This is a genomic window from Paenibacillus sp. FSL R7-0333, assembly GCF_038000365.1.
In the GTDB taxonomy this organism is placed as follows: domain Bacteria; phylum Bacillota; class Bacilli; order Paenibacillales; family Paenibacillaceae; genus Paenibacillus_AQ; species Paenibacillus_AQ silagei.
Genome location: NZ_JBBOBZ010000001.1, coordinates 865,071 through 980,413 on the forward strand (window position 1 = coordinate 865,071; position 115,343 = coordinate 980,413).

Annotated in this window: 80 protein-coding genes, 1 pseudogene and 2 other annotated features (2 of these 83 cut by a window edge); of the genes and pseudogenes, 53 read left to right on the top strand and 28 right to left on the bottom strand. The window is 52.4% G+C overall.

The features are described 5' to 3' along the window. Positions 1 to 512 carry the 5' portion of a substrate-binding domain-containing protein gene (locus tag MKY86_RS03610; protein WP_076081053.1) on the bottom strand. It extends 514 nt beyond the left edge of the window, so 512 of the gene's 1,026 nt are visible here — the first part of the coding sequence; it begins with the start codon at positions 510 to 512; the stop codon falls past the left edge of the window. 117 nt (positions 513 to 629) lie between these two features. After that, positions 630 to 1,406 (bottom strand): polysaccharide deacetylase family protein, encoded by a 777-nt coding sequence (locus MKY86_RS03615; RefSeq protein WP_076081055.1) that lies wholly within the window; start codon positions 1,404 to 1,406, stop codon positions 630 to 632. Positions 1,407 to 1,598: 192 nt separating this feature from the next. Between MKY86_RS03615 and MKY86_RS03620 the strand changes: the two genes are divergently transcribed. Both MKY86_RS03620 and MKY86_RS03625 read left to right on the top strand, forming a co-directional pair. After that, positions 1,599 to 3,008: a deoxyguanosinetriphosphate triphosphohydrolase family protein gene (locus MKY86_RS03620; protein WP_076081057.1), complete on the top strand. Its 1,410-nt coding sequence runs from the start codon at positions 1,599 to 1,601 to the stop codon at positions 3,006 to 3,008. Between the two features lie 207 nt (positions 3,009 to 3,215). Then, complete coding sequence (locus MKY86_RS03625; protein WP_076081059.1) at positions 3,216 to 5,000, top strand: methyl-accepting chemotaxis protein; 1,785 nt, start codon at positions 3,216 to 3,218, stop codon at positions 4,998 to 5,000. Between the two features lie 374 nt (positions 5,001 to 5,374). Here MKY86_RS03625 and MKY86_RS03630 read toward each other — a convergent pair whose 3' ends face one another. Then, the gene (locus tag MKY86_RS03630; RefSeq protein ID WP_076081062.1) at positions 5,375 to 6,331 is read right to left on the bottom strand and encodes a D-2-hydroxyacid dehydrogenase; all 957 of its coding nucleotides are present in this window, start codon (positions 6,329 to 6,331) and stop codon (positions 5,375 to 5,377) included. A 90-nt stretch (positions 6,332 to 6,421) separates the two neighbouring features. Here MKY86_RS03630 and thpR point away from each other — a divergent pair, with 90 nt between their 5' ends. Both thpR and MKY86_RS03640 read left to right on the top strand, forming a co-directional pair. Further along, entirely contained in the window at positions 6,422 to 7,027 is a 606-nt protein-coding gene (thpR, locus tag MKY86_RS03635) for an RNA 2',3'-cyclic phosphodiesterase (protein ID WP_076081064.1), read from the top strand. 83 nt (positions 7,028 to 7,110) lie between these two features. Continuing rightward, positions 7,111 to 8,013, top strand: a complete 903-nt coding sequence (locus tag MKY86_RS03640) for a cell wall hydrolase (RefSeq protein ID WP_076081067.1) — start codon at positions 7,111 to 7,113, stop codon at positions 8,011 to 8,013. A 186-nt stretch (positions 8,014 to 8,199) separates the two neighbouring features. Here the strand turns inward: MKY86_RS03640 and MKY86_RS03645 are convergent, their stop codons facing one another. After that, complete coding sequence (locus tag MKY86_RS03645) at positions 8,200 to 9,396, bottom strand: UDP-N-acetylglucosamine--LPS N-acetylglucosamine transferase (protein WP_036723158.1); 1,197 nt, start codon at positions 9,394 to 9,396, stop codon at positions 8,200 to 8,202. A gap of 300 nt (positions 9,397 to 9,696) precedes the next feature. Between MKY86_RS03645 and MKY86_RS03650 the strand changes: the two genes are divergently transcribed. From MKY86_RS03650 to MKY86_RS03670, 5 genes are all read left to right on the top strand, one after another. After that, a complete protein-coding gene (locus MKY86_RS03650) occupies positions 9,697 to 10,272 on the top strand; it encodes a TetR/AcrR family transcriptional regulator (protein WP_076081070.1) in 576 nt (191 codons plus the stop codon). Positions 10,273 to 10,518: 246 nt separating this feature from the next. Next, entirely contained in the window at positions 10,519 to 12,873 is a 2,355-nt protein-coding gene (locus tag MKY86_RS03655) for a YhgE/Pip domain-containing protein (RefSeq protein WP_076081072.1), read from the top strand. 375 nt (positions 12,874 to 13,248) lie between these two features. Next, positions 13,249 to 17,844, top strand: a complete 4,596-nt coding sequence (gene gltB / locus MKY86_RS03660) for a glutamate synthase large subunit (protein ID WP_076081074.1) — start codon at positions 13,249 to 13,251, stop codon at positions 17,842 to 17,844. Between the two features lie 1,042 nt (positions 17,845 to 18,886). After that, complete coding sequence (locus tag MKY86_RS03665) at positions 18,887 to 19,813, top strand: ABC transporter ATP-binding protein (protein ID WP_076081078.1); 927 nt, start codon at positions 18,887 to 18,889, stop codon at positions 19,811 to 19,813. Then, positions 19,806 to 20,594, top strand: coding sequence for an ABC transporter permease (locus MKY86_RS03670; RefSeq protein WP_076081080.1), 789 nt, complete (start codon positions 19,806 to 19,808; stop codon positions 20,592 to 20,594). The genes MKY86_RS03665 and MKY86_RS03670 overlap by 8 nt, the downstream gene beginning before the upstream one ends. Before the next feature lie 51 nt (positions 20,595 to 20,645). Here the strand turns inward: MKY86_RS03670 and MKY86_RS03675 are convergent, their stop codons facing one another. Continuing rightward, a complete protein-coding gene (locus MKY86_RS03675; protein ID WP_083685409.1) occupies positions 20,646 to 21,095 on the bottom strand; it encodes a polymer-forming cytoskeletal protein in 450 nt (149 codons plus the stop codon). 28 nt (positions 21,096 to 21,123) lie between these two features. Continuing rightward, positions 21,124 to 22,401, bottom strand: a complete 1,278-nt coding sequence (locus MKY86_RS03680) for a M23 family metallopeptidase (RefSeq protein WP_076081082.1) — start codon at positions 22,399 to 22,401, stop codon at positions 21,124 to 21,126. A 277-nt stretch (positions 22,402 to 22,678) separates the two neighbouring features. Here MKY86_RS03680 and cls point away from each other — a divergent pair, with 277 nt between their 5' ends. Further along, positions 22,679 to 24,109, top strand: a complete 1,431-nt coding sequence (cls, locus tag MKY86_RS03685; protein WP_076081084.1) for a cardiolipin synthase — start codon at positions 22,679 to 22,681, stop codon at positions 24,107 to 24,109. 167 nt (positions 24,110 to 24,276) lie between these two features. After that, positions 24,277 to 25,185 (top strand): YitT family protein, encoded by a 909-nt coding sequence (locus MKY86_RS03690; RefSeq protein WP_076081086.1) that lies wholly within the window; start codon positions 24,277 to 24,279, stop codon positions 25,183 to 25,185. A gap of 174 nt (positions 25,186 to 25,359) precedes the next feature. On the opposite strand, the gene ligD is transcribed toward MKY86_RS03690, so the two are convergent. Beyond that, entirely contained in the window at positions 25,360 to 26,256 is an 897-nt protein-coding gene (ligD, locus tag MKY86_RS03695) for a non-homologous end-joining DNA ligase (RefSeq protein WP_076081088.1), read from the bottom strand. Positions 26,257 to 26,387: 131 nt separating this feature from the next. Between ligD and MKY86_RS03700 the strand changes: the two genes are divergently transcribed. The 3 genes from MKY86_RS03700 to MKY86_RS03710 all read left to right on the top strand — a co-directional run bounded on the left by MKY86_RS03700 (position 26,388) and on the right by MKY86_RS03710 (position 29,139). Beyond that, the gene (locus MKY86_RS03700; RefSeq protein ID WP_445669928.1) at positions 26,388 to 27,014 is read left to right on the top strand and encodes an RNA polymerase sigma factor; all 627 of its coding nucleotides are present in this window, start codon (positions 26,388 to 26,390) and stop codon (positions 27,012 to 27,014) included. Then, positions 26,978 to 28,186, top strand: coding sequence for a hypothetical protein (locus MKY86_RS03705; RefSeq protein ID WP_076081094.1), 1,209 nt, complete (start codon positions 26,978 to 26,980; stop codon positions 28,184 to 28,186). The genes MKY86_RS03700 and MKY86_RS03705 overlap by 37 nt, the downstream gene beginning before the upstream one ends. A gap of 146 nt (positions 28,187 to 28,332) precedes the next feature. Next, the gene (locus tag MKY86_RS03710) at positions 28,333 to 29,139 is read left to right on the top strand and encodes a hypothetical protein (RefSeq protein WP_076081096.1); all 807 of its coding nucleotides are present in this window, start codon (positions 28,333 to 28,335) and stop codon (positions 29,137 to 29,139) included. 43 nt (positions 29,140 to 29,182) lie between these two features. On the opposite strand, the gene MKY86_RS03715 is transcribed toward MKY86_RS03710, so the two are convergent. Both MKY86_RS03715 and ku read right to left on the bottom strand, forming a co-directional pair. After that, a complete protein-coding gene (locus MKY86_RS03715; RefSeq protein WP_340826198.1) occupies positions 29,183 to 30,193 on the bottom strand; it encodes an ATP-dependent DNA ligase in 1,011 nt (336 codons plus the stop codon). Further along, positions 30,186 to 31,166 carry a non-homologous end joining protein Ku gene (gene ku, locus MKY86_RS03720; protein ID WP_076081098.1) on the bottom strand — a complete coding sequence of 327 codons (981 nt, stop codon included), beginning with the start codon at positions 31,164 to 31,166 and terminating at the stop codon, positions 30,186 to 30,188. The genes MKY86_RS03715 and ku overlap by 8 nt, the downstream gene beginning before the upstream one ends. 142 nt (positions 31,167 to 31,308) lie before the next feature. Between ku and MKY86_RS03725 the strand changes: the two genes are divergently transcribed. The 8 genes from MKY86_RS03725 (at position 31,309) to MKY86_RS03760 (ending at position 38,255) form a co-directional block, all read left to right on the top strand. Then, positions 31,309 to 31,488 carry a hypothetical protein gene (locus tag MKY86_RS03725; protein WP_076081100.1) on the top strand — a complete coding sequence of 60 codons (180 nt, stop codon included), beginning with the start codon at positions 31,309 to 31,311 and terminating at the stop codon, positions 31,486 to 31,488. 15 nt (positions 31,489 to 31,503) lie between these two features. Continuing rightward, positions 31,504 to 31,689, top strand: coding sequence for an H-type small acid-soluble spore protein (locus MKY86_RS03730; protein ID WP_076081102.1), 186 nt, complete (start codon positions 31,504 to 31,506; stop codon positions 31,687 to 31,689). 244 nt (positions 31,690 to 31,933) lie between these two features. Continuing rightward, on the top strand, positions 31,934 to 32,908 hold the full coding sequence (locus MKY86_RS03735) for a DMT family transporter (protein ID WP_076081153.1): 975 nt from the start codon (positions 31,934 to 31,936) through the stop codon (positions 32,906 to 32,908). An 88-nt stretch (positions 32,909 to 32,996) separates the two neighbouring features. Further along, positions 32,997 to 33,488 carry a tRNA (adenosine(37)-N6)-threonylcarbamoyltransferase complex ATPase subunit type 1 TsaE gene (gene tsaE, locus MKY86_RS03740; protein WP_143803786.1) on the top strand — a complete coding sequence of 164 codons (492 nt, stop codon included), beginning with the start codon at positions 32,997 to 32,999 and terminating at the stop codon, positions 33,486 to 33,488. Beyond that, on the top strand, positions 33,485 to 34,312 hold the full coding sequence (gene tsaB / locus MKY86_RS03745) for a tRNA (adenosine(37)-N6)-threonylcarbamoyltransferase complex dimerization subunit type 1 TsaB (protein ID WP_076081104.1): 828 nt from the start codon (positions 33,485 to 33,487) through the stop codon (positions 34,310 to 34,312). Before tsaE ends, tsaB begins: the two co-directional genes overlap by 4 nt. Beyond that, the gene (gene rimI, locus MKY86_RS03750; protein ID WP_051477836.1) at positions 34,309 to 34,833 is read left to right on the top strand and encodes a ribosomal protein S18-alanine N-acetyltransferase; all 525 of its coding nucleotides are present in this window, start codon (positions 34,309 to 34,311) and stop codon (positions 34,831 to 34,833) included. Before tsaB ends, rimI begins: the two co-directional genes overlap by 4 nt. Further along, complete coding sequence (tsaD, locus tag MKY86_RS03755) at positions 34,830 to 35,879, top strand: tRNA (adenosine(37)-N6)-threonylcarbamoyltransferase complex transferase subunit TsaD (protein ID WP_076081106.1); 1,050 nt, start codon at positions 34,830 to 34,832, stop codon at positions 35,877 to 35,879. Before rimI ends, tsaD begins: the two co-directional genes overlap by 4 nt. A gap of 54 nt (positions 35,880 to 35,933) precedes the next feature. Beyond that, positions 35,934 to 36,276 (top strand) — a binding site (T-box leader). Between the two features lie 51 nt (positions 36,277 to 36,327). Beyond that, positions 36,328 to 36,617: a binding site (T-box leader), on the top strand. A gap of 75 nt (positions 36,618 to 36,692) precedes the next feature. After that, the gene (locus tag MKY86_RS03760; protein ID WP_076081108.1) at positions 36,693 to 38,255 is read left to right on the top strand and encodes a 2-isopropylmalate synthase; all 1,563 of its coding nucleotides are present in this window, start codon (positions 36,693 to 36,695) and stop codon (positions 38,253 to 38,255) included. 770 nt (positions 38,256 to 39,025) lie between these two features. Here the strand turns inward: MKY86_RS03760 and MKY86_RS03765 are convergent. Beyond that, positions 39,026 to 40,981, bottom strand: coding sequence for an ABC-F family ATP-binding cassette domain-containing protein (locus tag MKY86_RS03765; RefSeq protein ID WP_036723187.1), 1,956 nt, complete (start codon positions 40,979 to 40,981; stop codon positions 39,026 to 39,028). A 216-nt stretch (positions 40,982 to 41,197) separates the two neighbouring features. Here MKY86_RS03765 and MKY86_RS03770 point away from each other — a divergent pair, with 216 nt between their 5' ends. The 7 genes from MKY86_RS03770 (at position 41,198) to groL (ending at position 46,436) form a co-directional block, all read left to right on the top strand. Beyond that, positions 41,198 to 41,860, top strand: coding sequence for a 5-formyltetrahydrofolate cyclo-ligase (locus MKY86_RS03770; RefSeq protein WP_083685411.1), 663 nt, complete (start codon positions 41,198 to 41,200; stop codon positions 41,858 to 41,860). Next, positions 41,851 to 42,327: a cyclic pyranopterin monophosphate synthase MoaC gene (gene moaC / locus MKY86_RS03775; RefSeq protein ID WP_076081112.1), complete on the top strand. Its 477-nt coding sequence runs from the start codon at positions 41,851 to 41,853 to the stop codon at positions 42,325 to 42,327. Before MKY86_RS03770 ends, moaC begins: the two co-directional genes overlap by 10 nt. 91 nt (positions 42,328 to 42,418) lie before the next feature. After that, a complete protein-coding gene (locus tag MKY86_RS03780) occupies positions 42,419 to 42,904 on the top strand; it encodes a MogA/MoaB family molybdenum cofactor biosynthesis protein (protein WP_036693720.1) in 486 nt (161 codons plus the stop codon). 131 nt (positions 42,905 to 43,035) lie between these two features. Further along, complete coding sequence (gene tatA / locus MKY86_RS03785; RefSeq protein ID WP_076081114.1) at positions 43,036 to 43,278, top strand: twin-arginine translocase TatA/TatE family subunit; 243 nt, start codon at positions 43,036 to 43,038, stop codon at positions 43,276 to 43,278. Between the two features lie 104 nt (positions 43,279 to 43,382). Next, positions 43,383 to 44,147: a twin-arginine translocase subunit TatC gene (gene tatC, locus MKY86_RS03790; RefSeq protein WP_076081116.1), complete on the top strand. Its 765-nt coding sequence runs from the start codon at positions 43,383 to 43,385 to the stop codon at positions 44,145 to 44,147. A gap of 304 nt (positions 44,148 to 44,451) precedes the next feature. Next, the gene (gene groES, locus MKY86_RS03795) at positions 44,452 to 44,733 is read left to right on the top strand and encodes a co-chaperone GroES (protein WP_036723192.1); all 282 of its coding nucleotides are present in this window, start codon (positions 44,452 to 44,454) and stop codon (positions 44,731 to 44,733) included. Between the two features lie 68 nt (positions 44,734 to 44,801). Next, positions 44,802 to 46,436, top strand: a complete 1,635-nt coding sequence (gene groL, locus MKY86_RS03800; protein ID WP_036723193.1) for a chaperonin GroEL — start codon at positions 44,802 to 44,804, stop codon at positions 46,434 to 46,436. 143 nt (positions 46,437 to 46,579) lie between these two features. Here groL and MKY86_RS03805 read toward each other — a convergent pair whose 3' ends face one another. Further along, complete coding sequence (locus tag MKY86_RS03805; protein ID WP_076081118.1) at positions 46,580 to 47,557, bottom strand: tRNA dihydrouridine synthase; 978 nt, start codon at positions 47,555 to 47,557, stop codon at positions 46,580 to 46,582. A 252-nt stretch (positions 47,558 to 47,809) separates the two neighbouring features. On the opposite strand from MKY86_RS03805, the gene MKY86_RS03810 reads away from it, so the two are divergent. The 10 genes from MKY86_RS03810 (at position 47,810) to MKY86_RS03855 (ending at position 82,009) form a co-directional block, all read left to right on the top strand. Further along, positions 47,810 to 49,456 carry a clostripain-related cysteine peptidase gene (locus MKY86_RS03810; protein WP_076081121.1) on the top strand — a complete coding sequence of 549 codons (1,647 nt, stop codon included), beginning with the start codon at positions 47,810 to 47,812 and terminating at the stop codon, positions 49,454 to 49,456. Between the two features lie 53 nt (positions 49,457 to 49,509). Then, positions 49,510 to 56,328 (top strand): hypothetical protein, encoded by a 6,819-nt coding sequence (locus MKY86_RS03815; RefSeq protein WP_076081124.1) that lies wholly within the window; start codon positions 49,510 to 49,512, stop codon positions 56,326 to 56,328. Between the two features lie 3 nt (positions 56,329 to 56,331). After that, a complete protein-coding gene (locus MKY86_RS03820; protein ID WP_076081126.1) occupies positions 56,332 to 62,022 on the top strand; it encodes a dockerin type I domain-containing protein in 5,691 nt (1,896 codons plus the stop codon). Beyond that, positions 62,019 to 63,632: an S-layer homology domain-containing protein gene (locus MKY86_RS03825; protein WP_076081128.1), complete on the top strand. Its 1,614-nt coding sequence runs from the start codon at positions 62,019 to 62,021 to the stop codon at positions 63,630 to 63,632. The genes MKY86_RS03820 and MKY86_RS03825 overlap by 4 nt, the downstream gene beginning before the upstream one ends. A gap of 220 nt (positions 63,633 to 63,852) precedes the next feature. Beyond that, positions 63,853 to 77,922 (top strand): S-layer homology domain-containing protein, encoded by a 14,070-nt coding sequence (locus tag MKY86_RS03830; protein ID WP_076081130.1) that lies wholly within the window; start codon positions 63,853 to 63,855, stop codon positions 77,920 to 77,922. 142 nt (positions 77,923 to 78,064) lie between these two features. Then, entirely contained in the window at positions 78,065 to 79,840 is a 1,776-nt protein-coding gene (locus MKY86_RS03835) for a histidine kinase N-terminal 7TM domain-containing protein (RefSeq protein WP_143803789.1), read from the top strand. A gap of 29 nt (positions 79,841 to 79,869) precedes the next feature. Then, a complete protein-coding gene (locus MKY86_RS03840; RefSeq protein WP_076081134.1) occupies positions 79,870 to 81,027 on the top strand; it encodes a response regulator in 1,158 nt (385 codons plus the stop codon). Between the two features lie 205 nt (positions 81,028 to 81,232). Beyond that, positions 81,233 to 81,487, top strand: coding sequence for a hypothetical protein (locus MKY86_RS03845; protein WP_036723207.1), 255 nt, complete (start codon positions 81,233 to 81,235; stop codon positions 81,485 to 81,487). Next, positions 81,484 to 81,660 carry a hypothetical protein gene (locus MKY86_RS03850; RefSeq protein ID WP_155991288.1) on the top strand — a complete coding sequence of 59 codons (177 nt, stop codon included), beginning with the start codon at positions 81,484 to 81,486 and terminating at the stop codon, positions 81,658 to 81,660. The genes MKY86_RS03845 and MKY86_RS03850 overlap by 4 nt, the downstream gene beginning before the upstream one ends. Then, positions 81,647 to 82,009, top strand: coding sequence for a hypothetical protein (locus MKY86_RS03855; RefSeq protein WP_076081135.1), 363 nt, complete (start codon positions 81,647 to 81,649; stop codon positions 82,007 to 82,009). Before MKY86_RS03850 ends, MKY86_RS03855 begins: the two co-directional genes overlap by 14 nt. Before the next feature lie 16 nt (positions 82,010 to 82,025). Here the strand turns inward: MKY86_RS03855 and MKY86_RS03860 are convergent, their stop codons facing one another. Further along, positions 82,026 to 83,342, bottom strand: coding sequence for an ATP-binding protein (locus MKY86_RS03860; protein WP_076081137.1), 1,317 nt, complete (start codon positions 83,340 to 83,342; stop codon positions 82,026 to 82,028). Next, positions 83,339 to 84,073, bottom strand: a complete 735-nt coding sequence (locus tag MKY86_RS03865) for a LytR/AlgR family response regulator transcription factor (RefSeq protein WP_340826232.1) — start codon at positions 84,071 to 84,073, stop codon at positions 83,339 to 83,341. The genes MKY86_RS03860 and MKY86_RS03865 overlap by 4 nt, the downstream gene beginning before the upstream one ends. 156 nt (positions 84,074 to 84,229) lie before the next feature. On the opposite strand from MKY86_RS03865, the gene MKY86_RS03870 reads away from it, so the two are divergent. The 5 genes from MKY86_RS03870 to MKY86_RS03890 all read left to right on the top strand — a co-directional run bounded on the left by MKY86_RS03870 (position 84,230) and on the right by MKY86_RS03890 (position 87,936). Then, on the top strand, positions 84,230 to 84,955 hold the full coding sequence (locus MKY86_RS03870) for an ABC transporter ATP-binding protein (protein ID WP_076081141.1): 726 nt from the start codon (positions 84,230 to 84,232) through the stop codon (positions 84,953 to 84,955). Beyond that, positions 84,952 to 85,749 carry an ABC transporter permease gene (locus MKY86_RS03875; RefSeq protein WP_076081144.1) on the top strand — a complete coding sequence of 266 codons (798 nt, stop codon included), beginning with the start codon at positions 84,952 to 84,954 and terminating at the stop codon, positions 85,747 to 85,749. The genes MKY86_RS03870 and MKY86_RS03875 overlap by 4 nt, the downstream gene beginning before the upstream one ends. A 31-nt stretch (positions 85,750 to 85,780) precedes the next feature. Further along, entirely contained in the window at positions 85,781 to 86,737 is a 957-nt protein-coding gene (gene msrA / locus MKY86_RS03880; RefSeq protein WP_076081146.1) for a peptide-methionine (S)-S-oxide reductase MsrA, read from the top strand. A gap of 73 nt (positions 86,738 to 86,810) precedes the next feature. Beyond that, on the top strand, positions 86,811 to 87,542 hold the full coding sequence (locus MKY86_RS03885; protein ID WP_036723217.1) for a ZIP family metal transporter: 732 nt from the start codon (positions 86,811 to 86,813) through the stop codon (positions 87,540 to 87,542). Positions 87,543 to 87,636: 94 nt separating this feature from the next. After that, entirely contained in the window at positions 87,637 to 87,936 is a 300-nt protein-coding gene (locus MKY86_RS03890) for a hypothetical protein (RefSeq protein WP_076081148.1), read from the top strand. Between the two features lie 396 nt (positions 87,937 to 88,332). On the opposite strand, the gene MKY86_RS03895 is transcribed toward MKY86_RS03890, so the two are convergent. Both MKY86_RS03895 and MKY86_RS03900 read right to left on the bottom strand, forming a co-directional pair. Continuing rightward, on the bottom strand, positions 88,333 to 89,706 hold the full coding sequence (locus MKY86_RS03895; RefSeq protein ID WP_076074672.1) for an IS110 family transposase: 1,374 nt from the start codon (positions 89,704 to 89,706) through the stop codon (positions 88,333 to 88,335). A gap of 219 nt (positions 89,707 to 89,925) precedes the next feature. Beyond that, positions 89,926 to 90,834, bottom strand: a complete 909-nt coding sequence (locus tag MKY86_RS03900; protein WP_076086944.1) for an aldo/keto reductase — start codon at positions 90,832 to 90,834, stop codon at positions 89,926 to 89,928. A gap of 831 nt (positions 90,835 to 91,665) precedes the next feature. Here MKY86_RS03900 and ltrA point away from each other — a divergent pair. Further along, positions 91,666 to 92,964, top strand: a complete 1,299-nt coding sequence (ltrA, locus tag MKY86_RS03905; protein ID WP_076086932.1) for a group II intron reverse transcriptase/maturase — start codon at positions 91,666 to 91,668, stop codon at positions 92,962 to 92,964. 698 nt (positions 92,965 to 93,662) lie between these two features. Here the strand turns inward: ltrA and MKY86_RS03910 are convergent. From MKY86_RS03910 to MKY86_RS03920, 3 genes are all read right to left on the bottom strand, one after another. Next, positions 93,663 to 94,652 (bottom strand): aldo/keto reductase, encoded by a 990-nt coding sequence (locus tag MKY86_RS03910; protein ID WP_076079481.1) that lies wholly within the window; start codon positions 94,650 to 94,652, stop codon positions 93,663 to 93,665. A gap of 95 nt (positions 94,653 to 94,747) precedes the next feature. Next, a complete protein-coding gene (locus MKY86_RS03915; RefSeq protein WP_036723222.1) occupies positions 94,748 to 95,590 on the bottom strand; it encodes an AraC family transcriptional regulator in 843 nt (280 codons plus the stop codon). Positions 95,591 to 95,755: 165 nt separating this feature from the next. Continuing rightward, positions 95,756 to 96,067 (bottom strand): (2Fe-2S) ferredoxin domain-containing protein, encoded by a 312-nt coding sequence (locus MKY86_RS03920; RefSeq protein ID WP_076079482.1) that lies wholly within the window; start codon positions 96,065 to 96,067, stop codon positions 95,756 to 95,758. A gap of 341 nt (positions 96,068 to 96,408) precedes the next feature. Between MKY86_RS03920 and MKY86_RS03925 the strand changes: the two are divergent. The 5 genes and pseudogenes from MKY86_RS03925 to MKY86_RS03945 form a co-directional block, all read left to right on the top strand. Then, positions 96,409 to 96,903: pseudogene (locus MKY86_RS03925) on the top strand (general stress protein); the annotation flags it as partial. 907 nt (positions 96,904 to 97,810) lie between these two features. Further along, a complete protein-coding gene (locus MKY86_RS03930; protein WP_076079484.1) occupies positions 97,811 to 98,185 on the top strand; it encodes a lactococcin 972 family bacteriocin in 375 nt (124 codons plus the stop codon). Between the two features lie 82 nt (positions 98,186 to 98,267). Then, the gene (locus MKY86_RS03935; protein WP_076079485.1) at positions 98,268 to 100,490 is read left to right on the top strand and encodes a DUF1430 domain-containing protein; all 2,223 of its coding nucleotides are present in this window, start codon (positions 98,268 to 98,270) and stop codon (positions 100,488 to 100,490) included. 4 nt (positions 100,491 to 100,494) lie between these two features. Then, positions 100,495 to 101,136: an ABC transporter ATP-binding protein gene (locus MKY86_RS03940; RefSeq protein ID WP_076079490.1), complete on the top strand. Its 642-nt coding sequence runs from the start codon at positions 100,495 to 100,497 to the stop codon at positions 101,134 to 101,136. A gap of 58 nt (positions 101,137 to 101,194) precedes the next feature. Next, positions 101,195 to 101,794 carry a hypothetical protein gene (locus tag MKY86_RS03945; protein ID WP_143803728.1) on the top strand — a complete coding sequence of 200 codons (600 nt, stop codon included), beginning with the start codon at positions 101,195 to 101,197 and terminating at the stop codon, positions 101,792 to 101,794. Between the two features lie 96 nt (positions 101,795 to 101,890). Here the strand turns inward: MKY86_RS03945 and MKY86_RS03950 are convergent, their stop codons facing one another. Then, positions 101,891 to 102,841, bottom strand: a complete 951-nt coding sequence (locus tag MKY86_RS03950) for a DMT family transporter (protein WP_076079494.1) — start codon at positions 102,839 to 102,841, stop codon at positions 101,891 to 101,893. Between the two features lie 261 nt (positions 102,842 to 103,102). On the opposite strand from MKY86_RS03950, the gene MKY86_RS03955 reads away from it, so the two are divergent. Both MKY86_RS03955 and MKY86_RS03960 read left to right on the top strand, forming a co-directional pair. Continuing rightward, positions 103,103 to 104,527: an aminotransferase-like domain-containing protein gene (locus tag MKY86_RS03955; protein WP_076079496.1), complete on the top strand. Its 1,425-nt coding sequence runs from the start codon at positions 103,103 to 103,105 to the stop codon at positions 104,525 to 104,527. 159 nt (positions 104,528 to 104,686) lie between these two features. Beyond that, positions 104,687 to 105,379 carry a hypothetical protein gene (locus MKY86_RS03960; RefSeq protein ID WP_143803729.1) on the top strand — a complete coding sequence of 231 codons (693 nt, stop codon included), beginning with the start codon at positions 104,687 to 104,689 and terminating at the stop codon, positions 105,377 to 105,379. Positions 105,380 to 105,994: 615 nt separating this feature from the next. On the opposite strand, the gene cysC is transcribed toward MKY86_RS03960, so the two are convergent. The 9 genes from cysC to MKY86_RS04005 all read right to left on the bottom strand — a co-directional run bounded on the left by cysC (position 105,995) and on the right by MKY86_RS04005 (position 114,691). Then, on the bottom strand, positions 105,995 to 106,555 hold the full coding sequence (gene cysC, locus MKY86_RS03965; RefSeq protein WP_076079502.1) for an adenylyl-sulfate kinase: 561 nt from the start codon (positions 106,553 to 106,555) through the stop codon (positions 105,995 to 105,997). Then, positions 106,555 to 107,424 carry an STM4011 family radical SAM protein gene (locus tag MKY86_RS03970; RefSeq protein ID WP_076079504.1) on the bottom strand — a complete coding sequence of 290 codons (870 nt, stop codon included), beginning with the start codon at positions 107,422 to 107,424 and terminating at the stop codon, positions 106,555 to 106,557. Before MKY86_RS03970 ends, cysC begins: the two co-directional genes overlap by 1 nt. Further along, positions 107,421 to 108,779 (bottom strand): STM4012 family radical SAM protein, encoded by a 1,359-nt coding sequence (locus tag MKY86_RS03975; RefSeq protein WP_076079506.1) that lies wholly within the window; start codon positions 108,777 to 108,779, stop codon positions 107,421 to 107,423. The genes MKY86_RS03970 and MKY86_RS03975 overlap by 4 nt, the downstream gene beginning before the upstream one ends. 72 nt (positions 108,780 to 108,851) lie before the next feature. Next, positions 108,852 to 109,637 carry an STM4013/SEN3800 family hydrolase gene (locus MKY86_RS03980; RefSeq protein ID WP_076079508.1) on the bottom strand — a complete coding sequence of 262 codons (786 nt, stop codon included), beginning with the start codon at positions 109,635 to 109,637 and terminating at the stop codon, positions 108,852 to 108,854. Then, positions 109,634 to 110,875, bottom strand: coding sequence for an STM4014 family protein (locus MKY86_RS03985; RefSeq protein WP_076079510.1), 1,242 nt, complete (start codon positions 110,873 to 110,875; stop codon positions 109,634 to 109,636). Before MKY86_RS03985 ends, MKY86_RS03980 begins: the two co-directional genes overlap by 4 nt. Beyond that, positions 110,875 to 111,720 carry an STM4015 family protein gene (locus MKY86_RS03990; protein ID WP_076079511.1) on the bottom strand — a complete coding sequence of 282 codons (846 nt, stop codon included), beginning with the start codon at positions 111,718 to 111,720 and terminating at the stop codon, positions 110,875 to 110,877. The genes MKY86_RS03985 and MKY86_RS03990 overlap by 1 nt, the downstream gene beginning before the upstream one ends. Before the next feature lie 601 nt (positions 111,721 to 112,321). Further along, on the bottom strand, positions 112,322 to 113,731 hold the full coding sequence (locus tag MKY86_RS03995) for a nucleoside recognition domain-containing protein (protein ID WP_076079515.1): 1,410 nt from the start codon (positions 113,729 to 113,731) through the stop codon (positions 112,322 to 112,324). Beyond that, on the bottom strand, positions 113,709 to 114,440 hold the full coding sequence (locus tag MKY86_RS04000; protein WP_076079516.1) for a FeoB small GTPase domain-containing protein: 732 nt from the start codon (positions 114,438 to 114,440) through the stop codon (positions 113,709 to 113,711). Before MKY86_RS04000 ends, MKY86_RS03995 begins: the two co-directional genes overlap by 23 nt. Beyond that, positions 114,437 to 114,691: a FeoA family protein gene (locus MKY86_RS04005; protein WP_076079643.1), complete on the bottom strand. Its 255-nt coding sequence runs from the start codon at positions 114,689 to 114,691 to the stop codon at positions 114,437 to 114,439. Before MKY86_RS04005 ends, MKY86_RS04000 begins: the two co-directional genes overlap by 4 nt. 246 nt (positions 114,692 to 114,937) lie before the next feature. Here MKY86_RS04005 and MKY86_RS04010 point away from each other — a divergent pair, with 246 nt between their 5' ends. Further along, positions 114,938 to 115,343, top strand: the 5' end (the start) of a protein-coding gene (locus MKY86_RS04010; protein WP_076079525.1) for a helix-turn-helix domain-containing protein. It continues 497 nt past the right edge of the window; 406 of the gene's 903 nt are visible here — the first part of the coding sequence; the start codon lies at positions 114,938 to 114,940; the stop codon falls past the right edge of the window.

Below are 115,343 nucleotides of genomic sequence, written 5' to 3' on the forward strand. Positions count from 1 at the left end.
AGGTTATATTCGCCGCTATCGCCATCCAGCAGATGGGTACTGACAATATCTGATTCGCCCTGATACATGGCGATGAGGCTGTCCAGACTGCCCGCATAGGAACGGAGCGGGCGGGTGGAGGGCAGGGTCCGCTCCAGATGGGTCGCCAGAATATCAAGTGACATATCCTGCCCGGTAATGACTACATGCACACCGCTGTTCTTCATGCTGTGCGGCGGTGGGGAGGCGAAGGCCTGATAAGGCGCGGCGAACGGGGGGCCCGTCTGCTGCAATGGCTGCACCTGAGGCAATGCAGCTTCAGTCAGCCCGCCCCCGGGCAGGGGATGCGCAGAAGGCCCGCTGTTGCGGGAATTCTGCTTATACCTCTCCAGATCAGAGAGGTCAACCCGCATCTGTTTGCCGACACGGTAAGAGGGGAGCTCGCCCTTTTTAATGAGATCATAGACCTTGAGCTTGGAGATTTTGAGCAGCCGGGCAATTTCCTCGGTTGTATAGGAAGTATTCTCGGTCATGTATTGTACCCTCCTGGGGGATGGACATCGGCAGATTCACAAATAGCCATATTAGGATAGCCTTATTATGCTCAAGACTACCTTATTTTGTGAACCTGTGCAATCCGGGCAGGCCCCCTAATAGGTCATATGCCGGTCTGTCTTCGCCTGCTGCACATCGGATAGCTGAATCAGCTCCGAGACGGTCACAAACCGGAAGCCCTGCTTTTTTAGCTCTGGCAGAATGATTTTCAATGCTTCCTTCGTCTGCGACGGCCCGTGGACATGGTCGTGGAACAGGACAATATCGCCGCTCTTGGCATTGCGGATCACCCGGCTTGAGATGTTCCAGACGCCGGGGCGGTTCCAGTCGCGGGTGTCCTGATGCCAGGACCACAGAACGGGCTTCAGGCCCATGCTGTTGGACACATCGATCAGCGTCTCGTCATACATGCCGCCCGGCGGTCTGAACAGGCTGCTGTGTCTGCCGGATATCTTCATAATTTCCTTCTCCGTCAGCGCAAGCTCCTCCTGAATCTGCTCCCCGGAGATCGGCCTTTTGAAATAGACATGATTATAGGTATGGTTCGCCAGCTCATGTCCTTCATTAATCACGCGTCTGGCGACATCGGGATAAGCGGCGATCCGCTTGCCAATCGCAAAAAATGTGCATTTCGCTTGATACTCATGCAGCACCTCCAGAATGCCGTCCGTCTCCAGGGGGTCCGGGCCGTCATCGAAGGTCAACGCAATCACCTTCTGGCTGGTGCGCACTTCCCAGATCATATCGCCGCGCTCCTCATAGTAGTAGCGGTTTTTTGCCTTGTTCGGACTGCCCAGGGCCAGATCGGAAGGGCTGTGCATCAGCGCCAGTGCGGCAAGAACTGCGGCGGTCAATCGGGTGGCTGTTCTCATGGCTCACAAATTCACTCCACACTTGTTTTTATAAGCGGTTCTTGCTGCTTAAGTCTTAGAATGCTCTATCCCCCTTGGTTGCTATGCATTTATAGCAGCCCGCAGGGCGATTTGCATTTTAGAGTGAAAGTTCCGGCAGAAATGACTTATAATAAGTTACTAAATACAGATCAAGGAATAGGGGCGGCGGAGATGACACTGATTGAACAAAGAGAGCATAGACAATATCCGGAAATCACGAAGCTGGAGACCTCCAGAGCCGCATATGAACGCGACTATTCGCGTCTGATCCATTCGCCGACCTTCCGGCGGCTGCAGGGCAAATCGCAGGTGTTCGGGGCCGGAACCGGGGATTACTACCGGACGCGCCTGACCCACTCGCTGGAGGTGGCGCAGATTGCCCGTGAAGCGGCCAAGAGTCTGCTGCGTTCTTACCCGGAAGTAGAGACAGGAGCGGCGGAGAATCCGGGCCTGGTCATTGATCCCGAGGTAGTGGAATGTGCGGCCATCGCCCATGACTTCGGCCATCCCCCATTTGGGCATAAGGGAGAAGAGGTGCTGGACAACCTGCTGGAGAAGCTGGTTACCCGCAAGACGGTAGAGGCAGTGGCCAAGTCAGGGGCAGGTCCGGTTCAGCAGCAGACGATTCATGAGAGCATGAAGCGCAAATATGAGCATTTTGAAGGCAACGCCCATAACTTCCGCCTGATCATGTTCCTGGAGAAGCGCGAGAATATCGACGGTCTGAACCTCTCGGACGCGGTACTGCTGGGCATTAACAAATATCCTTTTCCCGGGACGGTGCTGAAGAAGGGGATGTATCTGCATGAATGGGAGTATATCCATGAGATCCGCACCCAGTGGGGAATTCCGGCAGGCAAAAAGACGCTGGAAGCGCAGCTGATGGACCTGTGTGACGATATTGCTTATTCGGCGCATGATCTGGAGGACGGCATCAAGGCCGGTAAGATTGAGGTACATGAGCATTTCATGCATGACGACTATATTCAGCGGCTGATTGTGGAGAAGATCACTACGCTTGAGGATGCCTTCTGGTCCGGCTGGAACAAGTCGGCGATCCGCTTCAAGGTGGAGGAGGTGCTGAGTTCATTCCTTCGGATCTGGAAGGAGAAGATGCCTACCTGTGAGAATGACTATTCCCGCACCCGCCGTGAAGTCAAGGCCTATTGGGTCAGTACCTTTGTCGCCAGCCTCGGCGTGATCGGGGACGGGGACTGGAAGAAGGTTACCTTCATTAAGGAAGGCAGGGAGGATGAGGACATGCTGCGGACCGTCAGTGTGCTCAAAAGCTTCGCCTGGGTAACGATGATCCGCGATTTGCGCGTACAGCGCCTCCAGAAACGGAGCGAGTGGATACTGCGGCGGCTGTGGGAGGCGTTCCTTGATCCCGAGACGTCCCGGAGTATTATCCCTTCGGACTGGCTGCAGCGGTTCGAGAAGGATCAGAAGTCGGCCAAGCCGATCTGGACCTGGGAGCATATGGTGACCGATTATATCGCCGGAATGACCGACGCTTTTGCCGAGAAAATCTACAATGAGCTGTACGGGCTGAAGGTCGGTTCGATATACGATCTGGATTAGACCTATCCTATATAGTAGAAACTTTACCTGTCCGCCGTCTGGGCTGGCAGGTAAAACCTTACATCGAGAGAAACATGTTAATTTTTAACCGTCTGCTGCCGACATAGTACATATAACCTATTTTTTTTTGCTTTTTTTATGAAAATAAATGTAATCAGATGGAAATTGGTGGAATCATCCAGAATAATTTCAAGGGGGCACACAGGTGTGGGGATAGGTCAGCGACTGAAGGATCTGTTAGGAAAAGGGAGGAAGGGAGCAGACAAGGAGCAGCAGGCAAGTCTGTTCCGGGGCAGAAAAAGCATCGGCTCCAAGATAGCCTACGGTTATGCGGCTCTGGCTGTATTCGTTATCATCAGCGGCGTGGTTTCGCTCTATCAAATGAACAATATGCAGAAGAACACCGGGAAAGTCATTAATCACATCATTCCCGAGCTGAACAAAATTCACAATGTCAACTATCTTACAGAGCATGTTATGGCACTCAGCCTGCAGCATATCCTGAGCACTGATAACGCGGACAAAAACGCGCTTGCGGAGGAGCGGTCCAAATTCATCGGCAAAGTAGCGGATACTTTTAAGGAATATAAAGCCAATCTGAAAGGAGATCAGGAGCTGAAGCAATTACAGTCGCTCGTCGGAAAATGGGGCGAGTTCCTGACCGTCAACAATCAGGCGATTCTGCTCAGCAGCTCCAATGACGAGAAATTGGCCCTCGAGGTATCAGAGAAGGGGATTGACGCTTTTAATTCCATGCAGGTAGATCTGGATGCGCTGGTGGCGCACAGCCAGAAGGATGCTGAGGATGAGGGCAAAACTTCTGCGAGTATTTTCAATACCGCCGGGAGAATGAATATTGCGACTGTGCTGATTGTCCTGATCGTTATCGGTGTGGTGAACATGTTCGTCCGCAGAACGATCGTCAACCCGCTGAAGAAGGTAACGAAGCAGCTGCAGCAGATCTCAAGCGGGGATCTGACGGCGGAAGAGACGCTGATCCGCAACAAGGACGAGATTGGCCTGCTGGCCAAGACGGTGAATGAAACGAACCGCACGCTGCTGGAAATGGTCAGCCGGATCAGAGATGTATCAAGGATCATTGGGGAGCAGGGCGATGTGTTAATGCATACCATTGCCGATACCAAGGAAGGCAGCAGCCAGATCGCGCTGACGATGGAAGAGCTGGCCACAGCGTCCGGAAGCCAGGCCGAAGCAGCGGTAGATGCCTCCAAGGCGGTGGAGGAGCTGAATACGTTAATTGAGAATTTTGCCGGCAGAGGCACGGATCTCTCCAATCATTCCGAGCAGGTACGGCAAAAGGGTGAAAAGGGCCGGGCGCTCATGGAAAGCTCCGTGGCGCAGATGAACGAGATTGCTGATGCGGTCTCGCAATCCATGGATACCGTAGAAGAGCTGAACCGCAAGAATGAAGGGATCTTCCATCTGGTAGCCTCCATCCGGAGCATCTCGGAGCAGACTCATCTGCTGGCGATCAATGCCGCTATTGAAGCCGCACGGGCCGGTGACAGCGGACGCGGCTTCGCCGTTGTCGCACAGGAAGTACGGAAGCTGTCAGAGGATGTGCAGCAGACGGTCTCGGAGATTACAGAGATTACACAGGGCATCCAGCTTGACTCCAGAACCATGGTAGAGCAGCTGCGCGGCGGGGTAGCCAAGACGGAGCAAGGCAGCCGGCAGATTGTCGAGACCGGTGATGCGCTGGCTGAGATCAACGGCTCGGTCCGCATGATGGCGGTGACAATCGACGAGATGGGCCAGGACCTGCAGCAAATGACCGGTGCCAGCGAGACCATGAACGAGTTCAGCCAGCATATCTCGGCACTCTCCCAGCAATCGGCGGCAGGTGTCGAAGAGACCTCCGCTTCAGCGCATGAGCAGCTCAGCTCAACCACCGCTGTGGCTAACGGCATCGCGGAGCTGAAGCTGCTGCTTGCGGAGCTCCGGGAGTCGGTGACCCGCTTTAAGGTGTGAGGGGGTTAGATTGGACTAAAAGCTTATCAACGGCGATGCCGGCCGTAACTGCGGTGATATTTGGTCTTACGGCCGCTGTTGTTCCCGGATTTCTTGGATTGAACCGCAGTAGCGGTTGAAATCCGGGAACAAAGGCGGACGCTATCGCTCCTGCAGTTCCAAATATCCCCTCCGTTACTCTCATCTAGTTGTGGTAATTTCAAGTTCAATCTATTTAGGGATGGAAGTAAATAAAGAGCCTCTGCTTAGTTCAGCAGAGGCTCTTTATTATGCGTGAATTCGTGAATCACTGAATGAACTGAATTGCTGAAATTAGTTGAAAGAGCTGAACGAGTTGAGCATGTATGCGACATGTGGGTGATGCTGATGGCCCCCTAATACTGGCGGTTATAATCCACCAGGTTGCGCGAAGGCTTGCCGGATTCCAGGTAGGCCTTCATGTTCTCCACGAAGATGTTGACCACCCGGTCGGCATAGCGGTCGGTTACCCCGGCACAGTGAGGGGTGATGATGACCTGCTCCATGCCCCAGAGCGGGTGGTCCTCCGGCAGCGGCTCGGTCTCGAAGACATCGAGGCCCGCACCGGCCAGCTGGCCGCTGTTCAGGGCAGCGATCAGATCGTCCGTTTGCGTGGTGACGCCGCGGCCGATATTAATATAATATGCCCCCTGCTTGCAGGCGGAGAAGACCTCAGCATCGAACAGCCCGCGCGTTTCGTCGGTGAGCGGCAGCGTGTTGACTACGAAGTCTGCTTCGCGGACGGAGTCCTTCAGCTCCCCGGTGGTGAAGATCTGGTCGAAGCCGTCCACCGGTCGCCCGGAGCGGCTGACTCCGACCGTCTTCATATGGAAGGCTTTGGCGATTCTGGCGGTCTCGCTGCCGATCGCGCCAGTTCCGGCGATGACGATTGTCTTGCCAGTCAGCTCGCTCTCCTGCCCGTCCGAGTGCCAGCGGCGGTTCTGCTGGTTACGGATAGCCGTGTGCATATTCCGCGTGAACATTAGCATGAAGCTTAGGATGACAGCAGTAATCGGCTGCGCATGCACGCCGCTGGCGTTCGTCAGCTGAATTTCGCGTTCCTTCAGGGCATCCAGCGGAAGCTTCTCTACTCCGGCGGACCAGGCTTGTACCCAGCGGAGCGGCGAGCCCTGGCGCAGCACAGTGTCCCGGATGCCTTTGCCCCAGCCGATAATAATCTCTGCGCCGGAGAGCAGCTCCAGATCAGGGTTCCTGGAATCTCCAAGGGTAAGGGTGTACTCTGGTGCAGCGGCGCGGATCAGCTCCTGTTGAGCAGAGGACAGCTGCTGCATACAAACGATGGATTTAGTCATGATGGTTCCCTCCTGTTCTACATTTCAGTAGAGAAATAGACGATAAGTATAGATAAGCATAACAAATCTGTCTGGAAAGGTGAAATTCGCATGAGCCATTTGGACCCGGAGCAAGAAGTGGAGCGTCTGTTCGTTGCGGTGCCGTTGCCTGATACGCTGCTTGAATATCTGAAGAATGAGTCTGCCCGTGTGTCGTCCGGACTTAAATTTGCCAGATGGACACATTTCAAAGATTTCCATATTACGCTTCAATTTCTTGGAGATACCCCCAGGGAAAATATTCCACCTCTCTATGAGGCACTCCGGAAGGTTGCGCGTTCAAGTAAAGGCTTTCAGCTGAAGCTCGGCGAATGGGGCACCTTCGGTCTTCCAGACTCGCCAAGAGTGCTCTGGGCCGGGATTTCCGGCGAATTGGAGCCGCTGAAGGAGCTGCAGCAAAAGGTGGTTTCAGCGACCCTTCCCCTAGGCTATACCCCAGAGATGCGAACGTACAATCCCCATTTGACAGTAGCCCGCAAATACCGAGGAGAAGATCCGTTTACGCTGGAGCAGCTGGAAAATTTACGGATAAAGAATCAGCCCCCGGGCGAATTACTTCCAGACATAGGCTGGACGGTAGAGGCTTTTGTGGTGTATGCTACCAGGATGCATGCCATTCCTATGTATGAAATGACTGAAAAATTTACATTTTTCTGAATATAAAATCGACAAGAAAGTTTTCAAAGCTTCCATTTTCGGTTACATACAATAGGAATGTGCCGTAAAATAGGAGGTAAAACATGTTGATTTTCAAACAGAGCCGCTATATTGCGCTGCTGGTTGGTGTAATCCTAGTGTCTTTCTCAGCGATAAGTTTGATGAACCCCGAAGGAACTGCTGCTACCGGGGAGAATGTAATAGAAATGGGTAAGCTGAAGTCTGCAAGCCATCAATCGGTAGAGCAGCTTATTCCGCAAGCCGCATCCGTCCTGCACAGGACAAGCCATTCAGCCGAAATTAGTACACCCATGCTCTACACCACAGCTGCCAAACCGGTCCATACCTGGACCCGCACGGTGAGTGCAGGATGGTTGAGTCCCGAGAAGCTGCAGCACAAGGTTGCGGCTAAGCCGGCTTCCATTCTGACTAAGCCTAAGGTAACTGTGGTGAAAGCATCGCCGCCAGTGGCGCAAGCGCCCAAGATCGCGGCAACGGGGACGAAGAGTGTGAAATCAAGCAAGGCTGTAACTCAGCAACATCCCCCCGCAACATTGTTCTTCTCCCGGACCAAGCTACTACCCAAGGAGCAGCAAGCTGAAGCTACCTGGAGCTACGCCGTATCCGGAGAAGACCTGCATCTGCTGCAAAAAATCGTCATGGCAGAGGCAGAAGGCGAACCGTACAAGGGCAAGGTGGCAGTTGCCAACGTTGTTCTAAACCGGCTGCGGTCAGCCAATTATCCCGACACTATTAGAGAAGTTATTTATCAGAAAAGGCAGTTCAGTCCTGTGGCCAACGGGCGTCTTAAACGCGTGAAGCCAAATGCGGATAGCATTAAGGCTGTGAATGCAGCGCTTATGGGGGTCAAAGAGGTTACGGATGATACCTATTTCTTCCTGTCGCTGACGCTGGCACAGGATCTGACCGTGCATCATTCACGGACATTCGCCAAGACCATCGGCAATCATACCTTTTATAAATAAAAGACCCGCTACACTTCAGACGCCATACGTCTATATTATTACGGCCATATGGTCTTAACGGCAACTGCAGCCAACTTGAGGATATCGCCGGCTTCTCTGTCTTGTCAGCTCCGTACAAAAAGAGCCTCCAAATCCAAGCTTAACGTTGGATTGGAGGCTCTTTGCGGTTCGGGTAGGGGAACCCGCTTAAGGTGTGACATAGACGGCTTCTTCGCTCCGTACTTTGGGCGGAGGGGCGCTCCACGCCTCGGAGAAGACCGCTTCCGCAGCTGGCTTGCCCAGCATCTTAAGAATGGTGGCGGCGCAGTGCTGCGGCTGCTGGAGGTCCGGAGAGGCCTTGCGCTTCTGCGGTCCCCCGAATCCGGCATATTCGCTTAGCAGCATGGAGAACCATTTGTCCACGACGCCCGGATTAAGCATCTCGGCCAGACCCAGCTCGACGAAATACTGGCTGTTCTTCTCTTCCTGGCCGGGGATGGCGTTATAGAACAGCATCGGAATGCCTTTGGCCTGACCTTCAGTGCAGGTCATTCCGCCGGGCTTCGTGATCAGCAGATCCGAGGCATCCATCAGCTTATTGATCTCGCTGCTGTAACCGAGAATCCTTACATTGGGATGGTTCAGCAGGGGGTTGGCCTGCATTTTGGCTATAGCCTTGTCGTTGCTGCCCATACAGAAGATCAGCTGGATCTCATTGATCCGGGCGGTGAGCGAGTTCATAATATCCTTGCCGAACATCAGGCCCCAGCCGCCGCCCATAATAAGCGCAGTCGGGATGTCGGCAAGCCCCAGCTCTTTGCGCAGCTTAGTCTTGCCCTGGGACTCCCAGAATTTCGGATGCACGGGAATCCCGGTCACTGTCACCAGCTCGGAGGGGACGCCGCGCCCCGTAAGAATGGATTTGACCCTTGAGGTCGATACCAGATATCGGTTGGCTTCCGCATTCACCCAGCTGCCGTGGGCATCATAATCTGTAATCAGCGTATAGAACGGTACATCAAGTCCCTGGTGCTTCAGCCTGGAGATGACCGCAGCGGGAATCGGATGCGTGCAGATAATCAGATCCGGCCGCAGCTGTTCAATGACCTGAGAGGCATGGGTATAAAAAATCCGGTGAAGGGCCAGCTTGGTCAACCGGTTCAGTGATTTATGATATTGGGTCTTATACATCATGCCGACCAGCTTCGGCTGGCTGCTGACAGTTTTGCGGTAAGCGGAAAGAATCCAAGGAGCGACCGTAGGATTCAGGAATTTTCCGAGCTCGAAGACCCGGCACTGAACATCGGGATTCAGCAGTCGTATTCCTTCAGCCAGAGCATAGGCTGCCCCTGTATGGCCCGTGCCGAAGCCTTCCGAAAACAGCAGTACTCTTTTCTTTCGCATAAGTTCACCTGCAACTTTCCATTATAGATAGGTTTGTTAGATAGCTTCATTAGTAGTCCGTCTGCGGTTACCGCGTACATGCTTCTCCTAATATTATACTAGGGATTTTGCTTCTTTTCTCACATTATACAAATAAGACGTAAATAGAAAGTTAAAACACTGCAATAAAATAAAAAAATTTAGCAAAAGTATTGCAAAGGCATAGGCAAAGTGGTAAAGTTGGTCTTGACCGAATGACCGGATCAGTAAAATGGTCAAAACGGAAGTGGTAGACGATCCTTCAGGAAAGGGAGTGTATGAATGGCTGTGGTAGATCGAAGGCAGCAGGTGCTGCAGGCGGCGACGAAGTCTTTTTCATTATTCGGATATAAGGCAACAACGATGGACCAGGTCGCTAAGATTGCCAATGTCGGCAAAGGGACGATTTACACCTTTTTTACGAACAAGGAACAGTTATTTGATGAAATCCTGCGGGATGTTATCCTCGAGATGAAAATGATCGCCGAGCGGGAGATTAGGCGCGATAAGCCGTTTTTTGATAATCTGCACCGTGTGTTGGATGCCCTGCTGGAATTTCGGAGCGAACACGAGCTATTCATCAAGCTCTCCCAGGAGAGTCTGGACTTCGGAACGCCGCAGGCTGGTGAAGGACTCGACAAGATCGAGAGTGTGGTGCTTGAATATCTGGAACGGGAGGTGGAGCAGGCCATTCGTCAAGGGGAAATCAAACCCTGCGATCCCCAGATTGTGTCGGTGGTAATGTTCAGGTTATATATCGCGCTTACTGCTGAGCTGAGCAAGGTACATGTGCCGTTGACCAAAGAACAGATCAAGTATTACTTTCATCTGTTTTTGGCAGAGGGGTTGTCACAGTAGAAGTTAAGTCCGGTATAGGGATGGCGTCTCGCATTGCTGCGCTTTCCCTGATTGGAATTGATGGGCTGAGGCGGATGGTGCTGAGTTGGATCGTACTGAACAGGATAGACCCATTTTTTTTGCCTTTGAATGACCAAATGGGGAAAACAGTCATCCGGTGTTACTGTAATATTCACGAAACTATCATTTCACAGCAAGACATCGTATTTTCAAGAGAGAGCATATGATCATAAGGAGAGAACCAGAATGAAATCTTTATCCGTGTTTATGAAGGATCTTGGCGCGGTATTCAAGAATCCCAAGATGCGTATTTCCATGTTCGCCATTCTATTTATTCCTGTTCTGTACAGCGGATTGTTCCTGAAAGCATTCTGGGACCCTTACGGTAAAATGAACGAGCTTCCGGTAGCGGTTGTCAATCAGGATAAGGGTGCTGATTATGAAGGCACCAAGCTGACCGCCGGAGAAGATCTGGTCACGGAGCTGAAGAAGACGGACGGGTTCAAGTGGAATTTCGTCAGCCGGGAGCAGGCGGAAGCCGGGCTTGCGGACAATACCTATTATATGGCGATTGTGGTTCCGGAAGACTTCTCGGCCAAGGCAACTACACTGCTGGATGCGGATCCGCAGCCGGCCAAGATCATCTACGAGCCGAATGAAGGCTACAACTTCCTTGCAGGACAGATTGGCGGCACGGCAGTGAAGGATATCAAGAGCAAGGTATCCGCCAAGATTACGGAAGCTTATACCAGTTCTGTGTTTGATAAAATCACCAAAATCGCAGACGGTCTGGGCGAAGCCGGAGACGGTGCGACCAAGATCGCAGACGGCGCCACCAAGCTGGATGACGGCGCGCTGAAGCTGAAGGACAATCTGGTTGTCCTCACCGAAGGCACCGGCAAGCTGCTGGATGGTGTAGCGCCGCTTACGCAGGGTGTGAGTGATCTGAATAACGGAGCGGCCGCACTCAAAACCGGCAGCAGCACGCTGGCCGGAGGACTGCAGCAGTTATCCGCAGCGCATAAGCAGCTGCAGGATGGGGTGACGCAGTCGGCAGCGGGCAGCAAGCAGCTGAATGCCGGGCTGCAGAAGACGGCAGCCGGAACAGCTTCGTTACAGGCTGGAACACAGTCGGCTGTCGTCGGCACCGAGAAGCTGCAGACAGGCACGAAGGCAGTTGTGGATGGCAGCGCGAAGCTAGCGGCCGGATTATCATCCTCCGCCGAGGGCAGTGCGAAGCTTGAAGCCGGACTTACGGCTTCGAAGGACGGAAGTGCCAAGACAGCAGCCGGAGCTAAGGCTGTGTCTGACGGTCTGCAGGCGCTGGCGAAGTCGAATCCTCAGCTGGCAGCAAGCCCTGAGGTGCAGAAGCTGGTGGCAGCAAGCGCAGCAGTAGCTGCGGGCGCGGCGCAGCTGGACCAGGGCCAGCAGCAGCTCCTTGACGGAGCTGCGGCCCTGAACAGCGGCCAGGAGCAGCTGCTGCAGGGAGCGAATCAGCTGCACAGCGGTTCACAGCAGCTGGATGCAGGTGTGGGTCAGCTGCATGAGGGAGCGCAGAAGCTCTACGCAGGCAGCACACAACTGCTGGATGGCCAGAATCAGCTGGCAGCCGGAGCAGGCGCACTGGAGAACGGCGGCGCGAAGCTGGCCGCAGGCATGAAGCAGTTCGGCGCGAAGCTGGACATCGCAGCAGCGGGCGGCGTGAAGCTGGCAGACGGCGGCAAGGCGCTGGAAGCCGGCACCACGAAGCTGCTGGCTGGAGCAGGCAAGCTGGGCACTGGTCTCAGCTCGGTAGCCGATGGCTCGAAGAAGCTGAGTGACGGAGCGGGGCAGCTGAAGGATGGCCTGGATGAGCTGAAGACAGGCTCCGGTGAGCTGGCAAGCAAGCTGGGCGATGCGGCTTCACAGACCAAATCGGTGAACAAGACCGATGGACTGGTATCTATGTTCGCCCAGCCGGTACAGATCGAAGAAGTGAAGGTTAACAAGGTGCCTAACTACGGCACAGGATTCGCTCCTTACTTCCTGTCCCTCGGATTGTTCGTAGGTGCTCTGATCTGTACGATTGTTATCCCTATGCGTGATTCCGAAGTCATTGGAGCCAGCCGGTTCAACCGGTTCATGAGCCGTACACTTACATTCTCCATGATGAGTGTGCTTCAGGCTCTGCTGGCTGTCCTGATTGTCTTGTATGGTCTGGGACTTGAAGTACAGAATGTACCCTTGTTCTACGCCTTCTCGTTCATTACCAGCCTGGCCTTCATGTGGATGATTCAAGCGATTGTTACTTGGTTGGATCAGCCTGGCCGCTTCGTAGTCATTCTGATTCTGATCTTCCAGTTGACTACAAGCGCAGGAACCTTCCCGCTGGAGCTGATTCCTAACTGGATGAAGATCGTAAGTCCGCTGCTGCCGATGACTTACAGTGTCAAAGGCTTCAAGGCAGTAATCTCTACGGGAGACTTCGGCTCCATGTGGGCCGATGCAGGAACGCTTGGCGCTTATGGAATAATCTTCCTGGCCCTTACCTTCACCTACTTCATGACCCGTGACCGCGGCAATGAAGCAGTACTGAAAAGTGAACAAGTTTTGACTGTATAAAGCAACAACATTCTTTGTAAAACATACGAACCAAAAGCGCCCCTTTACGGGGCGCTTTTGGTTTATTCATAAATATAAATAGCTAAAGGAAGTGCCGTTTTCAGGCCGGGAAAATGATTGAAACGCTTTCAGTGCATAAGCGCTTATTCGTCATTTATGCATAATTATACATTCGACAGTTTTTTTACGCTTTTATTCGCTAAAGCTGCAATGCAAAAGCAAATGTTAATCAAGCTCATAAAAAAGTTTAAATTGCGCTCATGTCAGCTCGATGATAAAATAATAACACCAATTCTGCCTGAATAATTATTAAGATTTTCCGCTGAAAAATTTTCCTGGAATTCCGTCTACTTTATAATAGAGAGGTTGCATGTGATGAGACACACTGAACTGCCCGGCAAACAGGGCCTTTATGATCCCCAGTTCGAAAAAGACGCTTGCGGCATGGGATTTGTCGCGCATATAAAAGGCAAGCCGTCCCATGATATTGTCAGTAATGCACTGACTATGCTCTTCAATATGGAGCATCGGGGAGGCCAGGGAAGCGAGCCGAACTCTGGAGACGGAGCCGGCATTATGCTGCAGATTCCCCACCGTTTCTTTGCCGGCGAAGCTGCGAAGCTGGGCTTTGAGCTTCCGGAGCCGGGCCATTATGGCGTGGGCATGATCTTTCTGTCTCATAACGAGGAGATCCGCGCCCGCCACGAGGCGCTCTTGAGCGAGATTATCGCGGAAGAGGGTCAGCAGGTACTCGGTTACCGCGATGTCCCGACCTTTGACGAAATGCTCGGCAAGACGGCCAAGGCGGCTAAGCCTTATGTACGCCAGGTATTTATCGGCCGCTCGGAGGGAATCAAGGATGACCTGTCCTTCGAACGCAAGCTGTATGTGATCCGCAAACGGGCAGAGCTGGCGATCCGCTACGGCGGGGCAGAAGAGGGCGAATCCTTCTATGTGCCGAGTCTTTCCTGCAAGAAGATTGTATACAAAGGCATGCTCACTACCGTACAGGTAGGACAATTCTATCTGGACCTCCAGGAAGAGACGCTGGAATCAGCGATTGCGCTGGTCCACTCCCGCTTCAGCACCAACACCTTCCCGAGCTGGGAACGTGCCCACCCTTACCGCTTCATGATCCACAACGGTGAAATTAACACCCTTCGCGGCAATGTGAACTGGATGCATGCCCGCCAGTCGCTGTTCAAGAGCGAGAAGTTCGGAGAAGACATCAGCAAAGTTAAGCCGGTGGTGAATCCGGACGGCTCCGATACGGCCATGTTCGATAATACCTTTGAATTCCTCTACCTGAGCGGACGCTCCCTGCCCCATGTGGCGATGATGATGGTTCCTGAGCCTTGGAGCAATCATGACAGCATGGACGAGAAGAAGAAAGCCTTCTATGAATACCACAGCACCCTGATGGAACCGTGGGACGGGCCTGCCGCAATGGGCTTTACCGACGGTGTACAGATCGGGGCCATCCTCGACCGTAACGGCCTGCGTCCTGCGCGTTACTATGTCACCAAAGATGATCTGATTATTCTCTCCTCTGAAGCGGGTGTCCTCGACATTCCGGCAGAAGATGTTCTATACAAAGACCGGCTGAGACCTGGCCGCATGCTGCTCGTGGATACGAAGCAGGGCCGGATTATCTCGGACGAAGAGGTCAAAGCCGAGATCGCCTCCGAGCAGCCTTATCAAGAGTGGCTGGATGAGCATCTGATTGGTCTCGATCAGCTCCCGGATGCACCGGAGCTGCCGAATCCGAAGCATGATAATGTGCAGCAGCTGCAGCAGTCCTTCGGCTATACCTTCGAGGATCTGCGCAAGGTGCTGGAGCCTATGGCCTCCACAGGCGCCGAAGCTGTCGGCTCCATGGGTTACGATTCGCCGCTGGCCGTACTGTCTGACCGTCCGCAGCGCCTGTACAATTACTTCAAGCAGATGTTTGCCCAGGTCACCAACCCGCCGATTGACGCCATCCGTGAAGAACTGGTAACGTCCACAGCGACTACGATCGGACCTGAACGCAACCTGCTGAAGGCAGAACCGGAGAGCTGCCGGCAGATCTCGCTGGATTCTCCAATTCTCTCGAACGAGGATTTCGCCAAAATCCGTCATGTCCGCCGTGCGGGCTTCAAGTCGATGTCCATTCCGATTCTCTTCCCGGCAGAGCTGGGGGCAGAGGGGCTGCGAATCGCGCTTGACCGGATGAATGAGGCGGCAGACCGCGTCATGGGCAAGGGCCATAATATTCTTATTCTGTCCGACCGGGGTGTAGACCGCGAGAATGCGGCAATTCCGGCGCTCCTGGCAGTCTCCAGCCTGCATCACCATCTGATCCGCTCGGGAACCCGTACCAAGGTCAGCATCCTGCTGGAATCCGGCGAACCGCGTGAAGTTCATCATTATGCGCTTCTGCTGGGTTATGGTGTAAGTGCGGTCAATCCTTACCTGGCCTTCGAGAGTCTCGATGACATGATCAGCCAAGGCCTGCTCCGCGGAATCTCGCATGAGAAGGCTGTGAAGAACTATATCAAGGCAGCTACGAAGAGCGTGGTCAAAATTCTGTCCAAAATGGGAATCTCCACGATTCAGTCCTATCGGGGGGCACAGATTTTTGAAGCGGTCGGGCTGAATTCGGAGTTCGTAGACCGTTACTTCACTTGGACACCTTCGCGTATCGGCGGAATTGGCCTGGAGGAAGTGGCTCAAGAAGCACTTGCCAGCCATAACCGCGCCTTCACCGACAAAGACGGCAACGATATGGTGCTGGATTCCGGCGGTGAATACCAGTGGCGCAGTGACGGGGAAGAGCATCTGTTCAACCCGCAGACCATTCATCTGCTTCAGCACTCCGTGCGCAGCGGTGATTATGAGATGTATAAGAAGTATGCAGCGCTCGTTCAGGGCGAAAGCGAGAAGCACCAGACGCTGCGCTCGATGCTGCAGTTCAAGAGCGTAGGTGCTCCGGTATCGCTGGATGAGGTAGAATCGGTTGAATCGATCATGAAACGCTTCAAGACCGGTGCCATGTCCTTCGGCTCGATCAGCAAGGAAGCACATGAGACGCTGGCTATTGCCATGAACCGTATCGGCGGCAAGAGCAACACCGGGGAAGGCGGAGAAGATCCGGCGCGCTTCCTTACGGACGCTAACGGCGATTCCCGCCGCAGTGCGATCAAGCAGGTGGCTTCGGGACGGTTCGGCGTTACCTCGAACTATCTGGTGAACGCCGACGAGATTCAGATCAAGATGGCGCAGGGCGCCAAGCCGGGTGAAGGCGGACAGCTTCCGGGCCGCAAGGTGTACCCTTGGGTGGCGGAGGTCCGCGGTTCAACGGCAGGCGTGGGACTGATCTCGCCGCCGCCGCATCACGATATCTATTCGATTGAGGATCTGGCAGAGTTGATCTATGATCTCAAGAATGCCAATCCGCGCGCTGCCATCAACGTGAAGCTCGTCTCTGAAGTCGGCGTCGGCACCATTGCCGCAGGTGTGGCGAAGGGCCGCGCTGATATTATCCTGATCAGCGGTTATGATGGGGGGACCGGCGCTTCGCCGATGAACTCCATCCGTCATGCCGGACTGCCTTGGGAGCTCGGCCTGGCGGAGACCCACCAGACGCTGATGCTGAACAATCTGCGCGACCGTGTCGTGCTGGAGACAGACGGCAAGATGCTCAGCGGGCGCGACCTCGCGGTAGCCGTTCTGCTGGGTGCTGAAGAATACGGCTTTGCTACTGCACCTCTAGTAGCCGTAGGCTGCATCATGATGCGTGTATGCCAGATGGACACTTGTCCGGTGGGCGTAGCTACCCAGAACCCTGAGCTTCGCAAGAACTTCATGGGTGATCCGCAGCATGTGGTGAACTTCATGACCTTCGTGGCACAGGATCTGCGCGAGATTATGGCAGAGCTGGGCTTCCGGACAATTGAAGAGATGGTCGGCCGTACCGATTGCCTGGATGCGGTTAAGGCATCCACACACTGGAAGAAGAAGGGCGTTGATCTGAGCAGCCTGCTGCACATTCCGGCTATGCCGGAAGGAAGCACACGCTTCCGCAGCAAGTTCCAGAACCACGGTCTGGAAGAGACCCTGGATATGACCCATCTGCTGGATATTGCTGCACCGGCGCTGGAATCCGGCACGGCAGTGGAAGCTTCCCTGCCGATCACGAACGTGAACCGTGCCGTGGGTACGATTCTCGGCAGTGAGCTGACGCGCAAATACGGCGCAGCCGGATTGCCGGACGATACGATCCGCCTGCACTTCACGGGATCGGCGGGACAGAGTCTGGGCGCCTTCGTGCCGAAGGGCATCACCATTACCGTTGAAGGCGACTCGAATGACTATGTCGGCAAAGGGCTGTCCGGAGGCAAGCTGATTATCCGGCCTTCGCGCAAGGCTACCTTCGCGGCAGAAGAGAATATCATCATCGGAAATACGGCGCTGTACGGAGCAACCGGCGGCGAAGCTTATGTGAGCGGTATTGCCGGTGAACGGTTCGCCGTCCGCAACTCCGGGGCGAATGTAGTCGTTGAAGGCGTGGGCGACCACGGCTGCGAATACATGACCGGCGGCCGTGTGGTTGTACTGGGTACAACAGGCCGTAACTTTGCAGCAGGGATGTCGGGCGGTATCGCTTATGTATACGATCCTGACAACACCTTCATCAAACGCTGTAACCTGGAGATGGTGCTGCTGGAGCGTGTAGAGGAAGCGGACGAAATCGCTGAACTGCATGCTATGATCAGCCGCCATACCCAGCATACAGACAGTAATGCGGGCCGGGCAATTCTGGATTCATGGGATGAGGCCCTGCCGAGATTTGCCCGTGTCATTCCGAAGGATTACAAACGGATGCTGGAGCAGATCCGCAAGGTGGAGAGCAGCGGTTTGACCGGTGAAGCTGCACTGATGGCTGCTTTTGAAGCGAATATGCGTGAGCTTGCGCGTGTTGGCGGTTAAGATTCAATATTCAACTGAATAAGCAATTTGCTCCGGCATTGCCGGAGCGTGTCGCTAATCTGGAGGCCGTATCTTTCCATTATGGAAAGAACGGCCTCTCTTGATCTTCTCTCTTTAGGAAATTATGGTATCGTCTGAAGGTGATAAAGTATGCTTATCGTTGTGGATAATAAATGCAGCTTAATCCATCCGCAGGATGCTGGCGCGAGGGTGCACGGGCCAATGTATGCGAAAAACCGCATACATTGTGCTGGCGCGAGGGTGAACGGGGGAAATGTATGTCAAAAACAGCATACATAGTACTCGTACGCAGGCGCATGTCCCGAATGTATGTGAAAAACAGCATACATTGTGCTGGCGCGAGGGTGAACGGAGCAAATGTATGCGAAATACAGTACACATTCGGTACACGGGGCCCGTGCTGGTTCATTGTAATCGGTTTTTCGATTACATTTCGCTCATACGCCCCGTGCTGGCCCAATGTAATCGGTTTTTCGATTACATTCCGCCCTCGCGCCCCGTGCTGGTCCATTGTAATCGATTTTTCGATTACATTCTTCCCATCCGCCCCGCGCTGGCCCAATGTAATCGATTTTTCGATTACATTTCGCTCATACGCCCCGCGCTGGTCCATTGTAATCGGTTTTTCGATTACATTCCTCCCATCCGCCCCGCGCTGGCCCAATGTAATCGGTTTTCCGATTACATACCGCCCTCGCGCCCCACGCTGGCCGATTATTGTGCTCGCACGCAGGCGCATGGCCCGAATGTATGCGAAAAACAGCATACATTGTTCTATCCCGTTCACCCGTTAGGGTGATTTTGTGCCAAGCCGTTTCCACTGGCTTTCCCTGCATATCTTCCCTAATTTCAGGGAAAAGGGAAGGTGTGGTAAAATATATAAATGGTTGAAACGGGTTTTGGATATAACAATAAAGTGTAAGTAACGGAGGGGAAGTCCAAACCTTTCCCGCAGTTGCGATGGACACTTTAATTTAATCTGTACCCGTTTCACACCAAACCGACGAAAGGAAGTGAAGTTATGCCGAATACGGCAGAAGTGGTGAAGCCTGTAGCCAGCCTGATGGGGGTTACCAAAAGAATAGGCTCCAAAACGCTGATCAGCGACTTGACACTCGACATTCCACCCGGGCAAATCTTCGGATTCCTCGGGCCGAACGGAGCCGGTAAAACCACTACCATCCGTATGATGGTAGGACTGATCTCCATTAGCCGCGGGGATATCCTGATCTGCGGACGAAGCATCAAAGACCATTTTGAAGAGGCCATAGCCAATGTGGGTGCCATCGTAGAGAATCCTGAAATGTACAAGTTCCTAACCGGATACCAGAATCTTCGCCAGTATGCCCGTATGGTGCCCGGCGTGACCAAAGAACGCATCAATGAAGTAGTGGAGCTGGTCGGCCTCAGTCAGCGGATCAATGACCGGGTCAAGACCTATTCCTTAGGGATGCGCCAGAGGCTGGGGGTGGCCCAGGCTCTGCTGCACCGGCCGAAGCTGCTGATTCTGGATGAGCCAACCAACGGACTGGACCCGCAGGGTATCCGCGAGCTGCGTGATTATCTGCGCAAGCTGTGTCAGAGCGAGGGGACAACCGTGTTTGTCTCCAGTCACCTGCTGTCGGAGATGGAGCTGATGTGCGATAGTGTGGCGATTATCCAGAACGGCCGGCTGATCGATGTGAAGCAGCTTAAGACTGTCGGAGATGCAGCGGTACCGGTAAGCCAGACGTTCTTCGAGGTAGATAACCCTGAGGCTGCACTGGCGCAGATCGGCCAAGGTGTAATCATGGAAGGCGGATTAGCTGTAGATGCGGTGCGGGAGGAGATTGCTGAGCTGAATGCCAAGCTGGTAGCTGCCGGGATTAAGGTCTACAGCATCAAGGCGATGTCCCGTTCGCTTGAAGATCAATTCTTGGAAATTACAGGAGGTGAAGGCATTGGGTGAGTTCGCTTCTCTCATACATAATGAGAATATCAAAATATTCAGACGTCTGCGGACATGGATTATGCTGGTTCTTCTGGCACTGATGAGCGCGCTGTTTCCGGCGCTGGTTCACTTCACCACGAATGGCAGCGATGTAGTCGGGTTATGGGACAGCTTCCGGACCACCGTAGCCATCGCATTTTTCCTGAATACCATCTTCACAGCCTTAGTGGCTGCCGACTCCGTGGCGGGCGAATTCACCTGGGGAACGATTAAGCTGCTGCTGATCCGCCCTTGGAGCCGGTCCAAAATTTTGCTCTCGAAATATATTTCGCTGGTCATCTTCAGCCTTGTCAGCACGGGCGTGCTGATCCTGTTCGGCTATGGCTCCGCCTTCATTTTCTCTTCCGGGGCTGCAGGAATTACGGGGGACACGGTGATGGGCTGGGGGCAGGGAGAATATGTCTTCATGCTGATTCTGTGCAGTTACATTGAGCTGTTCCTGACAGCAGCCATTGCCTTCATGATCTCCAGCGTATTCCGTTCCAGCGGCCTTGCGATTGTGCTGTCGCTGTCGATCATGTTCACCAAGGATATCTTTATCGCCATCTTCAACCCCGATCGGTATGAGTGGGCTAACTATCTGATTTTTGCCCATATGAATCTTAGTAATTATGTGGTGTCGGATACCGGTCCCGGGGGAGCGACGCTGGGGTTCGCGATTGCCGTCCTGGCTGTGTATTATGTGGTATTCATGGCGGTATCATGGATTGTGTTCCGTAAAAGGGATGTAGCAGCGTAAGTAGCAAGATAGGGCTGGCTAGTGTAACCGTACAAGCTGAGAGCTTACGGCTCATGCGCCCTCCAGCTTACTCTGCTTGCTCTCTCTGCGCTTGCCTGCAGTCTTCTTGGTATTGACCGTTTGCAGCCCGCCCGCTGTCTCAGGGGCGGGCTGTTCGGTCATGGCCACAGCCCCGTTCAGCAGGCTGCCTTCCGTAATGCTCAGGGAACCGGCGGCAATGTTACCATGCAGCTGTCCTGTTCCGGTGAGAATGAGCTTCCGCTGGGCGGTTACGTCTCCATAGACCTTGCCGGCGATAATGATCTCCTGCGCCTCAATGCTGGAGTGGACGGTGCCTTGTTCACCAACCGTCACTGTACCCTCACACAGAATCTCCCCGCTGAAATTCCCTTCAATCCGCAGATTCGTATCGCAATGCACTTTCCCCTCAAGCGTGCCGCCATGTCCGATCAGCGAGTCGGTTGACTTGGGTGAAGCACCCGGTTGACGTCTGTTCCACATTCCAGCATTCCTCCTTATATTCTTAATATTATGAAGGCTTAACATAGTTGAGCGGATTCACCGGCTTGTTCTGCTTCACGACCTGAAAATGCAGATGGGGGCCCGTGCTGCGCCCGGTGCTGCCCAGCATGCCGATCTGCTCCCCTTTGCCGACCCGCTCACCGGGAGAGACAGTCATTTGGTTCAAATGCATGTACCAGGTCTCCAGTCCATTGTCATGCTTGATTATGATGTATTTGCCCCGGGCTCCCATTTGTTCTGCAGAGGTAACTACGCCGCCCAGTGCCGCGTATACTGCATCTCCGATATTTCCGGCAATATCAATCCCGGAATGATAAGCAGAGACGCCCTTGAAAGGATCGGAGCGGTAACCGAAGCTGGAGGTAATGACCTTTGAGCCGGTAGGCCACATCACGGCCCGTGCCAGCCGGGCTTGCTTCTCCTGGGCTTGTTTTGCCTGAAACTCCGCTCTTGTCTTGTGTGCCTTCTCGGCCTGTGTAATCGTGCTTGAGATACTGCTGATCATCTCATCCATTATGCTGTGGATCTCCTCGAAGTCGTCCTTTGTCTCCTCAACCAGCCGCTGCGGATCATTCTCGTAGACGGCGACATATTCACCGCCGACCTGCGGATTGGCAGGCAGGATCAGTGCTGTAGCAGCAGCCCTGATCCGGAAGTTGACGGCAGGCGATACGGTTGCAGAGAGAGCTTCCGGCTGTTCCCGGATGAACGGGCCGGCGCTTAACCGGCTGACCTTGCCATAGCTTCCGGCGGCTGCGGTTCCTGCTCCGGTATCAGGCAAATCTGCCACTACCGGCTGGCTGCCTTTGAAGGAAGCTGCTGAGGTTGACGTATCCGCGCTGTAGGTCTTGGAGCCAGCATTTTCAGTGCGGATAGCCGCACTAGAACCGCTACCGGCAGCAGAAGAGGTGGTTTCTTTGTTGATCAGTGATTGCAGCTGCTCTTCCAGCTCAGTCACACTCTTCAGCTTGTCTTTAATGCTCTCCGCTTCCTCCGAGAGCTCGCTTACCTGGCCGCGCAGCTGCTGCAATGCCTGATCCTTATCGGCAACCTTCAGCTCCATGCGGATATTGGTCAGCGATAAGGCGGCCGCTTCGGCCTCCAGCTCTGCGATGGACCGGGAGGCATGGATATGCATGGAGGTGACCAGACTGGAGAGGGACAGCGCGGCCGCGGCAGGCAGCGCCAGAGCGAAGGGCTTTGACATCTGCAGCTGCTTCACAGGCCGTCCGGCCTCACGCATAACGAGCAGCGTAATCTTTTCCTGACTTGGCTGACTCTTCATAACGTCTCCTTACTGCGGCCATGGCAGCCGCTGGGTATGAATTGACTGAAACAATCTGTCGGGGTGCAGGGGGCTTATCCGATTCGTCCTACTACTCTATGTATTCCATAACTAAGGTGAACATGACAACGGTTTACTTGAATAAAGAAGGAGAGTTAAGGCAAAACCTGTAGTAAGAGCAGGCTTCCGCCGCCGCCGATTTCTCATGAAAGTTAGCAGGCGCCGTCTATGCCCGCAGAGATAGTAATAGTTCATTCAGTTGATCAGGAGGCCCGGAATGAGGATATTTGCCGTAATCTTATGCCTTTTTATTGTGCAGCTTGCCATTATTACCGCTTCCGAATTCCGCCGTCCGCAGCGGGCGCTTGCCTGGATATGTATTACCTTCTGTTGCCCGCCGCTGGGTCTGCTGTTCTACTATTTCCTGGGGCGCGATTACTGGCAGAGCCGCAAGCTCGTGAACCGGTGTGTCTCCCTGCTGCGGGAAATCCGTATTCATGTTGCCGGCAAGATTCATAAGGTCAAGCAGGCGGAGGATACCGGCAACCCCGGATTTGAACACCGCTCTGAGCTGCTGCACCTGTTCTCTGAACTGGCGGACAGTCCGGTTACAAGCCACAACCGGTGTGAAGTGCTGTCCAGCGCACAGGCAGCGTATAAGTCCATGCTGGAGGTGATGGAAGGTGCGCAGGAGCATATCCACATGGAATTTTATATTTTCCGGGAGGACGGGATCGGCAAGCAGTTCCAGGAGCTGATGATCCGCAAGGTACGCCAGGGGGTGAGGGTGCGCCTGCTGTGCGATGGCCTGGGAAGCCATAAACTAAGCCGGGGCTTTGTGAATACACTGAAGAACGCGGGGGTGCAGGTTTATTTTTTTCTGCCGCCGCTGACTGCACTGCCGGACCGCCGGTTCAACTACCGTAATCACCGGAAGATCCTGGTGGTGGACGGACTGACCGGATTCACCGGAGGCATGAACATCGGCGATGATTATCTGGGCAAAAATCCGGAAATGGGGTACTGGCGGGATACGCATCTGCGACTTGAAGGGGATGCCGTCTATCATCTGCAGTATGTGTTTCTCAAGGACTGGCGGCTGGCGGCCGGTGAAGCTCTCAGCCATCCGCGCTTCTTTCCGGATCATGACTGTAGCGGAAGGGAAGCCGTGCAGATTGTCGCCAGCGGTCCCGATGCGGGCATAGATGCCACCCAGGAGATGTATTTTGCTTCCATCTGTGCCGCGAGGCAACGTATCTGGATGACCTCACCATACTTCATCCCCGACCCCGCGATTTGCAGGGCGCTGAAGAATGCAGTCCTTAGCGGTGTGGACGTAAGGATTATTATCCCGGCGAAGCCGGATAACAAGCTGGTCTATTATGCCACGCTGGCGTATCTGGAGAATCTGCAGGACGCCGGCGTGAAATTTTACCGCTATACCAGAGGGTTCATGCATGCCAAGGTAATGATTATCGACAGTCTGCTGGCCACCGTCGGCAGTGCCAATCTGGACATGCGCAGCTTCTATTCCAACTTCGAGCTGACGGCGGTGCTGTTCCGTCCGGAGACAATTACAGAGCTGGCTGAGGACTTCAGCAGAGATCTGGAGCAGAGTGAATTCATTGATCCGAAAAAGTTCCGGGAGCGCAGCCGTAATGTCAAACGCATAGAAAGTCTGTGTCAGCTCTTATCTCCGCTATTATGACAGAAAAGATGGCCGAATCATCGATTATCGAAGGTTATATCAATTTACATGCGTTATTTGACTTTCTTTTATGATATAATGGAAATATAAGAAGAACAGGGGAGAAGGCACGACTGTACGTTCGCTTTCGTAAGCTTCTTAGATATACTATTTATAGGGGGAGTTCTATGACTGTAAGCCAACATATCTTTACGAGTGAAGAACAGAAGAAGCCGGAGAAGTCTGGAGTGTTCAAGACGGCAAGACTGGCCCAGCGGATTGTGATGATTGTCATCGGAGCGGCCATGATGTCTGTTGCCCTTGAAATTTTTCTTGTTCCCAATAAGTTGATTGATGGCGGAATCACCGGTATTTCCATTATGTTGTCCCATATTTTCAATATACCGCTCGGTATTCTATTGACCCTGCTTAACCTGCCGTTCCTGGTTATCGGGTATAAGCAGATCGGTAAGACATTTGCCTTATCTACTCTATTTGCTGTAATTGTAATGTCCATCGGTACCCAGTTGCTCCATCCTGTTCATCCCATTACGGTTGAGCCGCTGCTCGCAGCAGTATTCGGAGGGGTAATTCTCGGCGTTGGGGTCGGGCTCGTTGTCCGTTACGGCGGATCGCTAGATGGTACTGAGATTGTAGCCATTCTTGTATCCAAGAGGCTTCCGTTCTCTGTAGGGGAAGTCGTTATGTTCTTCAACCTGTTCATCCTGTCCGGCGCAGGCTTTGTGTTCGGCTGGAATAATGCGATGTTCTCGCTCATTGCGTATTACATTGCTTTCAAACTGATCGATATTACACTTGAAGGTCTGGACCAGTCTAAGTCGGTATGGATTATCAGTGATAAATTCCGTGATATCGGCGAAGCTCTGACGGAGCGTCTGGGACGCGGAGTGACTTATCTTGATGGTGAGGGCGGATTCTCCGGCGATAACAAGAAAGTGATTTTTGTTGTCATTACCCGTCTGGAAGAAGCGAAGCTGAAGTCTATCGTAGAAGATTGGGATTCTGACGCGTTCATCGCGATCGGCAATATCCATGATGTTAAGGGCGGCCGCTTCAAGAAAAAAGCAATTCATTAGCATTAGCGTAACCGGTTCAGCCGGAACGCTTCGAAGGAAGGTATATTTACGAACGACAGAGTAACCCATACGGCGGTCCTGACTTGTTGCGCCGTATGCCCATATATAATAATACCTTCCGTCCTGATTCTGGACGTCAGATAAGCCCGCAGCCTGAGAATGGCATTTGCGGGCTTATTGCTGTCCTGAGGGCAGCTTGGCAATAATCGCTTCGACCGGCTGAGGAGGAACCTTGGCAATCAGATCTCCTAACCGGCTGAGACGCTCCTCTATATTCAGCAGGTTGAAATCTGTAGGCTTGACGCCCCGTTCAACCTCCTCCCACAAGAGGGGAGTGGAGACAGTAGCCAGCGGCCGGGCGCGCGGGGTGTAAGGGGCAGCGAGCGTTTTGCCGCCGTAATGCTGGAGATAATCGAAGTATATTTTGTCCCCGCGATGCTTCTTCAGGCGCTCCAGGGTGAAGAGATCGGGCCGCTTCTCGGTAACATAACGGCCTACGAAATGCCCGATCTTGCGCAGCTCATCGAAGGTCACCCCCGGCTTAACCGGAACAATGATCTGCACTCCCGTGGCTCCCGAGGTTTTGGGAACGGAGTCCAGTCCGAGCGATCTCAGCACCTCCCCTACCACAGCAGCAGCTTCCATAATCCGCGGTTCGACCTCAAGCGAAGGGTCCAGATCAATCATCCATTCGCAGGGCAGCGTACTGCCGGCATAATGGAGGGACGGATGGAATTCGAGCGCAGCCAGATTGCCCAGCCAGAGCAGCTCCGGCAGGCCCTGCAGCACAATGTAGGTGATATTGTCCTGCACCGCCGTGCGGACGAATTCCGGCAGCGGCTCCGGGGCGTTCTTTTGATAGAAGGACATCCCGGGAACGCCATGGGGATAGCGGATCACCGTGAGCAGCCGGTCTTTGCAATAGCGCAGCAGGTAGGGCGAGAGGGCCGCCAGCTTTTGCAGATAGATCTGCTTGGTGATGCCCATCTCGGGCCAGAGCGGTTTGTCGGGATTGGTGATGCTGATTTCATGTCCATCGATAGTTATGGTGCCTTTGATGGCTGCCGGCATCGGGCCCCCCCCTTTCTGTTCAGAATCACTACGTTACAGGTATTATCCGCATACCAGAGATATTCCATCCGTATATAGGCTAACATGAAGCAGTGAAAATTATTGAACGTTGTCCCGATTGTCTATCGCCGATGCTTATAAGAGTAGGAGATGTGCGTAGAAGGGAGTGTTTGTTGATTTTGGACTGGATTGAACAGGCCGTAGCCCGCGTGCAGGCCGGAGAAGTGGAGCCTTACGCCCAGATTGTCGAGGCGTACCAGAAGCCGATTCACCGGTATTGCAGCCGTCTGCTGGGAAGCAGGTCCGAAGCGGAGGATGCCGTGCAGGATGTCTTGGTCAAGGCTTATTTGAATATTGCGGCGTATCGCCCCGTTGCCAGTTTTTCCTCCTGGCTGTACAAGATTGCCTACCATCATTGCCTGGACCTCATCCGCAGACGTTCAAGGCAGCAGCGGGTGCTGAAGCTGTTTCAGCCTGCGCCGCCCACGGAAAGCCCCGAGCAGAAGGTAGACCGGAATATTTTTAGCGAACCGCTTGCCAAAGCGCTGTCCAGGCTGAATACCGAAGAGCGGAATCTGCTGGTGTTGCGGATTTTTGAAGAGCAGAGCTTCCCGGAAATTGCGGGGATTATGGATAAGAACATGGAAGCAGTTAAGAAAAAATACAGGCGGACCCTCATGAAATTAGCCAAAATGATATCAGCTTACAAAGGAGGGAGCGAATGGAACGACAAGGAAGCTTTATCGAAGAAAATGTGAAGAAGCTGAGCGGAAATGAGGGCTATGAGGATGTGGATGTGAAAGACCGGGTGATGCAGCGGATACGTGAAATCCATGCCGGAAATCGGTCAGAAGCGCCTGACGCCGCAGCACACGGAGATTCTGTGAGTCCGCCTGCAGAGACTGGAGCAGATCCCGAAGCCGGGAACAGCATACCGATGATGCAGCAAGCCCGTACGAGGTATCCGCGGCAGCGGAAGCCGCGTTCCAAGACTGTAATTGCAGCTTCGGGACTCACGGCGGTCCTCCTCCTGTCAGCAGCAGGATTCGGCATATACAAGCTGACCGCCGACAATAACTTTCCAGTACCGCCCCGCACTGCTGTAGAAATCATCGAATCTCGGGAAGGCTCGCCGCTGACGTTGAATAACAGCACTGGTAAACAGGTTCTTCAAGCCTTCTGGAGTAAGCAGGGGACCACTCCTATCTCCACTCCTTCATCCGCTGCAGTTAAATACGACGATCTGATGAAGGTCTATGAACAGCAGGCGGAGACTGAGCTTGGTCCCGGGGAGAAGGCGGTATTTTACATCAAGGATGCCGGATTTAAGCAGCTGGCCGATGGGCTTGGATACAGCACCAGGCTGTTCACTGTGTCCCGTTCGCTGACCTATAACGAATATGGCGATTTCGCCAAGGCGTGGAGTGCCATTGCCCTTGCCGGAGCGCCGCTGCCTTCCAGCCTGTCAGGCGGCTATAGCTTTGCCAAGGCACAGATCAAATATGATTTTTATATAAGTCCTGGAACCCCGGACTATCAGCACCTTCTGCAAACGCTAGAGGCAGAAGCCCAAACGGACACTAGCGGCAAGCAGGTATTTGCCCGCAAGCTGGAGAAGGATGAGACCGATAAGCTATTCATCACCATGGACTTCCTCAAAGATGGAGTCACTCGTTCCTTTCAACTGAATATTGGCTCCAGCACAATAAATCTTCTCCCCGGACAATCCGCCGAGAAATGGTTGATAGAGGGCAAGGAGGCACTCTTCATCTCGGGTGTGTCATCCGGAGGGAATCAGAATATCTGGTCTGCCGCCAACAGACTGATCTATTATAACGAAGCGGCCAACGCAACATATACCTGGAACGACGCCTTAAACAGGCTGGATAAAAGCGAATGGCTGGCGCTGACCTCCGCTTTTATCCAATAACGGTGGGTCAGAAGCCTTGCAGCGTTAGATTCGAAATCATTTTTGGGTAGAGTGTCCCTTTTATAGTATGAAGGGCGTTACAGATATGTAGCTACACAATACACAACAAGCGGTTGCCGGAACCGTTGCTAAGGAGAGAATAAGTCATGAGAATGAATGTTAAGGCTGTTATTGCAGGAATGAGTCTTGTATTACTGATGGGAACCGCCAGCGGTGCGGCAGGGGCTGCTTCGTCATCCGCACAGAAGAAGAGCAAGGGCACGGTACCTGTTGTACAGTCTGTCCAAACGGAGCCATCCATTCAGCAGCTGATAGACAAGAAAAATACAGTCAAGCTGCAGAGCGGAGAAATCCGGCTAACCTACATTAATCATGCCAAGGTCAATCCGGACGAGACGCTTGATTTCCGCTATATGCCATACAGGTTCGCTAATATCAGCGAGGCTGCCAAGAAGCTGCTGGCTTTGACAGGGAAATCATTGGAGGAACCGGGGAGCTTACCGGAGGGCTTCGTGTTTCAGGAGGCTGTTCTTGACCCTGTGATCCCCTTCTTCCTCGGCGCAGATTATAAGAAGCTCAAAGATCAGCTTAAAGCGGAGGCAGTAGCTTCCGGCAAGAAAGTAATCTTTAAGAAGTACAAGTGGACGGGCGGGCAGGTTATGTTGACCTATACTAAGGGCGCGGAAAGAATCCGTCTTCATTCCGGACCGACGGTCGACCTCCCGGCAGGGGTAACCTATGCGTCACTGCCAGGCGACAAGGCTGAGGATCTGATCATCAACGGGCGTGAAGCTGTCTATACCCTGTTTGGTCCTCATCATAATGATCTCAAGGCAGAGTTAACCTGGGCCAGTGAGGATGGAAGCCAGACCTACAAGCTTACGGTGAATCATAGCAGCAGCCTTGCCAAAGAAGAGCTGGAAGCCATTGCAGCCACCCTGATTACGCCATAAATAAACAGACAAAAGCGTTCTTCCGTCCATCGGAAGAACGCTTTTAGCTGAAAACGGGGGCTTCCCGCTGACTCAGCAGGCAATGCATCGGAGGCAGCTCAACCCAGGCTTGAATACTCGGCTGGCGCAGAGTGCCTGAGGCATTCCATTCCAGATAATGAACCTTGAAGACCAGCTTCGGCTTGATCCAGAATGCGCCCTTGCTGCGCTCCGGCAGTTCGGCAAACGGCATTGTCTCCGAAGCCAGCGTGTGAACCTGCTCCGTCAGTTTACGCCAGTCCTGCACGGTCATCCGGCCCGCCCCGGCGTGGCCGATATAATGGAGCTTACCTTCGTCATCGTAGAGACCGAGCAGCAGGGCATTGACCGTCCCGTCCCGGAAGGTTACGCCCCCGGCGACAGCGGTGACATCGGAGATGATCTTGAGCTTCTGCCAGCGCTTGTCCTTGCCGCCCGGCGCATAAGTGCTGTGCATATCCTTACAGACGATCCCCTCCAGACTGCCCTGCCGCGCCGCAGCGAGCAGCTGGGCGGGGTCCGGGTAGCTCGGCACCTGCTGCACATGGGGATGGGGCAGCAGCATCTCCTTCAGCAGCTCCTGCCGCCGGGACAGCGGTTCATCCAGCAGCCAGATACCGTCACAATACAGTATATCAAAAACCATATACAGCACCGGAACCTGCGGCTGCACTGCCCGGATCGCCGCCTCGTTCTTCAGGCTGTCCCGCCGCATAACCTCATGGAAGGAGGGCTTGCCGCCGCTGAGCGCAATGATCTCGCCATCCAGAATGAAGGAGCCGGCCCGGCAATAGCTTCCTGGTTCGGCCAGTTCAGGATACTGGAGTGTGCGGCGGTTGCCCCGGCGGTTAATCAGTTCGGCATGGCTCCCGTCGTAATAGGAGATCATCCGCACGCCGTCCCATTTGATCTGGGCGATCCACTGTTCTCCGCTTGGAAGCACAGAGGCCAGTACAGGCTCAAACGGAGTGATGGTCTTAAGCTGAAGGGAGCTGTCCAGCCTGGCGGCGGGTGCAGACGCCCGGCCTCTAGGCACCGGTTCCCTTGCTCTTCGCGCTCCGGCGCTTCGGCTTCGGGGCAATCACCGGAATTGGTCCGGTAGCTTCATCTACAACCGGAGCGGCGGCTGTATCGGTTGTAGTCGCGGCGGCAGTGGCCTTGGCCGGACGTTTCTTCGCACCGGCGGCTGTCCTTGGCTTAGCCCCGCTGCCTCCCTTAGCCGGTCCGGGATCGGAAGGAATATGCTGCACAGCTTCGATACTGGCCTGCAGGGCAGCCATCAGATCGATAACATTGTTCTCCTGGCGGGCCGGAGCAATATGGAACTCTTCCCCGGCAATTTTGTGCGTAATCAGATCAAGCATCCGCTGGCGGTAATCATCCGTATATTTGGCAGGCTCGAACGGGGTGGACAGCTGTGAGATCAGCAGCTTGGCCATATCCAGCTCTTTGTCGTTCACGCTGCCCGGCTCCGGCAGGCCGGGAACCTGCGATACCGGACGGACCTCGTCCGGGTAATAGATCGTTTCAATCGCCAAGCAGTCCGCCAGGACGCGGATGGCGGCCAGACTGCTTTTGGAGCGGATGGAGATCTTGGCAATACCGATCTTCCCGGTCTGACGCATCGCCTCCATCAGCAAACGGTAAGCATTGGCCCCTGCCTGGTCTGGCGATAAATAGTAGGTCTTCTGGAAATAAATCGGGTCAATCTCCGTCAAATCCACGAAATCCAGTATGGTGATGCTCTTACTGCTCTCCTCGCTTAGCTGATCCAGCTCCTCCTTGTCGAACAGAACAAACTTGCCCTTCTCATATTCGTACCCCTTGCCGATCTCCTCCCAGGTGACCTCCTTGTCACAGACAGGACATTTACGTACATAAGACAACGGACTGCCGCATTCTTTGTGGATGTAGCGCAGCGAGATGTCTTTATCCTCCGTAGCGGAGAACATCTTGACCGGAACATGCACAAGCCCGAAGCTGATGGCCCCTTTCCAAACGGTATGCATGAGAATCGCCTCCTGATGGGATGTGGTATGGCTTAGTATGGGGAGGCAGGGCTTTTTCTAGCCGGATGCATGTTTTGAGAGTCATGGGAAAAAATAAATGCTGCTCAGCTTGCACAGACCCAAAGCGAGAAGAGGAGGCATTATGGACAAGGAGCACTATCAATGGAGCGATGCGTTATCCGAGCAGGATATTCCGGCTGAAGCGGTCAATTGGGACAATATTATTGCCGGTCCGGAGGATGCCGGACTGGACGAGGACGCAGTATTGCTGGATGCTGATGCAACGATCGGGGAGCTTCCAGCGGAAGATGAAGAGGAATAGGGGGGCAAGAAAAGAATGGATATAACACGTGCGCAGGATATTTACGCTTCCAAGGACAAGATTGGGGTGCATCTCGACGGAGAACCGGTTTGGATTGAGCATGTAGATTCGGATAATGGTATGGTAACGGTTCAGGTAGGCTCCCGGCCGACGAATACACAGACTGTTGGTGTTGAGCGGCTGGAGGAGCAGGGGAAGTAGCGGGTCAGCACAATAAGTCCTGGTAGGTATCCAGGTGAAATACTAATTCGAGCAGGCGTTCTCTTGGCGGTGACACCATCGCGGGAGTCTCCTGCTTTTTGTGTGGCTGACCTCCTACACACGTTATGCTCAGGGCCGGGGTATGGAGCCGTAGCCTCTAATAATAGCTGACACAGATATTGACGCCGGGCGTGGTGAGCCCCTATATTTGGGAGAAGAATTTTGACGAAAAGAGATGATGGAAGTGCGTCCGATATTGCTGGGTGTCTGCTCGGCGCTGTTTTTTGCGGTGACGTTTGTGCTGAACCGGAGGATGGAGCTTGCGGGAGGAAGCTGGGCGTGGAGCGCCTCGCTGCGGTACTTGTTCACGCTCCCGCTGCTGCTGGCGATTGTGGCCGGAAGAGGGAGGCTGAAGCCGCTGCTGGCTGCGATGAGAGAACGGCCTGGAGCCTGGCTGCTGTGGGGAACTGTCGGGTTCGGCTTGTTCTACGCGCCCATCTGCTTCGCCGCTGCCTATGCACCGGGCTGGCTGACAGCAGGAACGTGGCAGATCACAATTATCTCCGGTTCGCTGCTGGCTCCGTTCTTCGGAGAATGGGTTAGCGGACCGGGAGGACGAGTATACATAAGAGGTAAAATCCCGCTGCGCGGGCTGCTGCTCTCCCTGATTATTCTCGCGGGAGTGGCGCTGCTGCAAGTAGAGCAGGCGCGGCAGCTTGCCCCATCCCAGGTCCTGCTGGGCATTGTCCCGGTACTTATCGCTTCCTTCGCCTATCCGCTCGGCAACCGTAAGATGATGGAGCTGTGCGGCGGCCAGCTGGATGTATTCCAGCGGATTCTTGGTATGACGCTCGCCAGTCTGCCCTTCTGGCTGGCTGTCGCTCTGTATGGGATGGCAGATACAGGCCTGCCCTCCTTCTCGCAGGTAGGACAATCGGTCATCGTTGCACTCAGTTCGGGAGTTGTGGCTACGGTGCTGTTTTTCCGGGCTACCGATCTGGTCCGGGATAGCATGAGCAGTCTGGCAGCCGTGGAAGCGACCCAGTCACTGGAGGTGCTGTTCGCCTTGCTGGGGGAGATGCTCCTGCTGGCCTCGCCGCTGCCTTCCCTCCTGTCATGGGCGGGGATTGCCGTCATTATTGGTGGTATGGTGCTGCATAGCCTGTTCTCCCGGCATCCGGGGAAGCCTGCGGCGGCTCCGGCGTTCTCAACGGAATGACAGGCTGTTGCGGTGCAAGTAGCATACCGATATAATTAAAAGTATTGTTAACGGTTAAGGGATCTTCAAAAAGGTGGTAGTTGCAGCTTTGGACAATAATACACAAACGGTGTTTACAACCCGTTCATTCGGCCTTCAGGATACGGAGGCACTTGCCGCCGCTATTGCTGCCGCGTCATCGGCGGGGATGGTTATCGGACTTGACGGGGATCTAGGTGCTGGCAAAACAGCGTTCTCGCAGTGCTATGCACGCCATTTGGGTGTGAAAGGTATTGTGAATAGTCCTACTTTTACCATTATTAAAGAGTATGAAGGACGTCTGCCGCTGTATCATATGGATGTATACCGGATATCGCTGCAGGAAGCGGACGAGCTGGGACTGGAAGAGTATTTCTACGGTCAGGGTGTGTGTCTGGTGGAATGGAGCCGAATCATTACTGATCTGATGCCGCCGCGGCATCTCCATATAGAGCTGAAGACCGCCGGCCCGGAGGAACGGGAGATTACGGTGACCGGAATCGGAGAGCCTTACGGCGAAGTGTGCCGGATGCTGATCCAGAAGTGGGGTAAAGAAACATGACGAACTCGAATAATGAGCCGCGCAAGCGGTTTTTGGCGCTGGATACATCAACGGCAGTTCTGGGAGTGGCCGTGACTGGCGGCGGGGAGCTGTTGCATGAGATTAATGCTTCCGGGGAGCGGAACCATTCGGTTCATCTGCTGCCTATTATTGAGCAGGCACTTCAGGCGTCTGCCACTACGGCCGAAAGAATCGGCGGAATCTCGGTCGGGATCGGCCCGGGCTCCTATACTGGAACACGGATCGCTGTGACTGCAGCCAAGACGCTGGCCTGGGCCTGGAACGTACCGGTTACCGGTGTATCCAGCCTGCATGCGCTGGCCTGGGGCGGATACCATGCGGCTTCTGCGCAGCAGAAGCAAGGCTCCATAACGTCCCCGAACGGCACGGCAGGAACAGACTGGATCATTCCGCTGATCGATGCCCGGCGGGGACAGGCATACACCGCTGTATTCGCGGCGGACGGGGACAAGCCTCCCCGGCGGCTGGCGCCGGATGCGATCCGGCTGATGGCCGACTGGGTGCAGGAGCTGGCGGTACGGCTGAAGGAAGCCGCAGCTGAGGGCAATCTGCCGGACACACTGTGGTTCGTAGGGGAGACGGCGCTGCACGGAAGTGCGGACATGCTGGCTCCGCTGATGGAAGCTGCCAACGTCCAGGCATTGCCTTATGAGCTGGAAGGACGCTGGACCGGATTTCTGGCGGAAGCGGGTCTCTACGAAGAGAGCGGAGATTTGCATACGCTGATTCCCAATTATACGCAGCTGTCGGAGGCGGAGGCGAATCTGCGCCGCAGCAGCGAAGGGAGCCTGAATACACGATGATCGAACCGGAACGTAGACCGGCTCAGGGGACTGAGCTTGTTTTTCGCCTGATGCGGCTGGAGGATGTGCCTGCGATTCTTGTGATTGAACGGGAGGCCTTCACCATGCCTTGGACAGAGGAAGCCTTCCGCAACGAGCTGACCCACAATCATTTTGCTAAATATATGGTAATGGAGCTGGCAGGGCATATTATTGGCTACGCAGGAATGTGGGCGATTGTCGATGAGGCGCATGTCACCAATATTGCACTGCTGGAGGCATACCGGGGACGTAAATGGGGCGAGCGGCTCCTGGACGAGCTGATGAAGACGGCGGCTTATCTCGGCATGCAGTCGATCACGCTTGAAGTACGGGTCTCCAATGAGGTGGCCCAGAATTTATACCGCAAAAAAGGCTTCAAGCCTGCGGGTACCCGCAAGGGCTATTATTCGGACAACCGCGAGGATGCGCTCATCATGTGGGCCGATCTGCCGGAGTACGGGGAGCAAGCTGTAACGGAAGGAAGCGTGGACTTGAAATGAAGACAGACACGGGCGCAAGGGAGCCTGTATTGATTCTGGCGATTGAAACCAGCTGTGACGAGACCTCTGTAGCTGTAGTGAAGGATGGCTGTGAGGTGTTGTCCAACATCATCTCCAGCCAGATTGAGACCCATCGGGCATTCGGGGGAGTGGTGCCTGAAGTGGCCTCCCGCAAGCATGTCGAGGTGATAACGCTGGTCATTGAAGAAGCCTTAAGCGTAGCCGGCGTACGTCCGCAGGAGCTGACGGCAGTGGCGGTAACGCAGGGTCCGGGATTGGTGGGGGCGCTGCTGGTCGGAGTCGTGGCTGCCAAAAGCCTGGCGCTGGCCTGGGGCAAGCCGCTCATCGGCACCCATCATATTGCCGGTCATATCTATGCCAACCGGCTGGTCAAGGAATTGAAGTATCCGGGCATGACGCTGGTGGTGTCAGGGGGGCATACGGAGCTGGTGCATATGGAGCGGGAAGGAGCTTTCCGGATTATCGGGCGCACCCGTGACGATGCCGTCGGCGAGGCGTACGACAAAGTGGCGCGGGCCTTGGGCTTCCCTTATCCGGGAGGGCCGCATGTGGACAAGCTGGCGCATGAAGCGGAGGAAGCCTTCGCTCTGCCGCGTGTGTGGCTGGAGCCGGGCTCGTATGACTTCAGCTTCAGCGGTCTGAAGTCCGCGGTGCTGAACGCGGTGAATCAGAGCAAGATGAAGGGGCTTGTGCCGGATGTCGCGGCTATTGCGCGCGGCTTCCAGGAATCCGTAGTTGAAGTGCTGGTCGAGAAGGCGATCCGTGCCGTCCGTGAATACCACGCGGAGCAGCTTCTGCTCTGCGGAGGGGTAGCTGCGAACAAGGGGCTGCGCGAAGCCCTGATCCGGCGCTGCGGAACAGAAGGGATTGAGCTGATTATCCCTCCTCCCGTGTATTGTACGGATAATGCGGCGATGATTGGTGCCGCAGCTTATGTGAAATGGAGACATGAAGGCGGAATTCCGCTGGATATGGTAGCTGATCCCGGTTATTCGCTGGAGAAATGGTCGGTATCTGCCTATTGACTTTTGCAGAAGCCGCCGGGTATAATCAGTTCAATTCAATCATCTTATATTTGAACAAACGCAATGATCGGAAGCAGTAAGGTCACTCCGGGATAAGAGAGCTGCGGGAAGGTGCGACGCAGTCGATGGAGACCTGAACTCGTCCGGGAGCGGAGCGGTGGAAGCAGGGAGCTCTTGGAACAGGAGCGCTGGCCGGTACAGGGTGTAATCCGGCAACCTTAGGTACACCGTTACGGTTAACCTCCGTGAGAGGGTGGTCAGTCAAGGCTGAACGGAGTGGGAACATTCCGGGAACCTTGCAGACATGGAGTGGGTATCGCAGAACAGCTGGAAGGTTAGCAGGTTCGGATATCAACAAGAGTGGTACCGCGACAGTGAATAGCCTGTCGTCTCTTGAATGAGACGGCAGGCTTTTTTTGTGCACATTTTGTGAGGAGTTATATAGGAATGACACGCAAGGATCGGGAGCAGTAGACGGCTAAGGTGAACAGAGAGCTGCGGGGAGGTGCGACGCAGACACCAGAGGCCGGCGAATCTCGCCCGTGAGCGGAGCGGCGGAAAGAGCTACAGGTACGCTGCTACGGATGTCCCCGTTACCGGACTATTCAGATCTTTATAGCTTCCGTTATCGGGGCTGGGAGATCTGATCTAAGCTGGACGCAGCGGGGACTTCTGACATCAGGGAGCCTATGCGTCAAAAAGAGTGGTACCGCGGAGGGCTGACCCCCCGTCTCTTTATAAGAGACGGGGGGTCTTTGTGCTTTTTAGGAGGCAGCCCTCCATTATATAAACCTAATTTGAGGAGGAATTACGATGATTATTCCGGTAAAGAAACGAATTCAGATTTTTGACACGACGCTGCGTGACGGGGAGCAGGCCCCGGGAGCCAGTCTTACCCCTGAGCAAAAGATTATTCTGGCCGGCAAGCTGGCGGACCTGGGAGTGGATGTCATGGAGCCGGGATTCCCTGTATCCAGTCCGGGGGATTTCGCTGCGGTGGAGACGATCTCCCGCAACATTCAGGGCGTGGAGATCTGCGGCTTCGCACGTGCAGTCAAGGGGGATATCGATGCTGCTGTACGGGCCACCCGGGATGCCGCGCGGCGGCGGATTCATCTGTTCATCTCCTCCTCCGACATCCATCTGCGCCATCAACTGCGCATGAGCCGCCCTGAGGTTGTAGCGGTTGCCAGAGAGATGACGGCTTATGCCCGCCAGTTCTGCGATGCGGTAGAGTTCACTGCAATGGACGCTGCACGGACGGGCATCGACGATCTGATTGAGATGGTCGAGGCAGTAATTGAAGAGGGTGCTTCGATTATCAATCTGCCGGATACGGTAGGTTATGCGCTGCCTCAGGAATACGGAGAGATGTTCCGGCGTGTGCGGCTTGGCGCCAGGGGCGGAGACAAGGTCATCTACAGTGCGCACTGTCACAACGATCTGGGCCTCGCCGTAGCGAACAGCCTGGCGGCCATTGAAGGCGGCGCTACACAGATTGAGGTCACGGTCAACGGTGTGGGCGAGCGGACCGGCAACTGTGCGCTGGAGGAGCTGGTCATGGCGCTGGAGACACGCGGAGACGCTATCGGCGCCGAGACTGGAATCGTGCTGGATAAGCTGTATGACACCTCACGGATGATCAGCGGGGCGATGCATTTCCCGATTGCCTTCAACAAGCCGGTGGTCGGGCGCAATGCCTTCCAGCATGAATCCGGCATCCATCAGGACGGTCTGCTGAAGGACCGCAGCACCTACGAGATTATGGACCCGGAGCGGCTGGGCATCCCGCGCAGCATGATTATCCTCGGCAAGCATTCCGGCAGGCATGCGCTGAAGGACCGCGCCGCGAAGTACGGCATTGCCCTGGATTCGGCGGAGCTGGACGCGCTCTACGAATCCTTCAAGGAGACGGCTGACCGCCAGAAGGCCGTCAGCGATGATGAGCTGCTGCGGATGGTCAGCAGCACCACAGGACAGCAGGCGCAGGTCTATGCGCTCGGCGAGGTCCAGGTTCTGGCCGGCAGCGCGCCGCGCCGCGTGGCTGCAGTGACAGTGCGCCATCTGCAGAGCGGCGCAGAGACGACACAGACCAGCACCGGAGACGGTCCGCTGGAAGCAATCATTGCCGCTATAGGGCAAGGGATTGCCGAGGATATCCGCTTCGACGGGCTGGAGCTGCATTCCCTCGGCAGCGGCGGGAATGCCCAGGCCGAGGCCGCCGTCATGGTGGAGTGGAAGGACACCAGGTTCCGGGGCACGGCCATCCATCACGATATCGTGATGGCCGCAGGCATTGCTTACATCGCCGCTTGTAATGCGGCACTGCTGTCGGAATCGGAGGTGCCCTCTCCCGGCTCGGCGGTGAATAGCTAAAAAGCTAGAGACCGGAGACCAGAGTGAAGTTGCCTCGCGGATTCAACGCTTTTCAAGGACGCCTCTGCCATGTCACCGACATCGGCAGGGGCATTTTTGCTGGCAGGGGCTAGCAAAGCGGCGTATGGCCGAATGTAGGCGAAAAACCGAACACATTTCTCGTCGCGATGGCTGACGGGCGCATTGTAATCGAAAAACCGACCACAATGCGCCGGATGAAGGTGCGCGAGCCAAATGTAATCGAAAAACCGACCACAATGCGCCGGGTGAGGGTGCGCGAGCCAAATGTAATCGAAAAACCGACCACAATGCGCTGGGTGAGGGTGCGCGAGCCAAATGTAATCGAAAAACAGACCACATTCGGCGTTGCGTGGGAGCGTGGGCCGGATGGCGCACAAGTGAACGTACATATCGCCTAAACCTAACATGATTTTTGCCACTTGCGGCATTTGTCAACCTGTGGACAACGTTATCCACATATTCCGCACGAGTTGTGTAAAAACCGTGTAAAATAAGCAATAACGCCTTTTTTGCGAGCACCATAAACAGGAGGTTATGCTATGAAACAAAATTGTGAGAATTGTGGATAATGTGGATAGTTCGGTGGATAAAAAGTCCTTGACAAGCAAAGTAGCCATTTTACGCATGAAAAAAGCCCCGAAGGGCTAATTTTAGACGATAGTTATGCACGGAAACTGTGGATGAGCCTGTGGATAACTAGATTTGAACAAATTGGAAACTGTTAAAATTTTTTTTGATGCGCCTTTACATTATTCCTCAGCCAGTTTCTCCCATTCGCTAAATAAATCTCCCAGCTCGCGTTTTTTGTCCTTAAGCTCACTTTCATGCTCCTGAAGCGCCATATAATCCTGATACACCTCAGGCTTAGTCATTTCATGCTCAATCCCCGCGATGGCTTCCTCCAGCTTCGCGATATTCTCCTCCAGTTCGGAGATGCGGCGCTGGCGGTTCCGCTCCTCGCGTTTGGCCTGCTTCTCCGCCTCATAGGAGAGGGAGCTTCCTTTCTCGGCGGATACCGCCTCGTTGTCGGCACTGCGGGAGGACTTGGCGGCGGCAAGCTCGGCTTCCTCTTCGGCAATCGCTTTGAGCTCGAGCTTTTTCTCGATATAGTCGTCATAATTGCCCAAATACTGATCAATTCCGTCCGGGTGCAGCTCCAGTACCCGTTCAGCCATCTTGTTGAGGAAATAACGGTCATGGGAAATGAACAGCAAAGTGCCTTCAAAATCGATCAGGGCCGATTCGAGTACCTCACGGCTGACGAGATCCAAATGGTTGGTAGGCTCATCGAGAATCAGCATATTGGCTCCGCGAAGCATTAGCTTGGACAGGGCCACCCGGGCCTTTTCGCCGCCGCTCAGCGCAGCTACCTTCTTAAGTACATCCTCGCCGCTGAACAGGAAGTTGCCGAGAATCGTACGGATTCTGGCCTCCTCCAGCATCGGATATTCACTCCACAGCTCCTCCAGCACCGTATTGCGCGGATTCAGCCGGGTCTGCTCCTGGTCGTAGTAGGCGATCTTCACCTTGGTTCCCCAGTTCACGGTTCCGCGGGAAGGCTCGCGGGTGCCGGTCATGCATTGCAGCAGTGTGGACTTCCCGATCCCGTTTGGTCCGATCAGCGCCGCTGTCTCGCCGCGCCGCAGCTCGAAGGAGGCATTGCGGAAGAGCGGTGCAGCCTCAGGACTGAAAGAGACTGCGACCTCCCGGACCTGCAGCACTTCCTTGCCGGACATGAAGTCAGGCTCGAAGGAGAAGCTGGCCTTCTTCAGGTCGCCCAGGGGCTTGTCGATACGCTCCATCTTGTCGAGCGCCTTGCGGCGGCTCTGTGCCCGCTTGGTGGTGGAGGCCCGGACAATGTTGCGCTGCACGAAATCCTCCATCCGTGAAATTTCGTCCTGCTGCTTCTCATACTGCTTCATACGAATCTCGTATTCCGCAGCCTTCAGCTCCATATAACGGCTGTAGTTGCCTGTGTATCTGCGCGATTGGTGCCGCTCGATCTCCACAATGGTCGTCACCAGGCGGTCAAGGAAATACCGGTCATGGGATACGACCAGGATGCCGCCGGCGTAGCCGCGCAGATAATCCTCCAGCCAGGTGAGCGTCTCGATGTCCAAATGGTTAGTCGGCTCATCGAGCATGAGCAGATCAGGGGCTTGAAGCAGAATGCGGGCCAGTGCCAGACGTGTCTTCTGGCCTCCGCTTAACGTTGAGATCGGAGTATCCGGTGCGAACTCTCCGAAGCCCATCCCGTGCAGCACGCTGCGGATACGCGTATTGATCTCATAGCCGCCGTGATCCTTGAACCAGTCGGAGCGCCTGGCATAGCGCTCCAGCAGATCCTCATAACGCTTCGGATCTTCGGCAAGTGCCGGATCGGCGATGTCCGTCTCCAGCTGCCGCAGCTCGGCCTCTGCCTCCAGCAGCGGCGCAAATACCGCGAGCATCTCTTCCTGTATGGTGTTATCCGACTGCAGGCCGCTGTTCTGGGCCAGATAGCCAATCGTAGTCTCTTTAGACTTATGAATTTGTCCGCTGTCATAAGACATCTCACCCGCGAGAATCTGCAGAAAGGTCGATTTGCCTGCCCCGTTGACGCCAACCAGCCCGACTCTCTCCCTCTCGTTCACCATTAGGCTAATGCCGTCCAGCACGCTTTGTATACCGTATGATTTCGTAATTCCTGTCGCTTGAAGAAGCATTCTGATGAAACCTCCGCCCTTGCAAATTGGCCTCGGCGGCTTGCGCCCAGGCGATTGTCTAATCTTATTCTCCAGTTTACATGAAAAAGGTTAGCCGTGCGAGGCTCATTCTTCTAACAAGGGGAATGAATCAACCTTGGCGAACCGGTGAGAAGAGTGGTAAACTGAGCTTACAAACTATGATAAGCTAGGAACAAGTGAAGGAGGAGGCTGCCTATGCAGGAGCACAGCATGCAGCTTGCCGGGCGGAAGCGCGAGCTTCGCACCGGGAAAACCGCGCTCCGCGATGCCTTGCCCATGGAGCAGCGGGAGCTGTTATCCGCCCGGGTGTGCGCCCATGCCTGGAGCTGGTTCTCGCAGGAAGGCGCAGCTTCACTGCTTGCGTATGCGCCGTTTCGCTCCGAGCTGAACTGCCGTCCGCTTCTTGCGGCGGCATGGGCGGAAGGGCATGAGGTACTGCTTCCCCGCGTCAACCGGGAGAGCGGGGACTTAAGCCTTCACCAGGTAAGCTCCTGGGATGAGCTTGTCCCTGGAACCTACGGGATCCTGGAGCCGCCGGCCGGGAGTGCTGCACTTGCCAGCCCCATCGCGCAAGCAGGACGGGGAAGCGGCTTGCCGGAGGTCATCTTCGTGCCCGGACTGGCCTTTGACCGGCGGGGCGGCCGCCTCGGCTACGGACGCGGTTATTATGACCGCTTGCGCACTGCCCTGGAGGCCGGAGTCCCCGGTACGGCTGCCAAGCCTATGTGGATTGGTCTGGCCTACGGCCTCCAGCTGGTACCGGAAGTACCGCTTGAGGAGCATGATGCCTTAATGGATCTGCTGATTACGGAGAACGGCATCTGGGATTGCCGGAAGGAGAGGGCTGCATGGAATTAACTCATTTCAACGAGCAGGGCAGAGCCCGCATGGTGGATGTGAGCGACAAGGAAGTTACCAGGCGGACAGCGGCAGCCAGAAGCCAGGTGCATATGGCCCCGGAGACGCTGAGCGCCATTAAGGCGGGAACGATCCGCAAGGGCGATGTGCTTGCGGTAGCTCAGGTTGCAGGAATCATGGCGGCGAAGCAGACCGCAAGCTGGATTCCCATGTGCCACCCGCTGCCGCTTACCGGAGTGGATATCCGCTTCATGGATAACAACAAAGATGAACTATATATAGAAGCAACCGTCAGCACTACCGGTAAGACCGGGGTGGAGATGGAGGCGCTCACTGCCGTATCGGCAGCGGCGCTGACCGTATATGATATGTGCAAGGCGCTGCAGAAGGACATGATTATCGGACCTACAATGCTGGTGTCCAAGAGCGGCGGCAAGAATGGGGATTACGCGCTGGAAGCAGAATAGAGCAGCAACAGAGAATGATACAGCCGAAGGCGCAGCGGCAGCTGCTTCAGCAGCCGGATATACATAGTACATAGAGAGGGAGGGACAACCTATGGCGTGGAAAACAGCAATCCTGACGGCCAGCGATAAAGGGGCCAGGGGCGAACGGGAAGACACGAGCGCCCAGGTGATTCGGGAGCTGGTGGAGGAGGAGCTGGGCGGCGAGATCATTGAATACCGGATCGTGCCTGATGAGCAGGATGAGATTATTGCTGCACTGATTGAGCTTACGGATTATTTTCAGGCGGATCTGGTGCTGACAACCGGCGGAACCGATCTGGCCATCCGCGATGTTACGCCGGAGGCGACGCGGCGGGTCATTGAACGCGAAGTGCCCGGACTCTCCGAGGCGATGCGCAGTACGGTGATGCAGAAGAACCGCGCAGCTATGCTGTTCCGGGGAATCTGCGGCATCCGCGGAAGAACTCTGATTGTCAATCTGCCCGGTACCCCGAAGGGGGTACATGAGAATCTGGCGGCGATTATGGATCAGCTTCCGGAAGCTCTGTTAATGGTTACGGGACAATACCGCCAGTAATCGGACTCTGCTCTATTCACTTTTGTCTAAATCGTTCAGGATACACAATGGATGTGTGATATAAGTTATGGTATTATTATTTTATCGTTAACTATTGTCATGAACGGACAGAAGGATGGGAGGAAACCGGTATGTTAGGTGGTATTGGCACACCCGGAATTATCTTGTTGGTTATCTTGGCATTGCTGCTCTTCGGTCCCAATAAGCTTCCTGAGCTGGGGCGGGCAGTCGGGCGTACCTTCCGTGAATTCAAGGACGGTGCACGGGAGATTGTGAGCGAGCCGGAAGCGGCCAAGCGGAGCGAGACTGTTGCTCCTGCGGCTGCGCAGACGGCAGCAGCAGAACTTCCGCAGGACCGCCGTCTGCCGGAATAATTTTAAGGTTCCCACGCAGGGGCGTCTTTCCCAGGTCTGCTTTTAGACCGGGGCGGCGCCCTTTTTTTGAAGATGAAAAAATGTCAATCCGGGTGGTGTCAGTCATGTCTCTGGAAGCGGAAGAAATGTCCCTCGTCGATCATCTGACGGAGCTGCGCAGACGTCTTATCTACGTGCTGATCGTGTTCGTAGCAGGACTTGTGCTCGGCTTATTCGTCGCCAAGCCAATCTATCTGTACCTGATCAGTGCCGATGCTGCGCAAGGCTTCGTCCTGCATGCGTTCTCCTTCTGGGATGGAATCGGGATGTATATGAAGATCGCTATGGCGGTCTCGCTGGTCTTCTCCGTGCCGTTCATCGTCTTCCAGCTATGGGCGTTCATCAGCCCCGGCCTGCGGCCTGTGGAGCGGAGCGCTGCCCTGCGTTATGTGCCTTATGTGTTTGTGTTGTTTATTGCCGGCATTGCTTTTGCCTATTACATAGTGTTCCCTATGGCCTTATCCTTCACGATTTCGATTACGCGGAATATGGGGCTTGAGGAGACCTACGGCATCGCCGAATACTTCGATTTCCTGTTCAGTCTGGTGATTCCGCTGGCCCTGCTCTTCGAGCTGCCGCTGATTGTCATGTTCCTGACCAAGCTCAGGGTGCTGAACCCGCTGCGTCTGCGCAAGATGCGCCGTTATGCCTATTTCGCGCTTGTGTTCATTGCTGTGGTCATTACACCGCCTGATTTCATCTCGGACTTTCTGGTGACGATTCCGCTGCTGGTGCTGTATGAATTCAGTGTGTTTCTGTCCGCATTCGTCTACCGCAGGCAATTGGCTGAGGACGCTAAGCGGGAGTCGCGGTATGTGAAGGCAGATTAGTGGGAAGGGGGCATAATATGCCCCTTGCTGGATAGAATGTAGGAGAGTGTGTGTCGGACAAGCGCTGAAACCATAATTTTGGCAAAAACAAATATGATTTTGTGTAAAAGGACTTGAAATTCGCCTTCAAGTTGAGTATCATAAAAATTGTTGTTAGCACTACAGAGGGTTGAGTGCTAACGCTGCTGAAAAACCGGGATTGGCCGGAGCAACATTCCGTAAGGGATGCTGATGGCGCAGATCCCCGCAGCTCAATCTATGTTTTTAAGGCAAATCACATAATTTCAAAGGAGGCTATTTTTACATGATTAAACCACTAGGTGAACGCGTATTGGTAGAACCAAGCGAGCAACAGGAAACCACTTCTTTCGGGATCGTGCTTCCGGACTCTTCCAAAGAGAAGCCGCAAGAAGGTACTATTATCGCTGTAGGCAGCGGAGCTTTGAAAGACGGAGTCCGTGTAGCGCTGGAAGTAAAAGAAGGCGACCGTGTGCTTTTCTCGAAATATGCCGGAACTGAAATCAAATACGAGGGTAAAGAATATCTGATTATGAAAGAAAGCGACATTCACGCTATTCTTGACTAGTCTTAAGCGTCTCTCATAAGTCAGATTCAGAATACATTCACAAATTATATTAGGAGGTTAACTATACAATGGCAAAAGAAATTAAGTTCAGTGAAGATGCTCGCCGTGCAATGCTGCGCGGGGTTGACGCTTTGGCAAATGCAGTAAAAGTTACACTGGGTCCTAAAGGCCGCAACGTGGTGCTGGAGAAGAAATTCGGCAGCCCGCTGATCACGAATGACGGTGTAACCATCGCCAAGGAAATCGAACTGGAAGATGCCTTCGAGAACATGGGCGCACAGCTCGTTAAAGAAGTAGCTACCAAGACTAACGATGTAGCCGGTGACGGTACTACAACTGCAACGGTTCTGGCTCAGGCTATGATCCGCGAAGGTCTGAAGAACGTAACTGCAGGCGCTAACCCGATGGTTATGCGTAAAGGGATCGACAAAGCAGTGAAGGCAGCTGTCGCTGAACTGCAGAATATCGCTAAGCCGATTGTGGATTCCCAAGCGATCGCACAAGTAGCTGCAATCTCCGCTGCTGACGAAGAAGTGGGCCAACTGATTGCTGAAGCTATGGAAAAAGTGGGCAAGGACGGCGTTATCACCGTTGAAGAATCCCGCGGATTCCTGACAGAGCTTGAAGTGGTTGAAGGTATGCAGTTCGACCGTGGTTACATCTCCCCGTACATGATCACCGATACGGACAAGATGGAAGCCGTTCTGGAGAACCCGTACATCCTGATTACAGACAAGAAAATCAGCAGCACTCAAGAAATTCTTCCACTCTTGGAGAAGATCGTTCAACAGGCGCGTCCGCTGGTAATCATCGCTGAAGACATCGAAGGCGAAGCTCAGGCGATGCTGATCGTGAACAAGCTGCGCGGAACGTTCAATGCAGTAGCGGTTAAGGCTCCTGGCTTCGGCGACCGCCGTGAAGCTATGCTGCAGGATATCGCTGCTCTGACAGGCGGCCAAGTGATCACTGAGAAGCTTGGACTGGATCTCAAGAGCACTTCTATCGAGCAACTGGGTAACGCACGTCAAGTACGCGTAACCAAAGAGAACACTACAATCGTAGACGGAAGCGGCGACAAGGCGGACATCAATGCACGCGTAAGCCAAATCCGTTCCCAGCTGGAAGAAACCACTTCCGAGTTCGACAAAGAAAAACTGCAGGAGCGTCTGGCAAAATTGGCTGGCGGCGTAGCCGTTGTCAAAGTCGGTGCTGCTACTGAAACTGAACTGAAAGAGCGCAAGCTCCGCATCGAAGATGCCCTGAACGCAACCCGCGCTGCGGTTGAAGAAGGTATCGTATCCGGTGGGGGTACAGCTCTTGTGAACGTATATGCTGCTGTAGCTGCTGTAGTAGCTGAAGGCGACGAAAGAACTGGTGTGAACCTCGTGCTGCGCGCGCTGGAAGAACCAGTTCGCACCATCGCTGCTAACGCAGGCCAGGAAGGTTCCGTTATCGTGGACCGTCTGAAGAAAGAAGCTATCGGCATCGGCTACAACGCTGCAACCGATGAGTGGGTAAACATGTTCGAAGCAGGGATCGTTGACCCTGCCAAGGTAACCCGTTATGCGCTGCAGAACGCAGCATCCGTAGCGGCTATGTTCCTGACCACTGAAGCGGTTATCGCTGACAAGCCAGAACCAGCCGCTGCTGGTGGCGGAATGCCAGATATGGGCGGCATGGGCGGTATGGGCGGCATGATGTAATAAGGGTGACAAACCCTTATGCATCAAGGGTTTCCTGAGAAGGAAACACCGTTTGACCACATGATGCAAAAATAAGAGGCTTCCTATGAGTTCATTGAACTTGTGGGAAGTCTCTTTTTCATAGCTCCAATCTTTAATATTCTTCAATCTAATTCTTGATCTAAAAGAGGTTTTACTAAACGACGCACTTCGTCTGTTGAAGTGGTTTCCATTAATTGGTCTTTTAGTTCGTCTGCGCCTCTAAATCCACGAACATAGATTTTGAAATAGCGAAGAAGTGGTCTAAATGAACGTGGCAGGGTTTCTGTTGAATATTTATCGTGAAGCTCCAACTGTAAAAGAAGTAAATTGAGAAAATCCTTCGCGTTATGTTCTTTAGAGTCTTTCTCAAAAGCAAATGGATTAGTGAAAATGCCGCGGCCAATCATGATACCATCAACACCGTATTGTTCTACTAATTGTAATCCTGTTGCGCGGTCCGGAATATCTCCATTAATAGTTAACAACGTATTTGGAGCGATTTCATCGCGTAATTTTTTTATCTCAGGAATTAGTTCCCAGTGTGCAGCTACTTTACTCTTCTCTTTTTTTGTACGAAGGTGAATGGAAAGATTCGCAACATCTTGTTTCAATATATGTCCTAACCAATCGCGCCACTCATCAATTTTAGAGTAACCTAATCTTGTTTTAACACTAACCGGCAATCCACCTGCTTTTGCTGCTTGAATAATTTCTGCTGCAACTTCAGGGTGGCGTATTAATCCAGCCCCTTTTCCACTGGCTGCGGCGTTTTGTGCTGGGCATCCCATGTTTATATCGATACCACGAAAACCAAGTTTTTTCATATCAATACTCATCTGTTCAAAAAGTGCAGGTTTATTGCCCCAAATATGAGCGACAATCGGTTGCTCATCAGCTGTGAACATTAACCGGCCACCTACATTTTCTTTTCCAACAGGGTGACAATAATTTTCTGCACTTGTGAATTCTGTGAAAAATACGTCAGGTTTTGCAGCTTCACTAATGACGTGACGAAATACAATATCTGTGACGTCTTCCATTGGAGCTAATATAAAAAACGGTTTCGGTAAATCCAGCCAAAAGTTTGGTTCGTTACTCATATTATCTTCTCCTGTTGCAACATATAAAAACGATATAGTCTATAGCAAAGTCTTTTACCCATCATACATAGTATCATTATTTTTCGTTTGATGCACAGAATCAATGGTGTGAGCAACGGACACATTTGTGGTGTCTGCCAAAGTCGAGCGGCAAGCGAGAACTTAAAGATTTCTTTAACTTTCACACAGGGGTTAATCCGCCATGATAGAGTAATAGCTTGATAGGATTTCAAATTGAAAGGCCGGAACTTGATGGGAAAAATCCGAGGTTTTATCATTTTTTTAATCTTTCTTCTCGCAACAACTCCAGCAGCAGCAGCACAAAACTCCAGCTATGCAGAAGCGCTTAACCACTTAGGATTGTTCAGTGGAACGGAGCAAGGATATGAACTGTCGCGGGTGCCTACCCGGGCAGAATCCGTTGTAATGATGCTGCGTCTGTGGGGGAAGGAGAAAGAGGTTCTGAAAAGCACCTACAAAGATCCATTTACTGATACCGGGTGGGAAAGCCGCTACGTGTCGTATGCCTATACCAAGGGTGTAGTTAATGGAATTGATGAGTTTCGTTTTGGCGGTAACCGGCCCATCTCTCTTAACCAATATTGTTCAATGGTTTTAAGGGTGTTGGGATATTCAGAAACCAAGGGCGACTTTACCTATGAAACCGCGGTTTCTTTCGCCTCCATAGTTCTAGGAATAGACCTTACCAAAGAACGCGAATTCAATCGGGGAACTCTTGCAAAAATAAGCAGTTATGTTCTAAACACAAGACCCAAAAACCAAATTGCCACACTAGGTCAAACCCTTAGTGCAACAGATGTCTTCACCACGCAACAATTAAACGAGGCAAGGTCACTTTGGGAGCAGGATAAAAATCTGGATGGAGCGACGATTTTAATATATGCAGTGGGTTCTGACCTTGAATCTCAGCAAGGCCGGCTAACCGATGATTTGGAAGAAATTTTACGTGGTCAGCCAAACCAAAATACAAAAATCCTGATTCAAACAGGTGGAACGCTCAAATATCACAACAAATATATGGCCGATGGAGCATCAGAACACTTTGAGGTTAGCCATGGACAACTTCAAAAGCACGAAAGTCATATCCAAACTGCCGCATCAGACCCTAAAACACTAAGGGATTTTCTTGTATGGGGCAAAGCCGTTGCACCAAGTGAGCGTTATATCCTGATTTTATGGGACCATGGGTACGGAACAATGGGCGGATTTGGTGCAGACGAGCTAAACGAACGAAAAACGATGAAGGTCTCGGAGCTTTCCAAAGCAATCGATTCATCAGATCTGTATTTCGACTTAATCGTCTTTGATGCATGTCTTATGGGCACCGTTGAAACTGCCTATGCTCTTAGAGATCAGGGCAAATATCTCATAGCTTCTGAAGATTCAACCCCCGCAGCAGGCTTGTACTATACCACATGGATAGGTGCGATAGAGCGAAACCCGCACATCAGCACTGAAAGAATAGGGCGGTTAATATTAGATTCCTTTACCCTTCATTCGGGGATGGAAGCTAAGATGCAAACAACCATGTCAATGATGAAGCTTTGTCAGGCAGATTCCTTGGTTAAGGCCATAGAAAAGGCGAAATTTGATCGCTCACTAACAGACCTTGCAAACCACTCAGAGCTGTTAGGCAAAAACGATGGGATATTTGATCAATATGATCTTATAGAGATCATGGGCCAATCATCAGAAATCACAGCTGCAGCCCAAGCGCTTGCATTTGAAGTAAGAAATTCAGCAGGCTATAAAAACCGCAACGGTGTGGCTTTATATGTCCCTAGCAGAAAAATCGCACACACACTTGAAATGAAAGAAGAGCTAAAAGCCATTGGCTTTAGCTCAAAATATATAGAAACTATTATCAACGAAAACTAGCTGTAAAGGCTGATCGTTGTCCAGAATGTGGTCTTATAAGGAGGAGGCATTTTATGAAGAAGATTTTAAGCTTGATGCTGGTACTATCGCTTCTGGCATCAGTAACGCCTGTTTATGCGAATGTAGCAACAGAGTACAATTATATGTTTGGTGTGAAAACAGGAGGAAACGATGACGGCGGAACAGGTGATGAGATTCACATGGGCGTGAGTACCTATGAATCTGGACTAACCTCTGATCATGCAGCAAATCTTGGCGGAGCTCCCGCTTGGTCTGATATAAAACATACCTTTAAAATGCAAGATATTCCACCATGGAGAATGAATGAATTCGTTTTTTGGCTGGTGGGCAGTAATGACTGGTACGGTGAATCTGTGGATTTGTATCTTCCCTATCTTGAGGGGAATACCAATCCAGAGAAGGTAATGACCATTCCAATACACTCATGGACAAAAGGCAAGGACAGACTGTATCATGACATTTCGGATGTAACCAAAAGAAAATTCACCGATATAGGTTACGTTGACGAGCTTGGAGGAGAGTTCTATCTGGATGCGAATTCGTCAGGCTCTGAACATGCAGAGTGGAACAAAAAAGTCAGAGATCAATATGGTTACTATGACATTATGCAATATGAGGATGCTCCTGTATTCAGCTATACTGTTTCGGACGACGCTGTAGGCAGGGATTGGTTAACATTCCAGGAACCAACCAAAACAAAAACGTTTCAGCTGGATATTGACCGCAAGAAGCTTCACGACCAAATGGTTGCACAGAACAAAGCAGAGATTTCGCTAACCTACAGGGTGGCGCTGCTTGCCCAGTCTACCAATGCTGAAAGCCTTGGGGGGACCTTTGCCCATACAAGCGCAGGAGATCCCGAAGTTAAAACCTATCTAACAACAAAGATAGGGCAAGCGGATTACTATTATAAAGATGTAACTTATACGTTCTATCGTAGTATATATAATCTCGGTAACCCCGATATCAATCAGACCGTTACCTACTCGCCGAGCCAGGACAACCGATATCTGAATCGTAAATTGACAGATGTTAACATCACAGTTGAAGCGGTTTCCATTCATAAAAAAGCCATGACGCAAGAAATTAAAACGGAGCTGATCACCAACTTCCAAGCCACGCCTTCGTTATATATTGGGAACAGTACGGAAACACCGCTTGCCGACCTTACCATGACCAAACTGCAGGGCAGTGACGGCAAACCAAACGGCAAACTTCAGTTCACCGGACAAGTGCCGCTGGATGTTAGTGCAGTTGAAAGCGAGGGCATAAGGCTTCAGCTTGATAAAGTATCTACCTATCTAATGAAAAAGGGACGCGCTCAGGCCTATTATTTAGAGAATCCAACTCCAGAATCACCGACATCACAAAGTTTTTATTTCTCGACTCACAAAGTGGACACAAAAACACCAACTGTAAGAGTGACCGATAAAAATGGAAATGACCTGGTGGGGGCAGATTCCATTCAAGGCAACATCAAAAAGCTGCATGAATTTTATATGGTTGCCAGCGAAACACTCTATCCAGACGGAAATGTCGCCCACAGCGAGTCGAATCAAAACTATTTTAATTATGAGTTATACAAGAAAACCGGTGATTCCTATGAACCGGCCATGACCCGAATAACAAACTTTGACGGTACAGGAAACAGAGCAACAGTTACCGCACCTATTAACACGCAGGTTATCAATGGCGTTAGCCTAAAACTAAGTCCAATTGATCGGGTGGAAGGCGAATTTAAGCTTCGGCTGTATGGATGGGATAAAGCCGACAATCCGCTGGGCGGAGAGGCCGGATATGCAGAAATTGAAAACATCAAAATTGATAATCTGGCTCCGCGAGTGACCGTAACCGAAACGGTACATCCGCAAGATGCACAGCTTCGCAAAAGAAATGACTATAGCTTTGAAATGAACGACCTTGAGCAAAGCAATAACGGCTGGTCAAGAACTTATTATACCTTTATGAACGGGATGACGGCGCCGCCTGACACGCCAATCAATCAAATTAAAGCTGCCTCCGCAGAAATTGCTTCAACTCAAGGCACATGGGCATTCGTAGACTCAGAAGGTGATAGCACAACTGCCATTCTATCTATTCCAAAAGGGGACAACTTTGAGGGAACTCTCTATTATTTCACAGTAGACTCACTGGGGAACGATTCTAGAAACGAGCAAGCCTCAAGATACTATAAAAAACCTGTGAGTATTCTCAATGGAAATGTTACCGACACACTGATTACGGAGGATTCCAGTCTTCCAAAGCCGCATTTTGACATTAGCTTTGACGGAAGCAATCCAAACCTTGAAACGAGTTACCGGTGGATTTCTGATCCTGGCAATGACAAAAGCTTTACACAAAAATTTAGAGTGTATGGATCAAGCGATGATGTTGGTGCAGCTGAAAAAACTAATCTTGCCGGAACCAAAGTTTTGATGGACGGGAAATATATACTGGAATATCGTGTGAAAAATAAACAGTCTGGTAACACTGCCGAATTTTCACAAGTATACACGTATGACGCCTATTCCCCGGAGATTAAATATACCGCAATAAGTCAGCACGATCATTTCAAATCATCACAACAGTTTAACGTGAAAGTGACAGATCGCAGTGGAATTGCAAGTGCATATTACTATTTATCTAAGCCAGACTCAGAGATCAGAATGGAAGATATGCCAAACTATCCGCTGACTCTGACAATGGACAGTGACAATATAGCCCAGGTTAATCAGACCTTGACCCTGACAGGACTTCCAACAGGTGCGTACAGCATTGTTGTTGTGGCACAAGATCCGCATGGCAGAGTAAGCAAAAAGGTTTCCCCATACTTTGGCATGAGGTCAGAAGCTGTGATCATTGACACATTGAACTTTACGGAGTCAAAGGCTGTAAACGGAATGGGTACAACAACGGATGGAACCTATAGTGTCTATGCTGTCTTGAATGAACCGCATGTAGCATGGACTTCTGATAGCGCATTGAAATATCAAAACCCGGTATATTATGCAACAACGGACGGCATGCCAACAGATAACAGCGCTTTAGTTCCTGAGTTTACAGCGAGCAACAATTCCGGTGGGAATTATGCCTTTACACTCGACACACCGGTTCCGCTTCAAGAAGGTGTCAACACCATCTACTTCCAGTTTGGACTCATCAATGCTCCTGCTGACGACAAACCTGAATTTTTAACAGAAGCAAGACCGCTCACCATTCTTTATGATAGCCAGGCACCAACCTTTGAATTGCCGGACTATAGCACCATTCAGCCAACAAACGCATCCGTGACAGCAACAATCATCGCAAGTGATGCTGGCACAGGGATTAGCAAACTGACAGTTGCACCAGAGGATGCAGACAAAATCACAGTTTCTCCATATACAGACGGTGCATTCACAGTAACGGTAAGCGAAAACATCACAACAAAACTGATCCTGTCTGATGAGCTTGGGAATCGTGTTCTAGTTCCTATTTCCGTATCTAACATTGACCGGGCAGCTCCATCTGCGCTTGCTTCAAGTAACAACGTGACCAAAGGAGCAAGACAAGATGGTGTGGTTACAGTTGATGTCTCAGACAAGAACGATACAACCGTTACATTCGCGCTTATTCAAGACCCGGCAGACAACCATATTCTAACCGAAACGGACTATGCGTTGTTTCAATCAAGCCATTCCGTGGAAATGCAGAGTAGTCCGGTAATCATTAATGGCGAAGGCAATAAACAGAAAACCTACACCATTGACTTGAAGGGGCTTAGTGGAAGCTATGCCATTGGGGTCAAAGCCGTCGACACAGCAGGAAATGTAACTGAAAAAGTGTTCTTTGACTCAAAACTGGACCTGGTTGACGCGGAGGCATCCATTGTAAGTGTCAGCGCAAACCCTGCAACAACAAAAACCACCGCAACGGTTAGCGTTTATTTTAACGTTCCAGTCACCGTGATGCCTAACGCACCTGTAGAGGGTGATGTTGTGGGTGAAATGGCAAGGTCGAACCTTCTGTATACAGGACTTCTAACAACATCCGCAAACTATGTAATGGACTACGAGGTTGTTATTCAAAACAATAATACAATCAGCCTCTATATTCAGGACGAGGTTGGAAGGGATAGCGTTCTAGAATTCACACCTGATGTTAATTTCGTTACAGGATTTGATATTTCAGGTCATGTAGAGAAAAATGGTCAAACGCTCCAAAACGGCGGGTTTATATCCTATAACCAGGGCGACAAGCTGTATTATATTGTCGTTCCGGATCCAAAGTATTCCGGACAATATTTCTTTGTTGAAAATGCAGTGTTATCCGGATTAGAACTCAATACAGAGCTAAGTGTTCCGGACCCTTCATTTACAGAAGAAGAAGGAAGAACAGCTTATTCAAAGCTGGTATTCGAAGCGCTAAGAGACGGAAAAACAACAAAATCAGCTTATTTCGAGTCATACACGGCAGAAGGTATGGAAGCTGACCGGATGGAAGCTGAATATGTTGCCATTACTGTGGTTGACGAAACTGCACCTGTTGCCAAGGTGGACTATTCAAGCACAGAGTCAACCAACCAAAATGTTACCGCAACACTTTCTGTCTATGACCCGGAAAGCGGGATATTAAAACTTGAACGTTCGTATGACGGCATAAGCTTCAGCCCCATTGACTCTGTTGTTTCGCATACCGAAACCTTCGAGCAGAATGCAACGGTATATTTCAAAGTGACAAACAAAGCCGGAATAGCAACGGTACTGCCGGTCACAGTCTCGAATATTGATAAAACGCCAATTACGCAAGACAAGCACTACACGGTGGAATACAGCTATGAGAACTATCTTGGGAACTGGGTTCCAATCACAGAAGGAAAAGCCTATAGAAGGGTTATGGCAACGCTCAAGTTTACCGGAGGCGGAAAAACTCTTTCGATGACAAACAACAACGCAGCCTTCTCAAGGACTCTAACTGAGGATAATAACACATTCACCTTTGAGTTTAGGGATCAATCGGGCAACACAGGTTCTCATACGGTTAGCTATAACCAGTTTGACAACACCATTGGCCGAACATCCTATGTGTTATCCAATACGGCCAAGACGAACCAAAATATCTTTGCAACGATCACTTTAACGGATGATTCAGGTGAAATCGCTTTTGCAGAGGTGAAGAAGGGCGATGTGGTCTATCCCTTCAAAGGGGAGCCGCTTGAGAATGAATATGTCGTTGAACTGGACAGCTCAGGAATTTATAATGTGACAGCCTATGACTACGCTGGAAACCGTTGGACGACTCCGATCACCGTCTCAAACATTAACAAAATAGTGCCAACTGCAATTGCAAAAACGTACAGCACGCCACCAACCACCATTACTGCACAAAGCGTGAATGTGGAGTTGACCCAGTTCAGCAAGGATATCAAAACGATTACAGTCACCGGTGTAGAACCTACCGGAAGCCTAACTGCCAACGATATCGTACATATCCCCGGCACAAAAGCTGTTCGGTTTAGAAAAAATGGTACAGTGTCCATGTTCTTTGTTGACGACTATGGCAACGAAGGACAGGAAGTGATTACCATATCGAATATTGTGTCCACACCGCCGCAAATCAAAGCCACTGCAACATTAGCTGAAGATAAGCTGAGCGTGAATGTAACCTTTGACCAAATCCGTGACAGTGACGGCGTTCCGCTGGACATTCTTAGAAAACTAACAGAGCTTACCGTTTCTTATCGTGGATATGAACATGCACTTCTGACTGAAGTGAAGGACGAGTCCGGCGATGCCCTGTCCTATAAAGAGGCAGTAATCAACGTTAAAACTAACGGGGAGCACGTTTTTCAAGTTAGGGACCAAACAGGCATCACGCAAAAAATTCTCGTAACGGTTGAAGGAATTGAAGTGGGTGGCCCAAGGGTTAAGGAAGTCCGCTGGACATACAAATATCTCGAAAAGAACCAAAGCGGCGAATGGGTGGAAAAGGATCATCAAAACAAGATTGTTGTTGGTGTTGACACCTCTGGAAAAGAAGAAGGATATGTTGTGGGAACCGACAAGAACCCGGCAACGAACCAGAATGTGAATGTCACAGTAATGACTGACAAAGATGCTAAATTTGTGGGCGGAAACGATTCTTGGGAACAAGAGAAGTCAATGAACTATAGAGAAAATGGACTTTACAATTTTAACCTTGAAGGAAGAACAGGGACCTATACCTCGTATGGTGTCGACATTGGTCTAATCGATAAAACACCCCCAGAGCTAAAACTTAAAAATGGGGAAGAGCTAATCTTCATCGAAGGCATGACGCCTAAAAAAGATGCCTCCATTGCCTATGACAAGTCCAAGCTTCTAGACTTCGAAGCATGGGATATGGTTGCGGGTAAAAAGGTGGACCTGACGAACCGGGTCACCATAAGCTATGGAGCAGGCGGACGGGTGTTTAACCCTGACAACATCTCGGCAAATGAATTTGTCCGCTCGAACCCGTACTATATCGACTATACGGTAAGAGATGATGCAGGGAATCAGACCACTATTCGCCGAACCGTTCGCCTGGTAGGTCTTTATGACACCATAGCCCTTGTGAACGGCGTGATGCCAGACAGTTCCAATGCTGCGTCGGTTCTTGGAAACAAGGTTGAAATCTCATTGAAAAACTTTTCCGGGATCTCGTATGCACGTTATGAAAAAGGTGTCTTAACACAAGGTCAGATGAAGACAAAAGGAACGGTCCTGCAGGAGAAAAGCGGAGTGTATACCCTCGATAATGTTACGAGCGGCTGGTACACCGTATATATCCAAACGGATAAACGCGACTATTTCAACATTCATGTATATGTCTCAAATCAAGGAGGGAAATAGGCAATGACGTTCTATAGAACAATGAAACGCAGCGTAGCTGCAGCTATTATTCTATCCATGCTTTTCACTTTTGCAAGTTTCCCTGTTCATGCTGACGCTAGCAATGCGGATTATTCCATTGCGAACGAATTTATGAAATATTCAATCAATTCAAAAACGGGTGGTTTCTCCATTGAAACCATTGACGGTCATCCACAAAAAGCGTTTGACAACAACCTTCCGCTTCTTTATAAGGAAGATACGGCAAGGAGCAATGGAACATCCTTCACAACCGTTCGTATCGACGGAAAGGATTTTATTTTCGGTCAGGAATATGGCTGGTTTGGAATCGATACCAAGCTTCATGAACCTGTCGTTTCAGAGCAAAACAGGCTTTTAACCATTGCATGGGACATTAAGGGCTATACCATCACACAAAAGGTGTCCATTTCGATAGACCCTAACAATTCAAGGACTGGTAACATTGGTATCTCATATGATGTGAAAAATAACAATGCCACAGCCGGAACGGTGGGGATCCGGCTTCTTTTAGACAACGCGCTTGGTTCAGAAATTGATGCACCTTATGTGTTGGTTAATCCGTCGCAACCGACAATCGTTGAAACCGAATATAGCGGTGACAACCTTCCGCAGCAAATTAGATATGTTGATTCTCTTTCAGCTTCGAACAAGACGGCTTATGCCCTCTTGTCCGGCTGGAGCGGCAACAAGGATGTAAACGTTGATAAAGTGATTGTCGGGCACTGGATTAATCTTGCAAACACAAGATACGATTATACACCAAACCCTAGTGTTGACTTTACGAATTACTCCAACAAATATTTAGTTCCTGACACTGCAACGGCTTATTATTGGAATGAAAAATCAATTGAGCCGGGTCAAGTCAGAATTTCTGAAATGCTCTATGGTATCGGTAACTTTGCTGAACAAACCAAAAAGGAGCATGTATCCATAGGGATCCACACTGAAGATGTATTACTTACTAACGACAAAAAAGCTTATGAAAACAATGGTGTTTTTAAAGCAAATGTAGTCATTGACAATAGTGTCTCAGGAGCAAAAGAACTTATAGAACCCATTGTGAAGCTTAGCCTCGAAGAGGGACTTGTGTTTGCAGCCACGAATACACGGGAATACACGGTGAAGATTTCGGGCGGTCTTAACATTGGAACGGTGTTTGATATTCCGGATGTTGACATTATTGCAGAGACACAGTCTATGATCACATCAAAACGTCTGGTCGTTTCTTTAAACGCAACAGAAATAATTGATGCTAACACCAATAAAGTGGTTGACTATAGTGCAAACACAAACATTTTGATTCCAGCAGTTGAAGGAAAGCTCCCGGAAGTTTCAATGAAGCATGTTTTCCCGGCGGCAGTTTATTATGAAGGCGACAAAAATATCACCGTTTCTGGCGATATGAAGGTTCTGATGGAGGCCCTTTCGGGAAGTGACGGATGGAGTCTGTACCTTGTTCCATCATCCAGCGCTGAGGCTGTTCTGATTGACAAAAGAAAAATAAGTTTTGTTGAGGAAGGTCAAACGCTTGCCTTCTCAACGAATCAGACGTTGGCGGTTGGAAAGTATGACATTGAATTTAGATTTACGAATCAACAGCTGATCGATGCCTTCGGTACAAAAATCCAAGCCACAACTAAAGTGGACGTCACCAATAAAATAGCGGATAAAAGTGCAAGCTACGGTATTGTTTCGCTAGTCCGATTCACAGACGCTGCAAACAACAGACAGTTATATGATTATATTAGTTTTACAAACGAAGATGTAATGAAGAAATTTATATCCGGCGGCGTGAAAAAAGATGGCATTCTTCACAAAGAAATAGCATTTGAAGAAAATAAAACAGAAATTCTGTTGACCCTTCGCGGAAAAATCAGGCTTATGGATACGGGTAAAGAAAAATATTACTCTGCCAGCAGAGCCGATGGCGATATTACCATCAACAGCATCCTGACCTATGACAGCAACGAAGCTCTTAAGATGACCGTTGACAACAAGGGTGCAAAGCTAGAAGGCGATGGCACCGTCAAAGTGATCAACTCGATTAATATTTGGCATAATAAGTGGCATTTCGAAGTGAGCAATGGAACTAAATATACCCTGGATCGGGAGGCTGTTGCCGAGAAGACTGCTCAAGCATTTGAACTTCAGCTCGGAGATGCCGGTTCTATGATGCAAAATATTGCAGGGTTCTTGATCAATATTAAATATGGTGTGATGACCCAGGACGATGATGATTTCGGAATCAGCTTCGGCGGTAGAATTTCAATGCCGTTAAAAGCTGCTGATCCATCTAAGGGTGAGGAGCATTATGATTATAAAGGCTCGCTAACAGCGAACGTTCAAGATGTTCTCTATGGCAGTAAAGACAGCAAAATTGGTTTTGTTGGCATTAACACAACACTGTCTGTAGCCCTGCCCAAAGATATATTAGGCCCGTTAGTAGGAAACGAAGCCGGTGTTAAGGCGGATATAACCATTAATACCATTGATGATATTTATAGCATTGATGCCGGTGTTTCAGTTACCATGCTGGAAGTAGAAGGGTCACTGGCACTGAAGAAGGTTCCTATTAACGAAGTTCCCAAGATGATGCTTGATAAGCTCACCTTCTTTTTAGCGCCAACTACAATGAAGGTTCCTGTGGTTGCACCTTATGTATTTATCACAGGCCTTGGCGGAGGAATTTCGAACCTTGCAGACACCGTTGCCGGAGACCCGGCAGGCGAACTTCCACCCCTCACCATCCACCTTCAAACAAGGCTTTTAATTAATGCCATTATTGTAGGTGACTTTAAGCTGGATGCTAAACTATCCGGTCTTGCCATAGAAGGCAGCGGCCACTTGGAGAAAGACGAAGAGGGAAGGCTTCTTAATATTCAAGCGGGAATGAATGTTCAATGGATCTCGCCGTTTCAGCTTAATGCCTTCGGCAGCATCAGTATTCATGCCGGAGCCATTCGTGGCGGTATAACGATTAAAATTACGGAAGATTATTTTTATGGTTATGTTTACGCAGGGCTGTTCATTCCAGACTCCATCCCGCTGCTTGGGGGCAAGGAGATCGCAGGAGTTGAGGCAGCAGTCTCATCTGACTTTGTGGGTGCAAACTTTAAGGTCATTGGGGTGAAGCTTGGCTTTATCTATTATTGGAACGGTGACCTAAGCTTTGGCGGGTCCATCGACCTCTCCTCAAGAGGAGATGCCGTTCACTATGTCCACTCGGAAGCGCTGGACGAGAGCGGCAACCTTGTGCCAACCACCATGATCTATGGAACGAATATGAGAAGACTGAGTACGGAGGCCATCGCTAAGACAAGGGCCGGGAATGGGGTTACAAAAGAGATTAACCCGACAACAAAGGATGCACTTCTCTTTGAAGTTCCACTTCGCGGTTTAATCAAGCCTTCTGCATCAGAAATCATTGTCACCAATCCAGATGGAAAAAAATTGACAATGGTTGAAGACGATAACAAGGGCAACGGTAACTATCTTGTTCAATCTTTAGATGGCACTAACTATTTATACATTTCAGTCACTGATCCCTCTCTGATTGTTGCGGGGAACTGGTCCATTTCAGTTGCAACACCTGATGTTTATATAGACAACTTTGCAGTAAACAGTGTTGACTATATGCCAGAGCTTACAGGGATTAGTGCTTCTACTAGCAATAATACAAGCCGTGATATTAACGTTTCCTGGACTATGGACAAGCAAAGCAAATATTCGGGTGCACTTAATGTCTATGTTACGAAAGACCCGTCCGTCATGAAAACCATCGAATCCGCAAATATTCAAGATACTTCATCATTAATTAGTATTGGCAACCTGGAGTTAGATGAAATTGAATCAGGTTCTCATGTGTTCACGCTTCCTGAGTCCTTCCCTGAAGGGAAATATCATGTGGTGGCAATGCTTGTTAACCATCAAGGCGGAATGAGCAAGAAAATCACTTCTTCAACATTCACTTTCACAAATCCATTGCTCCCTCGAAACCCGAAATCCGTTTCTGCGGTCTACAGCGGTGACGGCTATGTGAAGGTAAATATAACGGGAAGCGACGAAACTGCAACACATTATCTCGTGGCGATCCAAGACGAGGATGGGGCCCAGGTCGAGAATTCCTTTGGTCAATTTAAAGTGGGCAGTGACATCATTCTAAAACCATTGGAAAACCAAACCAACCGACCTCTATTAGAGGAAGGCAAGACTTATTTTGTTAAAGTGCAGGCTGCTAGAATTGTGGAGTCTCCCCTGAAACAGGCGGAATATTATCGTTCAACCGAAGTTGCGTCATCGCCAAGCTTTGTTATGCCTTCAACGGCTAAACCTCAGCTTGTAAGCATTGAAACAAACGTTGACCGGTCGAAAGATCTCTATTACTTAAACACTGACCAATTTAAGGCGACGTACACCTTCGACAGACCTGTTAAAATGACCTTAAATCTTAACACCGAAGATAAAAACACGCCTCAAGAATTTAAGAAGGTCTGGTCATTTGAAGAAAGTCTTGAAGACGGCCAGCAGCTGGTTGACTTTATAGCGGTTGCTGAAAACCGTGACACCCTCCAAGGCAGCAGGTCATCAGGGGCTATTGGATTTACTGTTGATACAAAAGCACCTGCGTTACTCCTTGATGAAGATGTTCAAACCAGCCTTGATAAGGAAAACGTTGATAACACTGTCAGCAATCAAGTTGTTTTTGTTGGCGCAGACTCAAGCTACAGCTTCCGTGGTCTAACAGATCCATCCGCAACATTAACGTTAGACGGCACTTCAGACGGAATTGTTATCAGTCCGGACGGAACCTTCGTTGTCAATCGTAAGGCCTCGAGTGAGGACCCGAACCAAACCCTGATGCTTAAAGCGGTTGATGATGCCGGTAACGAAACGGCTGTTCCAGTGTATCTTGTGAATCGTGTTTTATCAGAGTATGAAAGCATTAAACTAATCTCTGACCTGGAAGGCTCCGAGGATCAGCCTGATTCGATCGAGCTTGGCATAGGCGGGACAACGGCGCTTTCTGTGAAAGCTCTCCGCACAGTTAACGGTACCGTTCTAAAAGCAGAAGACGTTGTGTGGGACGTTCTTTATAATCAGAACATCATCAGACTCTCACAAGACGGGACCATTGAAGCATTGGCTCCAGGCGAAACTGCCATCAAGGTTAGTTATAGACTTTCTGCCTTTGAAGGCCAGGACGGGAAGACGGTCTATAAAGAACTGTCAGACGTTATCAAAATCAAAGTAAAAGATTATGGTTACCGTTATGAAGTTCGTCAGACACAAGGGTTCTCGTTGTACACCATATACACTGAAATGAACATGGGCAAGGCAACGGTTGTGATTGGAGGCAACAAACAAACTTTGTTATATGACAATCTTAAGAAAGCATATATTGGTGCTTCAAAGGAGCTTGTCACAGGCGAGCAATTAACAGCCAAGCTTGGTTTTGAACCAACGGTGAAATCTCCTGTTCTTCTGCGTGGAGACACCGATGGTAGTGGTGCTATTGATAAAATCGACGTTATGGCAACATTGAATGCTATTTTAGACAATGTTTACAACGGTTTTAGTTCTGTAGAAAATTGGATGAGAGCTGATACAAACGGTGACGGCATTGTTGATATTGTAGATGCGCAGCTCACACTAATGGAGGCACTTAAAAGATGATCAAATACTTAAAAATCATTTTGTGCATCATGCTTCTAGGGGCTGCCCTACCATCATATGCCTATGGCGCAAATGATGCTGCAGACCTTAGTTATCGTGTGGACATCACAGTAACAGATAGCTCAGGTTCCTTGAAATCATCATTTAAAGTCGGAGAAAAAATATTTGTTAAGCTTAGTCTTTCCTATACGGGTGCCGGAAGGGCACCTGTATATGGCTTTCAAGGAAAGCTGCAGTTTGATTCTTATGTACTGGAAAATACCGGTGTGAATGTGGAAAAGGACATTTCAATGAAATATTCCGATGGTGCCATCAACTATGTCTATCTGGATATGACCGCCAAGGGAAAAGAGGATTCAATACTGAAAAATATTGGAACGGCTGTATTTCAAGCTAAGAACAGCGGCACGTTCAGTATTTCTTCAAGCAGCTTCATTCTAACCAACAAAGATGCGACACACCGGTATATTGAACCGGTTGAAGATGTGCAAATTATTGTGGGCGATGGAGTAAAGGATGCCTCAAAATCTCTATTATATGAAAACATTGTTGCTGCAAAAGCTTTACTTGCTTCAGTTACTATTGCGGATAATCCCAAAACCATCTATTATCCGGATCATTGGTATCCAACAAAATCCGCTCAAACATTGAGAGAGGTGATTGCCGGGGCTGAGGCTGTTTTTGATAAAAAGGATGCGCAGGCTTCGGAAATCTCTGAAGCAATAGAGAAGCTTAGCATGGGCGTTTCCGATTTCGAGAACTCCAAAATTGTCGGCCCGAAACGTTGGGCTGCTCCGGCCGACAATACCACAGTCAATAACACCGCAGTTGATCTGTACTATTCCGTTAAAGCTTCTGTTAAAGGCGGAAATGGAAAAATTGCCGAGGGCTTTGAAGCTCAGACCATTCGTGCAACAACCTCTGCAACCATCAGAATGATTCCGGATGAAGGGTTTGAGACCGAATATATCTTTGTCAACGGTGACAAATTTATAGGCCATGACATTTACACCATTCCAGAGGTTAGCCGTGACACCATTGTGGTTGTTACCTTTGCGAGAAAAACTCCTTTTACAGATATAGCACATGACGATTGGTTCTATCCTTCTGTAAGGTATGTGTACAACAAGGGACTATTCACGGGAACCTCTGAGACGGAATTCTCACCCTCCGGGAAAATGAGCCGTGCCATGCTGGCCACTGTAATCTATCGTATGGAAAATAAACCGAATGTTACATTTGCAAATGTATTCTCTGATGTTCAAAGTGGCCTTTGGTATTCTGATCCGGTTATTTGGGCCAATCAAAGCAAAATTGTTAACGGGTATGATAAGGGTAAATTTGCTCCCAATGATGCCATCACCCGTGAGCAAATTGCTGTTATGCTGCATAGATACGCAAAGGTTAAAGGTGTTGACCTTCAAGCTAAAACTTCAAGCCTGAGCTTCAAAGATGCAAATCAAATTTCAGGTTATGCCAAAGAGTCCATTACTTGGGCTGTGTCTAAGGGCATTATGAAGGGCAACACGGATTTGACTATAAATCCTTCGGGTCTGGCAACCAGAGCAGAGGTTGCCACTATGCTCGAAAGATTTAGTGAGTTGAACTGAATTTCAAATAAATACAAACCGCCCCGAAATATTTATCTCATTAAATAAAAAACCGCGAAGCCTTGCTGCTTCGCGGTTTTTCTGTGTTTGCTCTCCAAAGCTTTCATTATTCTTTTATTCCCTTCCTGTAGACTCAAATATACAAGATATGATTCTGTCTATGAGAAAAATCTCATAGATTGTCGAAAAACAAAGGTGCTGTGATGAAGGGGGAATTGGCGTGAAGAACCACCGGGCAAAACAGAGAATAAGGCTCTTGCTCCATTGGCTGTTGATTGTCAGTCTAATTGCGGGGCTGTGGAGTCCCGGACTTTGGCAGACAGGCCAGGCAGAGGCTGCGGCTGTGAACGGGACAGCCTCTGCTGCGAGCGATATTAACGGTCATTGGGCGGAGCCGCAACTAAGCGAATGGATAGGAGGCGGGTATATCAAAGGCTTCCAGGATGGAAGCTTCCGGCCTGATCAGACTATCTCACGTATAGAGTTTGTGGCGTTGGTGAACCGCTTGTTTGCTTACCAGGGAACGGGAAAGATCAGTTTCAAGGATGTTCCCTCTGCGGCCTGGTTCGTCTCACAGGTGCAGGCAGCGGTCCAGGCCGGATATGTGACGGGATTTCCTGACGGGACTTTCCAGCCGGACAAGCCGTTGTCACGGGTGGAGGCGGCCGTAATGCTCGCCAAGCTTACGCCTGTGCTGATGAAGGACGGCGAAGATCCGCTGAAGGTATTCAAGGATGCCGGCAGTATTCCGGGCTATGGCCGTGATGCGCTGGGTGCTGTGCTAAGTGCCGGTTACATGAAGGGTTTCCCGGATGGAACGATTGCAGCTTCACGGCAGCTTACACGGGCCGAAGCCGTTGTGCTGCTGGATCGTCTGAAGCAGCAGTCCGGCAGCCATGCAGAGGGAGGGATCATTCCTCCAGCGAAGACTCTGGAGACGGGCGGCACTTATGGTCCTGCTACAGGCTCGTTCACCGTTGCCGGTGATCTTACCCTGAATGCGCCGGGCATAACGCTGCGCAACGTTCAGGTTCAAGGAAATCTGCTCATCGGCTCCAAGGTTGGAGACGGAGAGATCTACCTTGAACAGGTGACGGTACAGGGCAGCACAGATATTCAAGGCGGCGGTGCCCATAGTGTACATATCAATCATTCGCAGCTCGGTGTTGTAACCGTGGATCGGGCGGACGGTCTGGTACGGGTTGTGGTCGGCGGGACATCGATCATCAGGCAGTTGAATGTCCAGTCCGATGCCAAGCTTGAGTCAGAGCAGAGCGGGACAGCTTCCGGCGGTATTGAGGGAGTTGTCATTTCAGGGTCGGGAGAAGTCACCCTGAGCGGGGAGTTCAGCTCGGTGGAGATTAAGAGCAACGTCAAGGTTGTGGTCACCTCGGGGACCATAGGCCGCTTAAGCGTTGCAGGGGGAGTCAGCGCTTCGTCCATTACGCTGAACGAAGGCGTGAAGGTAAGTGATCTGGAGCTGCATGGCACAGCAAGTGTATCAGGCGCGGGAGAAATCGTGAAGGCACTGGTAGATGCTCCAAAAGTAGTGTTTGAACGTTCCCCCGGCAGCGTGGAAACTACGACACGCGGAGAGTATACGGTTACTGCTCCGGCTGCAAGCACGCCTCCTGCCGGAGCAGGTGGAGCGGGTGGAACTGGCGGAGGAAGTGGTGGTGGCGGTGGCGGAAGCAACCCGACGACCCCGCCATCTCCAACATCTACTCCATCCCCAACACCTCAGCCAACCCTGCCGCCTGCAGAGCAGCCGCTTGAGGTGGCAGTTACTGCTGCGCTCGGTACTCCGAGCGGCTTCATGCTCAGCTTCAGCAAGCCTGTTGCGAACCTGACAGCAGCAGAGCTCTCGCTGAAGGATGCAGCGGGACAGGCCATAGAGATATCCTTCATTGGCTCACTGAACGGGGGAAGCTCTTACCGGGTTGCCGCAGTCTTAAAAGAGGGGGAGACCTACTCCATTACACTCTCTAAGGCAGGGTATGCCTTCGGGGCCCCGGTAACCTTAGTTATTCCGGTGACTACACCGGAGGATATTCGGGTGGCCACGGCGGTGCAGAATATCAGTGTAGCGGGCTTGGAGGTCCAGTTCGATCAGCCGGTAGCCGATTTGCCGCTGTCTGGCTTCACCCTGAAGCGCAGCGGGACGGGCGAAGCTGTCGCTATTCAAGAGGCTGCTGCCCATAACGGCGGAAGCTCTTACCAGCTGACAGCTGCCTTGCAGGAAGGGGCTACCTACTTGTTAAGCGTGACGAAGGCGGGCTACCACTTCGGCGGGGTTGTGTCCGTATTCGTTCCGGTTACGGACCCGGTAGTGATCTCAGTATCTGCTGAGGTCTACGGCATCACGGAGACGGGCTTCCGGGTATCCTTGAATCCACCGGTTGCGGGATTAACCCCAGCTCATTTCGCTTTGACAGCGGGGGATGACAGCAGCATTCCGGTGGACGGAGCGGCCTCCGCAGAGGATGGCGGTGTATACACGATTACTACAGGACTTGTCCCGGGCAGCACCTACACGCTTAGTATGGAACGGAGCGGCTATAGCTTCGGGACAGCGCTTGAAGTGACTGTACCAGCCGTAGGCAAGGTGAAGGTTGAACCTTCGATTGGCACCGTGCGTACTTACGGCTTTATCCTGTCTATGGATAAGACAGTGCCGGAGATAGATTCTCTGAGCCTGGTGCTGGAGAACGCGGCGGGCGGGCAGGTCAGTATCGATATGCTCAGTACAGTGGTTCCCGGCCAGCAATATGAAGTGTGGGCCAGCCTGGCCCCGAAGGATTCGTATACCCTTTCGCTTGATATGGACGGGTATGAGTTCACGGAACCGGCGGCTCTGGCGGTCCAGGCAGAGGAAGTTCCCTCTTCGGCAGGCTGGGTGACGCATAGCGGATTTGAGCTGCAGTTTGCGCAAGGTACGCCAGACTTCTCGGCAGGCGATATGACTCTGCAGGCTCCGGGCGGCGGGGCCGTAGCCGTGGATGAAGTCCAGCTTGGTCTGGACAGGAAATCTGCAGTGATAGCTGCGGATTTGCCCGCAGCAGGAAGTTATGCTTACCATGTCAATCTCTATGAAGGACGGTTCATACAAGGGACCCTAGTTGTTCCTGAGACCGTGGAGATCAGTAAGTATACGACCTTCGACGGGTACCCCGGTGCTTATAGCGGCCTTACGGTTCACTTCGGGCGGGCGGTGCCGGGGTTGACTGTCTCAGCCTTTGAGCTTACGACTAGCAGTGGCGGGGCGGTTGTATTGGACTCGGCGGGCTCCAGTGACGGAGGCCGTACCTACAAGCTGCTTACCACGCAGATTAATGCCGGAGGCCCGTTTGTACTTGGCATTACGGCTCCGGGCTACAGCTTCGGGAAGCCGGCCACACTGGTGAACGCGACTCTGAATGTGTGGGGCGCGGGGCGGAAGCCGACCCAATTCATGGCCGGACTGAATCCGCGCGTGCCGGATTTGACGGCTGAACATTTCAGGGCCACGGATCTGGCAGGCTATGAGGTTGCGGTTACAGGCGTCACTTGGGATAACCAGCAGCGGATCTATGTAGTGGCTTTTGACGGAGAGGGCGGTCAGAGTTATTACGTATCGGTTCAGGCGGACGGGTATGACTTCGGCGCGCCGAAGAAGATTTATGTGTATGCCCAGAACACTGTAGTAGATCCGACGTACAGCGGCTTCACGCTTGTGATGGCACCTGCGATGAAGATTAATACGCAATACGGCTTTAAGCTAACCAAGGCTTTTGGAGGCCCGGAGATTCCCATCAAGAAGGCGGTCATGAATGATCCGGAAGGCAGAAGCTACCAGTTCTCGGCGGCCTTGACTCCGGGCTACTATAGTCTCGCGCTGGATGCAGAGGTGGACCCGAACGTGGTCACCTTCTTAGTTCCGCTAATTGCTACAGTCTCTGTCGATGAGATTGAGAACAATGGGCTGGTTGCGAAGCTTGATTATGCTGTGGATGGGCTGGATGCCGGGAATTTCGTATTGTTGAACAACGATACAGGAGATCCCGTAGTGATATCCTCAGCAACAACGGCGGACCAGGGCGCAAGCTACCGGCTGTCGGCCCACCTGGCGGGAGGCAGCTATACTCTGAAGCTGACCGGGCATCTACCAGAAGCAGGGGTGAATTTCAAGGTTGCAGCGACCACAGACGCAGGGACAACCAGTGTATCGAAGATCACGAGTGCGGGCTTCGAGCTTTCTTTTGCCAACCCGGTAATGGGGCTCCTGCCTGGCGACCTTATGATCACAGATGCGCAGAATAACAAGCTGAACGGAGTTACGTTAACCACGAGTGATAATGGCGGGACCTATCATGTGCGGGTAACGCTTGCGGAGAATGCGGACTACACGATCGTGCTGAAGAAAGGGTATATCCTCTTCGACTCGCCGGTCACGTTCCATGTGAATAAGTGGATTGCCGCCAGCATAGCGGATGTAACGAAGGATGGGCAGTTCACCTTGAAGTTCGCTCCCGCGTTCCCGGAGATTGAGAATTATCTGGGGCTGTCGTTAACGGATGAATCCGGCACGCTCTATTATCCGAATCTGTTCGAGTCGGCAGACGGCGGGGCGAGCTACCAGCTTCGAGTGCCGGGCAATCAGTTGAATCCGGGTATGGCCTATACGCTCAAACTGGACAAGGATGAATTCTCAATGAATCCAGTCTCCTTCCGGCTGCCGCCAACGCTGACAGTTATGGAGGCGACAACAGCAAGTGTGAAGGTGCAGCTGGATGCGCCGGTTCCGGGGCTGGCCCAGCGGCATTTTGTAATCCGAAATGCCGCTGGTGACAGCATTGCACTGACTTCAGCGGCAACTGCGGATGCAGGCGCTCACTACACCCTTGCCGGTACCTTTGCCGGAGGGCAAACGTATACGGTACAGTACAAGCCGGATGTAACTTATCAGGTGAATGAACCCGTAGCTTTTCCAATATCGAAAATCATTACGGCTGCACTCAGCAATATAACGGTACTGGGGTTCAAGCTTCAATTCAGCTCCAAGGTAACCGGTTTGACCCCGCAGCAAGTGATCCTCCGTGATCCGAGCGGGAATCCAGTCCCTGTGAATGAGTATTCACTCAAGACAACGGATCAGGGGCTAAGCTACCAGGTGACGCTGAATGCGGTGGCAGCGGGCAAGGGGTACACCCTGGATCTGGCGAGAGATGATTTCCGGCTGGCGTCTCCGGTCTCCTTCGATATCTCGGCATCGGCTGCTCTCCGGCTGGTGGGCACTGTGCTGAACAAGATTGTGGTGTCCGTCTCTCCGAATCTGCCGGATATGACCGAAGAGCATTTCGCGTTGTATGACAGCAAAGGCCGCAAGATCGCGATTACGGTGACTTCTCAAGGTCCGGCAAGTGCGATGTACAATATTGAAGGGAAATTCGACGCCTTCGAGACGTATACACTGCAAGCCAAGTATCCCGGCTATCTGTTCGGGGCTCCGCTTACGGTGGGCTTCCAAGTAGGGGTGTATGCAATCATTCACAGCCAGTCGCGGAGCGGCTTCAAACTCGTATTGAGCACGGAGGTGTCTGGTCTAAGCGCTGCGGATATTACGGTCACTGATAAAGAGGGAAATATCGCTGCGGTACAATCCCTCCAGGCTTCCACTGCTCCAGGCAGCTACAATGTGCTTGTTCCGCTGACCGGCGGCAAGACGTACACGGTGAAGATTGCTGCGAAGACGCCGTATGTTTTTGACAGCATTGACCCGTTCACCTTGAATGCGGCTTCGGCCACGGTGGATCAGTTGTCTGTGACCGGCTTCAAGCTGAGCCTGTCCTCACCGCTCAGTCTGGACCCCGGGAATCTCAGCCTTACGGATGACAAGGGCGAAACGGTTAACCTCCGTTCGATTCTTACCCGGGATGCGGGCCGATCTTATGAGATTAGTGTGTATCTGAAGGCAGGTGTGCAGTATAAGCTGGGCCTGCATGTGGCGGGATACGACCTGGGTACGGAGCTGCCGTTGTCCATCCAGGCTGTAGCGGCTGCGTTCGAGGGGATGGAGACCGGGAACAATCAGGCGTTCACTGTACGCTTCGATCAGGCGATGCCAAGCCTGCTGCCGGGTGATTTCAACATCAAGCAAGGATACAACGCTACAGTCTACCATCCTATGAAAATCTCGACAGCGGACGGGGGATTCACTTATAAGGTAGAAGCGAGCTTCTGGGGAACAGAGCGTTACTCGCTGCGTATTGTCAAGCACGGGTATGACTTCGGCACCCCAATCTTCATTGACGTTCCGGCTATGATAAGCGCGGCAGTGTTGAGAATAGGAGCGGACTACATGGAGGTCGGACTGAATCCCGGTGTCTTTGGAATGAGTGCCGCTGATTTCACGGTGAAGGATAGCGCAGGGCAAGTGTTGCCTGTGTCCTCTGCGGTGACGGACGACCATGGCTTGACTTACCGCCTGAAGGCAGCATTTGCCGGAGGCCAGACCTATACGATTGCGCTGCAACAGACGGGTCATGACTTCGGGGAGGTCTTGTCTGCTATGCTGCCGAGTGTGATTGCAAGTGAGGTTGGTCCTGTTAACGGACAAGGCGTGAGTGTTCTCCTGAACCCGGCTGTTGGCGGGCTTAAGGCTGGCAGCTTCAAGCTGGTTAATGCTGCCGGGCAGTCCACTCCGGTTACAGCTGTCAAGGAGCTGAACGGGGGGGCCGGTTATGTATTGTCTGCTAATCTTGCAGATGGAGCGGTCTATACGCTGACTGTGGCCGGGACAGGCTATGACTTTGGGGCAGCACTTGCGGTGAAGGTGCCGGTACAAGTTGCACTCAGCTATGACAAAATTCAGAATGACGGGCTGACGGTGAAGCTGGACCCGGCTATTCCGGGACTTAGCGCAGCCAGCTTCATCTTGAAGGATGCGGAGGGCAATCAGAGCGTTGTGTCTGCGGCAACCACCTCAGATGGAGGTGCGACCTACGCCGTACAAGCGGCACTGCAATACGGGGACGCCTATAGTCTGAATATAGTGGCAGCCGGTTATGATTTCGACGCGGTCCTGCCGTTAACGGTGCTGCAGCCTGTCGCCAAGTCTATCGAGGCGCTGTCCAAGAACGGGTTCACCCTGCGGCTGCAAGCCGCAGTCCCTAATTTGAAAGTCAGCCACATGATATTGAAGGACAGTAACGGAGAAGCCGTAGCGCTGGATTCGCTGGTAACTGCTGACGGCGGGCTGACGTATCAAGCGGCGGCGAAGCTGACGGAAGGGGCGGCGTACCGGCTGGAGCTGACAGCTCAGGGGTATGATTTTGGACCGTCGGTTCATCTGGATGTCCTTCCGATGCTGCTATTGACGGCGAGCAGCATTAATACCTCCGGCTTCAGTCTGCATCTGAGCAAGGCCGTGCCTGACCTGAATCTGTCCTCCGTGCACCTCAGTGGACCCGGCGGGCAGAGTGTAACCCTCACCGCAAGCTCATTCTATGATGCTAATCCGGGTACAGCCGATGCGGGCAAAATCTATCTGGTGCGTGTGCCTATAGCCGCCGGTCAAACGTATACGCTGATGGTGCAAGATCCGTCCCACCCGGTAGAAGGGCCGCTCGAAGTGGTGCTGCCAGTTGCGGTTACGAGCCAGGTCACCCGTACGGATGCCGGCGGAATAAGTGTGCTGCTGGGCCGCAAGGGAATTGATGTGCAGCCTGAGGATGTGGAGCTTCTTACGGCGGCAGGCGATCAGATCAAGGTGGTGGATATCGCTGCGGGAACAGATGCCGGTACCTACACCATTCAGGCTCAACTTGCAGAGGGCAGTACGTATTCGCTAAGCCTGAAGAAAACAGGGTATGACTTTGGGGCAGCGGTTAAGGTGTATGTGGCTTATCGTGTCACTTCAAGTCTCACAGGTGTGAATGAGAATGGCTTCACGGTAAGCTTCAGTACTCCGGTTCAGGGTGTACAGTTCAGCTTGCAGGATACCGGCAACAACCCGGTAACACTGGGTCCGGTATCCACGGCAGACTTCGGACAGACGTACAAGGTGGCAGCGAGCCTGGCTTACAATAAGGAATTCAAGCTGCGGCTGGATGCAGCGGGGTATGATCTCGGTGCGGAGCTGACGGTGAATAATGTAAGCACGCCTCCCCACCTGCTGGATGCGACCTCTTCGGAGAATGGGACCCAGGTTATCCTCACGTTTGACAAGCCGCTGGCCAGCGTGATTTCAAGCGGGTCCTTCTCCGTCAAGATCGACGGACAGTGGCAGAGCTCTGTAACTGCGGCACTCGGCGCAGATCCGGCGCAGATCCTCTTGAGCTGGAACAACAGCGGCCGGGTAATTGGTTCAGCCTCCACGGTATCGGTAGCTTACACCGGTGTGAACCGGGTGAAAGCGGTCAATCAGACGTTCCTGGCTGTCTTTGACGAATTGCCGGTGGCTAATGTGGCGACCCTGCTCGGGTTCGTCTCCAGCTATGCCTATAAGAACGATGCAGCCTACCCGGCTCAAATACTTCACAAGCAATACGGCAAGACGGCGCTGGAGACAGCGGAGCTTCTGCGGGACGGCGGCTTCAAGGCAGCGAATCTGTACCGTGCGGTTCTGATCGAGTATGGGATGATCCGCTCAGAACTGACGCCGATCCTGTATGCAATGAACGCGGATGCGTCTTCGGTCTATGATGCCTACAATTCCCTTAAGCCGGCTACGGCTGCGTATGATGGATTGATTACAGGAGAGCTTCTCTCGGCAGGGTATTCGGCCAGTGAGATCGGTCCGGTCCTTCAGAGATTCGGTCTGTCCAGCAAAGGCATCCTGGGATATCTGAAGCGCTACAATGTATCCGTTACAGAAGCGGCGAAGGTCCTAAAGGATAACTGGAATGAAACAAGCGGCAATACCGTACAGTTACTCCGGTTGACAGGTTATGACAGCCTCGGGATTGCCGGAGCTGTCCAGAGTGCATATGGTCTGAGCCATGCACAGGCCGTGTCCGCCATGGCCGAAGGCAAGCAACCGGCAACGGAATCGGCAGCGGTCATCAAGGAGCTGTACTCGGGCGATGCCGTTACCAGTGCGACTTGGCTGTCCCAAGCGGGATATTCGGCGGCGGATGTGAGCAAGGCAATTGCAGAGCAATACAGCTTTGCTGGCGCGGCAGAAATGCTGCGGGCCTTCATGGGCGCTGGCTTCCCGGCGGCGTATACGTATTCTCTGCTGCGCCGGGAATATTCGCAGCAGGATGCGGCGACAGAGCTGCTGAACGCGAAGGTATCTGCACGGGAAGTGGCCGAAGCGGTTAAATCGGCCGGAGATGGTGCCTCCGTGATCATTAGCGCCTTAATGGCCAAGCGCTATGAGGTGCAGGAAATTGCCATCATCGTGAATGATTTATGGGTGTCGGCAGGTGTCACGTTAAGCGAGGTACTCGCTCAATTCGCCACCAGCGGGTATCAGGCTTCAGCACAGGCCGCGCTGTTGCGTGAACAGTTCGGTGCAGAACTCCCGGCAGCGATTGCGGCTCTCTCTCCAGGGCTTACCCAATCCCAGCGGGAGCATATCCTGAAATATCTTCTGGACGGGGGCTATGATCCGGTTCAGCTGGCGGACTATTATCTGAAGCAGGGCAGCAATTCCTATGAACTGTTCAGACAGTTCAGGCTGGCGGGCAAAACGTCGGTACAATCGCTGCAGACAATGTATGATGCTTACAGACAAGCGGGAACAGCGCTCACGCTGAGCGGTGCAATGGATCTGTTCTACCATGATTACAACAACCGTTATGAAGCAGCCGATGTCCTGACGGCGCTGCGAGCCGTATTCGTCCAGGATAGGGATGGGCAGGCGGATGCTACCGCAATAGCGGCAGCCATGAGTAATTCCAGGCTGTGGGATAAGGTTGAGATTGCAGGGCCGCTTATCCGGCAGATGGGCCTCACGATGCAGGATTGGGTGGAGCTGGAGCGCACCGAGGCCTTTTCCCGATTTGGCTGCGCCTGTGATGTGCGGACGGTGGTGAAGGATACCCAGTATTTATTCGCTGGTGCGACGCTGCCGGATATCACTGTTGCCATGAGCTTATCCAGCCGATATACCTTGAATATGATCGTGGAAGGAACGATTAATCTCTACCCTACAGAGGGTGACAGAGCGAAAGGAATGCCTTACCTGATCTCTGCGCTGAAAAATGCGGGGTATTCCTTCGAAGAGGTCGCTGCTGAATTCGACAGTCAGGGGTGGAGTGAATGGGTAGCCGCTTTCAGCACATACGGAATTGCAGCAAATGATGTGACTGCTTATCTGGTTACAAAAGGTCTTACCATGAGCCAGGTCATTGATCGGCTGGCTCCGTATCCGCTGAAGGACCGGGCGCTGGTGCTGCGCGAAGTCTACGGGCTGGATAGCGCTGCTGCGATGGCACTGCTCCTCCAGCAGACGAACGAGGATCAGGAGGATATCGGCCGGGCGGCGGCCTGGGCCTACGGCAGCGATCCAATCTCGCTGTGGATTCAGACGCTGCGGGCACAAGGGGCTACAGCTGCCTCCGTGATTAACACGCTTGCTGCGCGTTACCCTGCCTACTGGCAGTCGGACAAGGTGGGTCCGGCCCTGATTCAGGGCGGATTTAGCCAGGACGAGGTCATGAGGGGGCTGCTGATCCATGCCGGAGTGCGTAACAACCTGAAGGCAACGCTTGCGCTGCTGCAGTCGCTCTATAGCCAGCAGCAGATTACCATTGCGCAGCTGCTCAGTGCGGCCAAGTACGAATCGCCGGGAGACGGACTGGAATTTCTGCAGAAGGGCGGCTATAAGCTGCCGGATATGGCCCGCGCACTCAAGGATTATTACGGGCTTACGGCCGGAGAAGCAGCCAAGCTGCTTACCGCCGCTTATCCGAATGATCAGAGTCTTATTCTATCCGGGCTTGCTTCCGTATACGGACAGACGCTCGGAAGTACGGTAGCAGAAGCACTGCAGGAGCAGGGAATTACTGAAGTAAGCGCAGCTGTTGAATATCTGTGGAATGCGGGATTTGCGCCTAGAGATATTGCCAGCTCAGCCAAAGACGCCTTCCACCAGGACGCAGGTCAGACGGCGCTGCTCTTCGTGCAGAAGAATATTCTGGCTGACAGGAATGTGCTGGTAACGACCCTTGCCGCAGTCTATGGACAATCTGTTGAACAAGTGATTCATGCACTGCTTGTCCGGCAGGGATCCCCCTCCTTCGAGGAAGCCATCGCCTTTGTGTTCCAGGCCCGGTTCAGTCTGGCGAACAGCATCAGGCTGGCCAAGACAGAATACGGATTATCTGCGGGAACAGCCTTGCAGCTGCTCACAGATTCCCGGCTATACCGCCAGGAGGATATCCTTGCGGGTGTGACGGATATCTACCGGACCTCGCAGCGTGAGAGTATCGTGGATTCACTGGCAGCCAGCGGGCTGGTCACCCTGGAATCTGCTGTATCCTTCCTGCGCAACATGAAGTTCGATCTGAACGGGATCGTCAGGGTGGGCAAGGAGCATTACCGGTTAAAGGCCGGAGAGACTGCCGCCGCTCTGACCGTCGAGGGATCTTATGGTGATGAGGACATACAGAATTCGGTGTCCTATGTATACGGGCAGAATCTGACGCAGACCCGGCTGGATACGCTGAATGCGCTGGGGATCACCGTGTTCGCCGATGCTGTGCCGGAGCTGAGAAGCGCCGGATTTGCAATCACCGACCTGGTGCTTGCAGGCAAGACGCACTACAATCTTAGCGCCGGAGAGACGACTTACAGCCTGCTGCAATCCGGGGGCTATCCGGCGGCTGACATTCTGGCTGCTGTGGCGGAATACTACGGCAAACCGGTGAATGAGAGCGTGGAGGAGCTGCTGAACCGCAGCGGCATTGCCTCCATCCAGGATGCAGCGCCATATCTTCGTTCGCTGGGCTACACGCTGCAGGATGTGACCGAAGTATCCAAGAGCTATTATGGAAATTCGCTACAGGCTACTCGGGATGCTTTGCTGTCGCTCCAATTGGAAGACGCCAGCATTATAGAATGGACGGTGCGGCAGGTCTACGGCACAGCTGTGGAGGAAGGCAATACGGCTGCAACGCCTCAATCTATCCTGCAGGAAGCCGGAATTACAGGAGAGCAAGCGGCCATTGCCTATCTATGGACTGCGGGCTACCCGCTCCAGGATATTGTCAAAATGCTCAAAGAGTATAACGGCCAATCAGCGGCGGCTGCCGCAGCACTGCTGATTGCAGACGGATCGTTCAGTGCTTCAGCAGTTCTGAGCAGCATCAGCGCCATTTATGGGACCACGTATGATGCCGCCACAATGGAGTTCTTCAGAGCGCAGGGTATTTTCACAGATGCCCCGCAAGCGGCGCAGGTCTTGAGCACAAGCGGCTACCGGATGGCGTATATCGCAGAACTATTGAAGAAGAGCTACGGCAAGACGGAGGCGGAGGCGAAGGAGATCCTGAACGGACTGGGTATTTACACAGCGGATGCGGTACAGAAGACAGTGGCTGAGGTGTATTTTGCAGTGGGCACATCCTCTGGGACGCTTCAGCAAGTACTTGATCTGTATGGAATCACGGGTACAGAGGCTGCTGTAAGCCTGCTCTATAAGCAAGGTACACCGGTGCAGGATATCCTCCAGTATTTGAAGGATGCTTATAACTTGGGTGCCGATGAAGCAACCGCCCTGCTGGCAGTGCATGTCAAAGGTCCGGAGCTTGGTCTGGCCGTCACTACGGTGTATTACAGCAGCACGAATATCGGCTACCTCGCGAAGTTGATTCCGGCAACCTCTATGGGCAGCCCGGGAACGGTTGCGAGTTATATGAAGGCGAAATTCAGGGATACCGATATCGTGCTTGCGCTGAAGGTGATTTTCAATCTGGATGCGTTGGGTGTGCAGGATGCGATCTCCACTACGATCATGTCTGCGGAGCGTGTTCGTGCAGCGGTGACTGAAGTGTTCGGCGCTGATCCGCTCTACGCCTATCTAAAGCGTATGAAGGACCGGGGAGCGAATGCCAATGATGTGGCTGCCGAGCTGGAGCTCCGGGGGCTGCTGGAGCTGGCACCGTCCAGCTACCTGGTGGATACGCTGCGGAGCCTGGGTTACGACAATGCCAGCATTCTGAAGATGCGCTACAATTACTTCAACGAAATGCGCCAAAATGCAGGTACGGAAGAGGAGCAGGGAACACAGCTGGTACAATTGGGTGTTAATACGCCAGCCGCTATCGTTCAATATTTGCGGAAGTGGAATCTGCTCCCGTACAAGGTCATTAAGATTGTCAAGGCAGGACTGCCGAATGCGCCAATAGCAGAGATTGCTCTTGCCATGCGTGAATACGGATATACGGGTACGGCGATTATGGGAGGGCTTGATGCAGTAGGCGAAGGCGGGGATGCTATTGCCGCGATTCTCAAAAAGCTTGGACTCTCAGTACCGCAGGCGCTGGTCTTCCTGAGAGACTGGCCCGTGGACGAGCAGCTGCAATGGCTGATCCGCAATGACTACACACCAAGCGAATACATTGCTTATCGGAATGTGCAGACCGACAACACTATTGCAGTTCTGAGGCAGCAGCTCGGTCTGTCCGCAATTGATGTTGCCAAGCTGCTGAACAAGTATAAGGGCAGTATGAGCCACTACTCCTTAGCCAAAGCGCTGTATGACGGAGGATTTACACAGGTCAGTGAGGTTGCGGGTGCTCTCATCTCGATCAATTATCAGCCGGTCTGGCTGCTGGGATTGCTGGTGGGAATTGGCGGCTGGACAATGGATGACATCGCCCAGGGAATGCTGGATTCCGGTCTGATCTCACTCGTGGATCTGGGCACTGCGATTCAGATGGCCACGGGCGGCGTGCTCAAGGAGACCTACCGTATTCTCAAAAAGGTATCCACCGCCAAACAGCGGGAATTCTATGACAGTCTCGATTCCCTGGAACGAAAATTGCTGGACAACAATGAAATCGCCATGATTGTTGTCGTATCCGCCATGCGCAACGGAAGGATTAGTATCTCCGATGCCACCAATCAGCTGAAGGTGACGGAAGGGATTGAACCGGAGGATGCACTGAAGGTGCTGATTGTATCCGGAGCCAACGTGCTGGATTCGGCAGGAGCCGTATGGGATGTCTACCGCGATTATATCGGGGCGAAGATTGTCCTGAAGATGTTCGAAAAGGCGGCAGGCCAGTATATTAGTGACTTCAAAAATTACTACAAGCTGGTCATGACATTATCCAAGATTATTTATAAATTATCCAAGTAAGAAATGAGGCTGCAGCAAAGGCCGGTCCGCATAAGGACCGGCCTTTGCCGGTAACCTGTAATGGAAAATCAAGGCGTGGACACCCCGACCCGGAAGGTGCTATCCTAACTTAATAGAATTTGTTATTAAGGGAGACGCAGCCGTGGAAAGTAGGCACTGGATGTCGATTATGCTTTTTATTGCAGCAGCACTGATGCTGTTTGTGTCGTTCCTGTCGTACCAGAAAAGACATCTTCCTGTTGCCAGAACGATGATTCTGATTATGCTGACAGCAGCCTTCTACGCCTTCGGCTATGGTCTTGAGCTGCTTAGCGGGAACTTAAGCCAGGTGAAGCTGGCGCTGCACATTCAATATCTGGGTATTCCTTTTGTCTCCACCTTATGGCTGGTACAAGCGATTCAATTCACCGGAGCCGCTGCGCGCTTCCGCAAGCGACTGATCGCCCTGCTGTTCCTGATCCCCGCCGTCATCTTCATCCTGCAGCTCACCAATGACTGGCATCATCTAATCTACCGGGATTTTCTGCTGAATACGGACCCTTCGGTCTCCTTGTATTACACCGTCAAGGGGCTGTGGTATAACATCCATGCTGCGTATAATTATCTGGTGCTGCTTGGCGGGATTGCGCTGTTCATATCCATGTTTGTGCGGGCGCTGCCGATTGTACGCAAACAGATTGCTGTTCTGCTTCTGGGTGCGGTTGCGCCTATGCTGCTCAATCTGTTCCTGTGGACCGGAACCCGGATTGATCTCACACCATTCGGATTTGCAGTGTCGGGCATCGCCTACGCCTGGGGTATCCTCAGATTCAACCTGCTCCGCCTGACTCCGCTGGCGATGGCGCAGGTGTTCGAGACGATCCGCGACGGTGTCCTTCTGTTCGATTATGAGAATCAGATCGTCAGCTACAACCGTGCCGCAGAGAAGATGTTTCCCGAGCTTGGGAGCAGGAGGCGCTACCCGGCGGATATGACGGAGGTGCTTGCCGGCAGCGGGGAGCTGCTTGAACGTCTCAGGGGCTTAAGCGATGAGGACGAGCGGTTTGCCTACGAGCGGCTCCAGGCTGGCAGGCGTCTGTACTATAATTGCAGTCTGTCCTTCATTCATGATACAGGCAGCACCCCTATCGGCAAAATCCTCTTATTCAGCGACATTACGGAGCTGAAGGAGAGCGAGGTCCGGCTGCGCGAGAATGCCCGGCAGCTATCCGAGCTGAATGCCTTCAAGGACAAGCTGTTCACCATTGTGGCCCATGATATTCGTGATCCGGTAGCACTGCTGGTCAGCCTGACAGAGCTGCTGGGAGACGAGCTGACGGCTGCGGATGCTGAGCACGCGGAGGTGGTGCGGGAGATCAAAGGGCAGGTCCGTAATACATTCCAGCTCGTTGATAATCTGCTGGACTGGTACCGCAGCCAGAAGGGAAAGGTCTCCTTCCATCCGCAGGCCTGGAGTGTACAGCAGGTGGTCCGGCAGGCCCTGATGCTTGCGGGTACCAAGGCCGGGATGAAGCAGATCCGCCTGACGGAGCGCATCGGCAGCGAATTAACCGTCCGGGCGGATAAAGAGATGCTGGATCTGATCCTGCGTAATCTGCTCTCTAACGCAATCAAATTCACGGGAATAGGCGGCTCTATTGAGGTTGAAGCCGTGCTTGAAGACGACCGGGTTATCTTATCTGTACGCGATGACGGGATTGGTATTGATGAAGCGACCGCAGACATGCTGCGCCTGGAGGAGCCGATTCTGAAGGCGCCGCTGGGGGAGGAGTCAGGAGATGCCCGCTTCGGCCTGGCGCTCGCGCGTGAATTCGTGCGCATCCATGGCGGGAGCCTGTGGTTTGAGAGCAAGCCGGGAAGTGGAACGATCTTCTACTTCACGTTGCCGGGATCGGCAGGAGGAGAACGGATGGAGTAACGGGGCATCGGGAGGGAGGATATATACAAATGAAGGTTATACTGGTCGATGATGAACGGATGATGCATCTGATTCTTAGCACTATGCTGCTTAAGCTGCCTGAAGTCGAGCTTGCGGGTACGTTCACAGATACGAAGTCGGCTGCTGCCTTTCTGGAGGAGCACCCGGATGTGGAGCTTGCCTTCGTAGACCTCTCTATGCCGGGAGAGGGCGGCATGGCCTTTGCAGCCAGGCTGGCGGCTGCCGGTTCTCCAGTGCAAATTGTGTTCGTGACCTCTCATAAGGAATTTGCCCTGGAGGCTTACGACTTGTCCGTGCTGGACTATCTGGTCAAGCCGGTCTCCCAGGAGCGGCTTGCGCGCACGGTGAACCGGGTGCTTACCCAGCGGCGGGCTGCTCCGGCACGGCTCTCCCCTCTGCCGGAGGTGCAGGCTCCGGCCGGTTCCGGCCGGGTAAGGCTCACGATGCTCGGGGATGTTGCCGTGAGCAGCGGGGCAGGCCGGGTCAAATGGACCTCCCGTAAATGTGCTGAGCTGTTTGCCTATCTGCTGCTGCTCCGGGGGAAGCGCGTCCCCCGTTCCAGGCTGGTTGCGGATATCTTCGGCGGCATGCATAAGGCCAATGCGGAGAGCTATCTTAACACTACCGTCTATCAACTGCGCAAATCTCTGGAGCCGCTGGGACTGCGTGAAGCGATCCGTTCGGAGAACGACGGGTATGCGCTTGAGCTTCAGGCGCCGGTTATCGACTATCTGGAATTTGAACAGGAGGCAGCCGCCTTGCACACCATAGAACCCCCGGATATAGAGCGGGCTATGCGTATCGAGCAGCTCTATACAGGGGAGCTGTTCGGCGACAAGGCTTATGTGTGGGCCATCCATGAGACGGAGCGTTATGCGGAATTGTATGCCTCCTTCGTCAAACGGCTGGCCGCAGCGCTCATTGCCAGCCGGGATTCCGCTGCGGCCTCCAAGCTGCTGCTGAAGCTGAACAAGCGGAATCCGCTCGATGAATCGGTGATCCGCCAGCTGATGGTCGTGCACGAGCTGGCCGGAGACAAAAAAGGCCTCAATGCCGTCTACACAGACTACGTGCGGCTGCTAAGCCGCGAGCTTGGCATCAAGCCCTCCGGCGACCTGATCTATCTGTATGATTCCCTGGTCCGGCGGATCTCGGAACTCAAATAATCTCTGTTTCAGCCTTCTCCGGAGGGCCCGAATTACGGGTCCTCCGGTTTTTTTTGCTGCTCAACCCAATCAGAATGGCAATTGCTAGAGTAGATTAGCTTGAGGGTGATTCTGTTAGAGTGGCGGCAATGGACTACGCCAAAAATGTGGACAGGGGTAAAGGCGCGAAGCCGTTCCGATTACATTAGGAAATGGGGGGATACAGATGGATTTCAGTGCATTGACTGGCCTTTTCGTAGATAACAACGGTTCAGTCGTGCTGAATGTTCTGTTATCTACTGCCTTGATCTGGAGTGTTAAGCAAATTGCGAATAAAGAGAAAGTAATCCAGAATTATCAGAAACGCGATGAGGAGAATGAGAAGCAGCTTAGCGAATATAACCGTACGCTCGTGAAGCTGCTGATTGAGAGAGGAACCGCAGAGAGAAAACCTAATGATGAGGAGGTCGTCAACAAGTGAAGCTCCTCGATATCTTTCGCAAGCACGAGCTGAAGCCCAGCCGGGTCAAACGGGAAATTGAGACCCTGGGCCAAATTCAGGAGGCGTATGAATCCAATGATCTAGAGAGGCTTATTGATCTGCACCGTACCGGCTTAGGCAGAAGGGGAGATGATCTGCATGGACATTATTGACTTGATCCTGATTACACTGGAAATGATAGCCTTGATCGCTTTTACCGCGTATGTTATCCGTTACAGCAAATATTTCATCGGACGGGGGCCTATGCGCACCTATAATTTGTACCTCCGCAGTGTGTGGGTAACTTATGGGGCAGTAGCGCTTCTGTGTCTCAATCTGCTGTGGGGAAGGCTGAACATTATTCTCGGGCTGAACCTGTCCGGCAGCTTATCCGATATCCTGCGGGAGTATGTGCTGGTGCTGACGCTTGTCATGCTTGTATTCGCAGGCTTGATGCACAAGGAGTTATGGGACAGCAACCATAGGCACAAGCCCCGCCGTGAGCGCAAGAAACTGAAATAGCAGGCCCCATTCCCCATCATTCCCCCTCGGACACCCGTCCTCCGCCACGTTCATCTCTCTCAATATGAAAAAGCACCAGCTCCAGCTGAAACAGCTGGCCGCTGTAAGCAAGCTGAAGCAGCCCGCCGGCCCGCTCCATCGTCTGGCGGATATTCCGCAGTCCGATCCCGTGGGAGCGCTTATCGCTTTTGGTGGTCAGCAGCTCACCGCCTGGGCCTTGGAGGACAGAACCGGAGTAGGGATTCTGAATCCGGATAAATAAGCTGGCATTCAGGTAATGCATATGTACCGCGATGTATCGTTCTGTTCCCTGTTCCTTGGGGATCAGGCTGACTGCTTCCAGGGCGTTATCAAGGGCATTGCCCAGAATAACGCTGATGACAGCGGTATCCAGCATCATCCGGGGGGGAAGGCTCAGCTCCATACGGAGATCAATCTCTGCTGCGGATGCCTCCTGCCGTTTGTAATCCAGGATGGAGTCAATAACCGGGTTACCGGTGTTGCAGTATGTTTGGGCTTGTCCAGTCGAGCCAAGCAGAGCGTCCAGCTCGGCTGTAGAGGCGGCTTCTTCTCCGCTGAGAATTCTGGAGCGCAGGCCCAGCAGAATATGGTTGAAGTCATGGCGGAACCGGAGGGCTTCCTCCTGAAATTCCCGGTTCCGGTGGTACTGGTTCACATAATAGCTGTTCTGCTGCTCCAGCAGCAGGCGCTGGCTGCGTTCAGACTGTGCGCTCAGCACACGGTCAATCAGCAGGAATACCAGAAGATTAATAGCGAGCAGCAAGGCGGGAACGACAGGGAATAACTGCGGATATAGCTGGAAGAAGGGACTGCCGGATAACTGCAGTAATACCGCAATGCTAAGACAAGGACAGAGCAAGACAACAGACCCTAACCATCCGGTTGGCTGGCCCCGGCCCTCGTCTTTCACCAGCCTGCGCAGCAGCAGAACGAGCAATAGCATCAGCAGCTTCGAGAGCAGCAGGCCGAGCCTGTAACCGAAGTCAGTATGTGGCAGTGGAACCGCCGCATCGCTGAGGATAATCACAGCAGAGATAAACACCGCAGCGTATAACCGTGAGGCAAGGCTGCCCTTGTAGAGCAGGGACAGCCCCAGGATCAGTCCGATATTGCCAGCCATCAGCGGGAGAGCGGACAGGGAGCTGTGATGGAGCAGAGCATGAACACCTATGTACAGAATGTAAAATGCGGTCAGCCGCAGCCGTGATTCCACACGACAGGGGAAGAAGCGGCTGAAGAAGAGATGCAGTATGACTGACAGGAGCGGTAGTACAGCGAGATAAATGATTTCATCGAGGAGTACGGAATTCATACCAGCTCCCCCCTGAAATGAAGATAGGCCCTGCGCACAGCGGGGCTATATTTGCTGCTGACCGGCAGTTCACAGCCGGTGGTAAGAATGATTTTTTTGGCGCTAATGGCCTGGATTGAATAGAAGTTCACAATATAGGACTGGTGAATCCGTACGAAATGGCTGGCCGCCAGCTTCTGCTCCTCCTCTACCAGCTTCCCGTAGTATTGTAGTGTCCTATCCTGAGTAACCAGTGTAATCTGCCTGATGCTGCTCTCCAGATAATGAATCTCCAGGTAGGGAATCCTTAATTCCTGGTTCTTCAGCTGTACCGCAAGGAAGTTCGTCCGGCCCTGCTGCCGGAGGCGGAGGGTCTTATGTATGGCCCGGGCCAGCTTCTGCTTGAAGCTCTCCGGCACCACAGGTTTCTTAATGAACCCTGACGGACGCAGGTCAAACAGCTGCATATGGTATTCTTCATGGCTGGAAATATAGATAAGCTGCACCGGATCATTGCCGTCATCCTCCCTCAGGAGCTGTCCCGCCGCAATGCCGTCCAGACCGCCCAGCTCAATGTCCATCAAGATAATATCGAACTGGCTTCCGTCCCGGAGGGCCCGGGCAAAGCTTTCACCGGAATAATATAGGGAAATTTCAATAGGTTCGTTCAAGTCTTCTCCGGTTTCCAGAATCAGGCGCTCGGCCTCTCCGGCTGCGCGGGGCTCATCGTCACACACAGCAATATGAATCATCGGCTTCTCCACCTTTGCATTAATCCCTACATTATACATTTTCATCCTCAAAAACGACATGATTTCGCGTGAATATGACACCTGCGTTAGCGGAGGGGACACCGGATGGTATTGTTATGCCATCAACAGATTTGAGAGGGAAAAGGAGTGTTTGCTTTGACGGCAACAGTATTTGAGGCTGAGGGCTTATCCAAGGAGTACCCTTCAGGGGTTGCGCTGGATCAGCTCTGCATGAGCATTGAGGCTGGGGATGTGTACGGATTCGTAGGGGAGAACGGGGCGGGCAAAACAACGCTGATGAGAATCATCGGCGGTCTGGTGCATCCGACAGCCGGAAGGATGGCCTTGTTCGGAGAACAGAGCAAGGAGAGGCTGGCCAGCGCCAGACGCCGTATCGGCTTCCTGATCGAACGGCCTTCGCTCTATCCGCATATGAATGCGATGGAGAATCTGGGCTTTTACTGCCGGATCTTCGGAATCAGGGATAGGGGCAGGGGCGCTGAAGTGCTGAAGCTTGTAGGTCTGGATGAGGCGGGTCCGAAGAAGACGGGCGAATATTCGCTTGGCATGCGCCAGCGGCTGGGCATTGCCGTCGCCCTGCTGAACCGGCCGGAGTTCCTGGTGCTGGATGAGCCGGTAAATGGACTGGACCCTGCGGGAATTGTGGAGGTTAGGCATATCCTGGAGCATCTGTCCCATGAACAAGGCGTGACCCTTCTAATCTCCAGCCATATTCTGAGTGAGCTGCAGCTGCTGGCCGGTAAATACGGTTTCATTCATCAAGGCCGGTTGATTCAGGAGATTTCGGCTGCTGAACTCCAGCAGTCGGCGCCTAATCTGGAGCAGTATTATATGGACTTGATCGGGGGCAGCGGAAGATGAGAAACTTCTGGCAGGCTGAAATCTATTATTTGCGTAAGGATCCGGCCTTCAAAAGCATCACCGCAATCTTCGCCCTCGCCAGCCTCGCACTTGTTCTAATTCTGGGCAGCAAAGGCGGTTATTCCTTAAGCAGTTATGCAGAGCCGCTCCAGACGGCTGCTTCGTTCTCCATTCTGTTCTATCTGGTTATTCCGCTGCATGCCTGCTTCTTCGCAACGGAGGGCTTCGAGCATGGCTCGGTGCAGAATATTATTGCTGCCGGGCATAGCAAGGCGAAATACTTCACCGGTAAATATGTGCTGGAGCTGCTTGCCGTTCTGGGATGGCTGCTGGAGTTCTACGGTTTATTCTATCTGTTCTCTCTTGCGGCAGCGCTGATCACAGGAGCTTCGGTAGGACATGCCGGATATACAGAGGATCTGGCGGCTGGTCTGACAGCCTTGGGACTGAATCTGCTCTATCTGGCAGCTTATTGTGCAGCAATCATGATGCTGGGGATGCTGATCCGCAAACCGGCTTCGGCGGTGGTGGCCGCATTCTTCTTCATCTTCGGTAACCTGCTGCTCAGCGGGTATCTCAAGGACGCCTCCTCTGCGGTTCTTCGCGCAATTTCTGAGCATTCCCTGATGACGCAGATTTTCAAATTCTCGGGGATATACGTGGAGAACTCACAGCTGATTCTGCTCTCGGGGACGGGGGATTATATACGCGCGTTGTGGATTCCTGCAGCTTGGATCTTGCTGTCTCTAAGCATCACCCTGACCGTTTTGGAGAAGCGGGATATTCAGATATAATAGGGGAAAAGCATGCAGGGAGGCGGTCTGTTTGACTTCGAATGATACGCTGCAGCTGGCGACCTTCGCCGGCGGCTGCTTCTGGTGTATGGTCAAGCCGTTCGACGAGCTGCCGGGCATCGTCTCGGTGGTGTCGGGTTATACAGGAGGGCATACGGAGAATCCGACCTATGAAGAGGTAGGATCGGAAACTACCGGACACCGGGAGGCGGTGCAGATTGTCTATGATCCTAAGCTATTCCCGTATGAACGGCTGCTGGACATCTATTGGCAGCTGATCGATCCGACGGATGACGGCGGGCAGTTCATGGACCGGGGGCATTCTTACTCTCCGGCAATCTTCATTCATAATGAAGAGCAGCGGAAGCAGGCGGAGCTGTCGAAGGAGAGGCTGAAGGCCAGCAAGCGCTTCAAGGCGCCGATTGTGACGCCCATCCTGCCGGCTGCGCCGTTCTATCCGGCGGAAGCGGAGCATCAGCACTATTACCGGACCCATCCGCTGGATTATAAGCTATATCAGAAGGGCTCGGGCCGTGACGACTTCACAGCGCTGCACTGGAACAGCCGCGAGGACAAGAAGCGGCTGCGGGGGAAGCTTACAGAGCTGCAATATGAGGTCACCCAGAACAAAGGCGCGGAGCCTGCCTACCAGAATGCGTATTGGGACCACTTCGAGGAGGGCCTCTACACGGATGTGATCAGCGGTGATCCGCTGTTCAGCTCGGCAGCCAAATTCGATTCCGGCACAGGCTGGCCCAGCTTCACGGGTCCGGTGGAAGAGGGGATAATCCGGCGGGAAGCCGATTATAGCGGCGGACAGGTGCGGACCGTGCTGCGCAGCAGGTTAAGCGGAGCTTATCTGGGGTATCTAACCTTTGACGGACCGGAGCCGGCGAAGCAGCATTATCATATCTATTCTGCCGCCCTTCTGTTCGTCCCGAAGGCAGAGCTTGAAGACCGGGGGCTGGGACGGTATGTGAGACTCTGAAGCTTGGGTCTATTTATAGCTGCCTTGAGCATATGCTTGATCTATAGTCCTGTCCACAAAAGGGGTTGAAGATTTGGCGGGTGCACTTTTAGGCAGCTTTTTGTCTGCAATGGCAACGGTGCTGGGCGTTATTCCTATTCTGTTCGTAAGGCGGCTGTCCGAGCTGTGGAAGGATGTGCTGGTGGCCTTCACCGCCGGGATCATGGTCTCTGCAAGCACCTTCGGGCTGATGCCGCAAGCCATTAAGGAATCGGGTATTACCGCACTGACTCTGGGGCTGATTACCGGCGTATTGCTGCTCGATCTGATCGAGAGCCATATTCCGCATATCGATGTGGAGAATAAGCCCGGCCTCAGCAATCTGGATTCCAAAGCATTACTCGTCATGATTGCGCTGTTCATTCATAATATCCCCGAAGGGCTCAGCACAGGCTTCAGCTATGCCAGCGAGCAGACAAGCCTCGGCCCGATGGTGGCGATTGCGATCGGCGCTCAGAATATGCCGGAAGGGCTGATTCTGGCGATCTTCCTCATGAATGCCCGCGCCAGCCGGCGCAAGGCCCTAATTATAGCCGCACTGACCGGGCTGATGGAGATGGTGTCGGCTGTGATCGGGTATTTTACAGCCAGCTATGTACAGAATGTGGTTGGATACGGGCTGGCATTTGCTGCCGGGGCAATGCTCTTCATCGTGTATAAGGAGCTGATCCCGGAGAGCCACGGCCACGGATTTGAACGGCCCTCGACGTATTCGTTTATCTTCGGGCTGCTGGCGATGGTCTATATTACGCAGTTTTTTGGCTAGGGTGCTTCAGCGGCAGTGTCATTTGCATCTGCCTGCCGCAGCCGCTATACTATAACGCAATCCCCGGTTCCTATGGAGAAGGAGTGATGACAGGATGGTTAGACTGGAATGGGAAGCTGTATTATCCTTCGTATTATTGATTGCTTCATACCTGTGCTTATACGCGGCTATTCAGAAGCGGACGAATTTCGCCCGCTACAGCATGACGGTTCTCCTGATAGCCAGCGGAGCGCCGCTCGTAGTGATGCTGATTCTGGAGAGCAGAAGGGAAGCGCTGGATGCCAATATCGGGCTGGGCATGGCGTTTCTGCTGACCTGGCTCATTACTGCAGTGGTATTTGTGGCTGCATTAATTACGTGGATAGTTAAGGCAAGGAATCGCGTGCGTAGGTAGAAAATAAGAAGCTAAGCAAAAAATAAGAAGCTGTCCAGAGACTGTAATGCCTACAGTTTCCGGACAGCTTCTTCTGTTAAAATATAAGCGTACTATGTCAATAAGCAAAAACAGACTAAAGAGACAACTCAAACACACCTAACTCTTTATTTTCCAAAAAATAGTTAGCAACTGACGAAAAGCAATGGACAGAACCGGCAGGTCTCGAACTTGAAAGGAAATAGCCTCGTGTTCAATTCTGTTATGCAATCTGGCTGAGTGCAGATCGAGTTCTAACGTACAATTCGCATTAACAGAACGAGGTGGATAAGGCTTATATACGAGGTCTGGTCCTCAAGAATTTGATCCGATCTTCCCTCCGTTCCAGACCTAACGGTTCAGTCATTTCAGGCTTATTCAGGCAACGTCCGACGTTAGAAAACAGCTATAACGAAGCTTCTTATTGATCTCTTGAGCAAGCGAACAAGTGGGCTTCGCGGAGAGAAAGGGCTTCTTGTCACGAAGCATTGCAAATGCAATCTTAAGCACCTTGTTCCCCATGGCTACAAAAATGGATCGAGGATGCTTCCCACGGTTCTTCAAGCGTTCGTAAAACGGCCTTAGATCCGGGTTATGCAGGCAGAGGCTTCGTCCGGCTAAGAAGGCAACATAGCGCAAATGGGAATTGCCTTGTTTGGAAATTTTCCTGTACGAACCGGCACCTCCCCCCGTTTGCTTCACGACGGGATTCGTTCCTGCTTTCTTAATCAACTGTCCGGCATGAGTATAATGAGACACATCGCCCATCTCTGCGTAGAGCTCAGCGGCGGTAGAGACACCAAGGCCTGGAACGGTAAGTAACAGCCGTCCGTCGGTCTGAAGCAGGAGGCCTTCGATCTCTTGCTCAAGGATATGGATCTTCGTGTCAAAAGCGCGAAGATCTTGTAGCTTCATTCGTAGCAGAAGGAGCTCGGGACGAAGGGTTTGCTCGTCAGAGGAAAGCGACTCTGTGGCGACCTGAAGAAGCTTACGAATGGCAGTTGCTCGAAGCTTCAGATTATGCTGGATGGACAACTCCCGCAGTCCTGTCTCCCCCAGCTTACAAATCGCTGCGGGATGTGGGTAGTGCTCCATAAAGAACAGGGAGGCCTTTCCCCAAAAGTCGCTAAACACCTTGATCTTCTGAGCCCGCCCATGCTGATGGTCAGCATAGCCCTGAAATTCGCGCCAAACGATGTCCATGAGTGTTCGGATTTCCATCCGCAAAGTGGAGCGTTTGCGGATCTCCGAGCGTCTGGCCCGGGTAAGAACATGCAACTGTCGCCGAAGCCCCTCGGCCAAACGGAACTCAGTGGCTTTATTGTTCTTCAGCGCATGAGCGATAGCGACTAGATCGAGATCATCGGTTTTACACCAGTTCAGCGCGCTAGCCCGTTCTTCGAAGGTCGTATACGCGTTGAGAATCTGGACGAGGTAGCCTTGCTTGGCCATTTCTCTAACGATATCTTCATAGTAATGGCCCGTAGCTTCGATTCCCAAAAACAGCCGTACGGCCCCGGTGGAGACCACGGCTTGTTCGATGGCATCGTATAACATTTGCATGCCGGAGTGATTGACGGAAAAGAAAAAGGGTTTTGCAATGATGTCGCCGAAGTAATTGCAGATCAGGGCTTTCTGGTGGAGTTTGGCTGCATCGATAGCTACGATGAGGACCTGCTCCAGGTTAACACCCCGTAGTTGTTGACTGAACTTGGTTCCCTTTAAGCCTTGAATATGTAGGGATTTCCCCATGCGACTTCAACCTCCTGTGGTAGGGTAGGTAAGATTGAAGCTCTTTGTCAGGTGCTTCTTTCTTCGATAGTCGCTGGGGATTTTCCTTTTCTACGAGGATTATATATTACGCCAGAATTTATATATTTTACGCTATAAATTATCCTTCTATTTCTCGCTGAAACGGTACCGTCCTTTAAAAGGACGGCGAAGCCGTTTCCACTTGGCCGTAAGCACGCTCTATACGTGCAGGGTATACCGTCCTGCCTTGCTGGAATCCCTTACAGCTTCAAGCTCCAGTGTAGAGAGCGGCTGCGAGCGGGCAGCCGCCATATTCTGCCGCAGCTGCTCCAGGCTGCTGGCTCCCGGGATCACGGCGGCTACCGCCGGATCGGCCAGCGGATATTGCAGCGCGGTCTGCGTCAGCGTCCGGGTAAGGGTAGTCTGGCTCATCAGTTGATCATGCAGCTCCGTAAGCTCTGCCTCCGTATAGTCGAGATACGCCCGCTGTGCCTTGCTGCGGCCATGATCGGTCAGAATGCCGCTCGCCAGCGGCCCCCGCGCAATCAGGCTGATTTCCGCGCGGCCCAGCAGCGGAAGAATGCTCTCCTCCGGGCGTCTGTCGAGAATGCTATACTGGCTCATCACGCTGACGATGCCGGAGCGCTGCACATATTCACGGATCACATTCGGCCGGATGGAGGAGATGCCGTAATGCCGGATAACCCCTTCCCGCTTCAGCTCCTCGAAGGCTTCAATCGTCTCATCGATATCATCCTCCAGCGTTCCTCCGTGCAGCTGATACAGGTCAATATAATCGGTCTGCAGCCTGCGCAGGCTCTCCTTCACAGCTGAGCGGATATAGCCCTTGGAGGCATCCCAGCTCCAGCCTTCCTTGCCGGGAATTCTGCGGTTGCCCACTTTGGTCGCCAGGATCACATCGGCGCGGCGGTGCCGGATGGCCTGACCGACAATCTCCTCATTGCGGCCCTCATCGTAGAGGTCGGCGGTATCCAGAAAGTTAATTCCGCGTTCGAGCGCTTCGTGGATAATGGCGGTGGCCTGCGCTTCCTCTGTCCCCAGCGACATGCAGCCAAGTCCCATGGCACTTACATGTAAATCGGATTGCCCCAATCGGTTAGTCTTCATCGGATGTCCTTTCGTTACGCAGTGATAGTTATTGATGGTTATGAATGAGTTCATTATAGCATTCAGGTACACCGTAAGCACTCGGGCAGGACTGCTTCAAGATTCAACGGGTACAGCATCAGGTTTAAATTAGTGAAAACCGTTTGTTGCAGCGCCCCGAGTACCATACCCACTCATAGGCGATAGGCTTAATTGTATTTTGTACAACTAAAACGCCTGGTTTGCTCCCCAGTATACGTTTAGCTGTATTTCGTACACTTAAAATCCCCGCTTTCCCGAGTTTCCACCCGTTGGGGCAGATTTAGTTGTACAGATTAGAGCGACCGAGCCTAGGTTGAGTAACTTAGCAGGTGGAATCCCTGCTTGGAAAGGCGAAAGCCACGCCACCAATAGCGAGTCTTGGAGCGGCAGGGGTAACCCTACCGTTTAAGCGTAGACAGTTAGGATGCAGGCCTGAAAGTGATTGAGCCTCGAAACGCAATAAACGGGAAGGTCGACGGGCTTATTCTCCCGGAAGACAACATGATTCCAGCCGAAAGGGCGAGGATGGAGGAGCTTCCCCGGGGTCGAAGAGCCAGGCATGTATACCCATTGGTTACTCAGCAACTCGGGAGACCCTGGCGCTCTTCTGCGAGAGAAGTACTCTTTAGGAACCTTTACAGGAGTATGGCAAACAAGCCGTAACACGTAAGAATGCCAAACGGCGTCCAGGGAGTCGGATTGCCGCATAAGACCTGTGAAACCCCTGTAATGGGGGCGGAGGAAAGGCAGGCGACACCCTATCAATCTTGGTAAGGACACATTGGCCACACGCAGAGGTGGGAAAAAAAAATGGAAACGAAATTAGCAAGAATAGCAGAAATGGCCAAAGAAGATCCGAAGTTACGGTTCACCTCCATCGGACATCTTATTGACGTAGAAGCATTAACGGAAAGTCACAAAGAGATGAAACCGGGAAAAGCAACGGGAGTCGACGGATCGACCAAAGAGACGTACGAAACCAACGTGGAAGCGAATGTAGCACATCTAGTGGACCGGCTAAAGCGAAAAAGCTACAGACCTCAGCCGGCGAGAAGAGTCTACATCCCAAAGGACGAGAAAAGCATGCGGCCCCTAGGCATTCCTGCGTATGAGGACAAACTGGTGCAACATGCGCTGAAAAGAGTGCTCGAAGCCATTTATGAACAAGACTTCCTGGATTTCTCGTATGGATTTCGCCCGAACCGAAGCATGCACAGTGCGCTGAAACATCTAAACCGGGTCATTGAACATGGGAAAACCAGCTATGTCGTCGATGCGGACATCTCGGGTTTCTTCAACCACGTGGATCACGAATGGCTGATGAAGTTCCTCGAACTACGAATCGGAGATCCAAACATCCACCGGCTGGTGAGACGGATGCTGAAAGCGGGCATACAGGAGGAGGGACACGTTGAACCGACGGAGGAAGGAACTCCCCAAGGTTCGGTGGTGTCGCCCCTGCTAGCCAACGTCTACCTGCACTATGTCCTTGACCTATGGTTCACCGTGACGGTGAAGAAGCAGTGCGCGGGGCAAGCCGAAATGGTGCGCTTTGCCGATGATTTTGTGTGCTGCTTCCAGTACAAAGAAGACGCAGAACGTTTCTATACCGCGCTTGTGCTCCGGCTGGAGAAATTCGGGCTAAGCATTGCGGAAGAGAAGACAAAAATCATCGCGTTCGGTCGCTTTGCGGAAGCAGAGTCACGGAGGAAGGGCGAAGGGAAACCGAAAACATTCGATTTCCTAGGGTTCACACACTACTGCGCCAAGAGCCGAAGAGGAACCTTCCGGGTGAAGCGTAAAACGAGTGGGAAGAAGTTCAGACAGAAGGTCAAAGCCATGAAGAACTGGGTCAGGTGGAATCGGCATATGAAGCAGGAGGAGTTTCTAGGCGTCATCCGGGCCAAATTGTCGGGTCACTACCGATACTACGGAATCACGGATAACGCGCAGAAAATGAAATCCTACTACCTGCAAACGCTGGACTTGATTTACAAATGGCTAAACCGCAGAAGTCAGCGCAGGAGCTTCACCCGGGAGAGATTCTACGAAGTGCTTAAAGAATTCAAGCTACCGAAGCCGCGGATCTACGTCAATATCTACGACTAAGGCCAACTGTGAACGATGGGGTGAAGAGCCGTATGCGTAAATTGCGCACGTACGGATCTGTGAGGGGTAGGGGCACAATCCACGATGGAGAGGCCCCGCCTACTCGACCAGCTATAAGGGGCAAGCCTTCTTTTACGCTGTTTTTAAGTGTACATTCTGCAACTATCCCTGAATGTCTACTTGGAACTACACGCCATAAAGCACTGATTAGTTGAAGCTCTCCCGCCAACCCAATGCTCTATTGCACCAAATAACCAACTGATTGTATTTCCTGCAATGGAAACCTTATATTTTGCTGTGAAATGGGATTCTACTGTATTTCGTACAGCAGAAAGTTGCATTTCAGGTGAAAAATAGCCATTGCTCTAGATTCAACTGTACAGAATACAATTGAGCCTAGGTAATAGCCGTTTTTACAGCATTCTATGGTAAAAAACGCAATTGCTATTGTTCTAGCTAGTACAGCATCAGATGTTTAGCTACAGGAATGAAGCATTCGCGTGATAAGGTCTGATCATTGTCATATTCACAAGATTAGCTCTGATGATGTACTAGTTAGGGAGATCTGTACAAAAAAAGAACCCTGCACCACCGCGAGCGGTGGGCAGGGTTGCCGTCATATCTGTGATCTAGGATCTGTAATCTGTGATCTGGTATCTGTGATCTGTAGGTTCGGCAGGTGCAGTATCCGCCCCGGCTTATCCGCGCAGAATCGTCTCAATCTGCTCCAGCTCTTCCGCGCTTAGCTCAGGCGCATTCAGTGAAGCTACGGCATCCTCGATCTGGCTGATCTTGCTCGCCCCGATCAGTGCAGAGGTCACCTTGCCGCCGCGCAGTACCCACGATAAGGCGAGCTGGGACATCTTCTGTCCGCGTGCAGCCGCAATCTCGTTCAGCTTGCCAACCTTGGCAAGCACCTCAGGCGTGAGCTCCTTCTCCGAGAGGAAGACACTCGGTCCGGCTGCGCGGGAATCGGCTGCGATGCCGTTCAGGTAGCGGTCGGTCAGAATCCCCTTTTGCAGCGGGGAGAAGGCGATGGTGCCGATGCCCTCTTCCTCCAGCACATCCTGCAGGCCGTCCTCGATCCAGCGCGACATCATCGAATAGTTCGGCTGATGGATCAGGCAAGGCGTGCCCAGGCGGCGGAGAATCTGCGCGGCTTCACGCGCTTCCTCCGGTTTATAGTTCGAGAGGCCCACATACAGCGCCTTGCCCTGGCGTACCAGCAGGTCGAGGGCGGACATGGTTTCTTCCAGCGGCGTATTCGGGTCTGGACGGTGGTGGTAGTAGATGTCTACATAATCCAGCCCCATCCGCTTCAGGCTCTGATCCAGACTGGAGACGAGATACTTCTTGGAGCCCCATTCACCGTAAGGGCCGGGCCACATATAGTATCCTGCTTTGCTGGAGATGATCAGCTCATCGCGGTAAGGGGCAAGATCCTTCTTCAGCATCTGCCCGAAGCTCTCTTCGGCAGAGCCGGCGGGCGGACCGTAGTTATTAGCGAGGTCGAAGTGGGTGATTCCTAAGTCAAACGCCCGGCGGACCATAGCGCGGCCGTTCTCGAAGACATCATTGCCCCCGAAATTATGCCACAGCCCGAGGGAGATGGCCGGCAGCAGCAGGCCGCTGCGTCCGGTGCGGTTATATTTCATCGTGTCATAGCGTTCAGGATTGGCGATATACATATTGGATTCCTCCTAAATTTAAGTTGTACGGGACTTCATACCTCCCTAATTGTAGCGGATAAACGCTTTCAATCGTATGTCAGCAAGGATGATTTTTATAGCACAATGTCCGTATCTGCATGGCGGAGCCGGTATTCTTTGGGCGAGCAGCCCTTCACCTTCTTGAACATCCGGGAAAAGAGCAAAGCATCCTGATACCCCACGGATTGCGAGATCTCCCCGATGGTGCAGCCTGTCTCTGTCAGCAGCTCGCAGGCTTTGGACATACGGAATTGGAGCAGATATTGCTGCGGCGGCAAGCCCACCGTCCGCTTGAACAGCGCCGACATATATTTGCGGTCCAGCTTCAGGGAAGCGGACAGACTCTCCATCGTCACATTCTCGGCGTAGTGGGCTTGAAGGTAATGGAGGCACTGCTCCACATAGACACTTCTGCTGCGAGGAGCCGGGCTGTCGGCAGCCGGGACCGTGCGCAGCAGCAGGGCGAAGAACTCATAGAGCATCACCTTCAGCGGCAGGTCCAGCAGCTCCCCGCTGCTTCCCGTCTCCGATAACCTGGCAGACAGCGAGGGCATCAGCACCTGATCCATCGGGAACACCGGTTGCTCCGGGGTAAGCGAAGTCCGTCCCAGCAGATAACTTGCCTCCTCCCCGGTAAAAGCAATCCAGGAATACAGCCAAGGATCATCCTGATCTGCGGCATAATGCGTGACCACATGCGGATAAGTGAGGAAGGCCTGCCCTGCGTTCAATGTATGGGTGGCTTCACCGACGGTTACCTTGCCGGTTCCGGCGTGAATGAAGTGGACTTTGTACAGGTTGCGTACTCCGGGTCCGAATGAATGACCGGGTGCGCACTGCTCCTGGCCCCAGTAATGCAGATATAAGTCAGGATTGGCCCGGTGAGGGCGATGGGCGTTATATTTGAATACAGTCATGCTTGCAGCCTCATTTCCTAAAAGGATGATGGCACTCCTAATGAACATATACCTCTAGTATACCTCAGAAGGAGGAGGACCGGACAACCGCAAATAGTCCCAGCCCGGAAAGGGGAGGGACTGGGAGTATGAGGCTGAAGGCAGGCTGGCTGGGGCTGCTGGGAATCAGGCTTCCATTTTGAGCATAACCAGCTCTTCTACCGGCTGTCCGTTCACCAGATGCTCCTCCACGATACGGGCCACATCCTCCGTCGTTACATTGTAATACCAGACCCCGTCCGGATACACGATGACAAAAGGGCCGTTGCCGCATAGGCCGAGACAGCTGGTTTTGTTGATTTTGACCGTCTTGTTGATCGCCTGCTCCACCAGCTGCTCCTTGAATTCCTGCATGACATCCTCTACATCCTGGTTATTGCAGTGCTCACTGCAGCAGAAGAGCAGATGCTTCTTAAGCACCTTTAGACGCATATTCATCGCGGTTTCCCCCTGAATTCTATAAGAGTAGCTTACTTGTTATACGAGGAGTATAGTCTCTTTTGGAGGCGCTGTAAGGAGATTAGAGCATTGTTCCCAAAGGCTTAATAACTGCCATGAACCGGAGAATTCAGTGTAATCTAAGCTGACCTCAAACCACTGAATTTGTGGAAAATGTGTCCGGCGGGCAAATTCCTGTTTCATAAATTTTTTTGCGGAACCCGGCTCAAGATCGAAAGTTACCAGTTTCGCGGAGAAGGGTTTGGTTAAGTAAGGGATGTGAAAGTAAAGCGAGAGTTAAACCATCAACTACCTAAATCAGCTACCAGGAGGGAATCGTTATGAATAAGAAAATTGTAGGTGTGTTCCATACAGAGCATGAAGCTTCACGGGCTATTGAAGACTTGAAGGCGCACGGCTTTCTGACAGAGGATATCTCAGTGATAGCAAGAAATAAACGCGATGTGGAAGCGATCAATGATGAGACGGGGACCAAAGTGCCGGAGGGCTTGGCTACCGGCGCAGCAACAGGCGGTCTGCTCGGCGGTGTGACCGGACTGCTGGCAGGCATCGGCGCTCTGGCGATTCCGGGAATCGGGCCGATTATCGCAGCGGGGCCGATTGCAGCCACCTTAACAGGCGTTGCGGTAGGGGCCGGAACGGGTGGTCTGGTCGGCGGGCTGATCGGATTAGGCATTCCGGAGGATGAAGCTGCGAGCTATGACAACTATGTGGACGAAGGCCGCATTTTGGTCATGGTGGATGCAGATATCTCCCGCGAAAAGGACGTATACACTGTATTCCGCAACCATAATTCGGCGAATGCTGACCGCTATATGAGGGATGCGGGGACTGCCGGAACAGCTGCAGAAATGAATGCTCCTCGGGACTCCGTAACAGATGCGGTGGATGCAGCGTTCAATGGCTCAGGTCTGGAAGGCCGGCATGATAGGGGGCTGGATACGATGAATTCGGCTACGGAGCATGACCTCCCGGAGCGAAGCGCAGTGGAGGATATGAAGCGGCCGGGAATGACAGGAGATCTGTATTCAGGCACGCGTAACGGCATCGACAAGATGCCGGATCATACCGCGGAACGCAGGCTCCAGGATGAGGAGGATCGGCTGGCTCAGGAAGCCGCAAGACAGGAAGGCGACCGGCCTGGCAGCCTTGTTGATGAGAAGGCGAAGGATAACAGCGAGCTGCTCAGAAACCACGGGCGCACCCGTTAAGCGGCGAATGAGCAGCGGGTGACGCATGGGAATAGAATGATGAATGGCGCATAACATGATCACAGACAAGGGTTTCCCGAAGTCCTGCCGGACTTTAGGGAGGCCCTTGTTTTGTGATGTGAATCGTAACTGAACCGGGGAATTCGCTATTGTCTGATATAACATGAAATGATGTTTTTGCCCATAATTAGACACCAAAGTATTGAATAACAATATCTGGTATGTTAAGCTTTTGTTAGGGAATATATGGAATGATAGAACATATCGTTAATATATTTCCTTTTATTTCATAAATTTGTATTTGATATTTATTGATTAATATTAAAGAAAGGAGGTGAGAAGAATTATGTCAAATATTAGGCCGCCGAATATGGAAAAAAGGCTCCTATATACCTCCATATCTTGACCCTGAGAAAGTTTTTGATTGGGTGGGTATCTAAGAACCTATGTAGCATTTTACATTTTAACTTTATCTGTGTAAACTCAAAAATTTATAAGGAGAGGTTCATAAATGTTCAAAAAACATACATTAAGTTCAATAGTAATAGCAGGAGTACTTACCTTATCATCACTAACACCAGCCATGGCTGCCAGTGCAAATGGAGCAACAAGCGGTTCTGTAAAATTAACCAATGCAATGATTACTCCGTTCGCAAGTACAAGTGTGGGTGGCGGAACCTGGAACTACGGAACTGAAAAAGTTGGAAATCAAAAGCATGTATGGTCACAATATGACCATTCTGAGTTGTCGCATAAAGCTTCGACCAAATTAGGAAGTGAATCTCATACAAGTGGTTGGAAATATGCAAAAACCACAGCTAAATCCGAGATCTATGGTAACAAAAGCAGCACAGGATATGCATACTGGGATGTCTATAAAAAATAATAAAAGTCATCATTAAAATGATGTGATATTCCACTTTTGAAGTGGAGTATCACACCTTTTTCTTATAAGGAGATTGTTGAACTTGAAAAAAATATCCTTACTATTTCTAGTAGCAGCTTTTTTGTTTTCTTATTATACTGCATATCTTCAAACGGATTATGAAGAATTTGAGAAGGTTAAAAATATAGAACAAACCGTGGGCAAAGAATTTGTAATTCCGAATTTACCCGGATTTGCAAGTCCTGAAGAGGTTTACCCGATATTAGCTTCAGCAGCAGAAGCTTCCAAAGTGAATATTTTACGGGCCGGTATTAATTATAAAGAGAACGATGAAGTAGAGATTTTTAAATATATATTGCTGACAGCCAGCACAGATCTTTTTAATCATTTTAAGCTTACCCAGGGAAGATATCTAACACAAGCAGACACCAAACAAACTAATTTCTATTTATCCACAGTTCATTTAGAAGGTAGTCATCAGATTGGTGAAATTAGAGATTTCGGAGATAACAACAGAATCAGCATAAAGCCGCTACAATCATCTTATGAGATTTTTCCTGTTCAAGGAACATACTATGCAGAAGCAGCTGACGACAAAGCTTTTAATGATTTTATAAACCTATTTGTGGATAAGGCGAATAAGTATTATAACAAAAATGATAGTATTTTTACTGCTGAGGATTTTGTAAAAGATTCAAATGGTGATGAAATACGCATTGTTACCTTTCCCTGGATTACAATTTTAACCTATTTAAGCTATGCAATTTATGGATTTGCAGTGGTTTTACTTATCTACTACTTGTTCAATGAGTCCAGAAGAATAGGAATACTGAAAATGCATGGCGTCTCAAATGTTCGTTTATGGTATATTTTGGTAGGTGGACTTATAACATTTGTGTTTATATTTTCTGCTGCAATTTCGCTACTTCTAGCCCTACTAGTAAAAAATACTACTTACATATTTATATACACAGTACTTTTTAACCAGTTTAAAGTTTTTGTTCTACTGATAATCCTTTCACTAATTTCCTATTTGTATATTATGAGAATTAAGATAATTAGTATTATTAAACATTACAAATACACGAATCATATATTTGTGTTGAATATGCTTATTAAGGTTGGTTGCTCCATCCTTTTGGTCTTGATAGGACTTTCAACATGGGCGGAATATACATCTATTAATGATAAGCAGCACGAATTAAAGAATTGGGAGCATAGTAAGGACTACGGTGTACTTTATCCTGTAAACAATGGCTATGACGGAGATAGAATATTTGGAAGTGATTCCTTATTTGAATTAACTTCGCATGATGAGCTTTATTTTATGTTGAATAAGATGGGGGCAATATTAATAGAAACACAAAGTTATGAGGAAGATCAACTTCTTTTAGACCGGAATTGGAAAGGAATACGCTCTATAAAGACAAACAATAACTACCTGCAAGAGTTTCCAGTCTTTGATATCGATCATAAGGCTGTACAAATCTCTGAGGATACAAGCGATTGGATATTGCTGGTGCCTGAAAAATATCGGGACAAGGAAAAAGAGATATTAAGTTTCTTTCTAAATATGAGAAAAAACAATATGGAAAATGATCAGGGGTTTTATAAAAAAGTGATTCCTGATCGTATAAAAAATCAAAAAATTGACATCAAGTGGATTAATAATAATCAAAAGATATTTAGTTTTAATCCGAAAGTATTTCCTTCTGAGCATAATGTTATAGTTGATCCAATTATTGAGGTTGTAACAGAGTACAATAGTGTGCTCACAGACAGAGATACCATATTAGGCCGGGGGCCGGGAGATCCCTTGAAAATAAAACTGATGAATAGAGATCCGCTGTTAACGTATAAAATGCTGGAGCCTAAGTTTAAAGAATTGAAAGTGGACGATAATTTAAAACACTTGGTTACGATTGATCAATATATTTTGGAGGAAATTTACCAAAAGCAAAATGCGATGAAGGAAAGCCTTCTTACTATGTTGGGACTAGCGTCAGGCTTCATATTGCTTACAACTCAGAATATTATCATTTATTTTAACAAAAACCAACATAAGCTTATCGTCCGAAGATTATTTGGTACAGGTTTTTTCAGAACTTATAAGGAATACGCCATTTTATTTTCACTCGTATGGTTAGTTCAAATAGTGATCTGTGGTGTTATGAATAGAGGAATTGAGCCTAGAATGCTAATAGTAGCAGCTATTTTGCTATTGTTCGATTTTATAGCTTCTTCCGTAGCGATTTTACTCATAGAAAAGAAAAACAAAGTGAAAGTTTTAAAGGGGGGGAATTAAAGATATGAATACTATATGTGAACTTGTTAATATATGTAAAAATTATAATAATCATAAAGTCATAGATAATATCAATATGACCGTCTCAAAAGGGGAGATGGTAGCTATTACGGGGAAAAGCGGTTCGGGGAAGACGACCCTATTGAATATCCTTGGGTTACTTGAAAAACCTGATAGCGGCAGGATCAAATTGTTTGACGAGAAAGATCAGAGAATTGGTCCCCTCCGTAGAAACAGGCTTCTCCGGACAAAGATCTCGTATCTGTTTCAAAATTATGCATTAATTGATAATGAAACCGTTGAGTATAATTTGGAAATACCACTTATGTATTCTAATGTAGGAAAGAAAGAAAAGCGAAAAATGAAAATGGCTGTCCTTAAGCGGATGGGTCTAGAGATTTCACTTAAACAAAAGATACATGAACTTTCGGGTGGAGAACAGCAAAGGGTTGCTATCGCAAGAATTCTATTAAAACCTTCTGAAATGATATTAGCTGATGAACCTACAGGCTCGTTGGATGCGGAGAATAGGAATGAGATCATGAGGATTCTAAAAGAGCTTAATGACGAAGGAAAAACGATTATAATCGTTACCCATGATCAATATGTTACTGAAATATGCAGTAGAATCATAAAGCTGGGATGAACATGGTATGGCATCCGGGGCGGCGACCGGCGGTATCCTTGGAAGGAGGTAGGTTCATTTGAGACGATCATACTTTTTGCTCATCTGTGGAATAGTGGTTCTTTCCTTATTAACAGCGGGCTGCAGCAAGGATACACCCCAATATAACGAGCTGTTCGCACAGGTAGAGAAGCACCGGGCCGTATTCAAGCAACCGCTTGAAGAAGGGCTTACTACTTTGGGAATGAAGGATGCTGCTCAAGCGTACGATACAACCTTGGGTACACTGATGCTGGACGAAAAACTGACCGTCAATCAAAAAGAATTCATCCAGCAGATGACAGCAGATGTCACAAACGGTAAGATTACCGGTTACCGGATCGGGACGGTTTTTCCCAGATCGGACAGCGGGTATGAGGATGCGAGAGAACTAGTACGTGATTTCCTGAGCCAATACAAACCAGGGGATGAGGCAGAGGCTGACAAAGTAGAGGAATCACTCCAGTCGATTGACGGGATGACCTTCCCGTTGAAGCCGCTGACAGGGGCAGCAGAAGAGTACTGGACGCACGGCGAGGGTGAGAATAAGCTATTCATCACCTACAGAATGGTCAATAGCTCCGAGAGCGATAAGGAATTGCCGCTGAATTTGTATTTCAGTTCAGAAGAGCAGCCGTAGACGCCCATTGGCGTGAAGCCCGTGAAGATAACAGAACAGCCTGTATCCCTTTAAGTCGGGGTGCAGGCTGTTTGTGTTTGGGGAGAAGCGCAGCAGTTACTCCTGAAGCAGGGGTTCAACGCTTGCTTTTGGCAGAACGGGTATTACCGGTTTAGGCTTGAAGAACAGCTGCTTCAGTGCGCCGGCATTCACAAGGATGGTTCCGAATATAATCGTGAACACGCCAAGCAGCGTTACCCAGGTGACCGCTTCGTTATAGAACAGGAAGCCTACCCCAACGGCAATCGGCGGCGAGATGTACAGCCAGGTGGACGGAAAAACCGGATTCGTCTTGGAGACGAGCCAATAGAACAGCGTATGTCCGACCATGGAGCCGACAACGGTCAGGTAGAGCAGGGAACCTGCGGTTTTAAATGACAACAGGAAGGACGGGTGCAGCGGCTCAGTGAACAGGGAGATGATGAACAGCAGCGCTCCGCCGTACATCATCTGGGCAGCGTTCAGAGCCACGGGGGACTCCCCGGAGAAGGTTGTGGTTACTTTTTTGGAATAGATTGCCCCCGCCGCGTAGCAGAGTTCCCCAATCAGCACCACCACACAGCCGATCAGCCAGAGCGGGGTAACGTCAGCCGCCAGGCTGGGCAGCACCAGCAGCAGGACTCCGGTGAACCCGATGATACAGCCGAGCAGGGAGTAGGCGGGAGCTTTTTGGCGCAGGAAAACCGTCTGCATCAGCAGAATCATCATCGGTCCGGTGGCTGACAATACGGCAGCAAGCCCGGAGGATACATATTGTTCCGCCCAGTAGAGCGCGGCGAAGGTGCCGAAGGTCAGGGCTGCTCCTGTGAGCAGCATTTCCTTGCGCAGCAGCAGGGAGAAGCGGGCTTTGCCTCTAAGAACCATGAACAGGAACAGCACCGCACCCGCCACGAAAAAACGCAGACCCGCAGAGAAGAAGGGCGGCGCTCCGGCGTCTACGCCGATTTTGATGGCCAGGAAGGTAGTGCCGAAGATCAGACAGACAAGTGAATAAGCTAACAGAATCATGGTTCAGTTCCCCTTTGCGGTGGTAATGTGCCACCCTCGTACAAGATTTCAGTTAATCATAGCCTCATAGGCACAGAACAGATTGGAGATAGTAGAACAGTTGCGGGAGGGAATGCTGTACAATAGGGCAAAGAGAAGTTAGCCGCTGGACGTGCGCGGATATGTAGAAGTCAGCAAGCGTCAGAGGGAGCTGTGTCGAGTGAAGATTGAGCGATGGAGCGGGGGCGACCCCGGTATATGTTGCAGAAAGGCGGCAGGTTGATGAAAAAAATAGCGGGTGCCGGGCAGAATAATCCCTTATTCCGCCAAGTCTATGAGTTCATGCTGAACCGGATGGAGCGCGGGGAGTGGAAGGCCGGTGATAAGCTGCCGTCGATCCGGCTGCTGGCGGAGGAGCTGGGGGTTCACCGGCTGACAGTGTTCAAGGCCTACCGTGCGCTGACCGAGAGCGGCAAGCTGTATGTCAAAGACAAATCCGGTTATTATGTGGCCCTGGGCAGCAGGTTGGACCCTACGGTGGACGAAGGGGCGGCAGTACCGGGGTATATGGTCAGGAGCCCGATGTCGGATATTCAGCGGATGCCGGTCACGTACCAGTTCTCTCAGGCCTTGATTGATCCGGGGCTGCTGCCGAACCTGTTCCTGTCCGATTATGTCAAAAAAGTATTCGATCTCTACCCGAAGGTCATGGGCACCTACTCCTCCGTGGAAGGGGATGAAGAGCTGCGTGTTACGCTGAGCAGCCATTTCGAGGAGCGGTATAAGCTCCAGTTGTCGGCCCGTGAGCTGCTGATTACTTCAGGCGCACAACAGGCCATCAATCTGATTGCCGGAATCATGCTTGGCCCGATGGATGCTGTGCTGGTGGAGCGGCCTACGTATAGTGTGGCGCTGGATATTTTTCGGCGGGCAGGAGCGCGGCTGGTAGCTGTGGATATCTCGCCGCAGGGCTATGATCTGGCGGCGGTGGAGGAAGTAATGCGCAGGTATAAGCCGCGGATGTTCTACATCAACCCGACCCATCATAACCCGACGGGGTATACGATTCCGGCGAAGCAGCGCAAGCTGCTGGTGGAGCTTGCAGAGCGCTACCGTTGCCTGATCGTGGAGGATGATCCGTTCCGTGACATGTACTTCGGGGAAGAGCCGCCCCCGCCGTTCTTCGCCTATGATACGGAGGGCTGGGTCATTTATATCAGCAGCTTCAGCAAATACGTGGCTCCCGGCCTGCGGATCTGCGCAGTGGCCTGCCGTTACCCGTTCATGGAACGGCTAATCGCCGCTAAGTCCTTGGCGGACAACGGGACTCCGCTGCTGAATCAGAAGATTTTTCTGCATTATTACACCTCACCGCGCCTGCAGCAGCATCTCGGCAAGCTGCGGATTGCTCTGCAGGTGCACAAGGAGATTATGGAGGAGGAGCTCGCGGCCACCGGCTGGGAATGGATCACCCCGCAGGGCGGACTTAATCTGTGGGTCAAGCTGCCGGACCGTATTCCGGTCACTAAGCTGCTGGCCCGTTGCCTGGAGCAATCCATCTCCTTCGTTCCCGGTGAGCTCTGCGATCCTCTGGGGGAGATGAAGCCCTGGCTGCGCCTGAGTTACTCATTTGCCAGTGAAGCCTTGCTGCGCGAGGGAATGCAGCGGCTCACTGCCATTGCGCGGGAGCTTGAAGCGGGGGAGTAGATGATGGAGTGAAGATACAGGTTACAGCCGCAGCATAGTGCCTGGTGGTCTTGCCGGGGATTAGCTGCGGCTGTTTTGCCGGACGGGACTTTTTGGTCCGTAGAGTAACCTTTCTCTGGAAGCTTCCGTCTGAGGGTTATGAGGAGCGTGATGATGGTAATGAAAAGGAAAATGTGGAGCGCCTGGTTAATGGTTCTCTGTGCGCTGATTGTCTTCATGACACTGCTGACTGTACGCCCGCAGGTGACCTATGCCTGTTCTTGCGCAGTGCCTGCTTCACCGCTGGAAGCAATGGAGCAGAGTGCAGCTGTTTTTGAGGGAACAGTAGTTTCGATTAAAGAGAAATTTAAAATTATGCAGTCCAGCGCTGATCCGGTGCAGGCAACCTTTCAAGTGGGAGCGCGGTGGAAGGGCGAAGTGGGGGAGAAGGTGACTGTAACTACTGCATTGTCGGGGGCAAGCTGCGGCTTCGAGTTCACTAAGGGTGAACGCTACATCGTATATGCAGGCGGAGAGGAAGCAGCGGGTGAGGGAGGAACTGCTAAGCTTACAGTCAGCTTGTGCAGCCGGACCGCATTGTTCTCTGGTGCCGAGGAAGACCTGAATGAGCTAGGCGCTGGAATGTCAGGGGGCTCGCCCACGGAGCCGCCCGGGATCGCTGATGATCCAGGGGCGGTCTCTGGTAACAACCCAACCTCAGCAAACCCTCCAGTTTCTGAAAATAACTCAACATCCGAGCCTAAAACCACATCTGCACCTTGGCTGCCATACGCCGGAGCAGGAGCCGGAATCGTAGTCCTGGGAGCCGCCGCAGTGATTCTCCTGCGCCGCCAATCTAACTCGCGCAAATAATCCGGAGTGGATTAATAAGACGAAACTACCTACACTATTGTATTCGGTTTTTCACATACATTGGGCCCGCATACCCGCGCATCAGCAATTGTGTTCGGTTTTTCGCATACAATCTGTCCCAATGTGCCTCTGAATGCAGCGGATGCGCGCGAAACGAGCGAATGAGGAGCATTAGTGCACCTGAATGCAGCGGATGCGCGTTAAACGAGCGAATGAGGAGCATTAGTGCACCTGAATGCAGCGGATGCGCGCGAAACGAGCGAATGAGGAGCATTAGTGCACCTGAATGCAGCGGATGCGCGCTAAACGAGTGAATGAGGTGCACTAGTGCCCCTGAATTCACCAGATGCGCGTTAAACGAGCGAATGGGGTGCATTAGTGCACCTGAATTCAGCATACGCGCGCGAAAGGAGCGAATGAGGAGCACTAGTGCCCCTGAATGCAGCGGATGCTGGCTAAACGAGCGAATGAGGAGCATTAGTGCACCTGAATTCCCCAGATGCGCACTAAACGAGCAAATGAGGTGCACTAGTGCGCTTGAATTTCCCGGATACACGCTAAATAAACAAAGGAGGGGCATTAACGCCCCTCCTTATTCTGTATTCTCCTATTCCATCACAGCCGATAAAGCCGATGCTCTGTGAGCCAGCTGATCAGCTCTTCCATGCATTGCTCCGGTGTGTGCTCAGCTGTGTGCAGCGTAAGCTCCGGGTCAGCTGGAGCTTCATAAGGATCGGAGATCCCGGTGAAGGCCGGAAGCTCACCGGAGCGGGCCTTGGCGTACAGCCCTTTCACATCCCTTGCTTCACAGACGGGAAGCGGGCAGTCCACATAGACCTCGACGAAGCCCGGCAATTCCTGCCGGGCATAGCTGCGCATCTCAGCATAAGGGCTGATCACCGAGACCACGGTAATCACGCCATGCCGGTTCAGCATCCCGGCGAGGTAGACCGCTCTGCGGATGTTCTCGAACCGGTCCTCGCGGCTGAAGCCGAGTCCACGGCCCAAGCTGCGCCGCAGTTCATCGCCGTCCAGCCATTCCACCGCCTGCCCCTGCTCCCGGAGCCGGTCTGTCAGCAGCGCGGCAAGCGTAGACTTGCCCGCTCCCGACAGACCGGTAAGCCAAATCGTTAACCCGGCAGAGGTCTTGTGTGCCTGTAGCTTAGCAGTAGTCATTACTCTGTCCTCCCTGCGCCGTAAGGAATCCGCTCCAGCAGGCCGGAGCCGTAGATCTGCTCCAGGCCAAGCTCCGGCATATGAATATAGCCGATATAGCAGTCACAGACCTTCATGCGGCAGCTACGCTGGGCCGCCAGCCCTTCCAGTCCGTCACGATAGAGGTTGCCGATGACCGCGCGGTCCTTGTAGCAGCGCTTCACCAGGCCGGGGCCTTGCACGTAGAATACGCTGCTGCCGGCATTACATCTGGCGCCCAGGCTTTCGTAGTCCATGGCATTAATCTGGAAATGCGGGTCTATCCCGCTCAGGAAGCTTATATCCTCCGCCGTATAATAATCCCGCTTGTCCTTGTAGGCGTTAACCCACAGATACACGTCCTCCGGCAAGGCCGCACGCAGCGAGGCGATAGCCGGGAAGGCACTATGCACCCCCACACTGCCTACGCTAAAAGGAATCCCCCGGCGGTATACGCTCATACACTGCGCCAGGAACCGCTCCTCACTGACCTGACCCGGATGATAGGTTGCCCAGAAGGCTGCCTTGGCCGGGTTCAGTTCAGCGGTGAAATCAAGCCGGGCAGACAGATTGGTCTGGATGGCGACCTTGTTCACATGCTCCATATGGGACAGCGTGATCAGCGCATCCCGGTACCAGCGGTGCGTCAAGCCCTCGCCATACGGATTGAAAAAAATAGACAGGCGGTGGCCTGCAGCCCCCTGCTCCGCCACCCAGCGGACGAAGGTCTCAAGACCTGCGCGGTCTTTGGCGAGGGTGGAGGCGCTGTCTTTGGTTTTGCCGAAGGGGCAGTATGGGCAGTCATAATTACAGGAGGAGAGGGAACCCCGGTAGTAGAGGACTGCCTTCATGGCAGGATGAACTCCTTCATCTGCTCGCGGATTGCGCCGGAGATGAACCAGTCACCGATGGAATCGGAGTAGCCCAGCCCATCAGGAGTCAGCCGCAGAATGCCCTCATCATCCGTGGCGAACCCGCTCTGTACCAAGAGGCCAAGCTCGGGGTGATCCTCCCATAGGGTAGTCCCGAACCGCTGGTTATAGTCCGCAATTGTCAGTCCTTCGCTGTGCAGGATTGCTTTTAGAATGAACCGCCGTTTCTGCTCGTCCAGGCTCAGCACGATGCCATAATCGGCCGTATCATAACGCTCGGCTGCAACATAATCCGCGATAATGCTCTCCGTGGCCTTGCGGCTGACGCCGTAGCGGGAGGCATAATGAACATTCCGGGTATAGGAACGCGCGCCGCAGCCGAGGCCGACCATCCCTTCCTCCTGGCAGCTGTAGTCGAGAATATTCTTGCCTGTCCCGGCATCCTCCTTGGCGAATCTGCGCATCGAGTATTGGCGGTAGCCACGCTCTGCCAGCACTGCACGTGCCGCTTCATAGCATTCGTGACGGATATCCAGCTGGTTCACCAGGTCGCCCGGCTTCACAATCGTATGCTCACGGGTGTAGAGCGGATAGAGGAAGATTTCCTCCGGTTCATGCAGCAGCGCCTGGTTCAGCGAATAGAGCCACGAGTCCACCGTCTGCCCCGGGAGTCCGTAGATCAGATCCAGATTGAGAATGGGAAAATCAAACTGCCCCAGCAGCTCCAGCGCACGGTAGACCACCTCGGGGTCCTGCGGGCGGTAGATCGCAGCCGACTCGGCGGCCACGAAGCTCTGGATGCCCATACTGACGCGGTCCACGGTATGCTCCTTCAGAATCGTCAGCTTCTCCTCCGTCAGCGTTTCGGGTGAGGTCTCCACGGAGATAGAGGTGGTTCTAAGATCAACCCCCATGATATCCGTTGCAATCCTGAACAGCCGGTTCAGCTGTGCGGGAGCCAGAAGGCTGGGCGTTCCGCCGCCGATGGCGAAGCGCGCGTAAGGCTTGTGCTTTGTGAAGACCGCCCACTCCCTCGCCTGCCGCTCCAGTGCGTCAACGTATTCGGCGTGCACATTCGCTCTTTTATCAGGCAGCGTGAACAGATTGCAGAAGCCGCAGCGCGCGCCGCAGAACGGAATATGCATATATAAGAACAAACTCTCCGCAGGCTCATCCCGCCACAGCTCCTCTAATGAGACGGGCGGATCAAGCTCACGGTAAGCGGTTTTGTGCGGATAGGAATAGAGATAATTACGGTAAGGATGGGCCGTGATCTGCTCCGTCCATTGCTGAAGCTCCCCAGCGGAGAAGGGAGGGTGTCCGTCTTGGTTCATGTGATGTAGAGATTGCCGGATGGACGTCATACGTTCTCCTTCCTTGTGCGGGATCGAATTTCAGTTCAATGCTTATAAAATAAATTCCCGGTACGGAACATTCCATACCGTGTCATGCGCCAGCCGGTGGCCTTGGTAGCTGTCCTCTCCGTAAGCCGTACCGTGATCGGAAAAAACCAGACAGAACACCGGATTGCCCCGCTTACGGAACGCATCGAACAGACGCCCCAGCTCCCCGTCGGCATAACGCAGCGCTGCGCGCTGGCTGTCCACGGAATCTTTGCGCGCACCCGGCAGGAACATATGGTTCGGGCCATGGATCGCCGAGACGTTCATGAACAGGAACAGCCGCTGGTCCAGCGGGGTGTTGCCTAGCAGCTTGAGCGCGTGATTCACCTGATGCTCCGTCGAACGCGGGTTCGTGACCCCGAAGGTCATCCGCCAGTAGCTCTGCTGGAAATAACCGGGGAGGACGCGGGCGAGGGGCACTTTTTTGCTGAAAAAGATTACGCCCCCGATACACACCGTCTGATAACCCGCCGCTGCCAGCCCCGACACCATATCCGGTGTATCGAACAGCCAGGTATGGGGGTGGGTCTTCAGCCCGGTATTCCTGGAGTGGAACAGGCGCACATGCTCAGCCTTATTCGTGTTAGCCGGAGTGGGCAGGAAGCCACCGAAGAAAGCATGATGGGCCGCATAAGTGAAGCTGCCGGGGGTATGCCGCTGCTCCCAGGAGCCGCTGCCGCACAGGTTGGGACAATTCGCCTCCTCCAGCACAGCCGCATCGTAGCGCAGAGTATCGAGCGTAATCATCAATATATCGTGGGTGCCGACAACGGCATTCATATCAGTCATAGGGACAGGTTCCTTCCGGAGAGCTGCTTCATTTCCCATTCGTAGGTGCCGCAGCCCTGGTATTCAACATCGTACAACAAGTCGCCAAAAGGATTCACATCCGCCGTATACATCTGCCCGGAGCTTCCTGGCAGCACATCAATCCCCGCGATAGAGCAGCGCGGAAAAGCGGCCAGCGAAGCCTCCGCTGTCAGGCGTACTTCTGCCTGCTGCGCCTCGCTCAGCCCGGCTTCCGCCGGAGTCATCCGCCGGCTGCGCAGATGCAGATTCGTAATCGGTGTGGTGCTGACTCTGGCGACTGCATGGCAGGCTTCACCAGCGACAACCAGCTGACGGATGTCGAAGGAATGTCCGTCCTTGCCGGGCTTCGGAATCCACTGCTCGGCATAGGCGCCGTGGCGGTAGAGCCAGTTAATGATTCCGGCAAGGCGGGCAGAATCGGTATAACGCTGCAGCTTGCCGGAATTATAATACACCGGGGGCCGGGTGATATAGCTCTCGACTCCGATGGTGGTAACCGCCGACTCAGCTCCTGTTGCCGGGTTCAGCTGATAAGCAATCACGCCGGAAGCAGCGGAGCCGCTGGCCAGCTTGATGAACACGCGGTGCATCCGCTCCGACAGCATCAGCTCGCGCAGGGAAGCATAGTCCACGGGGACTTGTCCGCCGCTGCCGCGAAGCGGCCGGGGAACAGGGACGCCGGACTCGGCGAGAATCTGCTGGGTCCGGCGCTTGTCCGTCATGGCTGCGATCTCCGCCGGATCGTTGGTCCAGCGTGAGGCGGGCAGGACCTGCCCGGCCTCCTGCCGGAGCCGCGCCAGCAGGCGGCAGTAGCCGCGGAACCACTGGGACGGGTGATGCAGCACGCCGGGCAGGTCCTTCAGGGCTGAAGCCGCTTTGAAGCTGAGCGGCCTCAGGTCCGGCTGCTGCCCGAACGGGTGCAGCGAGTCGTCTTGGTCCGGCGCATCCGGTGCGCCCAGCGCGATAAGCGCCCGCTCCAGCGCGAAGCTGCCGCCGGGGGACTCCAGCCGCAGCAGCCCCAGCGGTTCCGGCAGTCCGGCTGCCTGCTGCTGCACAGCCTGCTCCAGCAGATCAGCCAGCGGCTGGCCCTCCAGCAGCCCGGCGTAGGGAATCAGCAGCGCCGGTGGCATCCCGAGACGCGAGCGCGCCTGCTGGATACCGGCTGAGCGCCGGTCGCCGGGCTGGCAGAAGACAATCAGCGGAGCTGCGGGCTGCATTATTCTGTGATCGACGGATAACGCCAGTCATCATCGTCATCGGCCTGCTGCTGGTCGCTGACATCCACCGGCAATCCGCTGTTCTTCAGGCGCAGCATCATCTCGTCAGACATGTAGTGATGGCTCAGGTTAAGCTGCTTCAGTCCCTTGACCCGTTCGCTGGCGAGCAGCGCCTCAGCGCCAGTGTCGCTAAGCGTACCCAGTGACATATCGAGGGTATGGAGCTGGTCCAGAATCGGTGCATCCGCCAGGGCGGCGGCAATTTCGTCCTGAATCTCACTGTTTTTGAGTCCGAGATAGGTAAGCTTAGGGAACTTTCCAGGCTCGATCAGCGGCAGGAGATCCTCCAGTCCGCCGTCGAAGCCGTAATTGTCTACACCAAGGTATAATTCCAGCTTGCGCAGATTCGGCAGGCGGGAGGCGGCAATGTCCGCCAGCACGGCCTTGCTGAGTCCGCCGGTAATAATAATGAGTTCTTCGAGCTTGTCATGCTGCAGCTTGCTCAGACGAAGATCGGTACCGCCTTGTGCAGTCAGGGATTGCAGCTCAGGATAAGCGGACAGCAGCGGCGAGAGATCGGTCTGGTTAATCCACGAGATTTCACATTCCTCATAGCTCATGTCCCCGATGAACAGCTTGCGCAGCGCCGGGAAGCTGGCGCTGTGCTTCACCAGGGCCTGGACGGCTTCCTCCGAGGTGTTCTCATAGGCTTGACCCCAGTCGCCAATCGTAAGGCTGGTCAGGCCGGCGGCTTCAGGACTTCCGCTTAAGCGTTCAATCTCCGTCTCCATCCGCTTGCCTTCTTCAAATGCATCATAATCAATACTGAGCTTCACTGCTGTCATGAACAATCCCTCCCGGAAAATAGTAGCTTCCAAATCACCCTAACATGTAGTGAGAGGGAGAGTCAAATGGCAGAGGAACAGGTGCACCTATTTCCCCGTTAACGCCCGTAACCACGGGGTTGTACAGGTCAAATGTAATCGAAAAACCGATCACATTTGGAGTGGCGATGGCGTGTGGTCCGAATGTAATCGAAAAACCGACCACATTGGGCCTGGCGGAGGCGCGTGGTCCGAATGTAATCGGAAAACCGATCACATTTGGAGTGGCGGTGGCGTGTGGTCCCAATGTAATCGAAAAACCGACCACATTGGGCCTGGCGGAGGCGCGTGGTCCGAATGTAATCGGAAAACCGATCACATTTGGAGTGGCGATGGCGTGTGGTCCCAATGTACTCGAAAAACCGACCACATTGGGCCTGGCGGTGGCGTGTGGTCCGAATGTAATCGAAAAACCGATCACATTTAGCCTGGCGGAGACGCGCGGACCCAATATAATCGAAAAACCGATCACATTTGGAGTGGCGGTGGTTTCCGCGAAGGATGCGCCCAGAGCGCAAAAAAGCACTATCCGCCCGTCCGGGGGAATAGTGCTCTGAATGATTTACACCCAGCCGAACAGCCGGGCTGCCGAAGCCACCGCGAAGGTTACGCCGATAGCGATAGCGAGCGGGATTACAGCGGAGAGCACGGCCCATTTTAGGCTTTTGGTCTCCTTGTAGATGTTCACGAGTGTGGTGCCGCAAGGATAGTGGAGCAGGGAGAAGAGCATCATATTCAGCGCCGTCAGCCACGTCCAGCCGTGGCTCAGGAAGATGTCCTTAATGCTGCCGAGACCTTCGATATCGACCATGGCCCCGGAGGACATGTAGCCCATCAGCAGGATAGGCAGTACAATTTCATTGGCGGGCAGGCCGAGGATGAAGGCCATAATAATGAAGCCGTCCATGCCGAGCAGCTGCGCGAACGGATCGAACCAGGCCGCCATATGATTCAGCACACTCTCACCGCCGACAAATACATTGCCGAGAATCCAGGTGATGATCCCTGCCGGAGCGGCCACGATGATGGCGCGGGTCAGCACATTGAGGGACTTTTCCTTGGAGGAGCGGACAATGGTCTTCCAGATCTGCGGGCGGCGGTAGGGTGGCAGCTCCAGAGTGTAGTGGGTAGGCACACCGCGCAGCGCGGTTTTGGACATGATCCACGATACGCTCAGGGTGACGATAATTCCGACCAGTACGATGCCCATTAACACCAGCGCAGTCGCGAAGGTGCGCAGTGCTCCGGTGGTTGCCGCCCCGACCATGAACATGGAGGAGAGCAGAATAAGCGTAGGCCAGCGGCCGTTGCAAGGGACGAAGTTGTTGGTCAGAATGGCCAGCATCCGTTCACGGGGCGATTCAATAATGCGGGTGGACAGAATAGCGGCAGCATTGCAGCCGAAGCCCATCGACATCGTCAAGGCCTGCTTGCCATGCCCCCCGGATTTCTTGAACAAGCGGTCCATATTAAAAGCCACCCGGGGCAGATAGCCGAAATTCTCCAGCAGCGCGAACACCGGGAAGAAAATCATCATAGGCGGCAGCATAACGCTGATGACCCATGAGGTTCCACGGTACAGTCCCAGCACAAGGACGCCGTGCAGCCAGGCCGGGGCATGAACAGCCTCGAAGCCGGCGGTCAGATAGCCTTCGATCCAGCTGAAGAGGGAGGCAATCCAGCCGGAAGGATAGTTGGCTCCGGCAATGGTAATCCAGAATACCAGACCAAGACCGGCGAGCATAATAGGGAAGCCCCAGATCTTCGAGGTGACGATATTATCCAGCTTGTAGGTGCTGCCCAGCTTCTTCTTGTCGTGATAAGTAACGGCATCGCTGCAGATTCCGGCCGATACGCTGTAGATTCCGCTGACGATCTCGTCGCGGACCGCCCCTTTGTCTGCCAGCTTCTTCGCAGTAGCGAGCAGGGAATCGAGCGGGTCTTGGCCGTTAATGGCATGCGGTGACTCCATGGCGGGCCACCTCCTTCGCTACAGATATACCCTTGCGTCCCATATGGGCTTTGAGGGAAGCCAGCAGACTGTGGTCACCGTCCAGCAGGCGCAGGGCAATCCAGCGTGCCGGATATCTGGCACCGACTGTCTGCTCTACCATCGGGATCAGCTCGGCGATGCCTTGCTCAATCTCCTTATTGTAGGTGATCTTCAGCGGCTCTGCCTTGAATTCACCGGTCGCTACGCGTGCGATCTGATCCAGCAGCGCTTCAATACCGATCCCGTTGCGGGCCGAAATGGCCGTGACAGGCACCCCGAGCCGCTCCGCAATCCGCTTCAGATTAATATCAATGCCCAGCCGCTTGGCTTCATCGATCAGATTGATGCAGACTACGGCGCGTCCCGTTATCTCCAGCACCTGCAGGGCCAGATTGAGGTTGCGCTCCAGCGACGTTGCATCCAGAACCACCAGCGTGACATCCGGCTCCTCGAAAATAATATAGTCCCGGGCCGCCTCTTCATCGGCGGAATTGGAGTAGAGCGAATAGGTGCCGGGAAGGTCAACGGCCCGGTAAGTATGCTCCTTGTGGGTGAACCGCCCTTCGGCGGTGACTACGGTTTTGCCGGCCCAGTTGCCGGTATGCTGGCGCATACCGGTCAGCAGGTTGAACAGCGTGCTCTTGCCTGTATTGGGGTTGCCGGCAAAAGCTACGGTATACTCACTCATCCTTCTCCGCCTCCAATCAATTCGCCATAAATGAGTGAACTCTCTTCCCGGCGCAGGGCAATGGTAGTATTGCTGATCCGGTAAGCCGTAGGGTCTCCAAGCGGGCTGCGCCGCAGCACTTCTACACTATTCCCGGCGACAAATCCGAGATCAAGCAGTCTTCTCCGCAGCACGCCCTGGACCTCGATGCCGCTAATCCGCAGCGTGCTGCCGTTCGTAGCTTCAGACAATGGAATTACGGCTCCGGCCATAAGCTCTCCCACTTTCGTATGAATAATGAATGAATAGTTATAGTTATCCTTAAGTATGAAATATGCACTTGTATAGTATATTGTGCAGGGCACAGAATATTGCATCCTGCCACAAGATTAGTATACGTAAATAAATTTGTCCTTGCAACAATAATGTTTCCCTAGGGAAAGATAAATACAGCAAGATTTATCAAAAGTATTTCCGGTGTCTGCTATATACTTTGAGTTGTGGAGGGGGTGAGAGTCATGCACTATCAGTTGATTCACAAGAGCATCGAATTTATTGAGCAGCATTTGGAAGAGGATTTGGATTTGGAGAAGGTGGCTAAGGCAGCGGGGTTATCCAAATATCATTTTCACCGGATTTTTCGTAAATATGTGAATAAAAATGTCCATGAATATATCCGGGCCCGCCGTCTCAGCCAAGCAGCCAATCTCCTGCTGTACTCCGAGACACGTATTCTTGAGATTGCGCTGCAGTGTGGCTTTGAGAGCCAGGAGGCTTTTACAAGAGCTTTCAAGGAAATTTATGATTTGCCGCCTGCTCAGTACAGATCGCAGGTAAGACTATTGATTCAAGAAAGAGAGGTATTTACAATGTCAGAGATTACAGGCTGGTATATTACAGGTACCCACCAGGAGAAATATAAGG

Coding starts and splice junctions, on each gene's coding strand:
- MKY86_RS03615 (WP_076081055.1), bottom strand. CDS start 1,406: ATGAGAACAGCCACCCGATTGACCGCCGCAGTTCTTGCCGCACTGGCG.
- MKY86_RS03620 (WP_076081057.1), top strand. CDS start 1,599: ATGACACTGATTGAACAAAGAGAGCATAGACAATATCCGGAAATCACG.
- MKY86_RS03630 (WP_076081062.1), bottom strand. CDS start 6,331: ATGACTAAATCCATCGTTTGTATGCAGCAGCTGTCCTCTGCTCAACAG.
- thpR (WP_076081064.1), top strand. CDS start 6,422: ATGAGCCATTTGGACCCGGAGCAAGAAGTGGAGCGTCTGTTCGTTGCG.
- MKY86_RS03640 (WP_076081067.1), top strand. CDS start 7,111: ATGTTGATTTTCAAACAGAGCCGCTATATTGCGCTGCTGGTTGGTGTA.
- MKY86_RS03645 (WP_036723158.1), bottom strand. CDS start 9,396: ATGCGAAAGAAAAGAGTACTGCTGTTTTCGGAAGGCTTCGGCACGGGC.
- MKY86_RS03650 (WP_076081070.1), top strand. CDS start 9,697: ATGGCTGTGGTAGATCGAAGGCAGCAGGTGCTGCAGGCGGCGACGAAG.
- MKY86_RS03655 (WP_076081072.1), top strand. CDS start 10,519: ATGAAATCTTTATCCGTGTTTATGAAGGATCTTGGCGCGGTATTCAAG.
- gltB (WP_076081074.1), top strand. CDS start 13,249: ATGAGACACACTGAACTGCCCGGCAAACAGGGCCTTTATGATCCCCAG.
- MKY86_RS03665 (WP_076081078.1), top strand. CDS start 18,887: ATGCCGAATACGGCAGAAGTGGTGAAGCCTGTAGCCAGCCTGATGGGG.
- MKY86_RS03675 (WP_083685409.1), bottom strand. CDS start 21,095: ATGTGGAACAGACGTCAACCGGGTGCTTCACCCAAGTCAACCGACTCG.
- MKY86_RS03680 (WP_076081082.1), bottom strand. CDS start 22,401: ATGAAGAGTCAGCCAAGTCAGGAAAAGATTACGCTGCTCGTTATGCGT.
- cls (WP_076081084.1), top strand. CDS start 22,679: ATGAGGATATTTGCCGTAATCTTATGCCTTTTTATTGTGCAGCTTGCC.
- MKY86_RS03690 (WP_076081086.1), top strand. CDS start 24,277: ATGACTGTAAGCCAACATATCTTTACGAGTGAAGAACAGAAGAAGCCG.
- ligD (WP_076081088.1), bottom strand. CDS start 26,256: ATGCCGGCAGCCATCAAAGGCACCATAACTATCGATGGACATGAAATC.
- MKY86_RS03700 (WP_445669928.1), top strand. CDS start 26,388: ATGCTTATAAGAGTAGGAGATGTGCGTAGAAGGGAGTGTTTGTTGATT.
- MKY86_RS03705 (WP_076081094.1), top strand. CDS start 26,978: ATGGAACGACAAGGAAGCTTTATCGAAGAAAATGTGAAGAAGCTGAGC.
- MKY86_RS03710 (WP_076081096.1), top strand. CDS start 28,333: ATGAGAATGAATGTTAAGGCTGTTATTGCAGGAATGAGTCTTGTATTA.
- ku (WP_076081098.1), bottom strand. CDS start 31,166: ATGCATACCGTTTGGAAAGGGGCCATCAGCTTCGGGCTTGTGCATGTT.
- MKY86_RS03725 (WP_076081100.1), top strand. CDS start 31,309: ATGGACAAGGAGCACTATCAATGGAGCGATGCGTTATCCGAGCAGGAT.
- MKY86_RS03730 (WP_076081102.1), top strand. CDS start 31,504: ATGGATATAACACGTGCGCAGGATATTTACGCTTCCAAGGACAAGATT.
- tsaB (WP_076081104.1), top strand. CDS start 33,485: ATGACGAACTCGAATAATGAGCCGCGCAAGCGGTTTTTGGCGCTGGAT.
- rimI (WP_051477836.1), top strand. CDS start 34,309: ATGATCGAACCGGAACGTAGACCGGCTCAGGGGACTGAGCTTGTTTTT.
- tsaD (WP_076081106.1), top strand. CDS start 34,830: ATGAAGACAGACACGGGCGCAAGGGAGCCTGTATTGATTCTGGCGATT.
- MKY86_RS03760 (WP_076081108.1), top strand. CDS start 36,693: ATGATTATTCCGGTAAAGAAACGAATTCAGATTTTTGACACGACGCTG.
- MKY86_RS03765 (WP_036723187.1), bottom strand. CDS start 40,981: ATGCTTCTTCAAGCGACAGGAATTACGAAATCATACGGTATACAAAGC.
- MKY86_RS03770 (WP_083685411.1), top strand. CDS start 41,198: ATGCAGGAGCACAGCATGCAGCTTGCCGGGCGGAAGCGCGAGCTTCGC.
- moaC (WP_076081112.1), top strand. CDS start 41,851: ATGGAATTAACTCATTTCAACGAGCAGGGCAGAGCCCGCATGGTGGAT.
- MKY86_RS03780 (WP_036693720.1), top strand. CDS start 42,419: ATGGCGTGGAAAACAGCAATCCTGACGGCCAGCGATAAAGGGGCCAGG.
- tatA (WP_076081114.1), top strand. CDS start 43,036: ATGTTAGGTGGTATTGGCACACCCGGAATTATCTTGTTGGTTATCTTG.
- tatC (WP_076081116.1), top strand. CDS start 43,383: ATGTCTCTGGAAGCGGAAGAAATGTCCCTCGTCGATCATCTGACGGAG.
- groES (WP_036723192.1), top strand. CDS start 44,452: ATGATTAAACCACTAGGTGAACGCGTATTGGTAGAACCAAGCGAGCAA.
- groL (WP_036723193.1), top strand. CDS start 44,802: ATGGCAAAAGAAATTAAGTTCAGTGAAGATGCTCGCCGTGCAATGCTG.
- MKY86_RS03805 (WP_076081118.1), bottom strand. CDS start 47,557: ATGAGTAACGAACCAAACTTTTGGCTGGATTTACCGAAACCGTTTTTT.
- MKY86_RS03810 (WP_076081121.1), top strand. CDS start 47,810: ATGGGAAAAATCCGAGGTTTTATCATTTTTTTAATCTTTCTTCTCGCA.
- MKY86_RS03815 (WP_076081124.1), top strand. CDS start 49,510: ATGAAGAAGATTTTAAGCTTGATGCTGGTACTATCGCTTCTGGCATCA.
- MKY86_RS03820 (WP_076081126.1), top strand. CDS start 56,332: ATGACGTTCTATAGAACAATGAAACGCAGCGTAGCTGCAGCTATTATT.
- MKY86_RS03825 (WP_076081128.1), top strand. CDS start 62,019: ATGATCAAATACTTAAAAATCATTTTGTGCATCATGCTTCTAGGGGCT.
- MKY86_RS03840 (WP_076081134.1), top strand. CDS start 79,870: ATGAAGGTTATACTGGTCGATGATGAACGGATGATGCATCTGATTCTT.
- MKY86_RS03845 (WP_036723207.1), top strand. CDS start 81,233: ATGGATTTCAGTGCATTGACTGGCCTTTTCGTAGATAACAACGGTTCA.
- MKY86_RS03855 (WP_076081135.1), top strand. CDS start 81,647: ATGGACATTATTGACTTGATCCTGATTACACTGGAAATGATAGCCTTG.
- MKY86_RS03860 (WP_076081137.1), bottom strand. CDS start 83,342: ATGAATTCCGTACTCCTCGATGAAATCATTTATCTCGCTGTACTACCG.
- MKY86_RS03865 (WP_340826232.1), bottom strand. CDS start 84,073: ATGATTCATATTGCTGTGTGTGACGATGAGCCCCGCGCAGCCGGAGAG.
- MKY86_RS03875 (WP_076081144.1), top strand. CDS start 84,952: ATGAGAAACTTCTGGCAGGCTGAAATCTATTATTTGCGTAAGGATCCG.
- MKY86_RS03890 (WP_076081148.1), top strand. CDS start 87,637: ATGGTTAGACTGGAATGGGAAGCTGTATTATCCTTCGTATTATTGATT.
- MKY86_RS03895 (WP_076074672.1), bottom strand. CDS start 89,706: ATGGGGAAATCCCTACATATTCAAGGCTTAAAGGGAACCAAGTTCAGT.
- MKY86_RS03900 (WP_076086944.1), bottom strand. CDS start 90,834: ATGAAGACTAACCGATTGGGGCAATCCGATTTACATGTAAGTGCCATG.
- ltrA (WP_076086932.1), top strand. CDS start 91,666: ATGGAAACGAAATTAGCAAGAATAGCAGAAATGGCCAAAGAAGATCCG.
- MKY86_RS03910 (WP_076079481.1), bottom strand. CDS start 94,652: ATGTATATCGCCAATCCTGAACGCTATGACACGATGAAATATAACCGC.
- MKY86_RS03915 (WP_036723222.1), bottom strand. CDS start 95,590: ATGACTGTATTCAAATATAACGCCCATCGCCCTCACCGGGCCAATCCT.
- MKY86_RS03920 (WP_076079482.1), bottom strand. CDS start 96,067: ATGAATATGCGTCTAAAGGTGCTTAAGAAGCATCTGCTCTTCTGCTGC.
- MKY86_RS03930 (WP_076079484.1), top strand. CDS start 97,811: ATGTTCAAAAAACATACATTAAGTTCAATAGTAATAGCAGGAGTACTT.
- MKY86_RS03940 (WP_076079490.1), top strand. CDS start 100,495: ATGAATACTATATGTGAACTTGTTAATATATGTAAAAATTATAATAAT.
- MKY86_RS03950 (WP_076079494.1), bottom strand. CDS start 102,841: ATGATTCTGTTAGCTTATTCACTTGTCTGTCTGATCTTCGGCACTACC.
- MKY86_RS03955 (WP_076079496.1), top strand. CDS start 103,103: ATGAAAAAAATAGCGGGTGCCGGGCAGAATAATCCCTTATTCCGCCAA.
- MKY86_RS03960 (WP_143803729.1), top strand. CDS start 104,687: ATGAAAAGGAAAATGTGGAGCGCCTGGTTAATGGTTCTCTGTGCGCTG.
- cysC (WP_076079502.1), bottom strand. CDS start 106,555: ATGACTACTGCTAAGCTACAGGCACACAAGACCTCTGCCGGGTTAACG.
- MKY86_RS03970 (WP_076079504.1), bottom strand. CDS start 107,424: ATGAAGGCAGTCCTCTACTACCGGGGTTCCCTCTCCTCCTGTAATTAT.
- MKY86_RS03975 (WP_076079506.1), bottom strand. CDS start 108,779: ATGAACCAAGACGGACACCCTCCCTTCTCCGCTGGGGAGCTTCAGCAA.
- MKY86_RS03980 (WP_076079508.1), bottom strand. CDS start 109,637: ATGACTGATATGAATGCCGTTGTCGGCACCCACGATATATTGATGATT.
- MKY86_RS03985 (WP_076079510.1), bottom strand. CDS start 110,875: ATGCAGCCCGCAGCTCCGCTGATTGTCTTCTGCCAGCCCGGCGACCGG.
- MKY86_RS03990 (WP_076079511.1), bottom strand. CDS start 111,720: ATGACAGCAGTGAAGCTCAGTATTGATTATGATGCATTTGAAGAAGGC.
- MKY86_RS03995 (WP_076079515.1), bottom strand. CDS start 113,731: ATGGAGTCACCGCATGCCATTAACGGCCAAGACCCGCTCGATTCCCTG.
- MKY86_RS04000 (WP_076079516.1), bottom strand. CDS start 114,440: ATGAGTGAGTATACCGTAGCTTTTGCCGGCAACCCCAATACAGGCAAG.
- MKY86_RS04005 (WP_076079643.1), bottom strand. CDS start 114,691: ATGGCCGGAGCCGTAATTCCATTGTCTGAAGCTACGAACGGCAGCACG.